The following is a 115,343-nucleotide window of genomic DNA, read 5'->3' on the forward strand; positions in this document are numbered from 1 at the left end:
CGAAAAACGTCGGAGGCAAATGCGAATGGGATAAAGCCGGAGATTTCGATTACGTCGTCAAAGGCAACAAAATGGCGATTCGGATGAAACGGTCGGTACTCGGAATCAAGGATAAAATCGACCTCGAATTCAAATGGGTGGACAACATGCCGAAAAATACAGAATCGGGCAAACCCGAATACAACGCCTCGCAGTTTTATACCTGCGGCGACGCTGCGCCGGGAGCGCGTTTCAACTTTATCTACACGGTCAAATAGATTCTTCCCGAAAAACGATCAGGCCGGCACCCCAACGAGTGCCGGCCTGATCGTTTTTATCCCCGACAAAGATCAGATGATCTCCGCCACGACATACGTGCTACCGCCGACGAATATCAGATCTTCCGGGCCGGCCTGCGACCTGGCCAAACGGAGCGCCTCGGAAACGCTTCCGACGCATTCCCCGCGCAATCCGTACGCTCCCGCGCGCCGCGCCAGTTCTTTTTCGTCGAGCGCGCGCCGGATCGCCGCCCGGGTAAAAAAATAGTAAGCATCTTTCGGCAACAGCGGCAATACCTTCGACAAGTCCTTGTCCTCGACGAAGCCGACGACCATCAAGAGTTTGCGATAATGCTGCGCGGCAAGCTGCGCCGCCACTTCCGTAATTCCGGCTTCATTGTGACCGGTATCGCACACAACCAGCGGGCGTTCGCCCAACTGCTGCCAGCGTCCCATCAACCCGGTCGTCCGGGCCGCCGTCGCAATTCCCCGAAACACCTGTTCCCGTGAGATGGAAAGCCCGCCCGCCCCGTTCAGTACGTCCAGCGCCGTCAGCGCCGTCAATACGTTCTTGCGCTGATACAGTCCCGGCAGATCGCTGTCGATCCGGAAGCGAGAGCCGTCCAGCCGGTTTTCGATTTCGAAAGACTGTCCCTGCGGCCGGGAAATCTGTCCGAGCACCCGGTAGGTCTGGTCGGCAAAGAGAATCGGGGCGCGGGATGCTTTGGCTTTGTCGATAAAAACGAGCTGCGTTTCGATCCGGCTTTCGCCGACGACCACCGGCGTATCCTCCTTGATGATCCCGGCCTTTTCGCCGGCGATTTCTTCGAGCGTATCGCCGAGAAACTGCGTGTGATCGTAACCGATGTTGGTAATGACGCTCACCAACGGACGGATGATGTTGGTCGAATCGAGACGGCCGCCCATTCCGACTTCGACCACCGCTACATCGACCTCGTGCCGCGCAAAACAATCGAATGCAATGGCCGTAGTGATCTCGAAAAACGAAGGCTGCACCCGGTCGATCGTCCCGCGATTCCGTTCGACGAAACCGATCACTTCCTCCTCGGAAATCATTCGTCCGTCGATCCGGATGCGTTCCCGGAAATCCTTCAGGTGCGGCGAAGTGAAAAGCCCCGTCCGATATCCGGCCGCCGTCAGCGTCGAAGCGACCATATGCGACACGGAGCCTTTACCGTTCGTCCCGGCTACGTGAACGCTGCGGATTTTGCGGTGCGGATTCCCCAAAGCCTCCTCCAGCGCCACGATATTATCGAATCCGGCCTTGTAAGCGCTACCGCCGACGTGCTGAAACACCGGCAGCGAATTATACAAAAAATCGAGCGTCTGCTGATAAGTCATTCGAATACTATTTGGACAAACAAAACCTTCCGGGCAAAAACCGGAAGGTACACTTTTAATCGACGATATGGCTCTTCCGCCGGAAACGGTAGGCCATGAAATAGAGCAGGCCCAGCACGAACACATAGCTCGACACCCGACCGATCACATCCCCGTAACGGGTATAAAAAGTCATCCTGTCGTTCAGGCTCAACGAATCGGTCAGCGCTCCGCGCTGGTCCCATCCGAGTTTTTGCAACACGTCGCCGCGCTGGTCGATGAATCCGGAAATACCGGTATTGGCGCTGCGGGCGATGCTACGCCGGTTTTCGACGGCCCGCAACCGCGAATAAGCGAACAGATAGCGATGTCCGGGCGTATCCCGCCACCAGCCGTCGTTCGAAATCACGCACATCACCTGCGCCCCGTTGCGAACGAACTCGGTGAAATATTCGCCGTAAACCGCCTCGTAACAGATCGCCGGCCCGGCACGGACGCCGCCCGGAGCGGTAAACACCTTGCGCACTTTCCCGTATCCGATCTGTCCGGACAGTCCGCCCAGATCGACGAATAAGAATTTCCATTTTCGAATTACCGAATAATAAGGGAGCATCTCCGCCCCGATCACCAGTTTCCCTTTATGGTGTATTTTGATCGCTTCCGTCGAATCGAGCCCCAACGCCGTGTTGAAAACATCGTACCATTGTCCGCCCCGCTCGCGCGCCGTAGGAGACGCGGTCTCTTCGGAATCGTAAGGAACATACGTATTCGCACCGGTCACCACCATCGTCCCCGGTTTGCGCTGCCGGATAAAATCGTGAAACAGCAGCATCGAAGGCGTCCGTTCCAGGTATTCTTCCCAGAAATATTCATCGATCGCCGTTTCCGGAGCCACGATCAGGTCGGCGTCTTGCGGCGCCTGGTCCATCAACCCGATCAACAGTTCGTTCTGTTCGCTCTGCTTCAAAACGAATTTTTCATGGTAAGGGTCGATATTCGGCTGAACGACCGTTATTTTCGTCCGTTCGGACGGCTCTTCGTATGTGGCATACATAATCAGCGAAACGACCGCGGGCAGCAGCAACGCCACCGCCGGAGCGATCCACCGGACGGGCTCGCGTCGCCGTTTCCACGCTTCGAACACAAGCAGGTTCACCACCAGCACCCACAGCGATCCGCCGAGCGCACCGGTGTATTCGTACCACTGCACTAACTTCACGTCCATCGAGAACCCGTTGCCGAGCACCAGCCACGGGAACGAGATCTCGCCGTTCAGGAAAAGATATTCGTAAGCGATCCAACCGCTGACCAACACCGTGTAGGCCAGCGCCCGTTTGGCCCTGCGCCAGACGGCATGGTAGATCAGAAAGGCCCCCGACATCAATACCGTTCCGGTCACCGTCGCCGCAACGACCCCGATCACGGCCGCGAAACCGACCCACCAGACCGTCGCGAGCCACCACAGCGTGAAAGTCGCCACCGCATAGGGCCAGAATCGCAACGGCTTCCCCCTTCGTCCCGTTTTCGCGGCCACGTCGCTCTGAATCCACAACAGCGGGACGAAAGCCACGAACAGCGTCAGGGAAGTTCCCCCGAGCCACGGGATCGAAAACAACGCCACGCTGAGCAGCAAACAAAGAATACGTTTTCCCATCTTTTCGCTTTTTCTGTTCTGCAAAGATAGATTATATTTATTACTTTTGCATGAAAGATTTCGCGGCCGCAACTGCGAAATCTCCGTGAAAACGCATGATTTATGGGTTTTGAAGTTTTTTTGAAAGGAATCGTTATCGGACTTCTGGCCTCCATTCCATTGGGGCCGATCGGCGTGATGTGCATCCAGCGGACACTGAGCAAAAGCCAGCGTTCGGGATTCGTATCGGGTCTGGGAGCCGCCTCCGCCGACACGCTTTTCGCTACCGTCGCCTTGTTTTCGCTGACGGTCGTGCTCTCTTTCATCGAAGACAACATGGTTATCATCAAAGTGCTCGGAGGCATCTCGGTCATTATCGTAGGCATGACCATCCTGCTGAAAAATCCGGTCGGGCAGATCCGCCGCAACCGGGCCGGCAAAGGCAGCAACCTGTGGAGCGACTACCTGTCGGTGTTGCTGATTACGCTGGCCAATCCGGCTTATATCCTGATCTTCGTCGCGCTGTTCGCGGCGCTCGGCGTCAACCACGAAGGAATCCCGTACGCCAACGGCCTGCTGATGATCCTCGGCGTGCTGTGCGGCACTTCGCTGTGGTGGTTCTTGCTGACGTTCTGCATCAGCTTTCTGCGTCGCAAATTCCGGCCCCGCCACCTGCTGTGGATGAACCGGATATCGGGAAGCGTCATCGTGATGCTCGGAGCCGCAGCCATTTTATCCATCTTCATTCACATGAAAGTACCTGTCCATGAAATATTCCCCTACTAAAAAGATCGTTATCGCGATCGACGGTTTTTCATCGTGCGGCAAAAGCACTTTTGCGAAAGAGATCGCCGCGCGGATCGGCTACGTATTCATCGACACCGGAGCGATGTACCGGGCCGTAACGCTGTACGGCCTGAGGCACGGCGCCGTACAGGACGGGGACGTGAACGAAGCGCTGCTGATCGCGATGCTTCCCGAGATAGAGATCACGTTCGCATTCAACTCCGAACGCGGAGCGAGCGATATCTTCCTGAACGGCGAAAACGTCGAAAAACGGATTCGCAGCATCGAAGTCAGCGACCTGGTCAGCAAAGTCAGCGGCATTGCTGCCGTACGCGAGCAACTCGTCCGGCAGCAGCAGCAACTGGGACGGCAGAAAGGGATCGTGATGGACGGACGCGATATCGGCACCGTCGTATTCCCGGACGCCGAACTGAAAATCTTCATGACGGCCGACCCGGCGATCCGCGCGCAACGGCGCTACAAGGAGCTGGAAGTCAAAGGCGAAAAAGTGTCGCTGGAAGAGGTCGAACGAAACCTGCGCGAGCGCGACCATGCCGACCAGACGCGCGCCGTCAGCCCGCTCAGGCAGGCCGAAGACGCCGTCGTCCTGGACAACAGCCACATGACCCTCCCCGAGCAAATGGATTGGGTGATGCGGCGGATCGAAAAAATAACCTGCGCTCCATGTACATCGAAATAGACGACAAATCGGGATTTTGTTTCGGAGTGGTCAAAGCCATCACCAAGGCGGAGGAATCGCTCGCAGAACTCGGCAAGGTCTTTTCGCTGGGAGATATCGTACACAATCGCGTCGAAGTCCAGCGACTCGAGAAGCTCGGGCTTGAAACCATCGCACACAGCCATTTTCCGGAGTTGGACGGACAGACGGTGCTGATCCGCGCGCACGGGGAGCCGCCGACGACCTATGCGCTGGCAGCGGCCCACCGTATCCGCCTGATCGACGCTACGTGCCCGGTGGTGGCCCGCCTGCAAACGCTGGTCAAAAAGGCACACGAACAAATGAGCGGTTGCAACGGCCAGGTCGTGATCCTCGGCAAACGGGGTCATGCCGAAGTGGTCGGCCTGACCGGACAGGTCGACGGGGATGCGATCGTCATCGAAACGCTCGACGACCTGGACAACATCGACTTCACGAGACCCGTTTACCTGCTGTCGCAAACCACGCAGAGCCTTGCCCTGTTCGAAGAGGTGCACCGAACCATCCTGGAACGCTCCGCCGACCCGTCGCAGGTGACCGTCAACGATACGATCTGCCGGCAGGTTTCGAACCGGAACCCGCACCTAAAAGAGTTCGTCCGGCGGTTCGACGTCGTAATCTTCGTCTGCGGCCGGAAAAGTTCGAACGGGAAAGTGCTGTATCAAACCTGTACGGAAGCCAATCCGCGCTGCTACAACATCGAGGACGAACAAGAACTGCAAAGAGAGTGGTTCGACGACTGCCGATCGGTCGGCATCTGCGGCGCGACATCCACCCCGAAATGGCTGATGCAGCGAGTCGCCGACACGATCCGTAAAACGATCGGATAAACCCGAAATTATTTCTTATCTCGGGGAATAACCACCCCGTCCTCGTCATGCTCGAAATCCCCGAAACCACCGCCATCAGCGAACAAGTCGCCTCTTTTTTGTCCGGCCGTACGATCGTAAAAGAGGCTCACCTCGGCGGCGCGGTCTACTACGGCCCTGTATGCCAACCCCTGGCAAAAAATAGACGGGAACCTCCCGGCTGCCCTGTTTTTCCGTATCTTTGTATCGACCTGAAGTCCGAACGACCGGACTTCAGGCCGTAAAAACAGAGAACATGGGAAAATTGATCCACAGTTTCGACCCGATCGTCGACGGAGGCTGCCGGATATTGGTACTCGGAACGATGCCCGGCGAAGAGTCGTTGCGCAAACAACAATATTACGGACACCCGCGCAACGCATTCTGGCCCATCATGGCCGCACTCTGCGGACAGGAACTTCCGGACGCGTACCAGCATCGGAAAGCTATGCTGCTGGAGACGCGAATCGCGCTTTGGGACGTTTGCCGCCGGTGCGAGCGCGACGGCAGCCTCGACAGCAACATCAGCAACGAAGCACCGAACCGCATCGGGGAACTGCTACGGCAATACCCGCAGATCCGCACAATCGCTTTCAACGGGCAGTATGCCGCGCGGCTTTTCAAACGTTATTTTCCGAATGTCGATCCGGAAATCACACGGATCATCCTGCCGTCGACCAGTCCGGCACACGCCGTTCCGTTGGAGAAGAAACTACGGGCCTGGCAGGCCGTAAAAGATTTTTTGAAATAAGCCGGACGCAAAACCGACTGAAAACGGCCGCAGGATTTAAAAATCCTGCGGCCGTTTTAAATTCAGAACAGAAAAAACCGGAAACCTTATCCGGTCGGAAAATTTCGCGCGAGGGATTTTCCTCCACACTTCGGGAAACCGACCGCCCCCCCTTCCTTTACCGCCGTTAGTTATCCGAGCTCGACGATACGTCCCTCTTTGCGGCTCCGTTCGGCGGCAAAAGCGATCGCATGGCTTTCGAGCGAGTCGTCGAGCGGAGTGCTCATGATCGTCGCATCCTGCCTGCGGACAGCTTCGATCCAATCGCGGATCATGCCGGCGTCGCCGCCGCCGTGACCGGCTCCTTTGTAATTCTCCGCATCGATCGCATTCGCATCGTAAACCGTCTTTTCGCCGGTCGCGAAATCGGTCAGCGTGAACGATTCCATATCGCCGACGATATCGCCGCGCGTTCCCATGATGCGGGTACGACGCCCCATGTAAGAGGTAAAAGCCTCGATCGAAAAGTTTACCGTCACGCCGCCTGCGAACTCCATGCTGGCCACGTAATGATCCGGCTGATCGTTGCTGCAACGGTAAACGCAACGGCCGTAATCGGTCGTACGCAGGTAACGGAGAATCGCTTCGCCGCGTTCGGGCTCCTCCTCCGGCAGGTCGAATACGTACAGCCAGGTTCGGTCGCGATAGTAGATTTTCAACGCGGAGAACGGGCAGGTCGCCTCTGCGGCGCATCCGTCCGTGCAACGTTCGGTACTCCCTTTCGGAGCGTTCTCCGACTTAAAATGTTTCAGGCCGCCGAAGGCCGCTATCCGGCGACAGGGCTTCCCGATCATCCAGTACAGAATATCGAGGTCGTGGCTCGATTTGGCAAGCACCAGCGGCGTGCTTTTGACCGAATCGTGCCAGCTTCCGCGCACATACGAATGCGACATATGGATATGATCCACCGGCTCGAAATGCTGGATGCTCACCAGGTCGCCGATCCGTTTGGTATCGATTATCTCTTTCAGCTTCAGGAAATAGGGCGAATAGCGCAGCACATGCGTCAGGCAGACGATCTTCTTTTTGTCGCGGGCATGGGCGACCAGCCGGCGGCACTCGTCGAACGTCTGCGCGATCGGCTTTTCGAGCAGGATATCGTAACCCAGGTCGAGCGCCCTCATACAGGGTTCGTAATGCAGGTGGTCGGGCGTCGCGATAATGACCGCATCGGCGAATTTAGGCCGGTCGAGCATCTGCTGCCACGTTGCGACCCGGTTTTCGACCGGAACGCCGTATTTGTCCCCGTACATCGTACGGCGTAGATCGACTAACTCGGCGATGCCGACGATCTTCAGGTCTTCGGGATGCTCCAGCGCATAATCGCCGTACAATTTTCCGCGCCCGCTGGCTCCCAGCACGACGGCGGTGACCGCTCTTTTTTCCATCGGTTTATCGGATTCAATCAATAAACTACAAAGCAACGATCCGGTCGAGCCGGGCGCAAAGATCTGCCAGCGCTTCCGCCGAAGCGCTGTTCCCTTGCTCGGTGGTAAGCCATCCGCCCCGGTAATGCTTGCGGGCCGCTTCCATCACTTTGCTCCAATTCACGTCGCCCTCGGTCAACGACACGCCGAACCCGGCTCCCCTCCCTTTGGAGTCCGCTTCCTTGCGGCTGAATTCCTTGATATGGATACGTCCGATCCGGTTGTCCAGAATGTCGATCCACTGCTCGGGCCATCCGTAAACCAGGATATTGCCGCAGTCGAAATAAAACTTCACATACGGGCTTTCGAACTGATCGACGTAATTGCACGCCTCGACCGGACTCAACAGAAAATTATTCCACACGTTTTCGATGCAGATTTTGACCCCCAGCTTTTCGGCGGTAGGGATCAACTCTTTAATACATTCGGTCGAACGGTTCCAGCAATCGTCATAGCTAACCTCCTCGTTGACGATACCCGGCACCAGCAGCACGGCGTCGGTACCGTACGCCTTCGCGTCTTCCATCGCGACGATCATCGCGTCGATCCCCTCCTGCCGCACGGCGGCATCCGGATGCGAGAGCGGTTTCGCCCAATGGTGGACGTTGCAGACGCTCGACGCCACGAGACCGGTCTCCCGCATGGCGGCCAGCACTTCATCGCGATCCATGTGGCTATTGGGCTCGATTCCGTCGTAACCCGCGACTTTGATCGCCTTGCACTTGTCCAGCACGGAACCCTCCATGCCCACCGTTCCCCACATGATCGACTTACGGAAATCGCCGGAAACCGGCTCCTTGTCATCGGCAGGAACCGACACGGAATCGGCTAGCACACCGGCGCGCAAATACGGAAACGACAGAACTCCTGCGGCCAGCAGGGCGTTTTTCAAAAAATCTCTGCGGTGCATAACTGTATCGTTTTAGGTTTCAGATTATCAGGCCGGCGATCCTGCTACCGGAGGCGTTTCGGGAATCCCCGGCACCGGACCGAATTCGTAGGTTTCGGGGCCCAGTTTCATTTCGGAAGCCATGATCTCGTCCCAGGTTACGAATTTGCCCGTATAGGCCGACTGCCGTCCCATCATCGCCATCAGCGTCGATTTGACGTGCTGCTCGGCATCGTTCACCGGCGTATCGGTACGGATAGCCGTCACCAGGCGGATCAGTTCCTGCACATACGGATCGGGAACGGCCATCGACTGGTCGGGATCCTCCGGCGCAGGCTTCGGGTACTGCCAGGCAATGGTGCCGTCGAGGTTGTAAATCGTATCGAAACAATTCGTGTACCCTTGCGTTCCGTACACCATCACGTTGTGCGTCGTATCGCAACCGTTGATCTGGCGCGACGTACAGTGCGCGCGCAAGCCGTTGTCATATACGTATTCGATGCTGAAAAAGTCGTACATATCGCCCGTGACACGGCGCTGGCGGCCACCGGTGGCTTCAGCCCGGACAGGCGTCTTATCGCCCATGAACCAGCTCATCATGTCGATCTCGTGAACGAACTGTTCGACCACCAGATCTCCGGAAGTCCAGCAGAAATTCACCCAGTTGCGCAGCATGTACTCCATGTCGTTCCATTCGGGTCTGCGGTTGATGTACCACAGCGCCCCGCCCAAACGCGTCACATGCGCCGATACGATGTCTCCGATAGCGCCTTCGGCTACGCGACGGTACGTCTCGATGCAATCCTTCTGCGAACGACGGATCGTACCGCTGATAACCGACAGTCCCTGCTGATCGGCTTTTTTAGCCGTAACCAGAACCCGTTTGGCCCCTACGGGATCCACTGCGCACGGTTTCTCGATAAAACAGTGCTTGCCCTTTTCGATGGCATATTCGAAATGCATCGGGCGGAATACCGGAGGCGTACACAGCAGCACGACGTCCACGCCCGAGTCGATCACTTTTTGGTAGGCGTCGAAACCGAGGAAGCAATTTTCGTCGGTTATCTCCTGTCCCTTATCTTTCAGCGTCTTCCGGCACGCGTCCAGCTTGTCGGGAAACACGTCTCCCAGAGCCGTGATCTGCAAACCGGGACCGGCATCCAAAAAATTGCAAGCCGCTCCGGTGCCGCGGCCTCCGCAGCCGACCAGCCCCGCTTTCAGCGGACGGCCTTCCGGCGCGCTGGCCAGTATCTCGGGAACCGTTACCGTTACTTTTTTCTTCGGCGACGAGCAACCCGTCAGCAAAGCGGGCACGCCGACCGTACTCAAAACGCCCAAAGTTCCCAACGCGGAACTTTTGATAAAATCTCTACGACTTAATTTAAAATCCTCTTTCATGGGTCAGTAGGTTATATGACATTTACAAATATAACCTTTTCTTCGCGAAAATGCAAAAAAGAGCGCGAAAAAGGGGGTCGGATTCATTCTGATCCGGCCCCCCTTTCATTCCTCGATATCCGCTACGATCCGGATATGTCTTCGAGCCGCCACTTAGGATTCAAACCTTCGATCGCAACGCGAGCGGCGACTTTCGCAGTACAACGAAACTTAAGGTAAACTTTGCCCTGATTCAATAGTTATATTTTATAAAAGTTATAAAAATATCCGTTCTCCCGAAGCCCCGAGTTCCGGGCCGGAATTCGCGAATCGCCCCCGCTGCGGACACCCCGGAAGAACAGAGCACAAGTTAAATATTATTACCGGCATGTTCCACAGAGACATCCGTAAAATCATAACGGATTATGTCCTCTTTTTAACGAATCCGGACAGAATCCGCCCGAAAACGGTGTCCGGGGCCTAAAAGCGCTTGACATACCGGTGGCAATAGGGCGACGCGCCTTTGCGGTCGTAATAATTCTGATGGTAATCTTCGGCCTTCCAGAACGTGGTCGCGGGAGAGAGTTTCGTCACCACGTCGTACCCTTTCGCTCGGAGCCGCCCGATCAGTTCGAGAGCCGTCCGTTTCTGCTCGGGAGTCGTGTAAAAAATCTCCGAACGATACTGATCCCCGACGTCGGGTCCCTGGCGGTCGACCTGCGTCGGATCGTGTATTTCGAAAAACAGACGGGCCAGCGTCTCGTAAGACACGACGGCCGGATCGAACCGGATACGAACGGCCTCGGCATGGCCGGTCGTATGCGAACAGACCTCGCGGTAAGTCGGATGCCCGGTCTTTCCACCGGTATAGCCCGACTCGATCGAAAGGACGCCGGGCGTCTTGCCCATCAGGTGCTCCACGCCCCAAAAACAACCGCCGGCGAAAACGGCAGTTTCGGTTTTCCGTTCCGCTCCTTCGGTCTCTTCCGGCACGAACCGCAACGAAACCGAGTTGACGCAGTGTCGCGTATCCTTCGGGGTGAGTCCCTCGCCCTCGAAAACATGACCGAGATGGCCGCCGCATTTCGCGCAGACGATCTCCGTCCGACGCCCGTCCGCATCGGGAACCCGCTTGACGGCCCCCGCGATCTCGTCATCGAAGCTCGGCCAGCCGCATCCGGAGTCGAACTTGTCCGAAGAGCGGTACAACGGCGCGCCACACTGTTTGCAACAGTAAGTTCCTTTTCCTTTAAAACGGTAGTATTCGCCGGAGAACGGCGCTTCGGTTCCCTTGCCGACGATCACGCGCTTCTCCTCGGGAGTCAGTTCTTTTTTCATAGTCTGCCCATTCGATTGGGTACACGACAGCATCAGTACCGCCTGTACGATTAAAATCCACTTCATCATTCCCGCAAAAATATTGCCTCTTTTTTTACAGGAACGTATCCGGACGCAACCGTGTTGCGCTGCCGCCCGGCAAAAACGGACCGGATTCCGCTCCGGTCGGACTTTCCGGCCGGCACGTCCTTCCCCAGACGGGACTACCCGTCCGCCGGGGGAATCCCCGGCGCAGCCGCGTTTGCGGGCACAAGCCCTGACCGCGGGAAGCGTATCCGGAAGACGACGAAGCGGAACGGACGAAACGGGAAACCGCGTCGCGGAGCCGGGCCTCGATCCACAGCAGCTCCCGGTGCGAAAGAAACCCGACGACGATCGAGCCGAGCGTCGGAAACCTCCGCCCATGCGTCCGCGACAAGGCGCTACGGCAAAACTATAAAAAAGAAAGGGAGAGAACGCCCGGACATTCCTTTCCTGTCGGCCTCGCGAGCCTTCATACGGAAAGTGTCCTTACGTCCAAGCCCCTCTACGGTCGTATGCGACCGTCTCCGGCGACGATCTCCGCGATAAGTTACTTAAATTTTCTTCCCGATATAAAACGCATAACCGTAAAATTCCTTGTATTTGCGGTACGATTCCATTTCGCGGCGTTGACCGGCAATAAATTCTTCAGCGGTTCTACTGCCCGCATGTTTTTGCAGAAACGCGTCCTGTATCCGGACGCACGGAAAAAAGAAATGCTCCGTCCAGCAGTTTTCCGGCAGAACAAAGGTCGCGACGGGAACATAACCGGCGTCCTGCATCCGGGCGACTTTGTTCGGAATCGTATCTATTTCGGGATAATGCGCCATCCAGAAGTCGTGGATTTCGGCGGGGCGTTCGGCGGTAAACCACGAACATTCGGAAACGGCGATATATCCGCCCGTTTTCAGATAGTCGCGCCACTCTTTCAATCCCCGCTCGAAACCGATGTTGTAGATAGCGCCTTCCGACCAGATAAGATCCAGAGATTCCTTCCCGAAGGGCAGGTCGTCCATCGAGCCGACGATCCCTTTCACCCGGTCGGAGAGGCCGAGCGCACGGGCGTTCCGGTTGAATATCCGGATAAAATCGGGAAAGAGATCGAGCCCCGTGACCTGCCCCGGCGCTCTTTGCGCCAGCGTCATTGTCTGTCCGCCCGTCCCGCAACCGAGATCGGCAATGCGGGATTGCGGGGTCAGGCCGTCGATAAAGCCCAGCGCCCGGACAGTCACTTCGGGACTGCCCGGTCCCTGACGTTCTACGTTCGAAAAATATTCGCAGATTAAATTGAAATCAAATTCGTGAATCGTTTTATACTCGTTACTCATTACTTCGGTATGTTAGCGCACGCGTGAAGGCATAACCATACCGTTCACCACCGCACGCAGATTAAAAATTAAAATTACAGCAATACGAAAATTGTTCCCGGAAAGAACGATCCGAGAGCGAACGAAAGGACAATCCGTATCAAAAACACAGATTGTTTACCGCACCAAATCCGATTTAAACGTCGTCGTCATGCCGCGAAGATATACAATATTTGTCATACGGCAAATCGGGAACCATATCGAAGTATATCAAAACGACAGGCGCCCTTTCATTTCGGTAGACCGGCACGCTCCCTTTCGTTCCCGTACAACACTGACATTCAAAGCACAAACTAAGACACCGGAAAACGGCACTCCAATTGTCCGATAGGAACCGCGAACCAAATCGCAAACAAAAAAACAAACCAATGAATCACGAGCAAGGGAAAATAAAAATCCTGAAATTCGGAGGCTCCTCGGTAGGCTCCGTCGAAAGAATCAAACACGTCGCACGACTTATCAGCGACGAACAGCCCAAAGTGGTCGTACTTTCGGCCATGTCGGGAACGACCGACGCGCTGGCCGGGATCGCGGCGAAACTGTCCGGCGGTGATATGGACGGCGCGCTGGACGACGCCGCCCGCCTGGAAAACAAGTATTCGGCGGTCGCCGACGCGCTTTACCGCCGCGCAGGAAGCGCGGGAAAGGCGAAAAAACATATCCAGAACAGCTTTTCGCTGGTGAGAGAAATCTGCCGGAAACCCTTTTCCGCCGCCGGAGAAAAAATCATTCTGGCCCAGGGGGAACTGATCGTAACCCGGCTGATGTACCTTTATCTCGCGGAGACGGGAGTACATGCCGCCCTGCTGCCGGCAGTCGATTTCATACGGACGGACAAATGCGGGGAGCCGGACATGCGATTTATCCGGAAACATGCGCGCAAAGCCATAAACGGTTATCCCCTCAACCGGATTTTCATTACCCAGGGCTACATTTGCCGCAACGCTTCGGGCGAAATAGACAACCTGCAACGGGGCGGAAGCGATTACACCGCTTCGCTGCTCGGCGCCGCGCTGGACGCCTGCGAGATCCAGATATGGACCGACATCGACGGACTGCACAGCAACGATCCGAGGATCGTATCCGCAACCTCTCCGGTACGCAGACTCACTTTCGACGAAGCTTCCAAATTGGCCCATTTCGGCGCGAAAATCCTGCACCCGACCTGCATCCTGCCCGCCCGGCAAAAGAACATCCCGGTACGACTGTTGAATACGCTGGATCCACAGGCACCCGGCACGCTGATCTCCGAGGCGGCCGACACGGGACGAATCAAAGCGGTGGCCGCCAAGGACGATATAACCTACCTAAAAATACGCTCCACCTACAAGGTACCGGGCTACCGCTTCCTCGACAAGGTATTCCATTGTTTCGCTCGTTCGCACACCCCGATCGACCTGATGGTCACTTCCGACACGGAGATATCCCTGTCGATCGACAACCGGAAGCACCTGCCGGAAATCGCCGCCGCCCTGAGCCGTTATGCCGACGTTACGGTGGAAGACGACATGGTCGTGGTATGCGTCGTGGGCGACCTGAAATGGTACAACGTGGGATTCGAACACCGCATAGTCGATTCGCTGAAAGACATCCCCGTGCGCATGATCTCTTACGGCGACAACTGCGATATCTCGTTCGTACTGCGCCGGAATGACAAAAAGAAAGCCCTCGAAGCGCTCAACTGCTGCGTCTCGCTGTAAACGGAATACTTTTCCCCGGAAAACGGATCTGTTGCAAAACAAAGTCTCCGCGATACATTCCTGTATCGCGGAGACTTTCCAATTATCCGGGAAGAAACGGGAAATCCCCTCCCTATTTGAATTGAACATACTGTAAGCCGACGCAGTCCCTACGGCTAACGTACTGGAGACAGAGACTGCATAAAAACACCAAACACGTTAATTTTCATATATTTACACTTGAAACACGGCTATTTTAATTGCAGAAAATACACACAGGAAAACCCTATCGGCACAAAGGCTGTCAGAGAAATACAAATATACCTATTTATCAATAGACCATTTGATTTGAAGAGAGAAAATAAGTAAAACCAATAGATATAATCACAATTGTTTCGAGAAAGTACAATTACGTTTTAATAGACAAAAACTATCAAATAGATGATATAATAAACCTCTCTTGTGCGCATTTTTCATGTACATAGCGGGACAAATAAAAAAGTAGCTGCGAAGCAAATCGCAACTACTTTATTTACAGTGCTCGGAACGGGAATCGAACCCGTACGGACATTGCTGTCCACAGGATTTTAAGTCCTGCGTGTCTACCTATTCCACCATCCGAGCATCATCGCCCTATTTCTACGCATGGAGCGCAAATATAGGGATATTCGGGGATTATACAAACTTTCGCAGGTACTTTTCGATCGATTCGGCGCATTCCTCCCCGCCGTCGAACCATTCGATCCGGTCGTCACGGCCGAACCAGGTCTGCTGGCGCTTGGCATACCGGCGGCTGTTGCGCTTAATCAGCTCGATCGCCTTGTCCCGGGTGATCTTCCCGTCGAAATACCCGAAGAACTCGCGGTAGCCGACCGTTTGCAGCGCATTGCAGTCCCGCAACGGGTAAAGCGCCCTCGCCTCCCGTTCCAGACCTTCGGCCACCATCCCGTCGACCCGATCGTCGATCCGCCGGTAAAGCGTCTCGCGCGGCATCCGGATCCCGATCTTCAGGATATCGAACGGACGCTGTTTACCCTCTCCCCGGCGCAGGGAGCTGTAAGGCCGCCCCGTTTGCAGGCACACTTCCAGCGCACGGATCACCCGGTGCGGATTCTCACGATCGACCTGCCGGTAATACGCAGGATCGTATTTTTCGAGTTCCTCCAGCAACGGAGCCAGCCCCTCCCCACGGAAACGTTCGGTCAACCGCCGCCTCAACTCTTCGTCGACAGCCGGCAACGGGTCCATTCCGTCGCAAACCGCATCGATGTAGAGCCCCGATCCGCCCACCAGAAACAACAGATCGTGCTTTGCGAACAACTCCCCGAGCAGGCGGAGCGCATCCTCCTCGTAGCGTCCGGCTGAGTAATCCTCGCTCACGCTGCGCGTATCGATGAAATGGTGCGGCACGGCAGCGAGCTCTTCGGCCGTAGGCTTGGCCGTGCCTATACTCATCTCCCGGTAGATCTGACGCGAATCGGAAGAGACGATCTCGCTGCCGAACGCCTGCGCCAAACGGATCCCGACCCCGGTTTTGCCCGTTGCGGTCGCTCCCAGAACGACCGCCAGCGTCTTACGTCCTGCCACGTTACTCGTCATCGCCATAGCCGTCGGTGCCTGCGAAATCGCTGAAATCGCCCATCGCGTCGTCGAAAACGGAACCGCTTCCGCTTCCCGCCCCTGCACGATACTGGTCGGGAGCATCGCCTTCGGCAAGCGTTACGGCCGGATAGCGCTTGTCCGGTTCCGCCTTCATGGCCTCGGTCAGTTCCAAGAAAAACGCTCGGTCGCCGAGCACGTCGAACTGGTAAATCAACCGGTCGCGTTTTTTACGAACCACCTGCGACAGCAACGTGCGGTCCATCGCCTGCGGCAACAGTTCCCCGTCCGACTCCGTCGCGCCCATATCCATCGCCGTAAACTCCTGCAACTTGTTCCAACGGTCGTCCGCCGTGAAGAACGACGTCAGTTCTTCCGGACGGTATTGCAGATCCTTATTGATAAAATCCCGGAAAGCGGCGAGCGTCATATCGTACGGCACCTCGTATTCGCGAAGGAAATAATCGTCTTCGTCGCACAGCATCCTGAATTGAAAAATCATCGACATGGTCTGTTCGTTTTAATATCCAATAAATATAATCAAACTTATTTAAATCCGCCGCAAAAAAGCGATCACATCCGTCCCGTCGGGATAATCCGTAGGCGAAGGATGCTGCGCCCGGCCGAAACCGACCCGGCGCGGGTGGCCCACGACTTCGGAAACGACGCACTGCAGCCGGTCGTCGTGCCGCCGTATCCAGGACTCCATTCCGTCCAGATCATCGTAATACGCATACCCGATCTCGCTGAGGTTCGGACTCTGCTCGTCGCTCTCGCGGAGCAGGAAAAAACCGCCGTCCAGCAGCGGCTCTCCGTCGAGCATCCGCAGCGCCCGCGCCTGGCGGTAATTGTTCAGGTAGCCCGGATGCGACATCGGATAGCGCGACAACGCATCGCGCAGCAACGTCGGATCGTAACCGCGAGGAACAAAAATCCGGCCGACATTGCGGCACCCCAAACCGAAATATTGGAAAACGTCGTTCGAAAGTCCTTCCAACTGCGCTTCCGTTTCGGTTCCGTCCAGTACGGCAATACTGTACCGGCTACCGCGCAACAGCGACGGCATTTCCCGGTAACGCTTCCCGAAATAACTCCGGGTCGAATCGCTTCCGGTCGCGATCAGGGCGTCCAGCGGCGTATCCTCTTCCAGCGGAACGACCGGCATTGCGGGCTCGATCCGAAGCAACTGCTCCACGACATAACCCGTCAGCACGCGATCCTTCGAGGAAGGTTTTACGAAACAGCGGTGCCCGCAAATGCAAACGCACAGCAGGTCGAAAAAGCCGACCAGCGGAATGTTGCCGGCCAAAACGATCCCGACGCGCCGAACGGCGGAAGCGTCCGGACGGGGATAACGGGCGAGCCAGTCCCGCAGCACGGTCTCGTCGAGCAGATCGGTGCAAATGGCTTCGATCGCCTGCGCGACGCTCTGCCGCGTAAACCAGCCGTTTTCGGCAATCGCACGGGCGACAACCGCATCCAGTTCCCCGCCGGCAAGTTGCCGAGCCAACCTCCTGCCCAGTTCGACAAAAGGGCTTATCCGATAATTTGTTTCCATATCCGTAGGCGCAAAACTATAAAAAAGTTAAATTTGCAACGCATTCAGGCCGGTAAAACTTTCCGCATCCGCTGCTCTCCGGCCGTTAAAAAAACGAAAAACATGAAATTCCTGGCACTGATACCGGCACGGTACGCATCGACCCGATTCCCAGGCAAACCGCTGGCCGACCTCGCGGGCAAACCGATGATCCGGCACGTCTACGAAAAAGCGCACGCCTTTTTCTCCGACTGTTACGTGGCGAGCGACGACGAACGGATCGTCCGCACCGTCGAAGGATTCGGCGGACAGGCCGTTATGACCTCCGCCGAACACCGCAGCGGAACCGACCGCTGCCGCGAAGCCCTCGACCGCATCGAGGCTTCGACCGGCAAACGATTCGACGCGGTCGTCAATATCCAGGGCGACGAACCGTTCGTCGCCGAAGAACAGCTGCGGCTGATTACCGGATGTTTCGACGATCCTGCCACCGAAATCGCGACGCTGGTTAAAGCGTTCGACGCGCACGAAGACATCTTCAACCCCAACTCGCCGAAAGTGGTGCTTTCGACCGACGGCTATGCGCTCTACTTCAGCCGTTCGGCGATCCCCTACCTGCGCGGCACGGAGCGCGATCGGTGGCAACGATCCCACAAATTCCTGAAGCACATCGGCCTGTATGCCTACAAGAGCAGCGTGCTGCGGCGGATCGCCGAACTACCGCAGGGCACGCTCGAAAAACTGGAATCGCTCGAACAACTCCGCTGGCTCGAAAACGGCTTCCGCATCAAAGCGGCGGAAACGCATTCGGAAAGCCTGGCGATCGACACGCCCGACGACCTGAAAGCAGCCGTCGAATTCCTGCGGCGAAGCGAAAAATAGACCTCCGTTTTGTTATTCTCAAAAAATCCGCTACATTTGTATCATCATTAAACGATGGTCTTCGTTGTCCGTTCGGACAAACGTAAATCACTGAAATAAATAAAAACAGCATATTCTATGTATGACGCAGAAGCATTGAGCGGAAAGAGTCTTGCCGAATTGCGTGAAATAGGGAAAAAGTTGGGTATCAAAGCCCAGATGCGCAAACAGGCCCTCATCGATAAAATCCTCGAACAGTCGGAACGGCCGGAAAGCGGCGAAAGCCCCCTCCAGGAAACGAGTCCCGCGGAAACTCCGCAAAGCGACCATCCGGTGCCGCAAAAACGGGAAAGACGCAAAAAGATCAATGCCGTCAAAGTAACCGGAGTCGGCTCCGATACAAAGCCGGAAACCGAACTCCCGATTCCATCCGAACCGTTCTTCGCGGAAAATGCCGCAGGAAAAGAGAAAAAACAGGAAGACGCGGCACGCGCCGAAACGGCAGACCCGCAGCCTGCGGCGGCCGAAACGGAACAATCCCGGAACGCGAAAAAAACGGCCCATCCGGAAGCCCCCCGCGAAAACCAGAAAGCGCGGAATTACACGGCCAGTCCGGAAAAAAACAAAATGGAACGCGACCGGAAAAGAAACCGGATCGTTTATACGAAACCGGAAACGCCGACGGCGGATCAGAACGACGCTGTAAAACAACCCGTCCATGACAACGAATCCCCCGTACGCCAGGAGATCGTTCCGACCGAGACCGTTCCGGAAACCCTGCCGGGAACGGATCATGCGGAACGCCACGCGGAACCGCAGCACGAATCCCCGAAAACGGGTTCCAAGAAGGATGCGAAAGACGAGTTCCTGGGCAGCGTACAGGGAGAAGGCGTACTGGAGATCATGCCCGACGGATACGGCTTCCTGCGTTCGCCGGACTACAACTATCTGAACTCCCCGGACGACATCTACGTCTCGCCGTCGCAGATCAAGCTATTCGGATTGAAAGCCGGCGACACGGTACAAGGCGTCATCCGGCCGCCGAAAGAGGGCGAAAAATATTTCCCGCTGGTCAAGGTGAACCGGATCAACGGACTCGGTCCCGACGAAACCCGCGACCGCGTACAATTCGAATACATGACCCCGCTGTTCCCGTCCGAAAAGTTCAACCTGACCGGAAACGGGCACAATAACCTGTCCTCCCGGGTGATCGATCTGTTCTCTCCGATCGGGAAAGGCCAGCGGGGACTGATCGTGGCACAGCCGAAAACCGGTAAAACGATGCTGTTGCAATCGATCGCCAACGCAATCGCCGACAACCATCCGGAAGTCTACCTGATCGTCCTGCTGATCGACGAACGTCCCGAAGAAGTGACCGAAATGGCCCGCAATGTCAAAGCCGAAGTCGTCGCCTCGACCTTCGACGAACAGGCCTCGCGCCACGTAAAAGTCGCCGAAATGGTGCTTGAGAAAGCCAAACGGATGGTCGAATGCGGACACGACGTCGTGATCCTGCTCGACTCGATTACGCGGCTCGCGCGAGCTTACAACACCGTACAGCCGGCATCCGGCAAAGTCCTGTCGGGCGGGGTGGACGCCAACGCGCTGCACAAACCCAAACGGTTTTTCGGCGCGGCCCGCAACACCGAGGAGCGCGGTTCGCTGACCATCATCGCAACGGCACTGATCGATACCGGATCGAAAATGGACGAGGTGATCTTCGAGGAGTTCAAGGGCACCGGCAACATGGAACTGCAACTCGACCGCAAACTCTCCAACAAGCGGGTTTACCCGGCCGTCGACATCATCGCTTCCGGCACGCGCCGCGAAGACCTGCTGCTCAGCAAAGAGGTTCTGCAGAAAATCTGGGTGTTGCGCCGCTACCTGGCCGACATGAACTCGAGCGAAGCGATGGAGATCATCAAAAAACACATGGAATCCACGCGTTCGAACGAAGAACTGCTCGTTACGATGAATCAATAAGCGGATTCCCTGACAAATACGACGCCCGGCCTTTCACTGTAATGAAAGGCCGGGCGTCTTTTATCATCGCACCTCCGTTCGCACGGGCGCTCCGGGCATTTTTCAAAAACTACCGGAACTGTCCGGCATACAGCAAAGCGTTTCCCAGATTTTCGTACGCAGCATGGAAGCGTTCAGCTTGTTGTTCACCCGGGTCGGGTGCACGGCATTGGTCAGGAAAACCATGTAAACGCCCGTCCGGCTGTCCATCCAGAAAATCGTCCCGGTGAACCCGGTATGGCCGAAACGGGTCTCGCCGCCCAATTCGCCCGTTTTCGGGTCCCGCTTATCGAACCCGAGGCCGCGCCAAACGCCCTGTTCCGTATAGGGCGACTCCGTAAAAAGCTCGACGGTCTTGCGGGTCAGCACCTGCCGTCCGGCATAAGTTCCGCCCCCGAGGATCATCTCGCAGAAACGAGCCATGTCGCGCGCCGTCGTAAACAGTCCGGCGTTGCCGCCCACGCCGCCCATCAGAGCTCCCAGTTCATCGTGCACATACCCCTGCACCGTTCCGCGTCCGAGGATATAGTCGGTCTCGGTAGGCAGGCAGTTCCTCTTATCGCGGTATTGCAACGGATTGTAATAAGTGTCCGTGCAGTCCAATTCGGCGAACAGTTCCCGCGTCAGTTCGTCGAGGGGCCGACCGGAAACGCGTTCGACGATCATCTTCAACAGCAAAAAATTCGTATCGCTGTACAGGTAACTGCCGCGACGGGCCGGCTTATAATCCCGCACGATCTGTCCGAGGATCAGCGTATCGACCGCCGGATTGACATACAGGTCGTCGGCCGCCTGCCGCCAGCCGGGCCGCGAAGCCGAACAAAGGTAAGCCGTATCGTAAGCGATCTCCCCGGCCACGTAATAGTTTTTGCCGACCTGATGCGGATAGGCGGCCGTCCGTTTACCGCTGAACATGCTTCCGCCGGCGGCATTGCGCACCAACGGCGTATAAAAAACCTGCGCGCGCAGTCCCGAAGTGTGCGTCAGCAACTCCCGCAGCGAAATCCCTCCGACCGGCGTAGCCGCCAGTTCGGGCAGGTAACGCCCGACGGCTTCCATAACTTTCAATTTACCCTGATCGTACAACCGCATCACGGCGAAAGTCGTCGAAAGCACCTTGGTACATGAAGCTACGTCGAAAAGATCTCCGTCCGCTACGGGTCGTTTTCCGGAATAGTCGTGACAGCCGTAATGGCGGGCATAGCAGATCCCGTCCCGGTCGCCCACGACGAGCGAAGCCCCGGGAAAGGCCCGGCATTTCAGCCCATCGTCGATCATCGAATCCAGTTTCACACGCACGCACTCCGGAATATCCCGGGCAGACGACGACAGAGCCGACGCCCATACGATAAAACATAAAACAATCTTTCGAACCATCGAATCTTTTTTAAATTACAACCGGGGAACTACCCGCAAATCCTGCCATCCGAGAATCGTTTCGCCATTGCCTCCCCGGATCGAGATGCGGACGGCCCGAACCGGCGCCGAAGGGCGCAGCACGACGCTTCCGTCCGGCTTCAACGGAATTTCTTCCCCGAACGTCTTGCCGTCGGCCGAACAAGCGGCCGTACCGTCGGTCACGATGTAACGGGTAACGTCCGGAAGTCCCGTCCGGACATCGATCGCCTCGCAATCGACCGGCTCGTCGAACGCGAACAGGATATAATCGCCCGCCTTGCAGGGGGAAACCGTACGTACGTAAGATGAAAATTGGTAATCGGCGCTGTTGCGGATCGGAAATTTCCCGGAACAGGTCAGCGAACTGGTTACGGAAACCGCCGGCTCGATATAGGGCGAAGGCCTGAGGTTCAGCGTCAATTCTTCCCGTTTCGAACTGTTGTTTTTCAGCGTGACCAGCAGGTCGGCCGTGCGGTTCGCCGAATCGGCGTACAATCTCAGATCGCGCAGCGGATTGATTTTTTGCCCGTTTCGAATAATCGTATAAGCCGTATCCGGGCCGCTCACTTCGAGCCGCACGATCATCGCATTGTCCCGCCGCTGCGTGAACGACAACAGCCAGAGCCCGTCGCGGGTCACGTAATCTTTCAACGGCACCCTGAAAACCCGTTGTTCGGCTGGAGCCAGCTCCGCCCGGAAAAGCTCGGCGACAGGGAAAACGGCCGTACTGTACCCGCCGCAGCCGAACGCCCGAAACCGGTAGCGCTCCGGACGATCCGTGCGCAGCGGCTCGGTATAGAGCGCGGACGACTCGTCCGGCTCGCTCAGGTCGGTCGTATAACGAATCTCGACGCCGGCGATTTCCGGCGTAACGGTAACGACGCCCGAGCGGTACTCCGTCTGCGGCGGAAACATGCGGAACCGGATGCCCATCGCACCCAACCGTTCGAGATGCCCGGAGGTCAACCGCCGGTAAAAATCGTTCCAGTCGCGCTGTCCGGGCTGCGTCCACCCCACTTCGGCCAACGCGCAAAGCCTCGGATAGCCCTGATACTCGGCGAAACGTTCCGGCTCGTTCAGCAATTCGGCCCACTGCGCCGCCTCAACGCCCCGCACCCGTTCCAACCGTTCGGCCGAAAGAAAATCCGCCGGCTCGAAATCGTACACCCGCCGCACGTCGACCCGACCGGCCCAGGTATGGCCGCGGTCCCACGGATGCTGCTTCATGTCAATGTAGCAATAGGAAGCGGGCATCATCACGACAGGCTGTCCGGCCGCGGCGGCCTGCCGACATACGTCGACGTTCTCCCAACCGTAAATCAGCGTCGCCGGACGCAAATTGCGGGCCTGAACGGCCTCGTTCCAGGCCGCGCATGTCTTGCCGACGCTATGGACGAGGTCTTCGAGGCGGTGTACGAAATATCCCCGCAGCTCGGCGGGCGTTTTCATCTTTTTCTCCGTCATCAGCGCCCGGCAGCGGGGACAATTCCGCCAATAGCGGACGCTGACCTCGTCGCCGCCGATATGGATATATTTCGACGGAAAAAGTCCGGCAAGCTCCTGCAGAATGTCGCGCAGCATTTCGAAATTCTCTTCGCGACCGGCGCAAAGCGTTTCCCGCATCTCCTCCGGCTTGTAGGTAACCGAACCGGACGTCCGGCAGAACGTTTCCGGATAAACCGACGTAAGCGTCTGGCTGTGTCCGGGCAGGTCGATCTCCGGGATGATCTCCACGTTGCGGAACGCGGCGTAATCCACGATCTCGCGGACATCCTGCTGCGTATAGAATCCGCCGTAACGCTCGTTCCCCGAGCCGTAGGAAGGCGGTAGCACTTCGCCGGGCCCCCGCCAAGCTCCCCGGGACGTAAGTTCCGGATACTTTTTAATTTCGACCCGCCAGCCGTTGTCGTCGGTCAAATGCCAATGCAGCGTATTGAGCTTATGACGCGCTATCCAGTCGATATACCGCATCACGGCCGCCTTGTCCGAAAAGTTACGGGACACGTCGAGCATAACGCCCCGGTAAGCGAAACGGGGCGCATCCTCGATATGAAAACAGGGGATCGCGAACGTTTCGGCATGTTGCGCGGCGTCCGGCCGGTAAACCGATACCGGCATCAGTTGAAACAGGGTTTGCAGCGCATAGAACGCTCCGCCCCGGTCGTTCGCCCGGATCGTGATCCTGCTCGGGGAGATATCCAACAGGTAGCCCTCCTCGGACAATCCGCCCTCGTGCTTTTCGATGGATATCTGCTGGATGCTGCGGCGATGTCCGCCGGCGGCAAGGCGGTAGCCGCACACCCGCTCGATGTGGTCGTTCAGGTAATCGAACAAATCCGGAAAAGCGGGACTGTAAATTTCAGTCTGCTTGGCGACCAGGAACTCCCCCTCCCGCTTGTCCGCCCGTTCGGGTCGCGGAATCAGGTTCTGGCCGTGACAAAACAGACCCAGCAAAACGAATAACAGGCTCAGGCTACTCTTCATACAGCAAATACGGTTTACGGCTCTGTTTGAAACGTTCCACATCCTCCCTCCAGCGGGCCTCGATCTGCCCGGCGTCGGCTCCTTCGACGATCATACGGCGAACGTAATCGACCCCGATAAGCTTTTCGAACATCGGCGTAAAGAACTTTTCGCCCAGGTTCAGTTGCCGGTAACAATCGATCACGTAGGCCAGGTTGACCCCTTCGCGCCACACCTGTTCGTCGGACGGGACGCTCCGCAGATCGACGCCGTAGCACAGCCGGTCTTTCAGCGGCGGATTTTTCGCTCCGGCGTTGCTGTGCGGCGTAAAGCGGAACGAAGTCCTTTTCAGATCCGGATGCCCGTAAGCCTGAAACGGGAAATCGGTGCCCCGTCCGAGACTGACCGGCGTTCCTTCGAAAAAGCACAGCGAACTGTACAGGTAAACGGCGCGCATGTTCGGCAGATTCGGAGACGGTTTTTCGGGCAGTACATACCGCGTTCGGTGCGTATAATTCAGGCACGGAATCACTGTCAGGGAGCAGACGGCAGCGTCGTCGAGCCACCCTTCGCCGTTGATCATCCCGGCCAGCTCGCCGAGGGTCATCCCGTGCACGACCGGAATCGGATGCATACCGACGAACGACCGGTATTTCGGATCGAGCACCGGGCCGTCGACGTAAAAGCCGTTCGGATTCGGACGATCCAGCACGATCATCCGCACGTCGTTGTCGGCACAGGCCTGCATCATGTAATGCATCGACGACAGGTACGTATAATAGCGCAGGCCGACGTCCTGGATGTCGAACAGCACGACGTCGAGCTGTTTCATATACTCGGCGGGCGGGCATTTATTGGCCCCGTAAACCGAAACGATCGGGATCCCCGTCCGGGCGTCCCGGCCGTCGGAAACGTGTTCGCCTGCGTCGGCATCGCCGCGAAACCCGTGTTCCGGCGCGAAAACCATTTTCAGATCCACTCCCAGCGCATACAGCGAATCCACGATATGCGTCCGACCGATACGGCCGGTATGGTTAGTCAGTATCCCCACCCGCTTGCCTTCGATCAGCGGCAGGTACCGGTCGGTACGCTCGGCCCCGACGACCACGCGGTCGCTCCCCGCAACCCGGCAGGCCAGCAACGCAAAAACAACGATCAGTAGTCTCAATTTATTCAACAATAACGGATTTAGCAAAATTCGGGGCCGATCCACCACACCCTGATATCATTCGCATCGGCATGGCGAGCAAACCGGCTCAGACTCTTTATCGAAATCGGACAAGCCCCCCTTCTCGCCGATAGTACCGATAAATTCCGCACCTCCTCTTTCATTTTATCGGATATCCCCGATTTACAAAGTTAACGATTTTCCCTCGGATTAATGTATATTTGCTCTATCAAACACCGAAAAGACTATGGATAAAAGACTCGAAGCGGTCGGCCGCCTGCTCGACATCATGGACGAATTGCGGGAAAAATGCCCGTGGGACCGGAAGCAGACGTTCGATTCGTTGCGGATGAACACGATCGAAGAGACCTACGAACTGGCTGACGCGATCCTCGACCACGACCTGAACGAAATCCGCAAAGAGCTGGGCGATCTGCTGCTGCACGTGGTATTCTACTCGAAGATGGGCTCCGAGCAGCAAGCGTTCGACCTGGGCGACGTGGCGAACGGCATTTGCGACAAGTTGGTATTCCGGCATCCGCACGTGTTCGGCGACACGCAAGCCGACAATGCCGAACAAGTAAAACAAAACTGGGAGGACATCAAACTGAAAGAAAAAGCGCAGGCGCACGAGAAAAAGCGCGTGCTTTCGGGCGTGCCGCGTTCGCTGCCGGCGATGGTCAAAGCCTACCGGATCGGCGAAAAGGCAGCTTCGGCCGGATTCGACTGGGAAAAGCGCGAAGACGTCTGGGCGAAAGTCCGCGAAGAGATCGGCGAAGTACAGCACGAGATCGACGCCCGCGACCGGCGGCGCACCGAAGCCGAATTCGGCGACCTGTTCTTCGCGCTGATCAATGCGGCGCGGCTCTACGGCGTCGATCCGGAAGCGGCGCTCGAACAGAGCAACCGCAAATTCATCGAACGGTTCGCCCACATCGAAGACCGCGCCGAACAACAAGGGCTGACCCTGCGCGAAATGACGCTCGAACAGATGGACGCCCTGTGGGACGAAGCGAAAATCCGGGAAAATCGTTAACTTTATCGGCGAATAACTTAAAAAACGGAATTATGGCACTTATCAAACCGCTGCGGGGCTTTACGCCCGTAATCGGAGAAAATACGTTTCTGGCGGAAAACGCCACGATCATCGGCGACGTCACGATCGGCCGGGACTGTAGCATCTGGTTCAGCACCGTGCTGCGCGGCGACGTCAATAAAATCACGATCGGCGACCGGGTCAACATCCAGGACGGAGTAGTCGTCCACACGTTGTACCAGCGTTCGGTGACGGTCATCGGCAACGACATCTCGATCGGCCACAACGCCAACATTCACGGCGCCAGGATCGAGGACAAATGCCTGATCGGCATGGGAGCGACCGTGCTCGATCATGCCGTCGTAGGCACGGGATCGATCGTCGCGGCCAATTCGCTGGTACTGTCGAAAACCGTTATCGAACCGGGCAGCGTCTACGCCGGCGTACCGGCGCGGCGCGTGAAGGACGTGACGCCGGAACAGGTGCGCGACATCATCGAACGCACGGCCCGCGACTACATGATGTACGCTTCGTGGTACAAATAGCCGGAAAGCCATGAAACAGACCGGAAAGCATCGGGTAATCGTCATCAACCTGCTGGTAGCGCTGGCGCTGACGCTGATCGTCAATTTTTCGTTCCTGCTGAACGGAAACGACGTGCGCGGTCACCGTCCGCCTCCGATGATGACGATGGCTCCCGGATTCATCGCTTTCCAGTTGTTCTACTTCTATGCCATGGCGATCGCGATCGTCATGTTGAACACCGTACGCAGCCTGTCGCTGACGCGCAAAATCCTGTTAACCATTGCGATCACGGTGCTTTTCTACCTGTTCATCCCGACGCTGAGCCGCGGCGGCAATTGGAACATCCCGCTGATGACCGGCCGGCTGTATAATCCGCTGCACATCATGAAATGCTCGTTCGTGCTGATCGTTTCGGTGCTGTACGGACTGATATTCGAACTGATTTACCAGAAACAGCACATCACGATCGAAAACGAGCAGCTCAAAAACGAAAACCTGCAAACGCGCTACAACATGCTGGCCAACCAGATCAGCCCGCACTTCCTGTTCAACTCGCTGAACTCGCTGTCGATGCTGGTGCGTGAAAAAAGCAACGACAAAGCGCTGCTGTACATCGACCGGCTGGCCGACACGTTCCGCTACATGCTGCAATCGGGCCAGGGAGAACTGACCACGCTGTCCGAAGAGCTGCGCTTCACCGAAGCCTACCTCTACCTGCTGACGATCCGCTACGAAAACAAACTGTTCTGCGACATCCGGATCGAAGACCGTTACCGGGATTGGAAACTGCCGGTACTGTCGCTACAGCCGCTGATCGAAAACGCCGTCAAGCATAACAGCATCTCGCGGACGAAACCGCTGCGGATCGCCATCCGCACGGACGACGGCACGCTCGTAGTGTCGAACCCGTTGATCCCTAAAATCGACGAAACGACCGGAACAGGGATCGGACTTAAAAACCTGTCGTCCCGCTACCTGTTGCTCACGTCGCAACAGGTGCGTATCATCCGTACCGACGACGCGTTCGAAGTGATCCTTCCGCTCATCGAATCCCCGAACCCAATCAAATCCCTGTCATGACCCGTAAACTGATCGTATCCCTGCTTCTGCTGTTCGGCTCTGCCGCAGCCGCACTACCCGCATCGACGGCCGCACCGCTGCCCGATGAAAACGGAACGGCGCCCGCCGTCGAATCGCCCTGGTTCCCGGGACGCCAATACGCGTTCGTATGGCGCAACTGGACGCTCGTCCCGGCCCGGAAACTGGCCGAAGTGCTCGAAACCCCGGTCGAAAATGTCCGTGCGCTGGCCGAATCGATGGGCCTTCCTCCGCAACGGGCGATCGAACCCGAATGGAACTCCCCGCAGGGATATATCACCGTATTGCGGCGGAACTGGCACCTGCTGCCATACGACCAACTGCTCACGCTGCTCGGCATCACGCGCGAGGAACTGGCATGGCGGCTGATCGAAGACGACTACCTGTTCGTAAAACTGGGTTACAGGAAACCCTATTGCCCGCCGCTGCATTACGAAAAGCCTTCCGAACAGGCCGAACGACAAGCCGCCCGGATCGCCGCGCAAGTCCGGGATATCCGGCCGGCAACCGCCGTTGCCGAGACGCCCCGGTTCGCATTCATCGACGAATTTTCCCGAAGTCATAAACCCGCCCGCAAACGACAGGAACCGGCAACGGCCGATACCGGCGGACAGGGTTTCGCGCTGCGGATCATCTACCCTTACTGCGCGACGTTCGGCGATCCGCTGACCGATCCCGAACTGTCGTCCTATCCGGAAGGACTGTTGCAGCGGCTCTCCGAGGCCGGCGTGAACGGAATCTGGATGCACTCCGTACTGCGGACGCTGGTTCCGCCGGACGGCATTTTCCCGGGGGCGGACGATGCCGGACTGCGCATCGAAGGGCTGAAACGGCTGGTCGAACGCGCCGCCAAATACGGGATCGGCATCTACCTGTATGTGAACGAACCCCGTGCGATGAACCTCTCGTTTTTCGAATCCGATCCCCAGAGGAAAGCGTTGATGGGATCGGCCGAAGGAGACCAGCGCGCCCTATGCACGTCGGTGCCCGAAGTGCTCGACTGGACGAGCCGGTCGCTGGAATCGGTATTCCGGCAGGTTCCGGGACTCTCCGGCGTATTTACGATCACCGCATCGGAAAACCTGACCAACTGTGCGTCGCGCGGCGGACAGGGCCAATGCGAACGCTGCCGGAACCGCTCGTACGCCGACCTGATCGTAGAGGTCAACACGGCGATCGAGAAAGGCGTAAGGAGCGGCAGTCCCGACGCCAAAGTGCTGGTATGGGACTGGGGATGGAACGATTCTTACGCCGAAGAGATCATCGGCCGTTTGCCCAAAAGCTGCTGGCTGATGTCGGTCAGCGAATGGGCGCTGCCGATCGAACGCGGAGGTATCCGGTCGGCCGTGGGCGAATACGCGCTGTCAGCCGTAGGCCCGGGACCGCGGGCGCTCGCACACTGGCGATACGCCAAGCAGGCAGGTCTGAAAACCGTCGCCAAAATACAGGTGAACGCCTCGTGGGAAATGGCCGTCGTACCGGCTGTTCCCGTATTGGAACTCGTGGCGCAGCACGCCGAGAACCTGACGTCGGAGGCTACGGACGGCGTGATGCTGAGCTGGAGTCTGGGCGGTTATCCGTCGACCAACCTGGAACTGTTCCAGTCCTTCCGTCCGGGACAGCAGCAGGAAACCTGCTTGCGTCAACTGGCCGAAAAACATTACGGCAAACAGGCCGCACCGCTGGTATGCCGGGCATGGCACCTCTTTTCCGAAGCGTTCAAGGAATTTCCCTATAACGGGGGAACGCTTTATAGCGGGCCGCAGCACATGGGCCCCGCCAATCCGCTGTATACGGAACCGACCGGCTGGCCGGCCAGCATGGTAGGTATCCCCTACGACGCGCTGGACAACTGGCGGTCGGTCTACCCGACCGAAACGTTCGTCGCCCAGATGCAAAAAGTGGCGGACGGGTTCGCGGCAGGCTGCGAACTGCTGCAAAAAGCCGTAGCGGTTTCGAAAGGAAAATACCGCAAGCAACTGACCGACGACCTGGGACGCGCCCGTACCGTCGGCATCCACTGCGCTTCTTCGGCGAACCAAGCCCGGTTCACCGAAGCCCGCAACCGCCTGCTGACATCGACCGACCGCGACGAACGGCGCCGGTACATCGACACGATGCGCCGGGCGGCGGAAGCCGAAGCCGAACTGACCGCCGATCTGCTGCCGATCGTCCGGAACGACCCTACGATCGGCTACGAATCGTCGAACCACTATTTTTACGTCCCGCAAGACCTGCTCGAAAAGCAACTGAACATCCGTTACGTCCTGGATCGGCTCGACCGTCAGGCGGAACCCCGGAATTCTGAAACCTTCCAACAATGAAAGCGTTAATCATCGAAGACGAAACGGCGGCGGCAACCAACCTGAAAAGCTTGCTGCGGGAAATCGACCCGTCGGTCGAGATCGTCGACGTGATCGACACGGTCGTTGACTCGATCGGCTGGATACGCGCCAACCCGCTGCCGGACATCGTCTTCATGGATATCCACCTGGCCGACGGACAGGCTTTCAAGATTTTCGAACAAGTCGATATCCCCTGCCCGATCGTCTTTACGACGGCTTACGACCGTTACGCGCTCGACGCATTCAAGGTCAACAGCATCGACTATATCCTCAAGCCGATCAAAAAACAGGAACTCGAACGGGCTTTCGAAAAATTCAAACGGCTGTCGGGCCGCGAAAAAGCCGAATACGTCGAACAGACCCAGCGTTATCTCTCGGCGCGGGCGCAGAGTTTTCTGATTCCGTTTCGCGACAAACTGGTTCCGCTGACCCCGGACGAGATCGCCTATTGCTACACCGCCGACGAGAAGGTCTCGGTCGTCACGTTCGACGGCCGGAGCCTGCCGATGGACAAACCGCTGGACACGCTGATCGCCTTGCTGCCGGAACGCGACTTTTACCGGGCGAACCGGCAATTCATCGTCTCGCGCCGCGCCGTCCGCGACCTGTCGGTATGGTTCGGCAGCCGGCTGTCGGTCAACCTGACCGTCAAAATCCCGGAACGCATCGTCGTCAGCAAGGCTCGGGTTCCGGATTTCAAAAAATGGTTTACCGGTAACTGACGGCGCGCTAAACCGAAAATACTGCCTGCCGGTTTTTTGTCGCTGTTTTAAAACAAAAAACCTACTTTTATAACACCTAAGTTGTATAACTAATCCTACAAACTATGAGAAAAATTACGCTTTTACTGTTGGTTATCGCAACCGCTTCGCTGACCGGAGCCGTCGCGAAAGGGAAAAAATGCGAAGCGCAAAAGGCCAAATACGTCGTGCTGATCGGCAGCGACGGATTCAGTTCGGACGTCGTGCGCGCGCATCCCGGAGCATTCCCGAACATCGAAGCCCTGATGAAAAACGGCAGCTATACGCTCGAACGGCGCAGCGTGCTTCCGTCGTCGAGCGCCGTCAACTGGGCCTCGATGCTGATGGGAGCCGGGCCGGAACTGCACGGCTATACGACATGGGGCAGTCAGGTTCCCGACCTGCCGTCGCGCGTGATCGGTAAATACGGACTCTTCCCCGGTATCTGCGGAGCGATCCGCGACGCGCGGCCCGACGCCGTGATGGCGTGCGGTTACAACTGGCCGACCATCGGCTGCCTGTATGAACAAAAAGCCGTGAACATCAACAGCAACGTACCGAGCGATCCGGCGCTGGCCGACAGTATGTGCCTCTATATCGGACGCGAGAAACCGCTCTTTACGTTCATCGCCTTCGGAGAACCGGATGAAACCGGACACCGGTGCGGCTGGGAGAGCGACGAGTATTTCGAAATGTGCAAACAGATCGACGGCTATGTCGGCAAGATTATGGAAACCCTCGAAAAAAACGATATGAAGGACGATGCGATCGTATTCTTCACGGCCGATCACGGCGGTACCGGCAAAGGACACGGCGGCATCTCGATGAAAGAGATGGAAACCCCGTTCGTCGTTTGCGGCAAGGGGATCAAACAGGGGCACGAAATCCCGGAAAGCGTCATGGTGTTCGACTGCGCCCCGACGATCGGCCATATCTTTTCGATCGACCAGCCGCAGGTGTGGATCGGGCGACCGGTCATGTCGGTATTCGAATAACGGAAAACACAGGAAACGTCCCGGTTCGTAAAAGCGGAGAGCAAATCGCTCCCCGCTTTTCGATTGGGATGCGATGCGGGCGTTTCACCCTCTATATTTTCCGTTTTACCGGACAGAAGCATGTTTTCTATGGTGAAACGCTTTTCTTTGCAACCGGAAATGACACGAACTATGAAACATACGACGCTGCTACTCCTACTGCTGTTCGCACTGCCGTTCCTTCCGGAGCCGGTTTCGGCGGCAACGCCCAAATCGGGCAGCATAACCGGAAAAATCATCGACCAGACGGCGCAGGAGCCGGTCATCGGAGCCGTCATCGAATGCAGTCCGGCCGACAGCACGAAAAAACTCTATACCACGTCGGACAAGGACGGCGCTTTCACTTTCCCGAAACTCGCCTACGGCTCTTACGACGTTACGATCACCTACCTGGGACTTACGTCCCACACTTCGCAGGTCGAGGTCGCAAAACCGAAGACCGACCTCGGCACGATTACGATGACGCCCGACATTCAACAAATGGACGAAATCGTCGTCAAAGGACTGACCATGCGCACGACGCAAAAAGGAGACACGCTGGTGTACAATGCGGGAGCTTTCAAAGTGACTCCGGACGCGTCGACCGAAAAATTGCTGGAAAAAATGCCGGGTATCAAAGTGGAAGGCGGCAACGTCGAAGCGCAGGGCGAACAGGTTAAAAAAGTGCTGGTCGACGGTAAGGAATTTTTCGGGGAGGACGTTACGACGGCCATCAAAAACCTGCCGGCCGAAGTGATCGACCGGGTCGAAGTGTTCGACAAACTGAGCGACCAGGCCGCATTCAGCGGCGTCGACGACGGCCAGGGATACAAAGCGATCAATATCGTCACGCAACGCGGGCTCAACCATGCCAAATTCGGTCGTTTTTACGGAAGTTACGGATTCGACGAACTGTATAACGTCAGCGCGAGTATCAACCTGCTCAAGGACAACCGGAGGCTCACGCTGCTCGGCATGGCCAACAACGTCAATCAGCAGAACTTCGCTACCGACGACCTGCTGGGTGTGCTCAGTTCCGGCGGCGGACGTGGCGGACCCGGCGGACGCGGCGGGAATGCCTTTATGATCGGCAATCAGAGCGGCGTTTCGACCGTCAAAATGTTCGGCGTCGACTATGCGAACCAGTGGTGGGACAAGCTGAAAGTCCAGGGAAGCTATTCGTTCAACACGACCAAGAACACCACCGAAGCGCTGACGCAAAGGGAGTACTTTTCAGACCAACTATACGACGAGACCGGCCGGGACAACTCCCGCAACTTCAACCACCGGATCAACGGACTGGTCGAATACAAAATCAACGACAACAACCAGTTGATGTTCCGTCCGTCGCTCAGTTTCCAGACCAACGACACGTACAGCGCCGACACGTCGGCGACCGCCGCCACCGACGGCGACGCGGGCAATACGTTGCTGAACTTTTTCAAAAGCAACAGCGCGGCCAATTCGGCGGGATACAACATTTCGGGCGACCTGAATTTCATGCACAAATTCGGCGGCAGGGACGGCCGGGTACTGACGGTTTCGATCAACGGGGGAGCCTCGAAAAACGACCGGGACAACACCAAGTATTCGCTGACGCGCTACCTGAATCCGGACTCGACTTCGCAATTGAACCAGTTGATTCTGAACCACTCGAAAGGCTATCGGGTCGGCGGCCGCGTCTCGTATTCCGAACCGGTTTCCGAACGGGTTCAACTGCTCGCCAATTACGACATTTCGTACAACTATTCCGACCGCGACAAACGTTCGTACGAACTGCCCGGCGACCTGTTCCTGGACAGCCTGTCGAACACGTACAACAGCGGCTACCTGACCCACCGCGTCGGTCCCGGCTTCCGCCTGCACAGCGATAAGACGATGCTGGTCGTCAACCTGAACTACCAGTACGCCACGCTCACCGGGGATCAGCAGTTCCCGACCGTATCCCGTTCGAAAATGGCGGCCAATTTCGACAACATCGTCTACAGGGCCATGCTGCATCTCAAATTCAACCGCAGCAATTCGATGCGCGTCAGGCTGTTCTCCGGGACGGACAACCCGTCGGTCACCCAACTTCAAAACGTGTTGGACGTATCGAACCCGCTGTTCATATCGCAGGGCAATCCGAACCTGAAACCGGTATACGCGCAACGTATGAATATCCGCTACACGCGGGTCAACGTCGGGAAAGGCACCACCCTCGGAGCGCAAATGACGGCAGGGATACAGAACAATTCGATCACCAATTCGGTGGAACGCGCCGATCGGAACGGCTACGAAGTCAAGGACGAAACGGGCAATACGGTCGTCGTACTCGACCGCGGAGCGCAGTACTCCCGGCCGGTCAACCTGAACGGTTACTGGACGATCGACGGCGGCGCCTACTACGGATTTCCGGTCGGTTGGCTCGGCAGCAACCTGAATCTGGATCTAAGGGCTTCGTACACCGCGATGCCGACCATTTACAACCTGGTGCGGAGCACGACTACCACAGCCTCCTACACCGGCGGTATCACGTTGGGCAGCAATTTCAGCGACCAACTCGACTTTACGTTTACCTACCGGGCCGGATACAACATCGCCCACTCGACCAATAACAACGAGTATTTCAACGGCGTGGGAACCGGACGGATCAAATGGATCACGTGGAAAGGGATCACGCTCGAAGCGAATGGCAGCTACTCCAAATACCGGGGCGTTACCGATAAGTTCACCGAGGAGTTCTTCCTGCTGAACGCCGGTATCGGCAAAAAACTGTTCAAAAACCAGCGCGGGGAGATCAGCGTACAGGTTTACGATATTCTGAACCAAAACAAAAGCTTCGTCCGCAACGTCAGCGAAAACTATATCCAGAATGTCACCACCAACGTACTGGGACGCTACGTGAGCATCAGCCTGGTCTACAATCTGCGGACGCTCACCGGCAAAGACGGCAAAGCGTACAGCCGACCCGAAGGCCGCGACGATTTCCGCCGGGACGGTCCTCCTCCGGGCGATCATCCGACGGGCCCGCCGCGCGGCGGAGGAATGCCCCCCTTCTAACCGTTTCGACACCACATTTTTTCATAATGCAGTTTTAGCAGTCAAATAGGAAAAGCGCCCGCCGGTTTCCCGGCGGGCGCTCTGTTTCCGGAAAAGAAGACCGGACTACGATTTATTTTTCAACAGATCCCGTATTTCGGTAAGCAATTGAATGTCGGCGGGAGGGGCCGCAGGAGCCGCCTCTTCCTTCTTTTGCGTATGGAAGCGGTTAAGCAATTTGACCATCAGGAAAATAGAGAACGCGATGATGATAAAATCGAGCGTCGTCTGTAAAAAAGTGCCGTAATTGATCGCTACGGCGGGAGTCACCTCCTTGCCGGCCTCGGAAAAGACGGCCGCTTTCAGCGGAATTTTCAATTCGGTAAAGTTTACCCCGCCGATCAACAGCCCGATCGGCGGCATGATGATGTCCGCCACCAACGACGACACGATCTTGCCGAATGCGCCGCCGATAATGATACCGACCGCCATATCGACTACGTTGCCGCGCATGGCAAACTGTTTGAACTCTTCTAAGATCTTAATTTTCATAATCGTTCTTTATATTAAGTTATACAACGGTATCCATACGAAGGTCTGCCGCCTCCGGAAAGCCCTACAGCGAAACGGCGTTCCCCGTCCGGTCGCTTTCGAAAACAGCATCCAGGATCTTCATGTCGGTCAGCATTTCCGCATGCGTGACGGCCGGTTCGTCCCCTTCGCGCAGGACGCGGTAGACATTGTCGTAGAACCGCATGTAATTCCCCGGAACGGTCGGATACCTGCAACGTCCGCTGTCGTTATGCAGAACGCCCCACTGCCGTTCGTCCTCGACGATCCAGACTCCGTCGTCCGGCGTCGCATTTTCGTATCGAAGCGCATTCTCTTGCGGGTCGGTTCCGTATTTTACATACGATCCCGCCGTACCGTGCACGGCGAACCGCGGAGCCTCTTCACGCACCAGCATACTCGCGCGCAACGAAACTTTCAACTCCGGATAAAGCAATTCGACGAAACTGTAATCGTCGATCCGGCTGCCGTCGCGCAGCCTGCCCAGCGTAGCCCATACGCCGCGCGGTTTGCCGAACAGGGCCACCGCCTGATCGCAGAGGTGCGAACCGAGATTGTAGGTGATCCCTACCCTTGTCTCGCCCGGATCCTCTTTCCAAACCGACTCGGCCAGAAACGGCCGGTAACGCTGGAAAGACGACTGTAGTTCGACGACACGCCCCAGCGCTCCGGTTTCGAGCACCTGCCGTACCGTCAGAAAGTCGTTGTCCCAGCGGCGATTCTGGTACACCGTCAGCATAAGTCCCTTCCGTTCGGCCAGTTCGACCAGGGATTCGGCTTCGGCACAGGTCGTCACGAACGGTTTTTCGACCACGACGTGTTTACCTGCCTCGAGGGCGCGGCGACAAAAATCGAAGTGGGTGGCGTCCGGCGTATTGACGACGACCAGTTCGACGTCCTGTTCCAACAGTTCCCCGAACGAGGCGACCGAGCGGACGTCCGGATAATTTGCGAACGCTTTTTTCGTCCGGCGTTCGACGACGGCCGTCAGTTCGAAACCGGGATTGGCGTGGATGAACGGGGCGTGGAACACCTGCCCCGAAAGGCCGAAACCTGCAATACCTGTTTTGATTCGCATTCTTAGGATGATTGATCGTTTAACACTCTGCAATATACGGGCCGAATCGTCACTCCTGTCGGTTCTCCACGCGCCGGATGATATTACGCATACCCAGGCAGGCCAAGCCGAAATAGACCGCCGTCAATACCCACAGCGTGCACCACTGCACGGAAACCTCGGATAGCGTGGCCCCCATCGTCTGGATTCGCACGAACCCGTCCACGCCGCTGCTACTCGGCACCACCTTCCCGATCGCGTAAAGCCATTCGGGCATACACTCTTTCGGAATCGAAGCCCCGCTGAGCATCAGGAACGGAATCGAAGTAAACAACAGCAACAGCAACGAATTCTCGCGGTAACGGAACAACGTGGATAGAGCGATACCGAGAAAGATGCACGACAGCATGTACGGCAGCAGGAACAGCATCACCGTTCCCCACGACCCGTTCATCGGATAACCGAAGATCCGGTAGTGAACGCCCAGCACATAGAGCAGCGTCAGGCAGTACACCGACAGGTAGGCGACCGTTTTACCGGAAACCATCGGCAGCACGGCCAGCCGTTTTTCGCCGGCGGGTATCAGCGTCCGGTACAGTTTCAGCTCGCGCCACGTTCCGCCGACCATGCCGATCCCGATCAGCAGCGTCTGCTGGATGATGACCATGATGATGGCCGGCATGATAAAAGTCGCATAACCGCCGGACGGATTGTACAGGTTCTTTACGGAGATCGTCACCGGATTGCTCAGCGCTTCGGCCTGTTTCGGCTGGGCGCCTTTCGAAACGAACCGCACCCACTCCACGTTGCCGTTCGAATGGAGCACGCTGTTCGTGACGTCGAAAAACACCTGCCGGTACATCAGAAAGTAACTGGCGTCGGCATAGATCGCCAGATTCACCTTTTCGGCCCGCTGCAGCTTTTTTTCGTAATCCGACGGAATCACGATCACTCCGTTGACCTTGCGCTGGTAAAACAGCTTTTTCGCCTCTTCGAGACTGGTCGGCTTATAAGCCACGCGCAGGTTCGGCGTCGCATCGAACGAACGGATTATCTGACGGCTCGACGGGGTCTGGCTGTTATCGACGATTGCGATCGGAATGTCGCGCAGCACCTCGTTCTTATAGGCGAACGAATAGGCCGTCGAATAGATCAGGATCGCTCCGACCACGACCAGCAGCACCCCGCCGTCGTGAAAAATATAATGGTATTCGTGACGCAGGATATCGACGAACTCCCGGTATTTTATTTTGAATTTCGATAAACCCATGACTACAACCTCCCCCAGTATTTTTCATCGGTGCAGATCCGCTTCAACCGCGGCAGCAGGACGACCGGCAGCAGGATGAAAACGGACATGTATCCGAGGTAGTTAATGGTATAGACGGGCGGAGCGCCCCGCATCGCCTGGTCGATGAAGATGTCCACGTAATAGGTCAACGGAAAAACATAACCGATGATCCGTACCGGAAGATCCATCGCCAGGAACGGGAACGTAAGCCCCGAAAAGGTGAACGCCAGCACCGAATACCCTCCGCCGATCGACAGCGACAGCCGCAGGTTGCTCAACAAAGCGCTGATCGCCACGCCGATCGCCTGATAGGCCAGCACGAAGACCAGGCCCGACGCGAACAGCAGCGGAACGCTGCCGTTCAGCGGAACGCCGACGAATTTGAACAGAATGGTATTCATCAGCATACAAAGAGCGAAGAAAATGATCGTATACGGAGTCAGCTTGCCGGCCAGCGCGACGAGCGCATTGTCTCCCGCGGTCGACAGCCATTGCCGCGCCGTGCCGTTCTTCAGTTCCACCCCGATGGTAAATACCGTCGATATCAGCGTAAATATCAACAACATGACCGGCAGAAAAACCGGCAGCAAGTAGTATGTGTAATTGACATAAGGATTGAACAGGACGTGCTTTTCGAAATAGATCGGCATCATCTGCTCGTAGGCTTCCTTTTCGGACAATCCTTTTTTCATCAGCGTCTGGATCTGTATCCCGGAAGAAAAGGTCGTAACGGTCGTCTGGATATCTTTGTTCAGCATACCGTTCTTGGCGAGGTTCAGGTCGTTGATATAAGCCACGACTCCGGTCTGCGTATTGCTGTACACGTTCTTTTCCAGATCGCGGGGGATAAAGACGATCGCATCGATCGTACCCTCCTTCATCATCCGTTCGCCCTCGTCCATACCGGCAATCCGGTAGGCCACCTTCGCCGACGGCGTAGCGTCGATCATCCGGACGAGTTGACGCGACAGCGGCGTATTGTCCTGATCGAGCACGGCTACCGGCATGTCGTGCGGCACTCCGCTGCGGAACAGCACGACGAAGAACAGGAACGACAGGATCGGCAGCCCCACCGAAAGCCTGTAAAAGACCTTGTGGTTGCCGAACGTCCGGACTTCCCGGACAAATACCCGCCAGAATGCTCTGATATATTCCATTTTTTCCGAAATTTGAAACCGCATCTCCGCCGGACGGAAACGCGAACGGCCGCCGGAAATCCGTCGCTCCGGCAACCTTTGATTTACCGGATTTCGTCCCAGTTCACCGTGACGGTCATCCCCGGACGCAAACCGTCGACTTTAGCTACGGGGCGCGCCTTGACCTCGAACGTGCGGATATCGAAATCGCCTTTGGTCCGAGTGGCCGACCAGGTCGCATATTCGGCTTGCACGGCGATATAATCGACCTTTAGCTCGATCGCTCCGCCCAGTCCCGGAACGTAGGCTTTCAGCACCGACCCGATCCTGATTTTCGGCAACAGATCCTCTTTGATATTAAAAGTAATCCACAGATCGTTCATATCCAGCAACGTAATCACCGGATAGCCCGACCCGATCAGTTCGCCTTTTTCGGCGATCACCGACGACACCTCGCCGTCGATCGGCGAATACTGCATCGCATCGGAAATATAGGACTCCACTTCGGAAACGGCTCCCGAAGCCTGGTCGACCAGCGCGGCGGCGGCCTCCCGGTCTTCGCGGCGGGCGCCCTCGACCGCCATGTCGTACTGCGCTTTAGCGGCCGATTCGGTCGTCTGCATCGCTTTCAGGTTCGCCAGCGCTTCGTCGTATTTTTGGGCGGGAACGACTCCCGACTCGTATAGATTTTTCACCCGGTCGAAACTTTTCTGGGCCAGTTCGACCCCCGCCTGCGCTTTTTTCCACATATTCAGCGCTCCCTCGATCTCCTGGATGCGGGCGCCCCGGCTGGCCTTGGCGCTCTGCGCGCCGGCCGCGTTGCGGGCCGCCTCGGCCTGACGCAATTTAGCTTCGACTTCCGGCGTACTGAGCACGAACAGCAGCTCTCCCTTTTTCACCTGTTGTCCCTCTTTCACGTCCATCTGCTCGATACGTCCGGCCAACTTGGACGAGATCTTGATGCTCTTCACTTCGACCTCGCCCTGAATCAGCGTAGGCACGGGCTTGATCGCGAACCAGCAGATCAGCGAAACGGTCACGATCACGACCACGATCCCGATGGTCAATCCGATGACATTACTCTTTTTCATACGATTATCATTTTTACGTTTTTTCTCGGCATTTTTTCAAATACACAGGCCCTTCATCAGTTCGATTCGTCCTCGAACCGGATCGGCATGGCGGCCGACCGTTTGGCATAATCGGAAAACGCCTCGCTGATTCCGGCCGCTTCCAGCAGCCGCGCCAGCATCAGGTCGTAATAATAGGCCGCCTGCAACCGCTCGATCTTGATCTTGGCCAGGTTCAACCGAGCGTCCACGACGTCCGACGACGGAGCCGCCCCCTCCTTGAAAGCCTCGTCCTTGATCCGCAGGTATTCCGTCGCAAAACGATACGAAGCGTCCACCGAAGGGAGTTGCTGCGAATAAGTGACCATTTCGTTGTACAGTTTGTCGATCAGCGTCAACATGTTGTTGTGCGCCTGCTCGCCGACCGCCTCGGCCTGGCGGATCTGCCAGCGCGCCGCGCTGAACTTATACTCGCGGTGCAGACCGTCGAAGATCTTGAACGATACGCCGGCCCCGACGGCCCATTTCGGCATGATCGACGACACCTGGTAATTATACAGCGAAGCGATACCCATCAGCGCCACCTGGGGAGCGAACTCGGAACGCTGCAATCGCATATTCTCGGTCGCAAGGCGTTTCGCGTACGATACCTGCCGCAACAGCGGGTTCCGGTCGAGAGCGCACTGCTTGAAATAATCCGCCCCTTCGATATCGCTGAGGATAAACATATCGCTGGCGGGAGCGACGGATTCCTCGCTGTTGAGCGTGCTGCCCAATGCGCTTTTCAGGGTTTCGACGGTTTTCTGCGCCTTCAGGTATTCCCGTTCGGCCTCGGCGGTATGCACCTCCGCATAGAGCCGCTCGCCCTTGGCGATGATCCCGTTGTTTTCCAGCGCGACCGCATCCGACAAATGGTGGCGCATTCCGTCGAGCACCTGCTTGCGCACTTCGACCACCTGCATCGCAAGGGCGAGTCCGTAATAACGTTCGGTAAGTTCCGACACCAGCCCGTTACGCGCCTGCGTCTCTTTCTGCGCCGCATTTTCGACCTTGATCTTCGCCGCGTTGTTCGCCGCGTTGATCTTACCGCCGGTATAGACCGGAACGGTGATGTTGGCCGCGACGGTTCCGAAACTGCGATCCTGCAGTTTCATCGCCCAATCCTTTGCCAGCAAAGCCTGGGCCTGCTGCAAAACGGCCGGAGGAAGCAGTCCTTCCGGCAAACTGCCGAGGATTCCGCCGACCGGCCCTTTCAGGTCGTTCATGCCGACCGACATGTCGTCGCCCATATAAACATAAGTACCGGTAACGCTCGCCTGCGGCAGTCTCAGTCCGTAAGCCGCTTTCCGCTCCCGCAGAGCCGCTTCCTGTTCATAGGAAGCCGCCTTCAGCTCCGGATTCCGCGTCAGGGTCATCTCCAACGCCTGATCGTAAGTCAACGATTTCGCATCCTGCCCGCAGACTGCCGTCGCAAGCCCGGTAGCAATACTAACCGCTATCCAAAAATTCCTCATACTCCTTGACTGTTATTGAATGGCACTCAATGATATAGCCGTTATCTTTTCGATCAGTCTCCGCTGATCGCCGGTCTCGTCCCCGAAACCGAACTTATACCGCGAAGCAAGGTACTGCATGGGGATTCCGACCAATGCAATATACAAATCTTCAACGGATGTATCGTCACGCAAAACATTATTTTTTCGCCCCACCGCAATCAGCGTATCCCCGATGCTCCGGATCCGTTCCCGGATATCCGGATTGATCTCCACCGAAAAGTCGTTCAGCAGCATGATCAGAAACTTATGTTTCGGGCGGTTAGTCGCAGCGCTCTCGATGATGAACTCCACGATCCCGCGCACGATTTTCCGGATGTCGTTCGTCTCGTCGGCCAACGCATAGATCCGGTCGGTGATCGTCCTGAGCGCATCTTCGAGCAGGTCGTTGATCAGATCGACCTTCCCCGGATAATGACGGTACAGATAACCCACCGAAACGCCGGCCCGTTCGGCGATCGACGCCACGGAACTGTTCAGAATCCCGTGTTCGCTGATGATCTCCACGGAAGCCTCCCGGATCCGATCCAGTTTGGTCATATCCATTTTCTTGGCCATTCCTTTCCGTCCTCGTTAAATAATGAATGAACATTCATTTGTTCGGACTGCAAATATCCAAAACTATTTTGAAAATTCCAACCGAAAATTCTCTCTCAGCCGACATTTTCGATCGTAACGCTTGGATTATACGCTAAAAAGATTTAATTTTATTATTAGTAACGATGTGCGGCACCAATCATGCCGCATATTGTCGAATACACCTAAACCTAAAACTTATTCGTATGAGACTACGCGTTTCCGGGACGACACTCCTCGCCGTGTTTGTTATCCTGCTTTTCGGCTCCTTTTCGGCTTTGGCCCCGGAGCCCGATTTCGGCGGTTCGGTAATCAACTATTTCCAGACCATCGGGAAAACCCCGCAGGAAAAACTGTATCTCCACCTGGATAAGCCCTACTACGGAGCGGGAGAAGAGATATGGTTCCGGGGATACCTGCTGAACGCCATCACGCACATGGACAACAGCCCGAGCAACTACATATACGTGGAACTGACCGACCGCGGCGATTCGGTGCTGCAACGGTTCAAATTCAGGCGCGACTCGCTGGGATTCCGGGGAAGCATCCCGCTGCCGGCCGACCTGCCGGCCGGAGAGTATTACCTGAGGGGATACACCAGTTGGATGCAGAATACCGATCCGGCATTTTTCTACCGACACGGCCTGCAAATCGGCAATTCCATCGTCACCGATATCCTTTCGGAAGTGACCGAACGCCCGGCGCCGGACAACGGAGGCACCCTGCGTATCCGCTTTTTCAACGCTGCGGGCGGCGTGCATTCCGGAATCAAAGTATCGTACGACGTATCGGGCAAAGACCTGAAAACCGTAACGGGGCAGCAAACGACCGACGACAAGGGAGTCCTGACCGTTCAGAACCTGAAACTCTCGCCGGGCAACATGCGCATCGCCGTCAAATTCGAAGACGAAACGCTGGATTATTCGAATACGTTCAACATCAACAATGCTCCGGAAAACGAATACGCCGTATCGTTTTTCCCCGAAGGGGGCAGTCTGCTGAACGGCATAACCCAGCACGTAGCTTTCAAAGCGCAGGCCGCGACCGGATTCTCCCTACCGGTAACCGGTTTCGTAACGAACGCCCAGGGCGACACGCTAACGTCGTTCGCCACCGAACACGACGGCATGGGTACGCTGATGCTGACTCCGGAAGCCGGGCAGCGATACACCGCCGAAACCCGGTCGGAGAAAGGCATCGTCAAACGTTTTCCGCTGCCCGAAGTACGTAGCGACGGAATGGGACTCCAAATGGCTTTCCGCAACGGGGCTATCTTTTACAATGTGCAGAAGGCCGCCGAAGCCGTTTGGCCGGACTCCCTGTTCCTGATCGCGCACCTGCGCGGAGACATCCGGCTGATGCTCCCGCTGAGCGCGGAAAAAACGTCCGGCAAGCTGAGCGGGGACGCCTTCCCGGACGGAATCGTCCATTTCCTGCTGGCGGACGAAAGCGGAACGCCGATCAGCGAGAGGCTGCTATTCGTCCGCCATCCGGACGCCGTGGAATGGAACGTCGCGACCGACAAGCCGAAATACGGCAAACGGGAACCGGTACGGATGGAAATTTCGCTGGCCGATCTGGGCGGACAACCCGCCGAAGGAGAATTCTCGATGAGCATCACCGACAATCATACCGTCTATCCGGATTCGCTCGGGGACAACATCCTGTCGAATATCCTGCTGACCTCCGACCTGAAAGGGTACATCGAAAACCCCGGCTACTATTTCAACGGCCCGTACACGCCCGCCGTCCAACGCCACCTGGATCTGGTCATGCTGACCCACGGCTGGCGGAGGTTCCGGATCGAAAACCTGACCCAGACACCGCAATTCGAAGCGAAATACTTTATCGAAGCCGGACAGGCCGTATCCGGACAGGTGAAAAATGCGTTCGGCAAGGGAGCCTCCGACGCCTCGATCGTCGCCTATTCGCCCGACTGTTTTATGATGAAACGGGCCGACGAGAACGGACGTTTCCTGATCGACAGCATCCAGTTCAGCGACACCGTATCGCTGATCCTGCAGGCGACCACCCGTAAAGGGGGATCGGGCGTGGATATCCTTGTCGATCCCGAAACGTTCCCCGAGGCCGACAGTATGCCTTTCCCATACGGCAAAGACAACCTGGCCGGCATCGGCAAGTACCTGGCCAACGTCCGCGACAAATATTACAACAGCGGCGGGATGCGGGTCATTCAGTTGAAAGAGGTAATCGTGGAAGCGAAGCAAAAGCAACGGAATTTCTACGCAACGATGGCCGAAAAGACAATTACCAGCGACCAAGTGCCCGTAAACATGCAGAGCCGCCTGGTGACGGACTATCTAAGTACCGTGCCCGGTATTCGGAAACTGTCGGAAGCCAAACTGAGCATCCGGGGAAGCGATATAGAACCGCTGATCCTAATCGACGAAGTACCCTACTACGATAACGACGTATTGACGCGGATATACATGAACGAAGTGAGTTCGATCAGCATTATCAAAGGGGGAAGCGCATCGTTTTTCGGGATCAAGGGCGCAGGAGGCGTTATCAGTATCATGCGTAAAGACGGATCGGAACCCATCGCCGACCTGCCGGCTCCGGGCGTAGCGTTCATCAAACCGCTCGGCTGCCGCACGATCGCCGATTTCTACAATCCGGTCTATGAAACGCCGGAACAAAAGGCCGCATCCAGCCCCGACCTGCGTACGACGATCTACTGGAATCCCTCGCTTCGATTCGACGGAACGGGCAAGGCTTCGGTGCTGTTCTACACCTCGGACGATCCCGAATCGTATCGGATCAACATCGAAGGCGTCACCAAGGAGGGATATGTCGCTCGTTACTCGGCCGATATGGAACAATAATCCCGGTTTCCCAACGTATCAGAGCGGCCCGGTCTCGACATGAGACCGGGCCGCTTTATTCTTATCCGCAAGGACGTTATAACCGGATATGCGCGTTGGCCAGCATCGCTTCCGCCGCCAGATCCCCGATCACGGAGACTTCGATCCCCGCTTCCTCCAACACCGCGGCGCCGCGGCACTGTACGAAATGATCGGGCTCATGGACGGCGAACACGACCCGCGCCATCTTATGAGCCGTAATCAATGCGCTGCATGACAGCGGTTTCGACTTTCGGGTGGAACACGGCTCCATCGAACTGTACATCACGCCGCCTTTCAGGGAAACGCCGGCCTTTTCGGCTTTCAGAATGGCCTCTTCCTCCGCATGGTTATCGGCGGCCGTTTCGCGGCTGTATCCGGTAAATACCTGCCCGGCGGCGGTCACAGCCACCGCGCCGACCGAATAAGCCGAATCCGAACGGGGACAGTCAAACGCCAGAGCGACGGCCTGCCGCAGCCGGAAATAATCGGTTCCCCGCCGACTCAACGAATAGTCCGTCACGCTCATATCGCCGACCTGCCTAACCTGCAACACCTCCATGCGGCGATCCTTGCCGAACGGAAACGCGCCGGCCCGCACGAAACGGGGCGCACCGGACTCCCCGACGAAAAACGGCGCCACGGCGATCCGCAATAGATCGACCCGGTTCCAGGTCAAAAACAGCGTCATCAGCCGGCTTCCGCCTTCCAGAAAAAGGGAACGAATCCCCATCGTTTCCAAAACGCCGACAATTTCCTCCGCAGTCACGGGAACCCCGACCCGAACGACCGTCGCGACCCGTCCGAGCCGTTCCAGTTTTTCGCCCGGCGCGTCCCCCGCGGCGATTACGACTTTATCGCCCGCCCCCGTCGAGAAAAAACGGGATTCCGAATCCAGATCTCCGCTGCGGGTAACGGTCACCTTCACCGGATCGGGACTCATCCCGAGCGACACCCGCCGATGCCGCAGGGAAGGATCTTTCAACAGCAACGAAGGATCGTCGCGGCGGACGGTCTCCGCCCCGACCATAACGGCATCGCAACCGGCTCGTAAACGATACACCTCTTGCCAGTCGGCCGGATGCGAAAGCACCAGGCGTCCGGGCGAAGTATCGTCCGTATAACCGTCTGCGGAGAGCGCTGCGGAAGCTTGAACAATCATGTATTTTGGAATGGATGTTTCGACAAAGATGACGTTATTTTTTAAAACGAACAAATTTCATTAAATTTGCACTCGACAGGAACATTAAATACGTCCGGGCTGAAAATATTTCCGGGAAAAAACCGTTATTGATGCAACAAAACCGAACCACTGCGCATCTATTTGAAAGATCGGAGTATTAGCCTGCAATTTGGTGACCGAGAAAGAGCTGATAAAACGCTGTTGTAAGAATGATCCGCGAGCACAGCAGGAACTGTATGAAAAGTATGCACCCAAAATGTACGGTGTATGCTTGCGTTATGCCTGCAACAAAGAGATCGCACAGGATCTAATGCACGACGGCTTTATCACGGTCTTTTCGAAGATAAGCAGTTTCCGCGGGGAAGGCTCGTTCGAAGGATGGCTCCGCCGCATATTCGTCAATACGGCGTTGGGATATCTGCGTAAAACCGATATCGTCGGCCACGCGGCTGAAATAGAGACGGCCGGGCAATTCGGCAGCGCCGAAGCAACCGCCGTGGAACAGATGACCGAAGCGGAACTGCTGCGCTGCATCGCCAAGCTCCCGGACGGCTACCGAGCCGTGCTGAACCTCTTTGCCATCGAAGGATATTCGCACAAAGAGATCGCCGCTATGCTGAACATCAGCGAAGGAACGTCCCGGTCGCAATATTTAAGGGCCAAAGTTTTTTTACAGAAATTACTTCAGAAAGAAGAGATTATATAAAACCATGAAGAGCGATTCGCTGGAAGACGCCTTGAAAAAGAGATTGCAGGATTATACGCCTGCACAGTCCGTACCGTCGTGGCAGCAGATGCAACGACGGATGCAGCTCCATGCGAACGCCCATCCGGAACTGGAAATCCGTCCGAAGCGCAACCTGGGAAGACGTCTCGGATACGGGACGGCCGCCGCTCTGCTGCTGATCGCCGCAGGCATCGGGGTCTACCGGTCGGGACTCCCGTCTCTGCAGGATATCCCGGAACAAACATACACGGCGAGCGGCGGGGACAAGGCGCAACTCCCCGCCCCTGCGAAAGGGAACGATCCGGTGCTGGCCAAACTACTGCAATCGGCCGCCAAAATCGAGGTTATCACCCCGCAGGCCGACGGAAGCGCGACGACCGTACTGGCCGCGAATACCGATTCGCATTCGGGAGCCTCCGATATGCGGAAGACGGCCGCTCCCGAACCCGCGAGCGAAACAACCGTGTCCGACCGGCAAGCATCGCCGCAGAACGAAACGGCGGCCAAAACGGTCGCTCCGAAACGTCTCGCCGATCACAGCCGCCTGTTCGACACGCCGGATCCCCAAAAACGCCGTCCGCGCCACGGATGGATCGCTTCGGCTTTCGCGAACGCTTCGACATTCTCGTCGGCCGCTTCCGGAAGCGGTCCGACTCCGGCGCGACTCACGTCGCTGCTCGACGGAAACAGCAGTTTCGCCTATACGAAAGGGGGAGTTCCGGAATTCGGCCGGGGCAACATGGATCACAAGTTCCCTGTTTCGGTGGGACTGAACGTGCGCAAGTACCTGGCGCCGCGACTGGGTATCGAAACGGGGCTGGTATACTCCTACCTGAGTTCGCAGGCCGAGATCGAGGGCGCTTTCAGTTACCGCTACTCGCAAAAAGTGCACTACCTGGGAATTCCGCTGTCGCTGACCTACTCGGTACTGGACAACAAACGTTTCGACATTTATTTCATCGGCGGTTTTATGGCGGAGAAAGCCATTGCCGCACGGGGCACTACGAAAATTTACGACGGTTCGACGCTGGTCTCCTCGGTTACGGATAAACTGTCGGCCAAAGGGCTGTTCTGGTCGGCCCACCTGGGAACCGGGGTCAGCTATAACTTCGCGGATCATTTCGGACTTTTCGTCCAGCCGGAAATCAGCTACTATTTCCGCAATGACCGCCAGCCGCTCTCCTATCGCACCGAAAACCGTTGGAATGTCAACCTGCGAATGGGTCTGCGGTACAATTTCTAACCGGACCGCACGTTTTTACGCTCTCCGAAGCAACGTTTGACAATCCCCTTTCATCTACTTTACAGAACACCGTCCGAAACGACATTGCCCGGACAGGTGCCATATCGAACGAATAGCTAACAAAACAACTTATTTATTCATGAACAAATTTCTGAAAATAACCATGCTGGCGGCCATTCCGCTGTGGGGACTCACTTCGTGTTTGGACGATAACAAATACGCCTATTTCCACCCCAACGAAAGTTGGGGAACGATTGTCGGCACTCCGGAGAATTTCAAAATAGAGACCGACAACGGCAACACGCTCCGGGTAACCGAGAACCTCGACCCGTCTTTCCCCGTGGAAGATAGCCTACGGGTAGTCGCTACGTTCACGCCGCTCGAACAGACGGGCGAGAATAGCTTCGACATCCGGGTAAACGCCATGAAAAAACTGCTGACGAAAATGCCGGTCTACCTGTCGGAACTGACTCCGGACGAAATCGACAGCCTCGGGACGGATCCGATCGACATCGAAAACGCCTGGTTCGGAGCGGGAGAGTACCTGAACATCGAGTTCATCATTTTCGTAAACGATCCGCAGAAAGCCCACTTCCTGAACCTGGTAGTCGACGAGGAAAAATCGACGCCCGAAGAGGTATTCGTCACACTGCGCCACAACGCATTCAAGGACGAAACGCGGCAGAAAGGCTGGGGACGCGTCAGCTTCGACATCGCCGGGCTCGTTCCGGCCGGCAAGGACCAGATCAAAGTCACTCTGCAATGGACCGGATACAGCGGAGTTCCGGACAGCGCGTCGGGTATTTTCAAACCCCGGGAGCAAAACTCGTCGTTCTCCGTAACGCGCCCGGCCGGAAGCAACGATGTCCGTACCAAATCCGTAACCATCCGATAGTTCGAACGGCCGATCTTCTTTCAATAAGCTCAGACCACTGTTTCAAATAATTTCTTCACAACCGGAAGGGGGCGTAACCAATGGTTACGCCCCCTTTCTATTCGGATCGATCCGTGCCTATTTTTTCTTCGGCGACGGCTTCTCGGCGACCGGAGCCGGAGCCTGCTGCGCACTCTCCTTCTTCTGATTGAGGAACTGTACGACGGCATACTTCGCGGCGGCGATCGTCTCGCGGTTTACCTTCTCGATTACGTTACCGCGGGCGATATCGTCGCTGTTGATGTAACCCTCCAAGATCAGCAACTGAACGATCATATTGTTGATATTCGTCTCCTCGCTATAACCCTCGGCAATATATAGCGTACCCACTTTCGCCGCAAACTCCTCGGCAAAGTCGGGGTAATTCGGGAAACTCATCAGCTCCTCGAATGTTTCGCTGAAACTCGACAGTTCGATATTCAGGTTCGGATTGACCAGCAGCGGACTGAACTCCCTGTGCTTGTCCGACGGGCGGAAGTTCACCAGGTTGCTGATATCCACCTTCTTGTTCCGGTTGTCGATTCGGCGCAGATCGGCTTTGCGCATGTTTTCGAGCTGGTACAGGTAGAAGTTGTAACGCCACAGTTCCGAACTGTTCATCTCTCCGTTGAAAATATGACGGTATTTCTCGTTGATCAGCTTCTTGACCTTGATCTTGCCCTCGTTGATCTCCGGCTTGTTGACGCGCACTTCCTGGATCAGTTGCTTCAGAGCGGCGGCGGCTTTCTGTGGCCCGGTGATCTCGCGCCCCTTTTTGCCGATTTCGGTCGAAAGAACGCCGCACTGGATCTCGCGCGCCTTGCCCTTGCCGTCTTTGCCTCCGCGCAGACAGAGAATCAGATTCTCGACGCATTCGACCTGCCCTTCCTCGGAAATGAACGGCTGTCCGCCCGGCGTGCTCGCCAGCGAGTCGAACATCGAACTGAAGATCTTCCGGTCGATCACGACGTCGGTATAGATCTTTTCGTTATCGCTTTCGTAAACGGCCGTTGCAATAAACCGATTCTGGATCATATCGAACGATACGTCCTCGATCAGGTAACTGATGCCGTCGCGCACGAATCTGCGGTTGACGAAGATCATTTTCACCACTTCGGTTACGTCGATCTTATCCAGCAGCTTGAACGACGAAGCCAGGTAATACTGCTTGTCGGACGGATTGTAGTCCCAGTCCAGGATATCGTCCAAGTAGTTGCCGTGACGCGAAATCACTTCGACGATTCCCTTATCGGCCGTATAGCGCTTCAACGTACGCTGGAAGTTCGGACCGTCGCCGCTGGTCGCTTTCTCTTTCCGTTCGCCGTGGGCGTCGGTATAGAGCAGGAACGTTTCCGGATTGTCGGCGCGCGTAATACCGCCCTCTTCTTTCGAATAGTTGCTCGCACTGAGCATGATGTCGATCTTGAACGGCATCGTGATGTCGCACATGCCGCCCACCGTGCTGCGGGCGTTGCGGTCTTCCACATTGCTGTCGGCGCTGTTTTCGAACAGGTACTTGTAATACTTGATATAATCGGGGTCGAAGTCGGTCGTCCGCGAGAAATCGCCCACCTCGGTTCCGATCCCGTACAGATTGCCTTCGGCATCCTGGAACTCGTGGAACATATCCCCGGCGATCATCTTCACCGAACGGATACCTTCGAGGTTGTTGCGCAGCCACTTGAGTACGAAAGCCGCGATCATCTCGCTCTTGCCGACTCCGCTGTCGCCGTCGATCTCGACCACGAACACGCTGCCGTCGTTCTCTTCGACCAAGAACAGCGAACCGTGGCGAGGAACGCCGCCGATTTCCTTGACCTTCTCGTTGATGACCGTCAGACGCGGCTTTTTCACGTCGCCGAAGTAGTCGGCTTCCGATTTCAACGGCGTCACGATCGTCTTGATATTGCCGGCCGGCCCTTTGATATCGAAATACCCGATCTGCGGGAACGAGATCAGCTTTTCGGGAGCGCCCAGCAGCGAAATTACGTCCGGCACGAAATTCTTGATATCTTTCAGGCTGATATCTTCCGTATAATTCAACCGGAAGTTATCGGTCAGGTACTTCATGTATCCCTTCTGGAAAATCACCAGTTCCTTGACGATCCCGTGCTTCACTACTTTACAACGGTAGTCGTCCGAGTCCATGTTGGCGACGAAACGGGCCAGACGGTTCGTAAAGAACGACGAATCCGGCCGGGTGTCGATGTGCTTGATATATTCGGTCGGGGTTTCGGCGAGCGTTCCGGCATTCTCCTTGCGGCTCACCACGCGATCTACCTTGTGGAACGGATACTCGCGCTTCTTCGCATCGGTCACGATCCGGGTATGTTCCTGAACGGGCTGTTCGGACGAAATCACGCCGCATTTGATCATCAGTTCGTTGATCCACCCGATCTTGCCGTTTTCAAAAGACTCCAGCGATTTGTTGTCCATCTCGAATCCTTTGTACAGCGAGATACCGTGCTGCACCATCTCGTTGACGCTCGAATTCTGCTTCTTGAACGCCGTTTCGACGATACGCACCATCGTGTGGGCATAACGGTTGTAATAGTCCGTACCGCGGGTACGCTTGATCATGCTGATGTAAAACCGCACTACGCGGCGCGAAACGGCATAAATCTCGCTCTCGGCGATCTTGATGTCTTTCTTGCGCATGATGTAGTTGCTCAACTCTTCCAACTCCATCGGCAGGATGCTCGAAACGAACTCTTCGGTAAACATCTTGAGTTCGGAATCGTCGCAGTTGCTGATCTTGTCGTCGAAATATTTCAGCTTCTTGCAAACCAGCTTGTAGAACGAATTGTCGTTGTTCAGCAGATACAGGTACAGGATCTTGTCGGTAATTCCCGGCGATTTGGCGATCCCGGCGGCCACGCTGTCGGTAATGTAACCGATGCACTTCTGCGAAATCCGCAGCGACTTGAATTCGGGCAGGTCGCGCAGGTTCTGCATGAACTCGTCCACCCAGATATTCAGGTTCAGTTCCGAAAGCTTAATTCCGGTAATCTCCTCGAAACACTCCCCGGCTACGCGGATGATCTCCTTGCGGCTCGGTTCGAGACTCTCCTTCTCGAACGGCAGGTTGAAGTGCAGCAGGATTTCGCGGATATACTTTTTCAGGATCGAATTCAGTCCTTCCAGCTTGGCTTTGTCGAGTTCGGGGTTCCCGGTCGCGTTGATCGCCAGGATTTTCATCTTGCTATCCGAGAACAGCAGGTTCTCCATCTCGATCAGGATCTCGCGCATCACGTTCTTCTCCTCGGGATTATCCAGCACGTGGTGATTCGGCTGGAAAGTCCGCTTGTTGGTGATATACTTCAGGATCACAGCCTTGCCGTAACGCGAGCTGACCGTATTGAAATCGAGGTCGGCCAGCGCCGGAACCCGCTTGTACACCTGCGCCAACAAGTTTTCATAGACCTTCGTGAAGGCCGGGCTTTTGATGAATTCGAACACGTCCTTGCAACTGCCGACGATATCGCCGTGCAGTTCGATCACCGAATTGGCCGAGCGACCGATCGTCGTGATCGTCACGCCGCTGCGTTCGGGCGAAGTATGGTACAGCGATCGTACGTCGCGGATCTGCAACGACGGCGCTTTGTCCTTTTTGTATTTGCCCGACAGTTTGTAATCCGCAATCACGCTGTCGATAAAGTCCTGATCCTTCGCATAACCGAAAACGCCCTGCAACAAATCGGCCGTTTCGACCTCCTTGTTGGCAACATCGTTGCGGGCATCGGCGAACCGGATCCAATACTTGATGAAAATGGAGAACGCATCCTCGATCTCGGCGGTAAACACCTTCATCCCCTCCTTCCCGGCCGAAATGTAACCGCCCAGCGAAAAGCGTACTACGCCGGTCGGATACGGAACCGTAGCGATCCCCCGGTAACGGGCCAGCGACTGGCAGAATAACAGGATGTCGGCATAGCTGAACTTGCCGCGAATACGGAAATTGAACAGATAAGAACCGTCCGATTTGATATAATTCAGGTATTTGCCTTCCGCGGTGCCGTCCAGTAGCCGCGAAGCGACCGACAGGGCCATCTTCAGCCGCGTCAACGACTCCTTGCGGAAATTCTTGTTGACACGGAAACGGTTCAGGTTTTCGACCAGGCGCGACTGGTAGTACATGAAGAACGGCTCGTTATGGTACTTGAAGTCGTCGGGCAAGCCCAGCACGTCGAGCTTATCGAGCGAAACCAGTTCGTCGAGCAGGAACAGGTACAGCGGCGATCCTTCGAATCCGGCCGTCTTGTGCAACTGGCGGTTGGTTTTGCTGATCTCGTTGTTCTGCTCGGTTTTGCCGATCTGGTCGACGATGAATTTGACGATCGTCTTCTTGATCTTCGACCGAGACGCGTTTTTCGGCAGTTCGGCTTCGACGCGGTCCTTGATACTTTTGGCGACCTGGGCCGTTTCGAGCGTATTGTTCAACATCAGCAACGAATTGTTGTTGCCGTGCGCAGCGCTGTTGCAACTGCGGGCGTATTTCGCGAAATCGGCAGCCTGCGGCGTCAGCGCGATGGCTCCGAGACGTTCGCCGGTCGCCGCCAGGTTTTTGGTCGTCGACAGCGACGAAATCGCCTTGATTCGCGACTGCGCGTTGATATTGTTCATGATGTAGCGCGAAATCGTCCGCCACTTGGGCATCGTGGTATCTTCGATCTTCACGCTTTCGGCATACGCCTCGTCGAGGAACAGCGTGATCTTGCAACTGTTCAGGAAACGCAGGAAGTTATTGACCGACTCGGTATTAAAATCGGTATAACCGGTCGGATTGTTCGGGTCGTTGATAATGATCGTAGTATTCTCGCAGAACAGATCCCACAGGCTGCCGCTGTCGTCGAACAGCGCCAGCGTCGATTTGATCCGCGACAGGCGGTCGATCAGCCGATCGTAAGCCAGGCGGCCGTCTGCGTCGTTCTCGATCTCGATGTCGAACGGATTGACGTCGAAACAGTCGTCCGGCAGCAGATCCTTATACTCCCAAGCCTGTACGCCGTTGTAAATGATATAGGGTTTCGGACGGCCGTTCGGATTGAACAACAGGTCGCGGATAATCATCTGCACCGAATCCGATACCGAAGTCTGATCCATATTGCCGAGCGCCGACAGGAAATTCTTGACGATATCCTTGTCGTCGTCGCTCAATGCGAAATATTTGTCGCGAATCCCCAAATCGATCAGGAATTTTTCGAAACGCCCCTTGTTGTCGGCGTCCTTGCCCACCTTGGTCAGGTACTCCTGATACTTTTCGAGGAACAAGTTGATTCCGAAATTCTTATGGAAATGGTTCTTGAGGGTGCGTTCGTAACAGCTCGGAATAACGTCCAGGATCAACTGGCAGGCGTAACGGATCTTGCTGCTGAGGTTATTGAACGTCCGGCTGCGCAGATAATCGCCGAAAGTCTTGATCTGGTGGCGTCCGCCTCCTTCGAGAATCGTGATGACGTCGATCAGCTTATTGCCGGCGTAAAAATAGTTCCGCATCCGGCCTTCGAACTCGTCGATCAGTTCCTGCGTCTGGATCTTCTTATTCTCCTGCTTGTGGCAGTTTTCGAGGAAGAAAATGAAATCGCGCAGTTTCTCAAGCGAATACTTGTCTTGTACGACCTGGCGCGAAAAGGCGTCGAGTTTGAACAGCGTAATCCGCTTTTCGACGTCGGCGTCGTCGCCGGTTTGCTCGACCAGCAGCGACTTGATCTCGCGGCCGTACTCCTCGATTTGCACCTCGAGTTTCTCGCGGAACTCCATCAGGAACGAAGGATTCACGTTCTCAAGGATCAACCGTAGGTTCAACTGCGTATTGGCCGGGGAACCCAGCTTTTTGGTGTGTACTTTATTCAGCGTATTGATAATCCCGTTGTGAAAACAGAAAACCAGCGAAGTGTTCGAACTGCGCGACTCCTTCGAATCGTCGACGATCACCAGACGGGTCAGCAGCGGGAACCACTTCGGCCCGGAATAGTGGTTGATCCGGGCATGCTTCACCTTTACCACGAAAATCGACGTGGTGTCGACCGTCATCCGGTCGTACAGATCCTCCGGCGCGGGACTTTCGAGCACCACGACGGCATCCTTGTTGAACACGTCGCCCCTGAGCAGCGACACGGCTTTGTCGGCATTGCCCGAAACGACCGTGCGGATCATGCCGTTCATCCCCTTGAAATTCACGGCCCACTGGCTGCGGTGCAAAAAGTCGTTGATCTCGGCTTTGGTCGTATAGTGGGTGCTCTGGCTGATCATCTGCTCGAGCGTGTCCATCAGGTAATTCCAGTGCGCCTCGTTGATATCGCCCGTCACGCCGATCACGTCGCGGTATTTACGCAGATCGCGGACATGGCCGCCCAATTGCACCTGCGACATGAAGTCGATGTGGAAACTGTTGATCGGAGGCGTTCCGACCGAGAGGTCGTGCGTATCGCGGATGTTCCGCAGCACGTTTTTGACTTCGGTGGTGGTACCGTCGGTATCGAGCAGGGCGTTGATTTTTTTGACGAATTTGCCGCGGCGGTTACTCAGTTCGAACGCTTTCGAATTGCTGTGCGGAATGAGCATCAGCGAAACGTCCGTATAACCCGGAATATCCTCCCTGAACTTCAACAGGTAACGGTTGATCTCGGCCTGCTGTTTGGCCGGATCGTCGGGCTCCTCCATGCAAAGGCTCACGAAACTCGTGAGGTTGTCAAAAATGTGGCGCGGCAGGAAAATCTCCGCCCTCGGCCCCAGCGATTCATAAAGATTCAAGAGCTGCAATGCTTCGTTGCTCAAAAATGCTTTCGGTTCACCTACAATTTTCATCTTTCCGATTCTATTCGTTTTATGCCGTTCGTTCCCGGCGATCTGCTATCACTCTGATTACTAAATGCCTCGACATCCGCGTAAAAGACATATTTTCACCGTGCCAAAGATAGGTATTTAAATTGACATTTGAAATAAATGTTTAAAAAATATTTTATTTGTATAAAAACACACAAATTTAAATAAAAAATAACACGCTTACGGACAAAACCGGAAGCGTGTTATTCGGAAAATAAAGTTCGAATTGTAGGAACGCGTTCCTACAATTCGAACCGGAAAAGTTGGGCTGTTATCAAATTGTAATCCCGTTCGAGCTGCAACTGCATCTGGCGGCTCTGGTACAGCACGCCGATCTCGGTAATATACTCGATCACCGTGATCTGTCCGGCATCCAGCGCTTTGTTCAGCATCGACAGGTTATTCTGCGCCTGCAACACCGACTCCATCGACCGCATCGATTCCCGCAGCGTAACGGCCTGGTCGTACAACTGCCGGAGCTCCGACGCCGCATTCAGCCGAACGCTTTCCAGTTGAGCGGATGACGAAGCCGCCTGGGCGCGCGCGGCCTTCACCTTGTTCTTGTTCTCGAAAAGCGGAATCGACATTCCCACCTTGAACCCTTTGAAACGTCCTTCCCCGCCGAAATCGTGCCGATAACCCATTTCGAACTTCGGCAGCGACAGCGAACGGTTCAGCGATACGCTTTGCTTATCGACCGACACCTGCTGCTGCAGGCTTTGCACTTGCGGATTTTGCTCCATATACAGCGCGCTCAGTTGTTCGAATGCAGGCAAACTCTCCACGGTCGGATAGACCAGACCGGAAAACCGGTCGCTTTCGGTTCCGGTCAGCGTAGCCAATTGCTGACATTTGGCCAGCAGTTCGGCTTCATTGAGGTTATACTCGGTTTTCGCGGAGATCAGCTCGACTCCGATCTTATTACATTCCAGAATATTGGCTTCTCCGATTGCAAACTTCCGACGGTAAGCGGAATCCAGCCGTTCGGCATTGACGACCCGTTCGGACAAAAACTCCTTCATCCGGTTCAGGTGGACGATCTGGATGCACAACGTCTTAGCGTCCAGCAACAACTGCTGACGCAACGCGGCGCCTTCCGTATCGTAATACGACGAACGAAGTTTCGCAATCTTGTTGCGCGATGCGTAAGCCGACGGAAAATCGAAAGCCTGCATCACCGTCAACTCGGAATTACGGATCCGTTCGGCCCCGCCCCACAGGCTTTCGAACTCGACGCTCGGATTGGCGAGGTACTTGCCGGTCTGGGCTTCCATCTTCTGGGCGGCGGTCAGTTCGCGCTGGGCTTTCAGTTCCTTGCTCGCGGCTTCGACCTCGCGCAATACGTCGTCAACGCTGCGCTGACCGTAAGCCGTCCCCGCAAACAGGGCGGCCGCAAATATCAGGATGCATTTCATACGTTGCTGTTTTTACGGTTAATAATCAGGTAAACTGCCGGAACGATAAACCCGTTCAACAGCGTCGAACTCAGCAGGCCGCCCAGAATCACCTTGGCCATCGGACTCTGAATTTCGTTACCGGGCAAGTCGCCGCCGAGCGCCAGCGGAATCAGCGCCAGCGCCGACGACAGCGCCGTCATCAGGATCGGGTTCAGCCGGTCGAGCGATCCGTTCACCACGCTGTCGTGCAACGACATGCCCTCGCTGCGCAGTTGATTGTAATGCGATACAAGGAGTATGCCGTTGCGCGTCGCAATGCCGAACAGCGAAATGAAGCCGATAATCGCCGGGATGCTGACCTCCCCGCTGGTCAGCCAGATGCTAACGATCCCGCCGATCAGCGCCAGCGGCAGATTCAGCATGATGATGCCCGACACCGACAGGCTGCGGAACTCCTGGAACAGCAGCAAAAAGATAATGAGCAGCGAAATGATCGACATAAGCGACAGCACCCGCGACGCGGCCTGCTCGCTCTCGAACTGGCCGCCGTATTCGATATGGTATCCTTCGGGCAGATCGACCTTCTCCCGGATCATTTCCTGGATATCGCCCACCACGCTATGCAGGTCGCGGTCGGCCACGTTGGCCGATACGACGATCTTGCGCTGTGCGTTCTCGCGGCTGATCGCATTCGGCCCCGAGGTCGATACGATATCGGCCACGTAACTGAGCGGCACTTTACCGGACGTCCCGTCGATCGTCAGATTCCCGATACGCTCCATGTCGGATCGATCGGCATCGTCCATCTTGACCGTTACGTCGAACGAACGCCCCTGGTCGTAGACCTGCGAAACGACTTCGCCGCCCAGCGCCACCTCGATGAATCGTGAAAACTCGGGCAGCGGAATGCCGTATTTGGCGAGCATTTCGCGTTTCGGGCGGATCTGCAACTGCGGCCGCTCGACCTGCTGCTCGACGTTCAGGTCGGCTACGCCGGCGACGCCCGAAACGGCGCCTTTGACCTGATTTCCGAGCGAGAAAAGCCGGTTCAGGTCGGGCCCGAACAGTTTGATCGCGATATTGGCCCTCGTGCCGGACAGCATCGCGTCGATCCGATGCGAAATCGGCTGGCCGATTTCGATATTGACGCCTTTCAGCACGCCGAGCCGAGCCCGCACGTCGGAGAGAAACTCCTGACGCGAACGCTCGTCCAGTTCGAACGGAGCCTCCATTTCCGAAACATTCACGCCGAGCGCGTGTTCGTCCAGTTCGGCGCGCCCGGTTTTGCGGGCGACCGTCTGTATTTCGGGGATTTCGAGCAGGATACGTTCCACCTCGCGCCCGATCTTATCGGACTCTTCGAGCGAAATGCCGGGCATCGTAGAGGTATTGATCGTCAGCGAACCTTCGTTGAACGGCGGTAGGAAATTCCGTCCCAGGCTGAAAAATACGACCAGCGAAGCGACGAACAGCGCGACGGTCGAACCGATTACGAGCCGTTTATGCGAAAGCACCCATTCGAGCGCCTTTTTGTAAATTCGTTTCAGGAAACGGGAAACGATCGGTTCTTTCTGGCTGCGTTGCAACACCCGATCGCCGGTCAGCAGGTAACTGCACAGCACCGGCGTCAGCGTCACGGCGACGACCATCGACGCGAACAGCGCCACGATGAACGAAATCCCGAGCGGACGCAACATGCGTCCTTCGAGCCCGCCGAGGAAAAACAACGGCACGAAAGCCACGATCGTAATGATCGTCGCATTGACGACCGACGTACGGATTTCTTTCGAAGCCTCGTAGACGACCGTAAGCGTCGGAAGCCGTTCCTCTTTCGGTTTCAAAAAGTTCTGTCGGAGTCGCTTGAATACGTTCTCGACGTCGATGATCGCATCGTCGACCAGCGAGCCGATCGCAATGGCCATACCGCCGAGGCTCATCGTATTGATCGTAAGCCCCATCGCCTTCAGCGCCAGCACCGACACCAGCAACGACAGCGGCAGCGCGATCAGCGATATGACCGTCGTGCGGAAATTCATCAGGAAGACGAACAGCACGATCACGACGAAAATAGCCCCCTCGAACAGCGCTTTCTGAATGTTGTCCACCGAACTTTCGATGAACCGCGACTGCCGGAAAATGTCGGTCGAAACATGCACGTCCGGCGGCAGAGTGCGCTGGATTTCGGCGAGCGTCCGATCGAGTTTGTCGGTCAGTTCGAGCGTATTGGTATTCGGTTGTTTGGTCACGGTCATCAGAACGGCCGGTTTGCCGCGCTCCGAAGCGACGCCCAGCCGCGGCGATTTCGCTCCGATTTTCACATCCGCAACGTTTTCGAGCAGCACCGGAATGCCGTCCGTCGTCTTAACGACGGCTTTCCCCAACTCCTGCTCGTCGGCCGTGGAAAGCACCCCGCGGATGATGTATTCGTTGCCGTACTGGTTCAGGATACCGCCGCTGGAATTGCGGCTCAGGTCGGCCACCACGTCGAGCACCTGTTGCATCGAAACGTCGTAATGGCGCATCCGCGCCGGGTCGAGCAGCACCTGGTACTCCTTGATGTCGCCGCCGATCACCGTTACCTGGGCGACGCCGCCGGTAGCCAGCAGCCGCGGGCGGATCACCCAATCGGCCAGCGTCCGCAGTTCCTGTAACGAAGTGGTATCGGCCGTCAGTCCGACGATCAGCAGTTCGCCGAGGATCGACGACTGCGGCCCGAGCGTCGGCGTGCCGACGTTCTGCGGCAGCGTCTCGCTGAGCGTAGCCAGCTTTTCGGAAACGATCTGGCGCGCCCGGTAAATATTGGTTCCCCAGTCGAACTCGACCCAGACGACCGAAAATCCGGTCGTCGACGACGAACGCACGCGGCGCACGTCGGTCGCTCCGTTGACGGCCGTTTCGATCGGGAACGTCACGGTGCGTTCGACCTCTTCGGCGGCCATTCCGTTCGCCTCGGTCATCACGACCACGGTCGGCGCATTCAAGTCGGGAAAAACGTTGACCTCCATATGGCGGGCGGTAAACGTGCCCACGGCCAGCAGCACGACGCCCGCAATCATCACCAACAGCCTGTTGTGCAATGAAAAGTTTATGATTTTATTCAGCATGACGCAGGCGATTTAGTGGGAGTGCGAATGGCCTTCGGGGATCGCCCCGGAGAACGAAGCCATTTTTACCTGCGCGACGCCTTTGCTGACGACCGTCTCGCCGGCTTTCAGACCCGACAACACACGTACGTTCCTGCCGTCGTCCGCGCCGAGCTTCACTTCCCGTTTGGCATACCCCTCGTCGTCGAGTTGCACGAATACGAAGTGAACACCCTGATCCTCCGTTACGGCGCTCAGCGGCACGGTCAGCACGTCGCGCTGCGGCGACGATATCAGATAAATCTCGACGAACGATCCCGGGATCACGTCCCCGCCGTTATCGAATTCGAAAATAACCGGAATGAAAACCGAACTGCCGTCGGAACTCTTACCGACCGACAATAGCCGCCCGTTCATTTCGGAGAGCGAATAGACTTTGTCGTCGTACGGCGTACGGAAATTCGCGCCCGACACCGAACGCAGATCGTTCAGGTACCGTTGCGACACTTCGGCGCGCAGTACGAGCCGTTTATTCTGCGAAACGGTGGCCAGCGTCTGTCCCACTTCGACGAAGGCCCCTTCGCTCACGGCGACATTCTTAATAAAACCGCCGATCGGGGCCGTAACCCGCGTTCCCCGGACGGAAGTTTTGCCTGCAACCGCATCGTAGGCGGTTTTGGCATTTTCGTAAGCGAGCCGGCTCTGTTCGTAATCCGACTGTGAAATGATCTTGTCTTTCACGAGGTTTTCGGCGCGTTCGAAAGCCGCTTTGGCCTGCTCGTACGTTGAGCGGGTGCGGGCCACGTAATCCCCTTCGGCCATCTCTTTGGACGAAATCGTAAACAGCGTTTCCCCGCGGCCGACCGGCGTACCGTCGGCGATCTTCTTATTGGTGAACGACACGACGCCGCCGACCGGCGCTACGACCGAAGCCTCGTCGCCTTGCGCTGCCATGATCCGACCGCTGGTAGGAATCACTTCATTGAACGTAACGGGTTGCACTTCGAACAGTTCGAAATCGGTCTGCGCGGCCTGCGCTTTCGTAAAGACGATTTCACCGGCATGGGTATCCCCTCCGGCTCCGTGATCGTGTCCCGCGCGCCCGGCCTCCTCGGCCCCGTGATCGTGCCCTTCGGCTTCATGGTCATGACCGTCGTGATCGCCGTGTTCCGCTTCGGACGTATGTCCGTCCCCGGACGCTCCGGCGCTCGAAGGCCGGTTCCCGCAACCCGTCATCAGGGCTACGGACAGTATGCTTGCTAACAATATTTTATTCATTGCATGGATTTTTTGTTTGAATCATGTGAACACGCTCCCTCGTTTGCAAACGAAAGAGTCGTCTTTCCGCCGTGCGGAAACAAAAACTATGCAATGAAAACGGGAGGAGCCCGCAGCAGCGGCAATGCCGCCGCATCCGGCCGGGCAGCCGGTTCGGCAAACGGTGCGAAAGAGACCGTCGCCATCGCATAAACGCGGGCGTCGAACGTAAAAACGGAATCGAAGAAAAGCGTGACGGGAAAATGATAACCGCCCGTAGGATCGTCCTGTTGATCGACCGTCTGTACGAGCTGGCTGCCGCCCCGTCCGTACATCACGAACAGATACCGCAGATCGCAGTCCGTGTCCGATCCGCCGTGATCGTCGTTCCTTCCGCAGCAGGGAACGTGCCCGAGACATTCGACGCACCGTTCCGGAGCGACGAAACTGATCCGGTCGCCGTGATGGTGATGCGGCAACGCCGACAACGCCAGCAACAGCGTTCCCGTGAGCAGTACGAATATGGCGGATATGCGTTTTTTCATTTCTGGTCGGTTATCCCGTCGATCCGTCTAAAAAGATTACGGACAAAAATACAATTTTTTTTCGACAATTTCATAACGGCCGGAAATTTCGCTACCTTCGGCGCGTCAATTATTGAAGCGAACGAATTATGGCTTGGTTTTATTTGATCCTCGGGGGACTTTTCGAAATGGGATGGGCAGTGGGGCTGAAACTGTCGCAGAGTATGCCGGTCAAGATATGGGGTATCCTGATCACCATTTTTTCAATGGCGCTGAGCATGTTCTTGCTTTACGTCGCCCAGCGGACGATCGCCATCGGCACCGCCTACGTCGTCTGGACGGGTATCGGCGCGGTCGGAACGCTATTGATGGGAATTTTCTTTTTCGGCGACTCGGCCGGATTCTGGCGGCTGTTCTCCGCGGCGCTGATCGTCCTCGGGGTGATCGGCATGAAACTATCCTCCTAATTCCTGCTTTTATTCGGATTTCAGCGTAATCACCGTAATCGACGGATAAGTGCCTATCCGCATCGGATACATCACGTATCCCATTCCGTCGTTGACGAAAAGGTATTTCCCGTCCTCTTCGTACAGACCGCTCCATCGATCGTACATCCATTCGGCAGGCGACCACGCCCATCCGCCGAGCCGGATTTTGAGCTGCATCGCATGTACATGTCCCGACAGGGTCAGATCGGCCCGTCCGGTAGCCAGCGCTTCGTCCCACACTTCCGGAGTATGGGCGATCAACAGGTTGAACAGGCTGTCGGGCACTCCCCGGTAGGCTGCGTCGAAATCGCAGCGTGCGAAATCGACGTTCTGCCGTCCGTTCAGTTTTTTCCCGATCGGGAAATTCACCCCCGTCACCGAGATGCTGTCGCTGCCGCGCCGGACGTACCGAGACTCGTTATCCAACAGGTTCCATCCCATCGCCCGCTGCCGGACGGCCAATTCGTCGAAACTCTGCCGCGGAGTCAGGTCGCTGTCCCGGCTCAGGTAGATCCCCAGATCGTGATTGCCATACACCGAATAGACCCCGTCTTTCGCACGGATTCCGGACAATACGGACATCACCGAATCGGTCAGCTCGCGGGCATCTATATTGACCAGGTCGCCCGCATTGACAACCAGATCGGGATGCTGTTCGTTGATCTTCCGCACCATTCGCCGGATAAAGCGGCGATTCCCGGGTTCGTTGCCGGCGTGCAGGTCGGTAAACAGTACTATCTTATAACCGTCGAAAGCGGCCGGAATCTTATCCGAACGGACGATCAGGTCTTCCTCCACGATCCGCGACCGGCCGGCTGTCGCACCCCATATCATCACGAGCAGGGTCAGCGCACCAGCCGCCAGACCGATCCTCGAAAACAACCGCACCTTTTTTCTTCGTACCCAACCGGCCGGATAATCCAGCAGCGAAACCAACATGTAGACCGACTTCGGCCCGACGCTCATAAAGAACAGGCAGATCACCCACAGGATAACGTGCATGTAACTTTCCGCCCCCGCCTCGGAGCAGCAGCGGTAAAAAAGCAGCGCGGCGACGATCCCCGCATCGAGCAACAGGAAGTGCGCCAAATAGAGTCTCCGCAGCCACCGCTTGTCCGGTAATCGCCGACGAATCCGGCGCAGGATCAGCAGATCCAACGTCACGGACACAACAGACAGTATAACAATCAAGTACAGTATCATTCCTTATTTACGTTTCACGACGATCGCATTGCAGACGGGACGTTCCGAGCGAAAAAAGAGCATCCGGTCGGAAGGAGCGTTGACGATCCCCTGCCCCTTCGTCCACAAGGTCGAAGATCCTCCCCCGTCGAGGTTTATCGCATCCGCCGCTCCCATCAGGCGGGCCGCATAAGCCAATTCGCACAGGGCCATCCCCGCCGCGCGGCTCTGCCGTCCGTCCACGACCATCAGCAGGACGGTTCCGTCGGCTTTCGTCCCGACGCAGGATCGCGGATGGCGGGGAGCCGTCGAATCCCACGGAATCAACGACCGGCCGCCGCGCAGCAGCATCGGGCCGGTTACCATCACATCGGGATACCGATCCCGATGCGGAGCGTCCGCCTGCTCCATCGCCAGACTCCAATCGATCAACCGCAGTACTCCCGCAGTATCGACCGCCACGGCGACGCCGGTTTCGGCCCCTATCTGGGCGGGCCGATATCCTCCTGTTTTTATGAAACCCATGGCTACGGCCTGTTTCGTACGGGTTTTAAAAAAGCCCCCGTTGATCGCCGCTACCGCGCCGGACTGCTTCCCGATGCGGGAAGTCTTCGTTCGAAGCGAATCCTGAATCACGGCCAAACGGTATTTTTCCGGGGCGATCTCGATGCACGAAATCTGCTGATCGGAATCGAAAAGGCGGATCGACAACTTACGGACAGTCATCCCGTCCGCATCGTAAACCGTCCGCCACGAAGCATTTGCCAAAGCCGCGGAATCGGCCGGACTCTGCGCGGAAACGCCGCCCGAAAAGCAGAGCAGTAACAGCACGATCCGTATAAGCGATTTCAATCTCATAATAAACAATTTTCGAACGGCGCAAGTCCGCTATTTCGTATACAGGCGGTTCAGATTTTCCTGCACCCGCTCGTCGAACAGGTAGTCGTCGTACTCCATGTACTTGTCGATCATTCCGTTCGGCGTGATCTCGATGATCCGGTTAGCCACCGTATTGATGAACTCGTGGTCGTGCGAAGTCATCAGCACGACGCCCTTGAAGGCGACCAACGCATTGTTGAACGCCTGGATCGATTCCAGGTCGAGGTGGTTGGTCGGCGAGTCGAGCAACAGCGTATTGGCCTGGCGGATCATCATCCGGGCGATCATGCACCGCATTTTCTCCCCTCCGGACAGCACGTTGACCTGCTTGTAAATCTCGTCGCCGCTGAACAGCATCTTGCCCAGATACCCGCGCAGGTACAGTTCGCTGGTATCTTGCGAAAACTGGGCCAACCAGTCCACGATGGTCAGCTGATTGTCGAAAAACGGCGCATTGTTCAACGGCAAATAGGCCGGATTGATCGTTACGCCCCACTCGACCATACCGCTGTCGGGCTTGTCGTCGCCGGCGACGATCTCGAACAGCGCGGTAATCGCGCGCGGCTCGCGCGACAGGAACGCCACCTTGTCTCCCTTTTCGATCGTGAACGATACGTTTCGGAACAACGTCTCGCCGCCGACCGTCTTGCTGAGGCCGTCGACCGCCAGAATTTTGGTTCCCGGCTCGCGCTCGGGCTGGAAAATGATCCCCGGATATTTGCGCATCGAAGGCTTGATCTCCTCGATATTGAGTTTTTCGAGCATTTTTTTGCGGCTGGTCGTCTGCTTCGATTTGGCCACGTTGGCGCTGAACCGCTGGATAAATTCCTGCAACTCCTTTTTCTTCTCCTCGGCCTTTTTGTTCTGGTTGGCCTGCTGACGGGCGGCCAACTGACTCGATTCGTACCAGAAACTGTAATTTCCGGAGAACAGGTTGATGTCGCTGTAATCGATATCGACGATGTGCGTACTGACCGAATCGAGGAAATGGCGGTCGTGCGAAACGACCAACACCGTATTCTCATAATTCGCCAAGTAGTTTTCGAGCCACATGATCGTGTTGACGTCCAGGTCGTTCGTCGGCTCGTCGAGCAGCAGGTTGTCCGGCTTGCCGAACAGGGCCTGCGCCAACAGCACGCGCACCTTCTCTTTAGCGTTCAGCCGTCCCATCGGTTCGTAATGCAGATTTTCCTTGATCCCCAGCCCGCTCAACAGGTTGGCAGCGTCGCTTTCGGCGTTCCAGCCGTCCATCTCGGCGAATTTCTCCTCCAGTTCGCCGACTTTGATTCCGTCCTCTTCCGAGAAATCGGGTTTCGCATATAGGGCATTTTTCTCCTGCATCAGCGACCACAGCGGCTGGTGTCCCATCAGCACGGTATCCAGCACCGTACACTCGTCGAATTCGAAGTGATCCTGCTTCAGCACCGACAGCCGTTCGTGCGGCCCGAATGCGACCGACCCGCGCGTCGGCGTCACATCGCCGCTGAGCACTTTCAGAAAAGTCGATTTGCCGGCGCCGTTCGCACCGATCACCCCATAGCAGTTTCCGGGTGTGAATTTCAGGTTGATATCTTTGAAAAGAACTCGTTTCCCGTATTGTACTTCCAAGTTTGAAACCGTAATCATGCGTCTGTTCCGTTTTATTTTACGCCCCAAAGGTACGATTTACCGGGCGTTATTCCAACCCGGAAAACGATCCCGAGGCACTTATTCAAAACTTTCCGCCGGAAATCCGTTAAAAGAAAATTTATTTTATTAATTTTAACGAGGCTAAAATCCTAACTTACCTACCATGAAAAAATTTTCACTTTTTTGCAGCGCCGCGCTGCTGCTACTGCTTTCGACGACCGTCTCGGCGCAGCGGCCCGACGCCCGGACGTCGGTCTCCGACCTGTACGGCTTAAAAATCGAATCGGGCGACTCGCTGGTATTCTGCCGGACGATCCCGTTCCTGGCCGCCCCCGTTTCCAAACGGGAAAATACCGTCCGGGTCCGCAACGGCGCCGACGAAACCATCCCGGTGGGATCGCCGGCTCGCACGTTGTATCTGCTCGGCATGATCAACGACGGCTGGGACAGCGGGCTGGCTCACTGGGGCGAGCATTTCGAACTGCGAGAAACCCGCGAAGACCAGGTGCAGATCGGCACTTCCATCGGCGAAATCGAGATCCGCTACGCCGACGGCTCCTCCGACCGTATCCCGATGATCGTCGGCAGTACGATCTGGTTTTTCAACCAATGGAAAAACCCGTCGCACAACGCAGGACGGGTGATCCGCGAACCGTTCGCCTCGCGCCCCGAATACATGCAGGTGCTGCGCGATGCGCTGCAAGTGCGCGAAACCGGCGAATACATGGAAGCCGGAGACAGTTACCGCGCCTATTACCTGCCGGTTACGCCGCGCGAACTGCCGATCGAATCGATCGTCGTTCACAACAACACCGAAAAACGGGGGGAGATCCTGATTTCGGGAATCACGCTGCAACTGCCCCGGGGCGCGAAACCGACCGAACGGCTGACCGCATTCGGTAAACGTACCGTTATGAAAGGCGACCTGCAACCCGCTTTCGCGACCGACGACATTCCCGACTTCGGACCGAAACTCGAAGCCCTGTCGGACATCCTTTATACCAGTCTCGACGACCTGCCGAAAAAGGTCGAACGAATCGACTTCCCGCAGGGATTCAAGGGAACGGGCATCCGCTTCCTTTCCGATTCGGTCGAAGGGGACATGCTGTCGAACATCTGGGTGGCTAACCTGACCAACATCGACGAAAAATTCGACCCGGCGACCGGATGCTTTTATGAAACAGGAGTCGGATCGCCGTTCTACGGCGGCTACCAGGGAATCGGAACCTGGGAGCCGATCGGCATCTACCGCGAGCCCTACTCCCGTACCTCGGATCACTACGTGCGGCAGGCGCTGCGCTGCATCGACAACCCGCAACGGCTTACCAGCTACGTGGACTACTGCGACAAATGGCTCTATTTCTACCGGGCCGACCGCGATCCGCAGAACGGACCGGACAACGGGCCGATCGACGTCTCCAAATATCCGAAAGACGCGCCCCCGCACTGGGCGTTCGTGATGAACGGCCCCGCCGCGATCCCTTACGAGATCAACGAAATTCCGGGAGACGAAGAGATGGAAGGACACTCCTCGACGATCGTCAGCCGCTGGTTCGCCTGGAAGCAGCTCGGTAAACCGACCGGAGAGTGGCTCACCGAAACGCGCGACAGCGTCTACCGCAAAAGCCGCTGGCAATCGACCAAAGACGCCACCGACTTTATCTGCTGGCTGCTCGACTATACCGGCCGCGACGTTGTGTACAGCGAGGGCGAATTCACCGGATGGGCGGCGAAATTCAGCAAGATCAGCCAGATCCCGAAAAACATGGATACCGAAACCGACCCGCGGAAAATCCGGGAGAACTACGCCAACTGCGATATGTACGAAGTGTACGCCAGCTATACGTCGATGACGGCGCTGCTGTGCTCGGCCGAAATGGCCGAAGCGATGGGCGACACGGCGCTGGCGGAAAAATACAGGGCCTATGCGGAGCGCATCCGCGGCGGAATGCTGCGAATGCTGGCCGTCGGGCCGGATCACGACCGGATGTGGCGCGTCGCCCGCAATTCGGTGCTGCCGAGCCTGCAGGACTGCCTGGTACAGGCCTGGTTCTCGCTCTATCGCGAAGGGCTCGACCCGCAGCGGATGGACGAAGACCTAACGCCGATCACGCGTCACACGCTCAGACGCCAACTGAACCAACGCTACGGCGATACCCCGGTGCTCGGCATGGGATACGGTATCGGGTGGTTGACCCACTCGGCGCTGGTGCTCGACCAAATGGACAATGCCGGACGGCTGCTGGTCAGCATCGCCCGCTACACGTACGACAAAAACATGAATTACGCAGACAGCACGCGCGGGATCGACTGGCGAAAATGGATGTGGATCATCCCCGAAGGGGCGAACATCATGCCCGACGGCCGTTGGTACCGCATCTGCGACCTGAGCAACGGAGCCAATCAGGGACCGGCCATGAACGCGCTGGAAATCTGTGCCGGCGTGGACGACTCGCGCGACGACCGGGTACGGCTGCTGCCGCGTATCCCCGACCCGCTGAACGGACTGGAAGTAACCGGAGCCCGCGTGATGACCCGCAGCGGCGACCGACTGGAGAGCGCCACGATCGACTACGCCTACCGGCGCGGCCAACGTTTCACGCTGCGGTGCGACAAACCGGTGCCGGCGCTGGACATCCGCTTCGGCCCCTATACCGGGCAGGCCGAGGCCGACCGGATCGCCGAAGCGGTACGCGCAAAAGGCGGGGCCGACGTGCGGGTCGAACGCTCGGGCAGCTTTCACGGGCAGCCGGCCTACTGGGTCTGGATCGAAAATATAACCGGAACACAAAATTACGAAGTCGAAACGCCGGGTTTGTAATTCGAATTTTCCACTACAATGCCGGCGCTCACGATGGGCGCCGGTATTTTTTCAATACGATAATCGCGCAGGACTGTCGGTCATCCGTCAAAAGACATTTGATATAAGCAATAAACATAATACTTTATAACTAATTAGGACAGCGGATAATAATTGGGAAAATCATCCTACACGGACATGCAAAGATCCGGTAACGATTGTAAACGAAAGAGAAGCAGAACTTATGCGCAGCACCGGACAAACGCTTTTGCGAAAAACAATCTTTTTAGATTAAAAATCGTTTATGACAAAAAAATTATTCGGAATTACATTTCTGATATTCCTTTTTGGGGGTTGTTCGAATATCTCAAAAGAGGGAATCAAAGAAGATGGCCGCCCCGTCTCTGAAATGAAAATCTATCGAGATTCGTTTCGAACTATCGACGTGAAGGAAATTGACGGGAGTTCAGCATTTAACGTAGAAGAAATTTGCGATTCCGTTTCATTTATAAGACTCAGTAGCGATACAGAAGCGACGATAGGAGCAATTGATCAGATTATCTTTCTGGACAGCGTATTGATATTACGGGACGGATACACCTCCAAATCGGTAAAGATGTTCTCCAAATCGGGACAGTTCGTACGCTCTATCGGGAGTCACGGAAGAGGGCCGGGCGAATACATAGAACCGACGTTTATGGAACTTTACGGTAATAAGATAGCCATATACGATCAATTTATGCGTCGCATACAGTTTTATAATCTCGAGGGAAAGTTTCTCAAATCGGTCAAATTTCCTTTTTATAGCATGAAGTTCCATATTTTCAACGACAATCAATATCTTTTCAACTCGATAAGCTGCGATAACGACGAATTTAGATCGATCTTCAACTATTCTGTTTTCGAGACCGATTCTACCGGAACATTTACTTCCCGCGGATTTTACAGAAAAAAGAATACCTATCAAAGCCTGGTGAACAGACACAATTTTTTCCCGAAAAACAATATCGTTTATTACCGCCCGGTCTACAACGATACGATTTATTCGATTCACGAGAACGGAAGTATCCGGGTCGAGTTCGCCGTGAATTTCGGAGATCGTACCGTACCGGAAAAATACCGGAACGGAAAACGGAAAAGAGATTTGAGAAAAGCGCAGGACGGTACCAAATTTCTATTCATGAACGGCGATTTTTACCTGACAAAAGATTATCTTCACTTCAGTTATTCCAGAGCGCATCGTAAATTCGATTGTATTTATTCCCTTTCGACGGGAAAATTGATATCCTTCGGTAAAAAATACGGTTTTTTTCCGCTGTTTTTTGCCAATATAATCGGGTCGACCGAAGACGCATTTATCGGGTATATGTTTCCGATCATGGTTACCAATGACGTGGCGGGCTGGAAAAGTCTTCCTTACGATTCACTCGTAAAACAATTCGGCCGGGCAAGAACGGATTTGGGCTTATCCATGCAGAAAGAAGACAATCCGATTATTACATTCTTTTATCCGAAACGATTCTAATCCGTAAAATGAAGCGAGAATTTAACTCCCGATTTCCCTACCGGATAAACGAAAAGTTCCCCGGGTCGTACGACCCGGGGAACTTTTCGTTCCGGCAATTTTTACAATCCGGCAGCGGCTTTCCGCCTATTCGAGCGGCGTAAGTTCCACACGGCGGAATTCGATGGGGCCGCCTTCGCTCTGCAAGCCGATATAGCCCTTGTTATTCGACACGCCGGTAATCCGGTTCTGCAACTCGCCGTTGATATAAACCGTCACCGTACTGTCGTCGCAGATCACCTCGGCGCTGTTCCACTCCCCGACCGGCTTTTCGTTCGATGCGTTCATTTTGGTCACGATCATCAGCGTCGAATCGGCCCGGTATTCGGCGCAATCGGCTCCGCCCGAATTGATCAGGTCGCCGGCGCGGCCGTTCCACAACTGGCACTCGTAGCAATCGGGCCAGATACCGTCCTGCTGGATGTTGACGAAAATCCCGCTGTTGGTCGCGCTGTCGGGCCAGCGCCACTGGGCGTTCAGCTTATAATTCGAATAAGCCTTGTCGGTACGTACGTATCCGAACGGTCCGGACAGAGCGATCACGCTGTCGCGAACGACGAATTCCTGCTGCGGATTCAACGTCGAATCCTGCATGTAAAGTACCCATCCGGTCAGATCCGTTCCGTTGAAGAGCCGGACGGAATCCGCCTTTTTCTCCGTGCAGGAGAACAATGCAAGCGCAGCGGCGACTGCGACAAACGAGCCTGTTTTTTTCATTTTCATTCATATTTCAGCTTTGCACGCAAAGCCGGGGTTATCGATTTTTATTCCACTGAAAAACTGCCTTGCAGGCCGTCGTGCCCTCCGGCATCAAACGCACTTCGAAACGGTCGCCGCACTCGCCCTCTTCGTAATAAACCTGCACTTGCTGACCGTAACGCGTCTCATGTATAAAATTGATGTCCAGTCGCTTCATCTGTCCTTCGGTCAAACGCTCCAGCGGCAACGTATCGATCATCCACTGGATATACTTCATCGTATTGGTATGCTGATTGAAGTCGACGTCGCTGTACCGCACCCGGCGGTCGTCGGCCAATTGTCCATCCACCCGCGCGATTTTCAGCGGTTTGCCGACGGGACACGGTTCGGAAATCAGCGCCCGGTTGTAATCCACGTTTTCGCGCAGATCGAGCGGCAGACGGCTCTGCATGTCGATCATCGCCCAACAGGTCGACGCCGCGGCGATCCGGCGATCGTCGGCATCGTGCACCACAAAATTACGCGTAGTCATCAGCCGGCTGATCTCGCCGACCCACGTCCCGATCGTATAGCGCTCGTACTCTTCCGGAAAGCGGTACACTTCGACCGCCATGCGCGAAAGCACCCAGGTCATATTCTTCCGCTGCAGTTCCCTGACCCCGAACCCGATCTGATCGGCGTCTTCACCGGCGGCGTGCAGGATACAATCGCCCAGCGTAAAAATCGTGGCTTTTTTGGTCAGATCCACCTCTCGCGGCTGCACCTGATAGGAATATCGCGGATACGGGAATTCATTCATCGCACATCGGATCGTTTATCGGATTCATGGATTTTTCCCGACGAAGATACGAATTTGAAGGCGTTTCCAAAAATTTTTACGTATTTTTGTGGAGACGGATACTACCGCCGGATAAAAGCCCGTTTGTTTTGTTGGATATCCCGAATAGGGCTGTCCTGCTGAATAAGGACGATTGATTTTAATTTTTTAAAACCGAAGAAAGATGAAGAAAAAAGTGTTATTCATGGTTTCGCTGTTTGCCGTAGCCCTGTTCACGGTAGCGTTGGCGCAGGCCCCGCAGAGCGAAAAAGCGACCAAAGCGAAAACCGAATGCTGCCAGAAAGCCAAATGCGCAAAGACCTGCGATGTAAAATGCGAGAACGCTTGCGGTGAAAATTGTGAGAAAGCCTGCGGATGTGCAGAAGGCGTCTGCAAAGAAGGATGTCAGGAAAATTGCAAAAAAGAGTGCTGCAAGAAGGAAGCCTGCAAAGAAGGAAATAAAGCTTGCTGCCACAGTAAAAAAGCTTGTCCGGCCAGAAAATAACGAGTTTTTGTTACCGATAAAAAAGGGATGTCTTCTCCGACACCCCTTTTTTATCGGTCTTCTCCGGCTATTGCAGCGGCACGATCGCCTCTTCGCAATGGGTCAGTTTCTCGACGCCGTTATCGGTTACCAGAAAACTGTTTTCGATGCCGACGGCTCCGACCGACGGAATGACGAACTTCGGTTCGAGCGCGAAAACCATACCCGGAACCAGCGCTTCCTTCGACCGCGGCGCGAGTACGGGCGCTTCGTTGATCTCGATTCCGATCCCATGGCCGATAAATCCGGCCTGCTGGCGGTGTCCCATAAAATAATCGGACAGCCCTGCGTCGGCGGCGATCCGCACGGCCAGGTTGTAAAGATCGGCCGCCGGAACTCCCGGCGCCGCCGTCTGCTCGATCCGCCGTTGAATCTCCAGCGCAGTGTCATGCGCTTTATAAGCCCGATCGGTCAGCTTTCCGACCGAAAAAACACGGGTCATGTCGGTCATATAACCGGTGAAATTCCCGCCCATATCGACCATCACGCTGGTTCCGTCGGTCAACGGAGTACCGTTTCCGCCGACCGGAAGCGAGGCGTCCAGACCGGCCCCGCCGAGCGCGAAATCGTACGGCGACGGCGCATCGGCATTGTCCCCGGCCAGCAGACTCCCCATGAAGATCTCCATGCTCTGCCCGAAAATCCGGAAAATACCGAGCGACCCGAGCCGGCGGCTTTCGCGCTCGATCTCGATCGACAGTTCGGTGTCGGTCATACCGGGACGGTAAAGCGACGGAATCCGCTCGTAAAGCCGGGCATGTAGCACGCCCGAACGCATGATCCGGCCGATCTCGTAAATGGTCTTGATGCTCCGCACCCCGCGCAGCAACTGCGTTCCGTTGCAAACGACGCGAGGATCGAAGATCTTTTCGTAGCGCCGATACTCGTTGTAGGAAATGGAATCGGTTTCGAGGAACAGCTTCGCGGGCATCGGGATTCCCCGCTGCTGCAAATGGCCGACGATCTCCTCCGGTTTGCGGATATAGATCACGTTACCGCCTTTCAGCCCGACCGGGCGGCGGACGAAAAAAAGCGGATCGCCCTCGAGACGCACATAGGCCGCCCCGCTGAAAATTCTTCCCGATACGTAAAACAGGTTCACATTGGTCGTTATCAGGATCGCGTCGCCCCCTTCCCGTGCCAACGCCTGCTGCAAAGCGTTCCAACGCTTGCGCAGTTCCTGAATCATCTGTTCGTTATACATATAAAGCGATTATTAGCGTGTCGATGGTCTGTCGAAAAACGGATTTTTGGAAGATGCGCTGAGCGGAATGGCGTAGACTGCGTGGCAGTCGGTCAGCAGGCCGATCCGCCGTGCGGCGAATCCTACCGAGAACATCACCCGGCTGTCGACCCGCAGATCGGCGGCCTTGGCCGTCATCGAACCGATCGCGATCCCCAGGTCGGTCATATTGATCGCACAAGGGACGTCCGGATGCTCGTTTTTCGCAACGCAAGTCGGGTAACCGCAATAGCCGCAGTTCAGCGACATCACCGAACTGCGGGAGCCGACCAAAATCACGGCGTCGGCCTGTCGGATGTTCTCCGCATCGCGCAGAAAAAATTTCATCCCGGTCGCGGCCGATGCGTCGCGAACGGCCCCGGCCAATTCGGCGATCGTTTCCCCGGTAACCGTTACGATCTCGATAATATCGATCCCCTTGCCTTTAGGGGCCGTCCGCCCGGCGATCATGATCTGCCTGGCGATCGCCGCCATCTCTTCGCGGCGGCACTCCCTTTCGTCGATAACCATACTTTTATTGTTTTATGTCATTGCTTACCGGATAATTCCCGTATACGCTCCTCGGTCAGCCGGAAAATACTCCATTGCTCCATCCGAACCGCTCCGAGCGACTCGTAAAACGCAATCGCAGGAGCGTTCCAGTTCAACGCCACCCACTCCATCCGGCGACACTTCCTCCGGGCGGCCAATCCGACCAGGTGCAGGAACAACGTTTTGCCGTACCCCTTTCCCCGGAACTCCCTGTCTACGAAAATATCCTCCAGGTAAAGTCCCCTCTGACCGCGAAACGTGGAAAAATTGTGAAAAAAGAGAGCGAACCCGACCGGCCGGCCGGCCACCTCGCCCAGAATCACCTCGGCCTGCCGTTCCCGGAACACCGAACGGCGCAACGCCTCTTCGGACGTATCGACTTCGTGTTCGAGCTTCTCGTACTCCGCCATCTTACGGATAAACCGGTAGACGACCGGAGCATCCTCTTCCGTGGCGAAACGAACGGTCATCGGTTCATTCATCGTATGCATCGTTTTTTGGTTTCGTTCCTCCTCCCTTTTCCGCGGCATAAACCCCTCCCAGGATCAATACCGCTCCTGCCAGCGCCACGACCGTCACTGTTTCGTGCAGAACGAGCGCCGAACTGGCAAGCGCGACCAAAGGTACGAAATAAATGTAATTATTGGTACGCACCGTACCGAGACGTTTGACGGCCATGTTCCAGATTACGAAGCAGAACAACGAAGCGACCAGCCCCAGGAACAGCAGGTTTCCCCACACCGCGGGTCGCAGCAACAGTTCCGCATCGAGTCGCAGCGGCGTGAAAAAAAACACCGGCAACAAAGTCGCCAGACCGTAAAAAAACACTTTGCGGGTAATTTCCAACGTCGTATAACGCCGGTCTATCTTTTTCAATACGATGTTGTAAAACGCCCACATCAACGCGGCCGTCAGCGTCAGCAGGTCGCCCCACGGGCGAATCTGCAAGATAAAATTGCCATTGTAAACCACCAGCGCCACTCCGGCCAACGCCACCAACATCCCCAGCACGACCGGCCGGCCGAACGGTTCCGTCCGCCGGAAGAACAGACGGGACAACAGAACGGTCATGATCGGGGAAGTCGTCAGCAACAACACGACATTCGACACCAGCGTGATCTGTAGCGCCATGTTCTCGGTCAGAAAATACATCGATCCGCCGGTAATCCCCGCCGCGGCGAACATCAGTTCGTCTTTGAACCGCACCGGGCGTTCGTTTCGCGGACAGACCGTCCTCAAAACCGCGTAAGCGATCAGAAAGCGCAGGAACATGATCGCAGCGGGAGACAATCCTTCGGTCAACAACACCTTCGTCGAAACGAATGTCGTACCCCAGATCACGACCGCCGCGATGGCCAGCCCATGATAAAATCCCGCGCCGCGTTCCCGCATACTCCTTCCGGATTGATTTTGCGGGACAAAAGTACCAAAAAATCCGATGCGTTTTTAGAATCGGATTAAATTTCACCGTTCCGCAACCGCTCCCGCCGATCGTTCGGCGGCGACCGCCGGCGTCAGTCGAAGAAAATCCCGCTGAGCGAAGCGTTCGTCCCGCGCACCTGATCGACCCGCAACCGCACCGGACGGTCGAGTTGCAGGATCACGTAACGCCCCTCGCCGTAATTTTCCACGAACCGAACGGGCATCAGCAACCGCTTGTCTTTCAAATCGAAAACCTCGATAGCCGAGCGCCTCCCTTCTCGTTCCCAATCGACGAAATAGAGCGCCACGCGGTAAGGACAATTCCGGTTGTTATATAAGTCGAACGTCATCGTCTGATTGCACGGAAGCGGATCGAGCGTCACGGCGGCCCCGAGCCGGCGGAACGGATCGCCGCTGCGGTCGGACGCCAGCGCCCGCGGATCGTCGGTCTCCGACGCGATCAGGCGGGCGCCGATCTTGGCGGATACGACCGAATCGGTAAAATCGGGCAGGTTGACGCGATCGTTCCCCGCCCCGTCGTAACTGCACAGGATATACCCCCGGCTACCGTACTTTCCCTTCCAGTCGCCGCGCGTCAGCGAATCTTGTACGACGGGTTGCGAGCAGGCGTACGAAAACGCTTCCTGCGGAACAGGCTGCAACGCGCCGTCGTATTCGACCCGCAGCCGGTAATCCCCGGCGACTATCCCTTCGTAATAGACGAAATCATCGTCCTGACGCGCGGCAGGCGGCATCTCTTTCCCATCGAACGAGACCCGCCGGACGACGCGGCCCGTTTTCGGGATACCGACGGCTGCGACCGTCCCGTCGGGAACCGTAATACGCCCCTTACCGGTCTTTATATCGAAAGCCACTCGGATCGTTCCGTGCAGCGTCGGGACGCAGCCTTCGACCGAAGCGACCCGCTCCGACAAATGCGGGGCGATCAAAAATCGCCCGAATCCCGGCAGAACCGGTTTCACACCGAGGATCTCTTCGGTCAACCACTTGGTCACTCCGGCGCTCCACGGATGCGTGAAACTCGTGTAACCGCACTGATTATTGACCGGAGCGCCGTTCGGGGCGAGCGCATCGTTCCACGACGGTCGATAAACCTCGAAAAAAGTCGTTCCGCCGTAACGCAACTGTCCTCCCCAGCAATCGTCGATCGTAGTCAACGCTTCGGGATAACGTCCCATCCGCGCCATAGCCTGGATCACGAAATACTGATTGAACGGCGAATACGACAACCGCTGCTGACGATCCGTAAAAGCCGTCCGCCACAATCCCTGTCGTTCGCCGGAGTTCGTAAAACCGGCATTCACGGCATCCGAAGCCGCAAAAATACCGAACGAGTCGTACCAACCGCCCGCATCGCGCAACTCCCGGCTCTTTTCGTCAACATAAGCGCGGTACTTCGCCGCCAGGTCGGAACGGCCGCAGGCATCCATCGCCGCGGCGAACTCGTTCCATGCCCGGATCGACAACATTTTATAAGTATTCTGCGATTCGTCGCAATTCGGGTTCTCGAACCCGGCGCCGAGCCGTTCGTCCCAGCCGTGAAACTGCAGGTCGGGATTCGTCCCGTAGTGGGCATAAGCGACATCCAGCTTTTTGCAGGCGTTGTCGGTCAGGCTGTCGAGCGTCTGCCGGTCGCCCGTATAATTGTAGTAATCGATCAGGCTCAACACCCAGTAAAGCGAATAACCGGCGATGCCGTTGAACTGCGTCGAGGTATAATACAAGTTCTGTTTCACGAAGTCGTAATTGCCGAACGCCACCATCGAAGCGGCCTGCGACGGATGGGCGTCGCCGGTCCACGAATGACGGTCGCTGCGCTCCATCAGGATCGCCCCGAAATACTCTTTCAGCAGGTTCAGCTTGACGGTATAGGCGCCCGTGTACCAGATCCGGGTCAGCGTCGGATCGCTACAACGGAAACTGCCTTCGTAATTGGCAGGCTTGGTCTGGCAAACCAATCGGACGGCGGAAATCGTGGCCGGGCGGCGGAGCGACCGGACGTGAATCCAACCGTAGCGCACCCCTTCGTAAAGTTCCGTATTCAGTTCCAACCGGTAAGTATTGCCGTAACGCACCGGTACGGCCGTCTTGTGCGGATGCTGCGCGCCGGCATTCAATACGGCCGGTTCGGTATATTCGCTGATGCTCATTTCGATCTCCCCGTCCAGGTCGTCCGAATCGAACTCCAGCCAGCCGGCGCTGACCCGGCCGAAGTCGAACATCAGGTCGCACGGGCCGTCGACCCGGATCGTCGCCGTCTTTTTCCCGATCCGTTTCACGTTCTCCGGCCGATCGATCCCGACCGAAACGGGAGTGAGCAGATAGGATTCGAGACCGTCGGAAGCACGGGGGTTCGTCCAGCGGTAAGCAACCAGCGGATCGGGCGACTCAGGCACCGGTTTCCCGAATAAAACGCCGCTCACGGGCGGATACAGGCCGGTTATCTTTTGTTCGGTGGAAAACGGGACATTCCGGCCCGCGACGGTCGAGGCGAAAAATATCGCCGTGAAAATAAAAAAAGCGGATAATCTCATGATCGGGTTAATTTTTTAGGCATACGATACAAATATAAGAATCAACGGGTAATTCGCAAAACGCGTCCCGAAACCCGCGGCGCAGAGGGCTCCGAATCCGAACGGGCGGCCCCGCTTGGTATAATTCTTGCCTTATTCGGGGATATCGCGGGGAAACTTCGTCCGTGGAACGGCAGAGACGTTCTCTGAAAACAACGTTATCAATCCGATTAAAAATTCACTTTCCAACATTTTATAAAATACTAAATTTTAACGTTATGAACAATTCGAACAAACAACGGGCCGACATCGAAACTCCGGTCTACGGCTCCCAGAAAATGAGAACGTCAGCTCCTACGGAAAAGATTCCGATGCAACCCACCGCTCCTGAAATCGCCTACCAGATGGTGAAGGACGAAACGTTCCCGCAGACACAGCCGCGACTGAACCTCGCCACATTCGTAACGACCTACATGGACGATTACGCCACCAAGTTGATGAACGAATCGATCGACGTGAACTACATCGACGAAACGGAATATCCGCGCGTAGCCGTCATGGCCGCCCGTTGCGTCAACATCATGGCCAACCTGTGGAATTCGCCCGAACAGGCGCAGTGGAAAGCCGGCGCGCTGGCGATCGGCTCGTCCGAAGCCTGTATGCTGGGCGGCGTAGCCGCATGGCTGCGCTGGCGTGCGAAACGCAAAGCGCAGGGCAAACCGTACGACAAACCGAACTTCGTCATTTCGACAGGTTTCCAGGTCGTATGGGAAAAATTCGGTCAGTTGTGGCAAATCGAAATGCGTACCGTGCCCCTGAGCCTGGAAAAAACGACGCTCGATCCGAAAGACGCGCTGGCCATGTGCGATGAAAATACGATCTGCATAGTTCCCATCCAGGGCGTGACTTGGACCGGCCTGAACGACGACGTCGAAGCGCTGGACAAAGCCCTGGACGAATACAACGCCAAAACCGGATACGATATTCCGATCCACGTGGACGCCGCCACCGGCGGTTACATCCTACCGTTCCTCGAACCCGAGAAAAAATGGGACTTCCGCCTGAAATGGGTGCTGTCGATCAGTACCTCAGGACATAAGTTCGGTCTGGTTTATCCGGGCCTGGGCTGGGTCGTATGGAAAGACAAAAAATACCTGCCCGACGAAATGGCATTCAGCGTGAACTACCTGGGAGCCAACATCACGCAGGTCGGCCTGAACTTCTCGCGCCCGGCGGCACAGATCCTCGGACAATACTATCAGTTCATCCGTCTGGGTTTCGAAGGCTACAAAGAGGTACAGACCAACAGCATGGAGATCGCCCGCTATGCACACGAGCAAATCGGCAAGATGAAACCGTTCGTCAATTACAGCAACGACGTGGTGAACCCGCTGTTCATCTGGTACATGAAACCGGAATATGCGAAAACGGCCAAATGGACGCTCTACGACCTGCAGGCGGCCCTGCAGCAGAGCGGCTGGATGGTTCCGGCCTATACCCTGCCCGAAAAGCTGGATAATTACGTGGTCATGCGCATCGTCTTCCGCCAGGGTATGAGCCGCGACATGACCGATATGCTGCTGACGGACATGCAGAATGCGATCAACGAGTTCGAAAAGCTGGAATACCCGACGCAGACGCGCATCGCGCAGGACAAAAATCAGAAAGTAGTCGGCAAGGTCTTCACGCACACGCACGTCAAAACGGCGAAGAAATAGCTTACTTTTATGCAAACGGCTGGTTATCCGCAACATGAATATATAGCGGATAACCGCCGGTTGTTAATGACACCACAGTTAACAAGCAATTTAATCGTATGATCGTATGGCAACAACAAAAAGTACAGGGTTCAAATTGAGTGTAATGACACTTGCAATTATGAACATTACGGCCGTCGTAAGTCTCCGGGGACTCCCTTCGGAAGCGGTTTACGGGCCATCTTCAGCATTTTATTACCTGTTCGCGGCGATCGTTTTCCTGATCCCGACCGCGCTGGTCGCAGCCGAGCTGGCGGCGATGTTCGCCGACAAACAGGGCGGTGTGTTCCGCTGGGTCGGCGAAGCGATGGGCGCCCGCACGGGTTTCCTGGCCATCTGGCTGCAATGGATCGAAAGTACGATCTGGTATCCGACCGTGCTGACCTTCGGAGCCGTCTCGATCGCCTTTATCGGCATGGACCCGCATCACGACATGATGCTGGCGTCGAACAAAGTTTTCACACTGATCGTCGTACTGGTCATCTACTGGGCCGCCACGGCCATCGCCCTGAAAGGGCTGACGTGGGTCGGCAAGATTTCGAAAATCGGCGGTATGATCGGGACGATTATCCCGGCCGGCCTGCTGATCGTCCTCGGGATCATCTACCTCAGTACCGGCGGACATAATAACATGGACATGAGCCAGGGATTCTTCCCCGACCTGACCAAATTCGACAACCTGGTGCTGGCTTCGGGTATCTTCCTGTTCTACGCCGGTATGGAGATGATGGGTATCCATGTGATGGACGTGAAAAATCCGAGCAAGAACTACCCCAAGGCTATCTTCATCGGGTCGCTGATTACGGTGCTGATCTTCGTACTGGGTACCTTCTCGCTGGGCTTTATCATCCCGGCCAAAGACATCAACCTGACGCAGAGTCTGCTGATCGGATTCGACAACTATTTCCATTACCTGCATATGAGCTGGGCTTCCCCGATCATCGCCATCGCGCTGATGTTCGGCGTACTGGCCGGCGTGCTGACATGGGTCGCCGGCCCGTCGAAGGGTATCTTCACGGTAGGAAAGGCCGGGTATCTGCCGCCGTTCTTCCAAAAGGCCAACAAATCCGGCGTACAGCGCAACATCCTGCTCATCCAAGGATGCGTCGTTACGGTACTGAGCTTGCTGTTCGTGGTCATGCCCTCCGTGCAGTCTTTCTATCAAATCCTGTCGCAGTTGACCGTGTTGCTGTATCTGATCATGTACCTGCTGATGTTCAGCTCGGCCATCGTACTGCGTTACAAAATGCCGAAACAGCAACGCCCGTTCCGGATCGGAAAAGGCAACGGCCTGATCTGGTTCATCGCCGGACTCGGCTTCTGCGGCGCCCTGCTGGCCTTCATTCTCAGCTTTATCCCGCCCAGCCAGATTTCGACAGGCAGCAACACGGTATGGTTCTCCGTACTGATTATCGGCTGTATCATCGTAGTCGGCGCCCCGTTCATCATCTACGCTTCGCGTAAACCGTCCTGGCAGGATCCCGAAGCGGCCAAAGAATTTCAGCCGTTCTCCTGGGAAAAACAACCGCAGCCGGCTGCCGCAACCGCACAACCGGCCGTAACGCCGACTGCGACGGGAACCGCCGCCGACGCTTCGAACGCAGGCGCGACGACCGGCTCGGCGACGGACCATAACGAACCGACTAAAAATTAAACGACTATGCAAAAATTCGATACGAAACAACTGAACGACGTCGTCAACGAAGCCTACGAAAAAATCAAGGGCGACGACGGCGGCAACAACGCCGACTACATTCCGTTCCTGGCCAAGGTACCTTCGAAACTGTTCGGCATATCGGTCTGCCTCCCCGACGGAGAGATCGTCGAGGCGGGCGACACGGATTACGTATTCGGGATCGAATCGGTCTCGAAAGTGCCTACCGCCATCCTGGCGATGCAGCAATACGGAGCCGACACGATCCTGCAAAAAATCGGGGCCGACGCGACCGGACTGCCGTTCAACTCGATCATGGCGATCCTACTCGAGAACGACCATCCCTCGACCCCGCTGGTCAATGCCGGAGCCATCACGGCGTGCAGCATGGTCAAGCCCGTAGGCAATTCGGACGGCAAATGGAAATCGATCACCGATTTTCTGGAAGGACTCTGCGGCAGTCCGCTGGTACTGCAGGACGAACTCTACAAATCGGAATCGGCGACCAATTTCAACAACCGATCGATCGCCTGGCTGCTGAAAAATTACAATCGGATTTACGACGATCCCGATATGTCGCTGGATATCTACACCCGCCAGTGCTCGATGGGCGTGACCGCACGCCAACTGTCGATCTGCGGCGGCACGATCGCCAACCGCGGCGTCAACCCGGTCACCAAGAAGAAGGTCTTCGACGCCGAGCTGACTTCGAAGATCGTCGCGATGATCGCTTCGGTCGGATTCTACGAACACACCGGCGACTGGATCTTCACCTCCGGCATTCCGGCCAAAACCGGCGTCGGCGGCGGAATCGTCGGCGTGCTGCCCGGAGTGATGGGCATCGCGGCCTTTTCGCCGAAACTCGACGGATCGGGTAACTCGGTACGGGCGCAAAACGCCATTAAGTACATCACCAACAAACTGGGATTAAACCTATTCGGTTAAATCCGGCACTTCAGTCACGAAAAGCGGCTCCGGATTCGGGAATGTTTTCCGCAATGAACATTCTCCTTTCCGGGACCGCTTTTTTCAAACGGCCCCCGGGCTGTCCCTACCCGCACGTTATGACCGACAAGCCGCATACGCACAAAGAACATGTAATCGCACACATGGCGCTGATTTTCGCCAACATTCTGCTGGGGATGAACTTCTCGTTCTTTATCTCCATCATCCGGCGTTACATGCCTTTCGAAACCCTTTTTTTCCTGCGGGTAGTCGTCTCGGCGGTCTGGTTCGTTCCGTGGGCCATTCTTTTCAAACGGTTCCGGATTCCGTTCCGCGACTTCATCTGGATTCTGATCCCGACGGTACTGGTGATTTACGGGCACGAATTCCTGATGCTGTGGGGCGCCAAATATACCAACCCGGTCGACGCCTCCACGCTGGCCACGATGGCTCCGATCGTAACGCTCAGCGTATCGGCCCTGCTGATGCGCGAAAAGATCCACCGGGCGAAAATCATCGGGATCATCCTGGGCGTTGCCGGAAGCGCCGTGCTGATTCTCGGCAACGGCTGGCCGCAACAGAAGAGCGAAGAGATCGGCAACCTGCTGATCCTGATCAGCGTATTCGCCGCCGCGACCAACACGGTTTTCATCAAACCGGAACTGATGAAATTCGGCACGATGACCGTCACCGGATGGTACTACATCATCGGCGTGCTGATCGCCGCGCCGTTTTTCGGCAAAAAGCTGGTCGATTTCGATTTCAGCTCCCTGCCGGCCATCGGGGTCGCCGAGATCGCCTACATTCTGATCCTGGGAACCATGCTGCCGAACTACCTGCTCTACTACGGTACCGAAAAGCTTACCTCTGTGCATACGGGCCTGTACTCTTATCTGCAACCGGTGGCCGCGACCGTACTGGGCATCTACCGCAACCAAGTGACGGTCGGTTACGACAACATCGTCGCCGCCGCGCTGATTTTCGTCGGCATCATCCTGGTGATGATCACCTACGCCCGGTACAAATTCCCGGTGCCGAAAGTCGGAACGCCGCCCGCAGCGCAGCAACCGCGCGGACAGAACGCCGGCAAATAGCGCCATCCCTCGAAATGAGGATACGCCGCCCCTTTTTTAACGCGGTTCAGGTATTGCCGGAACAGGTACGGATCCCGATCTTTGTGTCAGGAATAATAAGAGTTCCAATCCCATTTTTGTAAGCCAACAAGTAAAGTGGAATGTCTCCGCAAAGTATTTTGCGGAGACGTTTTTTTGGGTAGGCCCGCGAAGCGGATTCCGACAACGCCGCGAACGGTTTCGGTTCTTTTCCGGCCCGGGCATCCGGGATCGGGGCAATCATGACGGACGGGATATTACCGCAGTTTCAAATCGACCAGCACCGGATTATGATCGCTCCACTGCGGCTGCTCGGAATCGTATCCGACGGTCGCCAAGTCGTTCGAATGGAACAGGTAATCGATCCGGAAAACCCCGAGCAGCCCGCGGTACGTAAAAATGATCCCGCGTCCCTTTTCGCAAAAAGCGTCTTTCAGGTCGCCCCGCAACTGCCGGTAAGTATAGGACATCGGCGTGTCGTTGAAATCCCCGCAAACGATCACCCGAGGCGTCCCGTCGTGGATAATCCCGGCGATCGAATCGGCCTGCGCGGCACGCACCCTGAAGTTGCGGCCCAATTTGCGGAGAATGTCTTTCAGCCGCTCGTCTCCGAGCGAGTCCGCGGACAGGCCCGTCCCCGACAGGTATTCGCGGTCGCTCTCGTTGACCTGGGTGCTCTGCATATGGTTGTTATAGACGCGCAACGTATCGCGGTGCATAATCACGTCCGCCCACATCGAGGCGTTGTTCGATTCGGGATAATGTATCCCGCCGCGCCGGACGACCGGATACTTGCTGTATATGGCCAGTCCGCGCCCGTTCTGGTCGGGACTGCCCGACGTAAAGAAAAAAGCGCTGTATTTCCACGCTTCCAGCAGCGAATCGAACTTCACGCGAGGATTGATCCGATTCAGTTCGAACTCCTGCATACAGATGATATCCGGCTCGGATTCCCGGATAAACCGGGCGATCTCGGCAACCTGATTTTCGCGTTTCCCGAGCGAATCCCTGCCGAAAAAGCCCTCTACGTTATAGCTCAGCACCCGGAACGACCCCGGCTGCCGCACCTGTTCGTAAGCTTTCCCGAAAGCCGGCCTGAAAAATTTGGATACGTGTCCGAGTCCGATCACGGCGACTGCCGCCAGACCGACCGCGATCCATTTCCAACGCACCGTCCAATAGAGCATCAACACCAGATTGGCCAGGTAGAGAAAAGGAGCCGCAAGACCGAGATAAGCGAACCACAGCGAATCGTGGGGGTCTACCCGGGGAGCCGCATAGGCCAGCATCAGCAGCACGGCCAACGCGACCGAGATCAGGAAAACCACCCCGTCGGCCACTCCGAGCAGGATACCGTGCCGTCTGTGTTCTTTTTGTTTGCCGGACATAGGTTATCGTTTTCGTTTCAGCGGCGCGACCTCGATGTTACGGAACAAGATCGGGCTTCCCTCCCCTTCGAGAGCGATATACCCGCGGTCGTTATTCATACGTGTCAGCTTGTTCTGGAGTACGCCGTTGATGAATATGGTCATGGAGTTTCCGTCGCACACGATTTCGACGTCGTTCCATTCCCCCGCAGGCCTTTCGCTGGCGGGCTGCAACTTCGGAACGGTCGCGGCGCCGATCCTGCGGAATTCGTCGCTCTGCGAATCCCCCGCATCGTTCACGTCGCCGGCATGCCCGGCCCACAACTGGCACTCGTAACACTTCGGCCATAACCGGTCTTCGCCGGGCTGGATATGCATGAAGATTCCGCTGTTGGTAGGCTCGCCTTCCCAGCGGTATTGTAGCGTCAGCCGGTAATCCGAATAAGCGCGCGTCGTCCGGATATAACCCAGCGCTCCGCTTACCCGCAGCATCCCGTCCACGACGCCGAACTCTTCAGCCGCATCGAGCGTGGAGTCCCCGACATAACCGACCCACCCTTTCAGGTTCTTTCCGTTAAACGGATGCACGGGAGACCGGGCTTCCGCGACGCCGGCCGCCAGCATAACGGCAGCCATCCAACACAACGTTCGTTTTTTCATTCCGAAATCCTGCGATTCAGTTCGACGTCAATAGTAAATATCTCCTTTCTTTTTCCAGTAACGCAACAGGAAGAAACCCCACAGCATACCGCCGACGTGCGCGAAATGAGCGACGCCGCTTTGGGCCCCGGACACGCCGAGAAAAAGTTCGATCAGTCCGTATCCGATCACGAAATATTTGGCTTTGATCGGGATCGGCGGAATCAGCAACATCAACATCGCATTGGGATGCATCATCCCGAATGCCAGCAACACGCCGAACACCGCTCCCGAAGCGCCGATCGTAACCGATCCGATGCGGGCGGCCAACTCATACGGACTCGCCGTCCCTGCGGCGACGGCCGAATGCAGCGAACTCACCTCGATCCAGGTCACGCCCAATTGCAGCAGTCCGGCGCCGATCCCCGTCACCATGTAGTAAAGCAAAAAACGCTTGCTGCCCATCTCGTACTCCAACGTCCGGCCGAACATCCACAAAGCGAACATATTCATGAACAGATGCATGAAATTGGCATGCAGGAACATGCTGGTCACGAGCTGGTAAATCTGAAAATTACCGCTCTCCCAGAAAAACAGCCCCAGCCGCTCGATCAGCCAGTCGCCCATCCGTCCGGGCAGCACGATTTCGGCCAGGAAAAACAGGCCGTTCAGGATAATCAGGTTTTTGACCACCGGAGGGGTCGAATAAGCCGTTTGAAATCTCATCATCGTCTATTTACCAAATCTTCGTCAATAATTATCCCGGACGGATCTTCCGGGTTACGCGTTAAATCTTCCGGCGATCTCTTCGTCCGTTATATAAATCAGCACAGAAGCCCCGTCCGGCGTGTAATTGAACGAACCGCATGCGAACAACTCCCCGAGCAACCGCCCGGCAGCGTCGGCGTCGGCCGCCTCGCCCAGCGAAAGGGCTCCCCTCCGCGCGAGTATCGCCGCCATCCGCTCATGCCGTTTCTCATCGGTGCACGCCCCGGTCTCCCGCAGCTCGGCCAACAGTTCGCGCAACGTACCGGCGATCTGCGCGTCGGGTAGGTCGGCCGGGATACCGAACACCGACACGCCGTCCCGTTCCGTTCTGAAATCGAAGCCCATCGCTTCGATCTCCCCGCCGCTCTCCGCGATCAACGCCTGCTCCTCACGGGTCAGCGCGACTTGTTCGGGGAAAAGCAATTGCTGGGTCACCGAAGCATTGTTGCCCAGTAGCCCCCGGTAACGTTCGAAAAGCACCCGCTCGAACGCCCTGCGCAGATCGACGACCGCCAATCCTTCGCGCAACCGGGCGACGCAATAGCGCTTCCCGAACGGCAATACTCCCGAAAAAGGGCGTTCCGCATCCAACTCCAGCGTCTGCTGCACCGTTCCCGAATCGCTCCCGTCGATAAATTCCAGTTCGGCGCTGTCGTATTCTTTGAAACGCTGTTCCGGAAAACCCGGTTCCGTCGCATCGTCTTCCCGCACCGGATAAAGGCTCTCCCAATGTTTCGGGGCCCGGTTGTCGGACGCCCGAGAAACATGCGGCGCCGCCGTCTTCTCCTCCCGGAACGGATTGAAGTCCGGATTGATCCCCAGATCGGGAATCCTGAAAGCGGCATCCTCCCGGAATACGGGAATGTCGATCGAACTGTCCATCTCGAAATCCATCATCGGCACGACTCCCAGTCTGCCGAGCGACTCCCGCACGGCGGCGTTGAAAATCTGCCAGACGGCCTGTTCGTCGTCGAACTTGATCTCGGTCTTTTGCGGATGCACATTCACGTCGATCCGCTGCGGATCGATCGTCAGATACAAAAAGTAGGACGGTTGCGTATCGGGAGCGATCAGTTTCTCGTAAGCCTGCAGGATCGCCTTGCGGAAATAGGGCGAACTGAAATAACGGCCGTTGACGAACAGGTACTGCTCCCGGTTCGTTTTTTTGGCGGCCGAAGGACGGCCGACGAATCCTTCGATCCTGACGATCGAAGTATCGGCGCCTACTTCGAGCAAATTTTTAGCGATATCCTTGCCGCCGATCGCCGAAACGATCCGCTGGCGAAGGTTCGAAGCGGGCAACGTAGCGATCAGCACATCGTTGTCGTACAGTGAAAAAGCCACTTCCGGATTACAGAGGGCCACCCGCAAGAATTCGGAACGGATGTGTCTTCCCTCGACGTTGGCCTCCTTGAGAAACCGGCGCCGGGCCGGCGTATTGTAGAACAGATTTTTTACCAGAAACTGCGTGCCGACGGCCGTCTGCACCGGCTCTTGGGAAACAAACCGCCCTCCGTGAATCACGACCTGCGTGCCGATCTCCCGATCGGCAGTCCGGGTACGGAGTTCGACTTCGGCCACCGAAGCGACCGACGGCAACGCCTCGCCGCGAAAACCGAACGATGCTAGCTGATAAAGGTCTTCGGCGCGGCGTATTTTCGACGTCGCATGACGTTCGAAAGCGAGCCGCGCATCGGTCTCGCTCATGCCGCATCCGTCGTCGACCACCTGGATCAGCGAACGCCCGCCGTCCTTGTAGTTCACCGTGATCGTCCTGCTACCGGCGTCGACCGAATTCTCCATCAACTCCTTTACGACAGAAGCGGGGCGGCCTACCACCTCGCCCGCAGCGATCTGGTTGGCAACCCCGTCAGGCAGCACTCTGATCTTATCGTTCTCCATTTATCTTTATATTGTGTCCCGGAAAACCGTCCGAAAGTTTTCCTCATGCACGCTGTCCGGCAACCCCGCGCCCGGCTCTCCGTTAACGGAAGAAACTGCGCATTCGGTCGAAAATATTCATATCCCGGCTCTGTTCCGCCTTTTTGAAATGGTCGTTCTCGGCCAGCTTTTCGAGCAGTTGTTTTTCGGAAGCGTTCACCGAGGCGGGCACATGGATATTCACGACCACCAGCAGGTCGCCGCGTCCGTAACCGTTCACATCCGGAACGCCTTTTCCGCGCAGTCGCAGCACTTTGCCGGCCTGCGTGCCCGGTTCGATTTTAATTTTGGCCTTCGCGTCAACCGTCGGCACCTCCACCGAAGCGCCGAGCGCAGCCTGCGGGAAGGTAATATTCAGATTGTAAATCAAATCGTTCCCGTCGCGAACGAGATCCTTGTCGGGTTCCTCTTCGATCAGCACGAGCAGGTCGCCGTTCACGCCGCCGTGACGCGCGGCATTGCCTTTGCCGCTGACCGAAAGCTGCATCCCCTCGCCCACTCCGGCCGGAATTTTGATTTCGATCACCTCCTCGCCGCGAACGACCCCTTCGCCGTGACACTTCGAACACGGCGTGGTAATGATCTTGCCCTCGCCGTGACAGGTCGGACACGGCTGCGAAGTCTGCGTACGGCCGAAAAAGGTGTTGACCACCTGCGTCACATAACCCGAACCGTTACACGTCGTACACGTAGCATACGAATCCTTGTCCTTCGCTCCGGTTCCCCCACACTGATCGCAAGCGATCTGTTTATTGATTTTCAGCTTCTTGGTCGTCCCGTTAACGATCTCTTTGAGGGTCAGTTTCACCTTGATCCGAAGATCCGAACCGCGATTCACCCGGTTGCGCCCGCCGCCGCTGTTAAAGCCGCCGCCGCTGAAACCGCCGCCGAAATGCCCGCCGAAAATATCGCCGAAATTACTGAAAATATCCTCCATCGTAAAGCCGCCGCCGAAGCCGCCCGCACCGCCGCCGCTGCCGCCGAAACCGCCTGCGCCGCTCATTCCCTCATGGCCGAACTGGTCGTACCGCGCCCGCTTGTCGGGGTTGCTCAACACGTCGTAAGCCTCGGCAGCCTCCTTGAATTTCTCCTCGGCGCTTTTGTCCCCCGGATTCTTATCCGGGTGATACTTCAGCGCCGCCTTCCGGTAAGCCTTCTTGATCTCGTCGGCACTGGCTCCGCGCTGTACTTCGAGCACCTCGTAGTAATCTCTTTTCGCCATAACAGATTATTCTCCTACAACAACTTTAGCAAAACGAACCACTTTATCTTTCAGTTTGTAGCCTTTTTGGACTACGTCGATGATCTTTCCCTTCTTCTCGTCGGAAACCGGGAACTTGGCGACCGCTTCGTGCAGGTCGGTATCCAGTTCCTTGCCGATCGCCGTGATCTCCTCGACACCCTTCGCGTGCAAGGTTTCGAGCAATTTCTGATGGATCAGCACGATCCCCTGGCGGATCGAATCGATATCGCTCGATTTCGACATCGCGTCGAGCGCCCGGTCGATATCGTCCATCACGGTCAGCAACGATTTGATCACGTCTTCGCCGCCCGAGGCGATCAGATCCATTTTTTCCCGCAACGTCCGTTTGCGGTAATTGTCGAACTCGGCCACCAGCCGCAGGTATTTGTCCTGCCACTCGCTCTCGGCCGCTGCCATCCGTGCCGATTTGTCATCTTCTTCGGCCGCCTGGTCTGTCACCTTGTCACCCGTCTGCTCCTCGACCATCTCCTGAGCCGCTTCGGCAACCTCTTCACGGTCGTCCTTAATAGGCTCTGTATCAATTACTTTTTCTTTCATTTTGTTCTTTGCCATCGTGTATGCTTTTAGGATATGCAAAAAAGCATCGCAAATTATATACCAACGCCCGGTAATAAAACAGATGCAAAGTAAATCAAAATATCGGAACAAAAGAATTTACAGGCTCAACTTATCGCATAAACCTTCGGATCCGTTTCCGTCAAAACATTCATTGACAGTACTGAACAACTCTTGCCGTCCAGGTAAAATGCCATACATGATATCACAAAACAACAAAATACATCGAAAATAATATTATTATGTATTGCATAATACTAATATTTATACATATATTTGCAGAACAAGCATCTTTCAAAACAAACATACCAACCTAAATCTACCGATGATTATGAAAATTTTATCTACTATCGTTCTGCTGCTTACGGCCGTTACCCTGTCGGCTCAACCCGACGCAGCGACCTGTACCGGACAGACCTGTACCGGACAGGGCTCCGCCATCGGATTCGCCACCGTCTCGTTCTTTTCCGAAACGGACTCTTCGGCGGTCTATGGAGCCCTGGCCGATAGCACGGGCAGATTCTCCGTGCGGATCCCGCACGGAAACTACCGGATGGAGATCGCTCTGCTCGGTTACGAGAAAAAACAGCGGGGCATAACGATCGCGCACGACACCGATCTGGGACGCATCGTGCTGGACCCGTCCGAAATTTCGCTGCAAGGCGTCGAAGTCAAGGCCGCCCCGATCGTCCGCGAAGCCGACCGCTTCATCGTCAACGTGGCCGACATGCCGCAGGCAATCGGGCGCACGGCCGTCGAAATGCTGAAACTGTCGCCGGGCGTATGGATCAGAGACGACATCGCCATCTTCGGCAAAAAAGGCGCTAAAGTAATGATTAACAACCGACTGTTGCGCGAAACGGGCGAAGATCTGATCAACTACCTAAACCAGATCCCGGCCGAAGACATCCTGCGCATCGAGATCGTGCCGAACTCCGGGGCCGAATACGACGCCGACATGACCGCCGGCATCATCAAAATCACGCTGAAGCGCAAACGCGACAACGGGATCGACGGAGCGGTCGGCATCTACTATTCGCACGCCTTTTCAAACGCTTCTTCGACGACTTCTCCGTCGTTCAACCTGAACTACCGGAACGACCGGTTGAGCCTCTACGCTTCGATGGGAACCTGGTTCGGCAAACAGATCGTACGAATTACCGAATCGTCCGCATTCGAGCAAAACGACGCGTCGATTCGCTCCGAAAGCAGGCTCGACGGGCGCTGGAAATCCGTTTCGCCGCGCATCGGAGCGCTGTACGAATTCAACGACCGGCACAGCGCCGGATTGGAAGTCAGCTACTTCCGCAATCTGCCCGGCGGATCGGAAACCCATAACCGACTTCAAAAACAGGACAAGGCGGATTCGACGCGGATAGCGAGCCATTTTCTGCAAAACCAACAGGGATACGGCCTGGGGATTTCGGCGAACTATATTTTCAAAATGGATACCACCGGTTCGCTGTTCAAACTGTTGCTGGATTACTACCGGCGCGACAACGACGATCCGACCGATTACTTCAGCCGTTATACCGGGTCGCAGGCGTTCGACACCACCTACCGGGGCGACATCCATACGGTCAACGACCTTTATGCGGCCACCGCCGCTTTCGAAATCGCGCTCGGTCCGGTTTCGAAACTCCGTACCGGGGCCAAGTACACGCTGAACCGGATGAACACCGCTATCCTGTACGAATTTCTCCGCGACGACGCCTGGCACCGGATCGACCGGCAGAGCAACCTGAACCGGTATTCGGAAAACATCGGGGCGCTGTACGCCGATTTTTCGACTAAATTCAAAAACGGGATCGGACTGAACGTCGGCCTGCGCGGCGAATATACCTATGCAATCCCGGCGACCAGCAGTACGCTGATTACCGACCGGCAGAATTATTTCGGGCTGTTCCCGTCGGCCAACCTGTCGCTGCCGCTGAACAAAAAAGCGACGCAAATGCTGGCCTTCAACTACAACCGGAAGATCAGCCGCCCGTCGTTCTGGAACCTCAATCCGTACCGTATGCCGCTGTCGGAGTATTCGTTTCTCGAAGGGAACCCGCGCCTGAGGCCGGCCTATCAAAACAGTTATTCGGTCAGTTGGATCATCCGGCACAAATATTCGCTGACCGTCGGATTCGAATCGGTCAACGGAAGTTCGGAACAGGTCGCAACGACCGATCCGGACGACCCGGATATCATCCTGTACCGTTACGAAAACGTCCCGATCGGACGAAATTTCAACCTGAACGTCAATGTTCCGACAAACATTACTCCGTGGTGGATGCTGAATCTGAATCTGACGGCGATGAACTGCTTCAGCAGTCTGGCCGGCCGCCAGAATACGGTACAGGGATACCTGAACAACGCGCTGACGATCCGCAAAGAGTGGACGCTCGACCTGAATCTGAACTACCGGACTCCCCGGTTATGGGGCAACATGCGTATGAGCGGACAGTTCAACGTCGGCGCCGGCCTCCGGCGGTCGCTGCTGAAAAAACGGCTGACCGCATCGCTGACCGTCCACAACCTGATCAATTACAACAAGGAAAACATCCGGATCGTGGAACCGACCTTCGAACGCACCGTCGAACAGCGCCAGAACTGGCGTCAGATCGCCGTATCGCTGCGTTACAATTTCAAAACGGGTAAAGAAGTCAAGGTCAGAAACGTCGAATCGGGAGCCACCGAAGAAAAGTCCCGTTTTTAACGAATCCGAACGCCCCGGGAAGCGACCGTCCCGGATTTGGAGCCGCATGAAAATATACTATCTTTGTAATTATAATTAAAACAGGGAAAAACAATGAACTTACTGGGCAATATTATCTGGCTGGTGTTTGGGGGATTGGCGATCGCCGTCGAATACTTCATCGGCGGGTTGGTGCTGTGCCTGACGATCATCGGCATCCCGTTCGGGCTGCAGGCGTTCAAAATGGGACTGTTAGCGTTGTTTCCATTCGGACAGCAGACGGTCGTCACCGAACAGGGCAGCGGATGCCTCAGCACCCTGATGAACATCCTCTGGTTTTTCGTCGGGGGAATCTGGATCGCGCTGTCGCACCTGTTCTGGGGCGTGCTGCTCTGCATCACGATCATCGGCATCCCGTTCGGACGGCAGCATTTCAAACTGATGAGTCTGGCCTTTACTCCGTTTGGCCGGGATATTGTACGGGCATAATTCTCGAAACCAAAACAGACAGACATGATAAAAAACACGATTTTCATGGCAGTCGCGGCGCTGGCGCTTTGCGGCTGCGGACAGAACGGGACGAAAAAAACGGGGCAGGCGACCGGAGCGGACAGGGACGGCCACGACTGCATCGGATCGGCCGGCTACCAATGGTCGGAGGCGCGTAAGGATTGCATCCGTCCGTTCGAAGACGGCGTCAAAATGCTCCCGACGACCCAATCCGATACGGGCGCCGTATATGCCGCTTACATCGTATTCAGCGCCGACTCGGCCCAGGCGGAACTGTTCCTGCCCGGCAACGAAAAAACCGAAGTGCTCGACCGGCGCGACTTGCCCGGCGGCGGGCACGCTTGGAATGTCGAGGACGACGACACGAAAAACGTCCGGCAGGCGGATGGACATTGGGTGATCGAACAGCGCGGCAATACGATCTACGTGCAAGACCCCTATCCGATCAACGTCGTTTTCGACGGCACGGACGGCAAGACGAAAAAATGCTACCGGATCGACGTCGTTTTCGAACCGGATCTGGCGCGGGTCACCCTCGACGGGACGGTATTCGACTTGACGCAGTACGTGACCGCCGACGGTTTCGGATACAAGAACGACATGATGGATCTGCGCGGCAAAGGCCGCGAAGCCACGCTCACGATGCGCGACGGACTCATCCTGTCGCTGACCGAACGGAAATAGCTACACATTCCCTATTTAACTCAATACTAATCCAATGATCAATTTCGAATATTACAATCCGGCAAAAATCATCTTCGGCAAAGGCGTCGAGAACGGCGTAGGCCGGGAAGTCGCCAAATATGGGAAACGGGTGCTGCTGCATTACGGCGGCGGGTCGATCAAGCGCAACGGCCTGTACGACCGGGTCGTAACATCGCTCAAAGCCGAAGGGTTGTACGTCGCCGAACTCGGCGGAGTACAGCCCAATCCCCGCCTGTCGCTCGTCCGCAAAGGCGTCGAAATCTGCCGGGAAAACCGGATCGATTTCATCCTTGCGGTAGGCGGCGGCAGCACGATCGATTCGTCGAAGGCCATCGCGGCCGCGATGCGCTGCAAAGACGACATCTGGGACTACTACCTGTACGACGACAAGCCGATCGAGGGAGCGCTGCCCGTAGGCGTCGTGCTGACCATTCCGGCAGCCGGTTCCGAATCGTCCGACAGTTCGGTCATCACCAACGAGGACGGCAACTACAAACGCTACATCGGCGGCGAATGCCTGATCCCGAAATTCGCGTTCATGAATCCCGAAGTGACTTTCACGATGCCGCCGCACCAGATTGCAAACGGCTGCTCGGACATTGTCGCCCACTTAATGGAGCGTTATTTCACGCGGGTAAAACACGTCGATTTCACCGACCGCCTGATCGAGGGAGCCATCCGCACCATTCTCTACCACGGCCCGATGGCCCTCGAAAATCCGACCGATTACGACGTCCGCGCCGAGATCATGTGGGCGGGCACCGTCGCGCACAACAACCTGCTGAACACGGGACGCATCGGCGACTGGGCCAGCCACGACATCGAGCACGAACTGAGCGCGCAGTACGACATCGCGCACGGGGCGGGCCTGTCGATCGTATTCCCGGCGTGGATGAAATACGTTTACAAAACGGACATCGACAAGTTCGTTCAATTCGCCGTGCGCGTATTCGACGTTTCGCTGGCTTTCGACGATCCCGAAAAGATTGTTTTCGAAATGATCGCCCGTCTCGAAAGCTGGTACCGGAAAATGGGCCTGCCCACCCGGTTGAGCGACGTGGGGATCGGCGAAGAGCACCTGCGCGAAATGGCCGAAAAATGCCTCGCCGAACGCGACGGACGCAACGGGCTGGGAAATTTCCGGGCCCTGCACGTCGAAGACATTTACCGGATTTACAAACTGGCGCTGTAATCGCAGTTCCTGAAACATCGCTCGGAACGACAAAGCCGGAGTCTCAAGACTCCGGCTTTGTCGTTTCCATTCCGTATCCGAACCGGAAATCTCGCGGTATTCCGGACATCGACGTTACGGCGGCCCGGATTCCGGATCGCCGATTCTCCATATAACGAACCGTCGGAGAACCAAACGATCGCCCGATTTCCCGACACTCCTTACCCAAAAAAAATACACGAACTTCAGATCGCTTAGGTAGATCGATCCTTACATACAAAAGCGACTTATCGCCCCGACCGTTACTCTGCGAAAAACGCGTCGCAGAAATTCAGTATCGAAAAGGGGTCTTTTTTCAGTTCGCGAACATGCTCTTTACTCTCCACCCCCTTCTCGTAACACTCTTTGAGCGCCTCGCAATTCGGGATTTTTTTCTTGAACACGAACATCATTTCACTCCAACCGGTAGAGGCGCCGCCGACTGTCAGGAAATTATGAACCGCGCTATCGCCCCGGAAACGGATGCCGTAACAATCGCACGTCGTCGTTTGCCTCCCCTGGCAGCCTGTCGAGGCATATCCCCGCCTCCAGTAGACCGTGCCCGCCCCGGCCGCTTTTTTCAACTCGCGTCAGGCTGCGTACCGTGCGGTCAAGATTTTTCATGCACGGCCGGACCAAAGACTGCACCTCCCAACGCTCGACCGACGTCTTGCTCAAATAGGACAAAGTAATATAATCTGTAAAGTTTTTCTATGACAAATCAGTGAGTTGGACAGATGACTCTGTAAAAATCGTTACCGTTTCGTTACCTATTTGAAATCTTGGAGAATAATAGGTTGATTTACAGGATGTGTTATTTTTAAGCCTATGGCGAAAAATGCGGTTTTAAGCGTTTTTTCGGTGGCAGAATATATTCAGAAAATGCTATTCCAAACGCATGTAACACATTATTGTCCATAGTTTAGCCGTTTTTCCGCATATATCCCTTCTGTATTACGACTTTCTCCGACTTTATCGTGCACAAAAAACGACTGATAATATTGATTTTTAATAAAATTTATCTAATTTGCAAGAACTTCATAAAAGAATACTTAAAGTCGTTAAGTCGTTTTACAGTTGCATTTTGCATAACCAGTTATATACCAATGGATATAACATACTCTATATCTCTGATTTTCGATTGCATTGCGCTTCATGGGTATGCTAATCCGCATTGGACTCTTGACATTCTTGGGGAAAGGTCGGATAATAACACTTCATCGAGATTTCCTTTTTACATTTAAAGCAATACTAATTATTTCCGGACGAATAATTTATTGTATTCGGTCGGGGAATACTCGTAACCTGATAAAAACACAGAATCGATTAGTCGAAAGAGAAGGGAAATACAGCTTATGTAAAGTTATTCAATAACAGAGAGGGCATAAAACGGCACGGAACTTTTTAAGAGAATATAAATATCCGTGCGATTGTGAAGAGCATTGTGATAGCTTGGATCATAAGATCTGAGAGAGAAGGAGTTCTAATCACATTGTAGTTTTATAAAAAACTTATAAAACTGATGTCTATGTTACTCGACAGACAGACCCGTCATTTGATTCTCAGCTACCATTTCGCCCCCAATGCGGGATTGCTCAATGGGAAAATGGGAGGCGTGGCGTTTTTCGGACAATATGCCAAACATACCGGCAAAGCCTACTTCCGCGAATACGCGGAAGAACTGCTGGACGAAGTGTTCGACATGGTTCACGAAAACATCCCTATCAACTTCGTCGACGGACTGTGCGGTATCGGCTGGGGCGTCGAACACCTGATCCAAAACGCTTTGTTGGAAGGCGATTCGGACGATGTGCTGGAGGACATCGATAAAAAAATCATCGAACGCGATCCCCTGTATATCGAAGAGCTGTCGCTGCATAACGGTATATGTTGGAAACGACGCCGCTCTGGAAAGATTCCTATACGATGCTCGAAGGAATCGCGGGCATCGGCCTAATCCTGCTATCGACGCTCGATATGGAGCGGAAAAGCGAATGGGCGGACTTATTTTTATTATAAACAACCGGAGAAACCCGAAAATCCGTAAAAAGGACAAGGAAAACAATTTAGATTTTAATCGGTATTTTATTATGAAAAAGATAGTTTTATACATTTTGTTGATGTTGGGAAGTTCGCCTTTTCTGAAAGGCGAAAACGGCCCTATGTCTCAAAATGAACAGCAAGACCGTATTTTTTCTTTTTTCTCGGATATCGAGTCCCGTCATGAGGAGAAACTATGGCTTCATCTCGACAAACCGTATTACGCAGCCGGGGATACGATCCGGTTCCGGGCCTACCTGAGCGATGCCATGACACTTTGTCCCGATACGTTATCCAATTTTATCTATGTCGATCTGTTCGATCGAAGAAACAAACTGATCTCATCCAAAAAGATCAAACGCGATTCCGTCGGATTCGCCAACAATCTGTATATATCCGACACGCTGTCCGCCGGGGAATATACCCTGCAAGCCTACACCGGTTGGATGCTTAATTTCGATCCGTCCTGTTTCTTTCAGAAAAACATCCTGATCGGCAGGACGGCATCCGACATCCGCACCGATATCACATACACCGATAAGGATATGATGGTTATCCGTTTCTCCGACAAATCAGGTTCTCCGCTTTTCGGCAACGAAGCTTCCTATGAACTTTTCGACCGCAATGGCAAACAACTTTCTTCGGGCCAGCAACCCACCTCCCCTTCCGGAGCATTGTTCGTTACCCTTCCGACCGATTCCACCCTAAACGGCGCTTATGCCGAAACCCGGCTGAAACTGGGAAACGGCACCCTATACAAACGCACGTTCTTTCCCGAACCTCGGACGGCCTCGTTCGATATCCAGTTCCTGCCCGAAGGCGGAAATTTAGTTCCGGGAACACCGCAGATCGTCGCCTTTAAAGCTGTGCAGTCGAACGGATATCCAGCCGAAGTCCGCGGAGCTATATTGAACTCTGCCGGGGATACCGTAGCCCGTTTTAGCAGCGAACACGACGGTATGGGAATATTTCTGCTGACCCCGCAGTCCGCAGAAACGTACCGGGCCGTTACTTTTTGCGATACGCTCAGCGTATCCACCCCGCTCCCCTCGATACATGAAAACGCCTGTGCATTGACCGTTACCCAAAGCGAAAACAATCTGCGTTACCGGGTTCTGGGAACAATTCCCGAAGGGAGCGTGCTCGTAGCCCATACACGCGGGCTTTGTCATTTTGTCCATTCGGTACCCCCGAACAATCCCGAAGGGCTGATTAAAACAGATTCGCTGCCCGAAGGAATCTTACATTTACTGCTGGCCGATTCGTTCGGTATTCCTAAAACAGAACGATTGGTTTACCTGTCCCGTCCTCAAGAACAGTGGCAGGTAACACAAGATAAACCGTCCTACGGGAAACGGGAGAAAGTCCGGATCGACATTACCGTGGGAAAAGGCGGACAGCCTCTCGAAGGAACTTTCTCGGTCAGCGTAACCGATGCCAATACCGTCAAAACGGATTCCCTCTCGGAAAACATCCGTACTAATTTGCTGCTGACTTCCGATCTGAAAGGCTATATCCATAATCCGGGCTATTATTTTCTGGACGACTCCCCTGCACGGCGGCATTATCTCGATCTGGTTATGATGACTCACGGTTGGCGGAGGTTCAAAACGGATGACCTGTTCCATCCGGAACCGTTCACGCCGAAACATTATATCGAACGTGGACAGTATATTTCCGGATATGTCTCTACTGCCGGAGGAAAAGTTGCAAAGCAAGCGTCGGTTACCGCTTTTGCATTCAATAAAGACAACGTGGTCGGCAGTACGGTAACTGACAGCATGGGACGGTTTCTTATCGAAGGATTGGATTTTCAGGATAGCACCGTGTTTTTTATCTCTTCGAAAAACAAACGAGGCGGAAGGATTCCATGTGAGGTTAAAGCCGACAAGCTTTACTCGGGATTGAAATTCAAACCCTTGCATCCATTTTTTACAGAAGACTCGCTACGGAGTCGCAGCGACGATTTACAGCGTTACCTGGCTTCGTTCCCGAAACCCAATAACGACGGTCTTGGGGAATACGAACTTGAAGAAGTAACCGTGACAGCAAAAGATCCGAACCGTCCCGCAGTCGCCATTTACAAAAAAATAATTGACGATACTGCTCGCATCGCAAAATTCGGGTCTATGTCTTTGGAGCATTATATAAAATTTTTACCCGGAGTTGTGAACAATGGCGATTGGATTAGCTTGAGATCGCCATCCGGTTTTTCTTATCCGGCCCAAATAAGAATCGACAACGAGATTATTTATGGCATGGCCCAGTTGTACCGTTTTTTTGCAAAAGAGGTTGATTATTTCAAATTGGAGGTTCCCTCTATTATGAACCCGCCGCTAACGCCGAGAGCTATTTTTTGGGATAACTATCCCTGTCGGCTTCATATTTTCTTGAGAGAAGATGTTAACGGCATCCGAAATTTTGTCGTTTATAGGACAAATGGATATGCCAAGCATACCGAGTTTTACCATCCGGTTTACGACACTCCGGAGCGACTGGCGAATAAAACCCCGGATCGTAGGACGACGCTCTATTGGGAGCCCTACCTACGGATCGGGGACGACGGCAAGGGTACGATCGAGTTTTACACCAACGATAAAGATAAGTCTCGTTTGGAGGTCGTAATCGAGGGTATTGCGACGGACGGATCGGTATGCAGAACGCTACAAAGATTGGAGTGATTCAGAAATAGGAAATTTGATCGGATAGGATGTCTATTTCATTTGTTATAAACGGATTGTAAAAAAAACAAGGATATGAAACAGGGCGTTTTTCGTGTAATGTTGCTGCTGCTGGGTATTACGGCAGGATTCGGTGGGGTACGCCCTTCCGTATCCGATGGCTCTGAGCCGGACACGGTATCCTCTCCGGAACTCGACAGCCTCGCTTCTTTCTTCGCCGGGGTCCAGTCCCGTCATCCCGAGAAGCTCTACCTTCATCTGAACCAGCCCTACTACGGAGCCGGAGACACCATGTGGTTCAAGGCCTATCTGACGGACGCCGTATCCCACAGGCCCGATACGCTCTCGAACTTCATATATGTCGACCTGGCCGACAGGTGAGGGAAGGTCGTCGCGGCACGGAAGATCAAGCGCGATTCGCTGGGGTTTGCGAACGGGCTCCCCCTGCCCGATACGCTGCCCGCGGGAGAGTACACCCTCAGGGCGTATACCGGATGGATGCTGAACTTCGAGCCCGCATTCTTCTTCCGGCGCAACATCAACGTGGGAAATACCCGTTCAGACCGCATACGAACCGACATAACCTATACTTCCGCTCAGGCAATCGTGCGGTTCGCCGATGCGGACGGACGACCCATACGCGACGCGGAAGCCGACTACGAACTGTTCGACCGGAACGGCAAACGGGAAAAGGTGCGCGTCGAGATCGGACTGAAAGACGACGGTGGAAAACCGATAGAGGCCGATCTGTCGGTAAGCGTAACGGACCGCAGGGCCGTAAGGTATGATTCCCTGGGAAATTAGAGCCACGGCGGCAGGGGCGTAAATCCAAAGCCAGTCCGGCGACGACGATCGAGCCGGATGGGAAGCGTCGCAAACGCGAGCCGAAGAACTACAAAGTGCTGGTATTCGATGCGTCGATGCGGCTCAAAGGAATCCATCCCCCACTGAAGGATACGGCACGGCTGTATAACCTGCGGGCCGAGGCGATAAATAAGCTATGCAAGATCAAACGGCCCTCGCAGGAGACCGGGCTCTCGTTCCACTACTGGTGGAAAGTGCTCGACTTCGACATTACCGATTTCGAGCTGACGGTATCCCGCTACGACGAGCTTTGTAAACGGAAGCCTGCGGATGCGGTACTGGATAATTAAGATTAAAAACTATTGAAGATATAAATCCTGTTACCTAACGAAAGCCTCTTTCCCTGGTAAGAAAGAGGCTTTCGCAATGAAATAATCTTCGTATATTCACTCTGTCTCTGAATGCCGACTTATTTGTCCGCCTGGGCGGCGAGGTAAGCGTCGTACATATCCAACATCCACGCGTCGTTCTCTTTAGCCTCTTTTTTGCGCACCTTGCCTTCGGAGCCTTTGAACCATGTTTTGCAGAACTTCTGCAATCCGGGATGCTGTTTTTCCACCAGCATGGTGTTGACCAACATATACGGATAAACGGTCCGGTCGGGATCGTCGTGGAAACGGATGCCGTATACGGTCTTCAACACCCGGCGGTCGATATTGCCGACCCGCTCTGTTGTCCATATCTTCCACCAATAGGTAGTGGCGTTCTGGCTGGCTTTGTTCAGGCAGACCAACCTGCGGAATGTGCGATAACGGTCCTTGAGTCCGGGAGAAGCGATATCGAGGGCTTCCCAGCGGATGCCGTCCGGATGGGCTTCGGTCTTCTCGACGTATTCGATGCTTTCGACCTCGTCGGCCGTGTACTTGACCGGCTCCTTGTCGTCGGGTGTCTTGGCGAGCTTGAACGAGTAATTTTCCTTTTTCAGTACGGAGGATTCGGCGTGCCAACTGCGCTGCAGGTAACCGTCGACTTTCTCGCCGGATGTAAGGGTTACTATTACCCGGCGGAATTCCTGATCTTCCGGCTTCTTGGCCTGTGCCTGACTGATTGTGCCCAACGTGACCAGCACGGTGGCAGCGAAAAGTAAAAACTGTTTCATATGCTTTATTTTAGGGGTTAATATTTAGTCGGATCGTAGTCTCGCAGCATAAGAATCGTTTTGTCCCGGTAGGCATTCGATCGGCGTATGCGCTCGGCAAGTTCGGGATCGTCGTCTATATAACGGGCGATGCGTTCGCGGAAAACGTCTTTCGAACGACGGTATGTACTGCCAATGTTTTGAAATTCACTTTCGTCATGTTTCTGAAGGAAATAGGCCACACGCGAGCTACTGAACCATCCGCTTCTCTGCCGAACCAGCATACCGCCGTTCGTGTCGACACAGTAACCTTTTTTCGAATAAATGCAGGCCCTAATATGCGGCGTCTCGACGTAAACCCACATCCAGCCCGGATCGGACGCCCAAACCAACTTGCGGACGTGTTCCGGGGTCTTGGCATGCCAGCAAATCACCGAGTCTATATCTCCGGCCGGCAATACATCTTTGGTTTTAGTTTTCCGGAAAGCGTCTCGAAATATTTTCAGTTTGCCGGATTTTTTGGGGAGTTGCAATCGGTCGTCGCCCGTACATTCGACGACCGATCCGTTTTTCAAATAGATGCGTCCTTCAACAAGGGCCGCTGCACGTAACGGTGCTGTTGTTGCGAATAGAAACAGTAATAGTAAACAATACTTCATGTTTTCTCTCTTTTATAGGATGTTACAGTTGTAGCTATTAAAGCACCCCGAATGTTCGGTCGATATGTTCCCGTGGTCAAATTAGCGTAAAGTTCTTGTTGAGCATAGTTCGTATCTCAATCCCCAATTTTGTCGGATTGATCGGCTTAGCGACATAACCGTTGAAACCGTTTTTGAGGATTTTTTCCTTATCCGATGCGAACGCATAAGCCGTCACGGCGATGATGGGAACCGTCTTGGAAAATTTACGGATCTCCCGGGTAGCTTCGTAACCGTCCATGTTCGGCATATTGATATCCATGATGATCAACTGGGGACTGTGCTCCCGGCAGAGTGCCACCGCTTCGCGTCCGTTCCAAGCGTGGATGAGTTTGTATTCCGTTTTCAGGATGGATTGGAACAGCAGGAAGTTGCTTTCACAGTCCTCGGCAACGAGGATCGTGATGTTCTTCCTCCCCAGTGGAACTTTCGGAGTCTCCACAACGACTTGTTCCGCCTTTACGATCTTGGCGGGCAGATACGGAATTTTAAACCAAAATGTAGAGCCTTTGCCCTCACCCGCAGATTCGACGCCTATCGACCCGTTCATCTTCTCGACGATTCCTTTGCAGATAGAGAGTCCAAGTCCATTGCCCGGCATGAAATCGTTCAGTTTGACGAAACGCTGGAAAAGTCGGGTCTGGCCCTCAGGAGAGATCCCCATGCCGGTGTCTTTCACGAAAAAGTAAATCTCGTCTCCGCGCAATTCGTATCCGAAAACAATGCTTCCGCTCTTTGTGAACTTTCGGGCATTGGAGATCAGGTTGATCAACACCTGCGACAAACGGTTGGGTTCGGTACGGACGACACAATCGGTCGCACCAAGCATAAAGTTGAGTACGACTTCGGGCTGCAAGCGCAGACGCTCCGTACTGTCTATCGTACGGATCAGATCGTTGAGGTCCGTAGCCCTGTATATGAAGTCGAGCGTATTGGATTCGACCTTAGCCAGATCGAGTACGTCGCCGATCAACTGCAACAGCAACTGGTTATTGTTCTCGATAATGTTCACAAACTGTTGTTTCTCCTGTTCGTCCTCGGTGGTGAGCAGCAGGCTTGAGAATCCGACGATGGCGTTAAGCGGTGTGCGGATCTCGTGACTCATATTGGCCAGAAACGCCGACTTCAAGCGGTCTGACTCTCGGGCCTTCTCTTTGGCCGCAACAAGTGTCTGCTCCTGTTTTTTGCGCTCGGTGATCAGCAATAGTGAGCCGATAAGCGCTTTCGCCCGTCCCCGGTCGTCACTTTCAACTACGGCAGCATGTACCTCCAGCCAGTCGGTGCGCGATTGTCCGTTCTTGTCGGTAACCACCCGGAACTCGGTCTTGATGTACTTGAGCTTCCCGTCCAAAAAATCGCGGTAGGTCTGTTTTATGTGCGCCGCGTCGTCGGGATGGATGCGCTCGAAATACTCGGCATCCTCGATAATGTGGACCAGGTGGGTCGATCCGCGTTGTGCGGTAAAGTTCATGTGCCTCAATATGCGCTGAGCCTCGCAAGCGATTTTATGGCTCTCCAGATCCCAACGCCACGGAATAATATGGGCCACGCTCAGGGTAATGTCCAGTTTCTCCGCAAACTCCCTCAACTCATTGGCCGCCTTACTTTTGGCCGTGATATCGATAGCGAAAATATCCATCTCCCGATCTCTCTCCGAGAGATACATCAAAAACTCGTAATAAGTGTCGGTCTGTTTGAAGTAGTGTGAAAAAGTAACGGGGAAACGGTTCCTCAGAGCGGTCTCGGCCATGTTCGAAATATATTCAGGAGCGAACAGTTTATAGGAAGCGCCCGGCAGGACATTTTGCCGGACCAGACTGGCAAAGGCCTCGTTTCCCGAATGATACTCGATGTCAGCAACACGTCCGTCGGCCCCGTAACACACGGTGGCCTGCGTATAGGCGATCGGCATATGCTCGACCAGGTTGGCATGCGTTCTGAAAAGAGCCATCTTTTTGCGTTGGAATACCGTATTGAGGATAGCGATAATGATCGTCGCTACAAAAATGACAAGTGCTACGATGATGTACCAACTGTATAATTGCCAGAATGTTTTGGGTTTATCAAGAAACACCGTACTCTCGGGGCATCTGTCCACAGGGATCTCATCCCGAACGAGCTTGGGGTAATTGACGATGGGGAACGCCTCTGTTGCATAGGCGAAAGGAACCGTGCGCATAGGTACGCCGTCCAACATTTGGTTGACGGCATTCATGACGGCTGCCTGAGTCTGCTGCGGATCGGGGAAATACCCGCCGTCAATGCCGTTACTCAAATAAGCGCTCCGGAGAGCGAAAACCGGACGTTTAGCTGCCGAGATCATCCGGGCATCACCCGAGATCAGCATTGGAAACCCATGCACATTGATGCGTTCGTAGAACCAGGTAGAAAGCAATAGCCCAACCGAAGGATCACGGTCGTTCAGATACTGCCGCATAAGATCACTATTGTGCTCATTGCCTACGAGCCATTCGTACCCCAGGTCAGGGTAGGTCTCCTTTATATACTGGCGGATAAGCCCGTTTAGGTAGCGGTTCAAGTAAAATTCATCGGCCATGAACACCACCTTGCGCATTCCGGGCAACATCCTCACCATCATATCGATCGTCTCCCTGTACAAATCAGGCACTTCGATCATTGTGAAATTGTATTTGCCTTGCAGGTCGATCAACGGTTTAAGCATATCGTCCGATACATCGGATGTTTCGCCCGTTATATAAAATTCCTGCGGACCGCATACTTTAGTTTTGGAAATCAACACCATCGGAATATCGCCCCATTCCTTCACGATGCGCTCCCTTAGAGTAAAGGACATGTTGCCGATCAGTACCAGATAGTCGGGTTTTCGATCCTCGAAACGCTGAAATATACCATTCTCAACCTGACGGTACATCGACTCGTTACGGATGAACGTACCGTTCATATGGATGATATCGGCACGCACGCCATCCGTCCGGGCGGTCAGCAATGCGATCGGGGTGATCAGTTCTTGGCTCCACGGAGCCGCCTCATTATAGGAGTTGATGATGAGCAAGCGGTGCTCCCTGGCTTCAGCCACCTGCGAAGTGAAAGAAAAACTTAGTCCGGCAAATATGAAAACAATATGTCTGACAGATAAAAGCAGCTTCTTTTGCATTACTCCGATTGCTTTTTTATTATACGATACATGCAGTCCATTTTGCACGGCACCATGACTGTACGCGCTATTTTGGGTAAGACAAAAATAAATTATATCGCTCTAAAAATCAAAAAACGCTGCTCATTTTTAGCAAGACGAACATATCAGCTATAAATTTATCACGGGCAAGTTTGCTTACAAGGATTTGCCAAATATCGAGCATACGGGAACGTGATCCCGCCGATTAGATCGCTGTATGTATTGTGATAGTGTCCGTCCGCCAGCCGTCAGCATGGCTCAACACTTCGCGGTAGAACCGATGCTACTTATCTTTGCTGTGCAGTTCCAGCAAATCGAAATCACAAAGACACACGAATTGCTGTTCGGGTGTCAGGCGCATGACGGGATTAGGCCGTGTCGATAGGCGCCATACCCCCGTAATAGAAGCAGAACAGGAACAGGTCGAGGTAGTAGCTCTCCGATTTCGAAATCAGGCTGCGGGCCATGGAGTCCATAGCCCGCAGCAATCCATAGAGACCGTACTCGGCGTGGTTTCCGCTTCCCGGAACTTGTCGTTGGTGCAGATGAATACGTCCACATCCGTCCCCGGAACGTTCTTTTTCGAGGCTTTCTTGACCACTTGGTAGAACGAATGGAATTTTACAACTTCCTCAGTCCGCCGCGAGAGTTCCTCTTTGTTCCCTCGGATTCGATGAAGAAAACATAGTCCACCACCAAAATACGGGCTTTTACATAACGAAAATGCGAAAAACCTATTTCCCGATCAGTTCCACGCTGCGACGGATAAAGTTGGTCAGATTCTCCCCTTTCAGCATACTGTTGGACAACAACGCCAGATCGACTACCTGCTTGACCAGTTTGTTCTCGCGGCCGATCTCGGTCAGGCGCTCGGTACGCTGGCGGCGCAGGTCTTCCACCTTCTTATCGACCTCCTGTTGCTTGTCTTTTTCTTCCTGCGAAAAATCTTCCGTCTTCTTGTCTTTGACCAACTCTTCGAAACTGCGCTGCTCGGCGATCGCCGCATCCAACTTTTTATTGGTCGTCTTGAGCTTGTCGCCGTAGCTGGCCTCGACTTCGCCCAGTATCTCCGCCACCAGCGGATGATTGCCGTTGATTACCACGTTGAAGTTATCGGGCAACTGGCCGTAGAACTGCATCCCGGATCCTCCCATCGCAGCCATATCTTTCATACGACGCATGAACTCGTTCTGAGTAATCATCACCGGCATCTGGTTTTCGGCCATCGGCTCGAACGACACGGTGTAACGGATCTTGTCCTCGGCGGGCAATTGCGCTTCGAATACCGGACGCAACAAATCCTGCTGGGCGGAACTGAGCGCCATCTTCAGGTTGTTCTCCTTCTCGATCAGCTTGTCGACCACGTCGGCATCGACCCGCACAAAACGCGTCCCCTGATTCTTATTCTCGAACCAACCGATGAAATGGGTATCCAACTGTCCGTCCATCACCAGCACGTCGTACCCTTTGTCGCGCGCGGCGCCGACGAACGAATTCTGCGATACCGGATCGTTCGTATAGAGGTAAATCACGTTGCCGTTCTTGTCGGTCTGATTTTCCTTGACCAGCGCGGCATACTCGGACAGCGTGAAGTATTTGCCCTCCGTATTTTTCAGCAGCACGAAATCGGCCGCTTTTTCGGCGAACTTTTCGTCGGTGATGATTCCGTACTGAATGAATATCTTCAGATCGTCCCACTTTTTCTGGAACTCTTCGCGGTGCTGCGCGAAAAGTTCGCTCAGGCGGTCGGCCACTTTCCGCGTAATGTAACTCGAAATCTTCTTAACGTTCGAGTCGCTCTGCAGGTAACTTCGCGATACGTTCAGCGGGATGTCCGGCGAGTCGATCACGCCGTGCAGCAGGGTCAGGAACTCCGGCACGATCCCTTCGACCGAATCGGTCACGAACACCTGATTCGAATAGAGTTGTATTTTGTTCTTCTGAATCTCGAAATTGTTCCGTATCTTCGGGAAATAGAGGATACCGGTCAGGTTGAACGGATAGTCGATGTTCAGGTGAATGTAGAACAACGGATCCTCGGCCATCGGATAGAGCGTCCGGTAAAACTCCATGTAATCCTCCTCGGTAATGTCGGTCGGCTTTTTCGTCCACAACGGATCGGTCGCGTTGACAATGTCGTCCTGGTCGGTATCCACGTATTTACCGTCTTTCCACTCCTGTTTTTTGCCGAAAGCGATCGGCACGGGCAGGAAGCTGCAATATTTCTTCAGTATCTCCCGGATCCGCGCCTTGTCGGCGAATTCCTTGCTGTCTTCGCTCAGGTGCAGGATTACGTCCGTACCGCGACTACGTTCCGTAGAAGCCTCCTCCATCGTGTATTCGGGCGATCCGTCGCAGGTCCAGTGCATCGTTTTGGAACCCTCCTTGTAAGAACGAGTCACGATCTCGACCTTGTCGGAAACCATGAAAGCGGAATAGAACCCCAATCCGAAATGCCCTATAATCGTCTGGTTTTTATATTTTTCCAAAAATTCTTCGGCGCCCGAAAAAGCGATCTGGTTGATATATTTGTCGATCTCTTCGGCCGTCATGCCGATCCCCGAATCGGAAATCGTCAGTATCCGTTTGTCGGTATCGAGCGATACGCGGACCGTCAAATCGCCCAGTTCCCCTTTGAATTCGCCCATCGATGCGAGCGCTTTCAACTTCTGGGTGGCGTCTACGCCGTTCGAAACCAACTCGCGCAGAAAAATTTCATGATCGGAATAGAGAAATTTTTTAATAATCGGAAAGATATTTTCCGTTGTAACTCCAATTTTCCCGTTTTGCATAGCTTTTATCGTTTTAAACAGTATTCGTTTTTACGAACAAAACCGAATCAATTAATGTGCCAGCACCGAAAGCCTGACAGATTGTCAGAAGAATGCCCGCACTCCGACTGACAAACCGGAGCAAACGACACGGAATCTGACAAACGAGTCGACTGGATGCCCGCGAGTTACGAAGACGGCAAACGGACCCGCGCTTTTCTGTTACGCGGATTTTTTATACATTTGTAGTGAACTCCATACTGAAGGCAGGGGAACCTGCCGCTTCTCGTACAGGGCGCTTTCTGCGCCCGTATGCTTCATACGGCGGTCCCGTACCCCCGTGTGGAGTGTTAATGCACCCACTGCCTTCAGGTGGAGTTCAACGGGAAAGGTGGGACCGTCTTTTTTTATATTCCCGCCTGTCACTAAACGCTTGATCGTCATGGACTCAACGAAAAGCAAAAATCCGGCTGAACAGGAAAACGGGGAACCCGGCCTAAATACCCTGAAAAAACACTATCTCGATCTCGCGCACCGCTTCTGCACGCCTCCCGACAATCCCCAATCGGAAACCGAATGGCTGTGGGAATTGCACTCGTTGCTTCACGGCACGGTGAAACTCATGGCGCACCTGAACGAACATACTGCGTCCGGGCCTAAAAACATCGGGAACCGTCATTGCATCCAGTTCATGATTCAGGAAAGCTTTTCCGCTCCCGACCGTCACCAACTGGTACGCACGATCACATCCTGGATCGGGCTTTCCGTAAAACTGGCCACGCTCCGAAACCGGACTCTGGAACTCCAGCGCGAATACGACGGGCAGTTGAACGATGTCCGAAAATTGCTGTACGCCTGTTGCGGCAATCCCGGAACCGTGTGACGTCCCGAGATCGCAGCAGCTACTTAACCCGCGCCGCCGGGGGACAGCTCGAAAGGTTCCGCCAACGGCGGTACGCCCGGCAATTTCATCTTCCGTTTATAAAGCCGGCCGTCGCAAACGATATATAAGGTATCGAAATCGGCTCCGCCGAAACAAAGGGACGTGACTCCGCCTTCGGGCAGCGTCAGGATCGCACGCACCCGCCCGTTACGGTCGGCCACCTGTACCTCCATCCGGGTAGCCACATAGAGGTTCCCGTCCCGGTCGACCGCCATCGCCGAGGCTCCGCTGCTGTCGGGCGTCCCGTCGTTGCTTTCGGACACGTGCAGCCAGTAAAAACGCTGGCCGTAACGCAACGACCCGTCCGGGCCGACCAGATAGCCGTATATCCAGTGAGACTGCCGGTCGCAGGCAAAAAGCAACTTCCGGTCGGGAGACATCGCCAGGGCGGACGGGGCATTCAAACCGTCGGCGACCTTTCCCCAATCGCCGTCGGCGCGCAACAGACCGATCGTTCCGCCCGGCTCTCTCCCCGCGCCCGCTTCAGCAACATACAAATTTCCGTCGCCGACGGCAAACAGACCGGACGGGCGGATTTTCTTCAACATTTGCGACGGCTTTCCCTCCGGGCCGTAAGCCGTAATCCCGGTTTTACCGCTGCCGAAAGCCAATAATCGTCCGTCCTTCGCTACCGCCAAACCGTCGCAGGGAGCGGCGTCCGCAACAAAAGGCACAACCGTCCCCGCCGAATCCAAACGGCAAACGCTCCGGGAAAGCGAATCGCTGAAATAAACATCGCCCTGCCGGTCGGCAGCCACGGCCTTCACCGAACGATACGACGAATCGATCGAAACCCACGTTTCCCCAGGGATCAGTATGCTGCGCTGCATATCGTTGCCGGACTGCCCCCCGCCGACCGGATTCGGCCAGCCGCGCCACAGCCAGCGGATCACGTCCGGGAAAATCGCCGTGCCCTGCACGCCGTCGTGACCGCCTTCGCCCCACGCATGTCCCACTTCGTAACCGGCAAAGCTGAGCGCCGCCTCCATATCGAGGTTCCCTTTGAACCAACTGCCGAACAGCGGGTTCCACGTATCTTTCGACCCGTCCTGCAGGAAAACGCGGATCGGCTTGGGCTCCGTTTTGCGGATCAGCACCGGATAGCGATCCCCGCCGCGCATCCCGACGAACGTACCGATGCAACTGTATACGCGGCTGAATAGGTCGGGACGTTCCCACGCCGCCGTGAAGGCCCCGATCCCTCCGCTGCTGCATCCGGCGATGGCGCGGTCCTTTCCGTTTTTGGAGATCCGGATCGGCCGACCGTCCGAAGCCTTTTTAAGTTCGACGTCGGGCAGCAGTTCGGTTTCGATGAACCGGACGAAATCGTCGTTGACGGCGTCGAACTCGAAGCTGCGGTTATAACGCACGGGAAAACCGGCGCTATCGATTACAGTCCCGGAACCGACGAAAACGCCGATCGTCACCGGAATCTCTTTTTTGTGAATCAGGTTATCGAATACGACCGGCGCATTGAACTGCACGCCGTCCAGATCGAAAAACAAGCAGGCGGGTTGAGCCGGATCGTACTGAGCCGGCACATAGACCCAATATTCGCGTTGGGTGCCGGGATAAATCTTCGAATCGTCGAGCGTGAAATGCAATACTTCGCCCTGCGGAACGCCGGGTTGTACCTGCGTGTCGGGATCGGACGGATAGCTCAGGTTAGACTGATCCTGCGCCAAAGAAAAACCATGCGCCACGACCAGCGACAACGCGGCCAAAATGAATCGTTTCATCATATCAGATTAAGTTAGATCCGTAAACGGAGCTTACAATATTACCGAAATAAAAGCGAAAATCAAAACCGAATACTTATCTTTATTGCAAAGAAAAACACAGGTTATGATCGAAATACGACAACTCAATCCGAGAGAACCCTTTCCCTGGAAACTGTTGTACACGGCCGATCCGTCGCGGGAAGCGGTGGCGGACTATACCGCCCGGGGCGTCTGCTTCGGCGCCTGGGAATCGGGAAAAATCATAGGCGTATCGGTACTGCTACGCACGCGCCCTTTTACGATGGAACTGGTCAACCTCGCCGTCGAGGAGTCCTGCCAGGGCCGCGGGGTCGGGAAGCGCCTGATCCGGCATGCCGTAGAGACGGCCCGCAACGCAGGATGTACCGTCCTGGAAGTGGGAACGGGCAACTCCGGAATCGCGCAACTGGCCCTCTACCAACGCTGCGGATTCTCGATCGATTCGATCGACAAAGATTTTTTCAGCAGACACTACCGTGAAAAAATCATCGAAAACGGCATCGAGTGCCGGCACATGATTCGGCTGAAAATGGAACTCGGAGAAGAACGAATCCCTTAACCGCCGGCAGGCAGGACTAATCGGAAACCGGAACCGCCCCGTTGTACAAGCCGGCGCAAGCTTGCGAAATCAAAAATAAGGCTCCAGCAGTTTCAAAAACCGCTGCGGGGCACGGCAGGCGCGGCGCGTGGCGCTGTTCATAAAGGCGAGCGTCACCGAACCGGTATTGATCCGCTCGCCGTTTTCCCGGTAAATCTCGAAATCGAAACGCATCCGCACCTTAGGCAGTTCGGCCAGCGTGACCCGCACGGTCAGCAGATCATCGTCGTAGGCGGGAGCCCCGTAGCTGCTGTGCACGTCGAGCACCGGCAGCATCACCCCGTCCCGTTCCATCTGCCGGTAAGTCGTCCCGAACTCGCGCAGCATTTCGGTCCGCGCCACTTCGTAATAACGGATATAATTCGAATGGTGTACGATTCCCATGCAATCGGTCTCGTAATAGCGTACCCGTATCTGAATGTCCCTCGTAATCATAATCGCATCGGTTATAAAAATAAAAAGCGCCTCTGCAACGAGGCGCTTCCTGTTTCACAATCGTTATTCGCCCCGGCTGTAATTCGGAGCCTCGCGGGTGATGCTCACGTCGTGCGGATGGCTTTCGAGCATTCCCGAGTTGGTGATCCGGATGAAGCGAGCCGTTTTCAGCGTCGCGATGTCTTTTGCGCCGCAATACCCCATGCCGGCGCGCAGACCGCCGATCATCTGGTAGACCACTTCGGCCAAAGTTCCCTTATACGGTACGCGGGCGGCGATCCCTTCCGGAACCAACTTTTTGATATCGTCCTCCATGTCCTGGAAATAACGGTCTTTCGATCCCTGCTGCATCGCCTCGAGCGAACCCATGCCGCGATAAGCCTTGAATTTACGTCCGTTGTAAATGATCGTCTCGCCGGGCGACTCCTCGACGCCCGCCAGCAACGATCCGGCCATCACCGCATCGGCCCCGGCGGCCAACGCCTTGACGATATCGCCCGAATAGCGCAACCCGCCGTCGGCGATCACCGGAACGCCCGTACCGGCAACGGCCTTGGCGACATCGTAAATCGCCGAAAGCTGCGGAACCCCCACCCCGGCAATCACGCGCGTGGTACAGATCGACCCCGGGCCGATTCCGACCTTCACGCCGGAGGCTCCGGCGGCAACCAGCATCTTCGCAGCCTCGCCCGTAGCGATATTTCCCACCACGACATCCAGGTCGGGATACTCCTTTTTCACCCTTTTCAACATTTCGATCACATGGATCGAATGTCCGTGCGCCGTATCGATTACGATGGCGTCCACCTGCGCCTCGTACAGCGCGGCCACACGCTCCATCGTGTTGTAGGTAACCCCGACGCCGGCGGCTACGCGCAAACGCCCTTTGTCGTCCTTGGCCGCATTCGGGTTGGCCTGCACCTTCGTAATATCCTTGTAGGTCAGCAACCCGATCAGGCGGTTGTTGTCGTCCACGACCGGCAATTTCTCGATTTTGTTTTGCAACAGGATGTCCGAAGCGGTCTGTAGGTCGGGATTGTGCGTGGTGATCAGATTGTCCTTGGTCATCACCTCCTCGATCCGGCGCGACATGTCGCGCTGGAAGCGCAGGTCGCGGTTGGTAACGATCCCGATCAGGGTGTTGTCCGGCATCACGACCGGGATACCCCCGATCCGGTTCTCCTTCATCAGCACCAGCGCATCCCCCACGGTATTATCCTTGCCGATGGTGATCGGATCGTAGATCATGCCGTTTTCGGCGCGCTTCACCTTGCGCACCTGGGCTGCCTGTTCGGCAATAGTCATATTCTTGTGGATCACGCCGATACCGCCTGCCCGGGCGATCGCGATCGCCATATCGGCCTCGGTCACCGTGTCCATAGCCGCCGAAATGATCGGCGTATTGATCTGAACGTTGCGCGAAAAACGCGAAGCAATGCTGACTTCACGGGGAAGAACTTCCGAATAGCCCGGGATGAGCAACACATCGTCGAAAGTCAATCCTTCTGTCTGTACTCTGTCTGTTAGGAACGGCATGGTATGATCTGTTTAAATAAATAATTTCGGCTCGCTTATTCGGTATATAACGCAACGTCCGGCGGACTTATCGCCGACCGGTAATTTCGATACATCCAAGTAAATTTGTGCAAAATTAATAAATATCCGCTAAAATCCACACTACGCGACCCAACTTTTTACCGGAATTCGATGGCTACGGCAGCCGAAGCCGGCACCCCGTCAGTCCGGTCGAGACGCAACCGACGGTCGGCCGAAACGGCCAGGCGGGCCGCAAAACCGGCCTCCGAAAACTCTTTCGGCCGGCAAAACACCGGATACTCGCCCGCAGGAGGCAGCAGCTTGACCGGTTCCACGCCGGACAGCGCCCCGTCCCCTTCAAGCCGGGCGCAGATAAAATAAGGAGCGTCCAGATAATCCGCCGCACGGTAAACATCGCCCGAAAGAATCATCCGGCGGATCGCCGTCGAACTGACTTTGCTCTCGCCGACCTGCTGACACGGCATCCGTTCCAGCGCGAAACCGCATTCGGCGCTCAATGCGGAAAGCGAATCGTAGTCGCCCTCCTTGTTATGCCCCAGATGGTGATTATAGCCGACCAGCAACGCATCCATATGCAGTTTTCCGACCAGGTCGTTGCAGACGAAATCACGCGGACTGCGCCGGCTGAACGCTTTGTCGAAAGGCACGACGACCGTAGCGCCGACTCCCACAGACTCCAGCAGACTCAGTTTTTCGGGTAGCGTACTGAGCAACATCACCGGTTCGCCGCCCACGATCGTACGCGGATGCGGA

90 protein-coding genes and 1 tRNA gene (2 of these 91 only partly in view) are annotated in these 115,343 nt (G+C 55.5%); 38 read left to right on the forward strand and 53 right to left on the reverse strand.

All coding sequences use genetic code 11. The annotated features are described in order from the left end of the window. A protein-coding gene (locus C1A08_RS01230; RefSeq protein ID WP_257937026.1) for a hypothetical protein crosses the window boundary here: on the forward strand, window positions 1-257 show its final stretch. 1,642 nt of this gene lie to the left of the window's left edge; 257 of the gene's 1,899 nt are visible here — the last part of the coding sequence; the start codon falls outside the window, past its left edge; it ends in the stop codon at window positions 255-257. Window positions 258-329: 72 nt separating this feature from the next. Here C1A08_RS01230 and C1A08_RS01235 read toward each other — a convergent pair whose 3' ends face one another. Further along, complete coding sequence (locus C1A08_RS01235; RefSeq protein ID WP_101570834.1) at window positions 330-1,619, reverse strand: bifunctional folylpolyglutamate synthase/dihydrofolate synthase; 1,290 nt, start codon at window positions 1,617-1,619, stop codon at window positions 330-332. Window positions 1,620-1,674: 55 nt separating this feature from the next. Beyond that, window positions 1,675-3,252 carry an apolipoprotein N-acyltransferase gene (gene lnt / locus C1A08_RS01240; RefSeq protein ID WP_101571596.1) on the reverse strand — a complete coding sequence of 526 codons (1,578 nt, stop codon included), beginning with the start codon at window positions 3,250-3,252 and terminating at the stop codon, window positions 1,675-1,677. Between the two features lie 102 nt (window positions 3,253-3,354). Between lnt and C1A08_RS01245 the strand changes: the two genes are divergently transcribed. The 4 genes from C1A08_RS01245 (at window position 3,355) to C1A08_RS01260 (ending at window position 6,334) form a co-directional block, all read left to right on the forward strand. Continuing rightward, window positions 3,355-4,017 carry a LysE family translocator gene (locus C1A08_RS01245; RefSeq protein ID WP_055203885.1) on the forward strand — a complete coding sequence of 221 codons (663 nt, stop codon included), beginning with the start codon at window positions 3,355-3,357 and terminating at the stop codon, window positions 4,015-4,017. Further along, on the forward strand, window positions 3,998-4,717 hold the full coding sequence (gene cmk / locus C1A08_RS01250; RefSeq protein ID WP_101570835.1) for a (d)CMP kinase: 720 nt from the start codon (window positions 3,998-4,000) through the stop codon (window positions 4,715-4,717). Before C1A08_RS01245 ends, cmk begins: the two co-directional genes overlap by 20 nt. Beyond that, window positions 4,702-5,565, forward strand: coding sequence for a 4-hydroxy-3-methylbut-2-enyl diphosphate reductase (locus C1A08_RS01255; protein ID WP_172970761.1), 864 nt, complete (start codon window positions 4,702-4,704; stop codon window positions 5,563-5,565). Before cmk ends, C1A08_RS01255 begins: the two co-directional genes overlap by 16 nt. A 274-nt stretch (window positions 5,566-5,839) precedes the next feature. Continuing rightward, window positions 5,840-6,334 (forward strand): DNA-deoxyinosine glycosylase, encoded by a 495-nt coding sequence (locus tag C1A08_RS01260; RefSeq protein ID WP_101570837.1) that lies wholly within the window; start codon window positions 5,840-5,842, stop codon window positions 6,332-6,334. A gap of 170 nt (window positions 6,335-6,504) precedes the next feature. Here C1A08_RS01260 and C1A08_RS01265 read toward each other — a convergent pair whose 3' ends face one another. The 6 genes from C1A08_RS01265 to C1A08_RS01290 form a co-directional block, all read right to left on the reverse strand. After that, entirely contained in the window at window positions 6,505-7,761 is a 1,257-nt protein-coding gene (locus tag C1A08_RS01265; RefSeq protein WP_101570838.1) for a Gfo/Idh/MocA family protein, read from the reverse strand. A gap of 25 nt (window positions 7,762-7,786) precedes the next feature. Continuing rightward, a complete protein-coding gene (locus tag C1A08_RS01270) occupies window positions 7,787-8,710 on the reverse strand; it encodes a sugar phosphate isomerase/epimerase family protein (protein WP_101570840.1) in 924 nt (307 codons plus the stop codon). 27 nt (window positions 8,711-8,737) lie between these two features. Then, on the reverse strand, window positions 8,738-10,087 hold the full coding sequence (locus C1A08_RS01275; protein ID WP_101570842.1) for a Gfo/Idh/MocA family protein: 1,350 nt from the start codon (window positions 10,085-10,087) through the stop codon (window positions 8,738-8,740). A 459-nt stretch (window positions 10,088-10,546) separates the two neighbouring features. Further along, window positions 10,547-11,470: a bifunctional methionine sulfoxide reductase B/A protein gene (locus C1A08_RS01280; protein WP_081032569.1), complete on the reverse strand. Its 924-nt coding sequence runs from the start codon at window positions 11,468-11,470 to the stop codon at window positions 10,547-10,549. A gap of 28 nt (window positions 11,471-11,498) precedes the next feature. Beyond that, the gene (locus tag C1A08_RS01285) at window positions 11,499-11,822 is read right to left on the reverse strand and encodes a hypothetical protein (protein WP_101570844.1); all 324 of its coding nucleotides are present in this window, start codon (window positions 11,820-11,822) and stop codon (window positions 11,499-11,501) included. Window positions 11,823-11,979: 157 nt separating this feature from the next. Then, on the reverse strand, window positions 11,980-12,753 hold the full coding sequence (locus C1A08_RS01290) for a class I SAM-dependent methyltransferase (RefSeq protein ID WP_101570846.1): 774 nt from the start codon (window positions 12,751-12,753) through the stop codon (window positions 11,980-11,982). A 407-nt stretch (window positions 12,754-13,160) separates the two neighbouring features. Here C1A08_RS01290 and C1A08_RS01295 point away from each other — a divergent pair, with 407 nt between their 5' ends. After that, window positions 13,161-14,492, forward strand: a complete 1,332-nt coding sequence (locus tag C1A08_RS01295; RefSeq protein WP_222613612.1) for an aspartate kinase — start codon at window positions 13,161-13,163, stop codon at window positions 14,490-14,492. Window positions 14,493-15,009: 517 nt separating this feature from the next. Here the strand turns inward: C1A08_RS01295 and C1A08_RS01305 are convergent. The 4 genes from C1A08_RS01305 to C1A08_RS01320 form a co-directional block, all read right to left on the reverse strand. Then, a tRNA-Leu gene (locus C1A08_RS01305) sits at window positions 15,010-15,095 on the reverse strand. 51 nt (window positions 15,096-15,146) lie between these two features. Continuing rightward, the gene (gene miaA, locus C1A08_RS01310) at window positions 15,147-16,076 is read right to left on the reverse strand and encodes a tRNA (adenosine(37)-N6)-dimethylallyltransferase MiaA (RefSeq protein WP_101570848.1); all 930 of its coding nucleotides are present in this window, start codon (window positions 16,074-16,076) and stop codon (window positions 15,147-15,149) included. After that, entirely contained in the window at window positions 16,060-16,578 is a 519-nt protein-coding gene (locus C1A08_RS01315) for an IS1096 element passenger TnpR family protein (protein ID WP_101570850.1), read from the reverse strand. The genes miaA and C1A08_RS01315 overlap by 17 nt, the downstream gene beginning before the upstream one ends. Before the next feature lie 42 nt (window positions 16,579-16,620). Further along, complete coding sequence (locus C1A08_RS01320) at window positions 16,621-17,628, reverse strand: acyl-CoA reductase (protein WP_101570852.1); 1,008 nt, start codon at window positions 17,626-17,628, stop codon at window positions 16,621-16,623. Window positions 17,629-17,730: 102 nt separating this feature from the next. Between C1A08_RS01320 and kdsB the strand changes: the two genes are divergently transcribed. Continuing rightward, the gene (gene kdsB / locus C1A08_RS01325; RefSeq protein ID WP_101571600.1) at window positions 17,731-18,489 is read left to right on the forward strand and encodes a 3-deoxy-manno-octulosonate cytidylyltransferase; all 759 of its coding nucleotides are present in this window, start codon (window positions 17,731-17,733) and stop codon (window positions 18,487-18,489) included. 117 nt (window positions 18,490-18,606) lie between these two features. Further along, window positions 18,607-20,451 (forward strand): transcription termination factor Rho, encoded by a 1,845-nt coding sequence (gene rho / locus C1A08_RS01330; RefSeq protein ID WP_101570853.1) that lies wholly within the window; start codon window positions 18,607-18,609, stop codon window positions 20,449-20,451. A 102-nt stretch (window positions 20,452-20,553) separates the two neighbouring features. Here the strand turns inward: rho and C1A08_RS01335 are convergent, their stop codons facing one another. Genes C1A08_RS01335 through C1A08_RS01345 form a run of 3 tightly spaced genes read right to left on the reverse strand, consistent with a single transcriptional unit; the run spans window position 20,554 to window position 25,528 of the window. After that, window positions 20,554-21,867: a serine hydrolase domain-containing protein gene (locus C1A08_RS01335; protein WP_101570855.1), complete on the reverse strand. Its 1,314-nt coding sequence runs from the start codon at window positions 21,865-21,867 to the stop codon at window positions 20,554-20,556. A 15-nt stretch (window positions 21,868-21,882) separates the two neighbouring features. Next, window positions 21,883-24,372 (reverse strand): beta-N-acetylhexosaminidase, encoded by a 2,490-nt coding sequence (locus C1A08_RS01340; RefSeq protein WP_101570857.1) that lies wholly within the window; start codon window positions 24,370-24,372, stop codon window positions 21,883-21,885. Further along, window positions 24,362-25,528 (reverse strand): exo-beta-N-acetylmuramidase NamZ family protein, encoded by a 1,167-nt coding sequence (locus tag C1A08_RS01345; RefSeq protein WP_101571603.1) that lies wholly within the window; start codon window positions 25,526-25,528, stop codon window positions 24,362-24,364. The genes C1A08_RS01340 and C1A08_RS01345 overlap by 11 nt, the downstream gene beginning before the upstream one ends. 238 nt (window positions 25,529-25,766) lie before the next feature. Between C1A08_RS01345 and mazG the strand changes: the two genes are divergently transcribed. The 7 genes from mazG to C1A08_RS01380 all read left to right on the forward strand — a co-directional run bounded on the left by mazG (window position 25,767) and on the right by C1A08_RS01380 (window position 35,318). Then, complete coding sequence (gene mazG, locus C1A08_RS01350; RefSeq protein ID WP_101570859.1) at window positions 25,767-26,555, forward strand: nucleoside triphosphate pyrophosphohydrolase; 789 nt, start codon at window positions 25,767-25,769, stop codon at window positions 26,553-26,555. Window positions 26,556-26,587: 32 nt separating this feature from the next. Next, window positions 26,588-27,100, forward strand: a complete 513-nt coding sequence (locus C1A08_RS01355) for a gamma carbonic anhydrase family protein (protein WP_101570861.1) — start codon at window positions 26,588-26,590, stop codon at window positions 27,098-27,100. Window positions 27,101-27,110: 10 nt separating this feature from the next. Continuing rightward, entirely contained in the window at window positions 27,111-28,160 is a 1,050-nt protein-coding gene (locus C1A08_RS01360; protein WP_101570863.1) for a sensor histidine kinase, read from the forward strand. Then, a complete protein-coding gene (locus C1A08_RS01365; RefSeq protein WP_101570865.1) occupies window positions 28,157-30,502 on the forward strand; it encodes a hypothetical protein in 2,346 nt (781 codons plus the stop codon). Before C1A08_RS01360 ends, C1A08_RS01365 begins: the two co-directional genes overlap by 4 nt. After that, on the forward strand, window positions 30,499-31,245 hold the full coding sequence (locus C1A08_RS01370; protein WP_101570867.1) for a LytR/AlgR family response regulator transcription factor: 747 nt from the start codon (window positions 30,499-30,501) through the stop codon (window positions 31,243-31,245). The genes C1A08_RS01365 and C1A08_RS01370 overlap by 4 nt, the downstream gene beginning before the upstream one ends. A 104-nt stretch (window positions 31,246-31,349) precedes the next feature. Continuing rightward, window positions 31,350-32,258 (forward strand): alkaline phosphatase, encoded by a 909-nt coding sequence (locus C1A08_RS01375; RefSeq protein WP_101570868.1) that lies wholly within the window; start codon window positions 31,350-31,352, stop codon window positions 32,256-32,258. Window positions 32,259-32,429: 171 nt separating this feature from the next. Next, complete coding sequence (locus tag C1A08_RS01380; RefSeq protein WP_101570870.1) at window positions 32,430-35,318, forward strand: TonB-dependent receptor; 2,889 nt, start codon at window positions 32,430-32,432, stop codon at window positions 35,316-35,318. 105 nt (window positions 35,319-35,423) lie between these two features. Here C1A08_RS01380 and mscL read toward each other — a convergent pair whose 3' ends face one another. The 7 genes from mscL to C1A08_RS01415 all read right to left on the reverse strand — a co-directional run bounded on the left by mscL (window position 35,424) and on the right by C1A08_RS01415 (window position 42,532). After that, entirely contained in the window at window positions 35,424-35,849 is a 426-nt protein-coding gene (gene mscL, locus C1A08_RS01385) for a large-conductance mechanosensitive channel protein MscL (protein ID WP_055203836.1), read from the reverse strand. 64 nt (window positions 35,850-35,913) lie between these two features. Next, complete coding sequence (locus C1A08_RS01390; RefSeq protein ID WP_101570872.1) at window positions 35,914-36,945, reverse strand: Gfo/Idh/MocA family oxidoreductase; 1,032 nt, start codon at window positions 36,943-36,945, stop codon at window positions 35,914-35,916. A 49-nt stretch (window positions 36,946-36,994) separates the two neighbouring features. Beyond that, entirely contained in the window at window positions 36,995-38,194 is a 1,200-nt protein-coding gene (locus tag C1A08_RS01395) for an ABC transporter permease (protein WP_101570875.1), read from the reverse strand. Window positions 38,195-38,196: 2 nt separating this feature from the next. Continuing rightward, complete coding sequence (locus C1A08_RS01400) at window positions 38,197-39,372, reverse strand: ABC transporter permease (protein WP_101571605.1); 1,176 nt, start codon at window positions 39,370-39,372, stop codon at window positions 38,197-38,199. An 83-nt stretch (window positions 39,373-39,455) separates the two neighbouring features. Beyond that, complete coding sequence (locus tag C1A08_RS01405) at window positions 39,456-40,442, reverse strand: HlyD family secretion protein (RefSeq protein WP_101570877.1); 987 nt, start codon at window positions 40,440-40,442, stop codon at window positions 39,456-39,458. Window positions 40,443-40,498: 56 nt separating this feature from the next. Next, window positions 40,499-41,935: a TolC family protein gene (locus C1A08_RS01410; protein WP_101570879.1), complete on the reverse strand. Its 1,437-nt coding sequence runs from the start codon at window positions 41,933-41,935 to the stop codon at window positions 40,499-40,501. 12 nt (window positions 41,936-41,947) lie between these two features. Continuing rightward, window positions 41,948-42,532 carry a TetR/AcrR family transcriptional regulator gene (locus tag C1A08_RS01415; RefSeq protein WP_101570881.1) on the reverse strand — a complete coding sequence of 195 codons (585 nt, stop codon included), beginning with the start codon at window positions 42,530-42,532 and terminating at the stop codon, window positions 41,948-41,950. 224 nt (window positions 42,533-42,756) lie between these two features. Here C1A08_RS01415 and C1A08_RS01420 point away from each other — a divergent pair, with 224 nt between their 5' ends. Beyond that, on the forward strand, window positions 42,757-45,396 hold the full coding sequence (locus C1A08_RS01420; protein ID WP_172970760.1) for a Plug domain-containing protein: 2,640 nt from the start codon (window positions 42,757-42,759) through the stop codon (window positions 45,394-45,396). Window positions 45,397-45,472: 76 nt separating this feature from the next. Here the strand turns inward: C1A08_RS01420 and C1A08_RS01425 are convergent, their stop codons facing one another. Continuing rightward, window positions 45,473-46,576 (reverse strand): dihydrofolate reductase family protein, encoded by a 1,104-nt coding sequence (locus C1A08_RS01425; protein WP_101570885.1) that lies wholly within the window; start codon window positions 46,574-46,576, stop codon window positions 45,473-45,475. A 193-nt stretch (window positions 46,577-46,769) separates the two neighbouring features. Here C1A08_RS01425 and C1A08_RS01430 point away from each other — a divergent pair, with 193 nt between their 5' ends. The 3 genes from C1A08_RS01430 (at window position 46,770) to C1A08_RS01440 (ending at window position 49,462) form a co-directional block, all read left to right on the forward strand. Continuing rightward, the gene (locus C1A08_RS01430; protein ID WP_101571607.1) at window positions 46,770-47,303 is read left to right on the forward strand and encodes an RNA polymerase sigma factor; all 534 of its coding nucleotides are present in this window, start codon (window positions 46,770-46,772) and stop codon (window positions 47,301-47,303) included. 4 nt (window positions 47,304-47,307) lie between these two features. Beyond that, window positions 47,308-48,567: a porin family protein gene (locus tag C1A08_RS01435; RefSeq protein ID WP_101570887.1), complete on the forward strand. Its 1,260-nt coding sequence runs from the start codon at window positions 47,308-47,310 to the stop codon at window positions 48,565-48,567. 139 nt (window positions 48,568-48,706) lie between these two features. After that, the gene (locus C1A08_RS01440; protein ID WP_101570889.1) at window positions 48,707-49,462 is read left to right on the forward strand and encodes a NigD1/NigD2 family lipoprotein; all 756 of its coding nucleotides are present in this window, start codon (window positions 48,707-48,709) and stop codon (window positions 49,460-49,462) included. A gap of 117 nt (window positions 49,463-49,579) precedes the next feature. On the opposite strand, the gene C1A08_RS01445 is transcribed toward C1A08_RS01440, so the two are convergent. The 5 genes from C1A08_RS01445 to C1A08_RS01465 all read right to left on the reverse strand — a co-directional run bounded on the left by C1A08_RS01445 (window position 49,580) and on the right by C1A08_RS01465 (window position 62,587). Next, window positions 49,580-56,287 (reverse strand): aminotransferase class I/II-fold pyridoxal phosphate-dependent enzyme, encoded by a 6,708-nt coding sequence (locus C1A08_RS01445; RefSeq protein ID WP_055203816.1) that lies wholly within the window; start codon window positions 56,285-56,287, stop codon window positions 49,580-49,582. A 260-nt stretch (window positions 56,288-56,547) separates the two neighbouring features. Then, window positions 56,548-57,720 (reverse strand): TolC family protein, encoded by a 1,173-nt coding sequence (locus C1A08_RS01450; protein ID WP_055203814.1) that lies wholly within the window; start codon window positions 57,718-57,720, stop codon window positions 56,548-56,550. Next, entirely contained in the window at window positions 57,717-60,806 is a 3,090-nt protein-coding gene (locus tag C1A08_RS01455; RefSeq protein WP_101570891.1) for an efflux RND transporter permease subunit, read from the reverse strand. Before C1A08_RS01455 ends, C1A08_RS01450 begins: the two co-directional genes overlap by 4 nt. A 12-nt stretch (window positions 60,807-60,818) precedes the next feature. Next, window positions 60,819-62,063, reverse strand: coding sequence for an efflux RND transporter periplasmic adaptor subunit (locus C1A08_RS01460; protein ID WP_257937027.1), 1,245 nt, complete (start codon window positions 62,061-62,063; stop codon window positions 60,819-60,821). 86 nt (window positions 62,064-62,149) lie between these two features. Further along, the gene (locus tag C1A08_RS01465) at window positions 62,150-62,587 is read right to left on the reverse strand and encodes a hypothetical protein (RefSeq protein ID WP_101570895.1); all 438 of its coding nucleotides are present in this window, start codon (window positions 62,585-62,587) and stop codon (window positions 62,150-62,152) included. A gap of 128 nt (window positions 62,588-62,715) precedes the next feature. Here C1A08_RS01465 and C1A08_RS01470 point away from each other — a divergent pair, with 128 nt between their 5' ends. Beyond that, window positions 62,716-63,033, forward strand: coding sequence for a DMT family transporter (locus tag C1A08_RS01470; RefSeq protein ID WP_101570897.1), 318 nt, complete (start codon window positions 62,716-62,718; stop codon window positions 63,031-63,033). A gap of 9 nt (window positions 63,034-63,042) precedes the next feature. On the opposite strand, the gene C1A08_RS01475 is transcribed toward C1A08_RS01470, so the two are convergent. From C1A08_RS01475 to C1A08_RS01485, 3 genes are read right to left on the reverse strand one after another with little or no spacing between them, the layout of a single operon-like run. Next, window positions 63,043-64,224: a metallophosphoesterase gene (locus C1A08_RS01475; RefSeq protein ID WP_228385769.1), complete on the reverse strand. Its 1,182-nt coding sequence runs from the start codon at window positions 64,222-64,224 to the stop codon at window positions 63,043-63,045. Window positions 64,225-64,260: 36 nt separating this feature from the next. Further along, complete coding sequence (locus C1A08_RS01480) at window positions 64,261-65,094, reverse strand: phosphodiester glycosidase family protein (RefSeq protein WP_055203802.1); 834 nt, start codon at window positions 65,092-65,094, stop codon at window positions 64,261-64,263. A gap of 30 nt (window positions 65,095-65,124) precedes the next feature. Then, window positions 65,125-66,741 carry an ABC-F family ATP-binding cassette domain-containing protein gene (locus tag C1A08_RS01485; protein ID WP_101570900.1) on the reverse strand — a complete coding sequence of 539 codons (1,617 nt, stop codon included), beginning with the start codon at window positions 66,739-66,741 and terminating at the stop codon, window positions 65,125-65,127. A 166-nt stretch (window positions 66,742-66,907) separates the two neighbouring features. Between C1A08_RS01485 and C1A08_RS01490 the strand changes: the two genes are divergently transcribed. Beyond that, window positions 66,908-69,565 carry a hypothetical protein gene (locus tag C1A08_RS01490; protein WP_101570902.1) on the forward strand — a complete coding sequence of 886 codons (2,658 nt, stop codon included), beginning with the start codon at window positions 66,908-66,910 and terminating at the stop codon, window positions 69,563-69,565. A gap of 283 nt (window positions 69,566-69,848) precedes the next feature. Then, on the forward strand, window positions 69,849-71,069 hold the full coding sequence (locus C1A08_RS01495; RefSeq protein WP_101570904.1) for a 6-bladed beta-propeller: 1,221 nt from the start codon (window positions 69,849-69,851) through the stop codon (window positions 71,067-71,069). Window positions 71,070-71,195: 126 nt separating this feature from the next. On the opposite strand, the gene C1A08_RS01500 is transcribed toward C1A08_RS01495, so the two are convergent. Beyond that, window positions 71,196-71,825 carry a 3-keto-disaccharide hydrolase gene (locus tag C1A08_RS01500; RefSeq protein ID WP_172970759.1) on the reverse strand — a complete coding sequence of 210 codons (630 nt, stop codon included), beginning with the start codon at window positions 71,823-71,825 and terminating at the stop codon, window positions 71,196-71,198. A gap of 37 nt (window positions 71,826-71,862) precedes the next feature. Further along, window positions 71,863-72,606, reverse strand: coding sequence for an acyl-[acyl-carrier-protein] thioesterase (locus C1A08_RS01505; protein WP_101570905.1), 744 nt, complete (start codon window positions 72,604-72,606; stop codon window positions 71,863-71,865). 202 nt (window positions 72,607-72,808) lie between these two features. Here C1A08_RS01505 and C1A08_RS01510 point away from each other — a divergent pair, with 202 nt between their 5' ends. After that, window positions 72,809-73,129 carry a hypothetical protein gene (locus C1A08_RS01510; protein WP_055203789.1) on the forward strand — a complete coding sequence of 107 codons (321 nt, stop codon included), beginning with the start codon at window positions 72,809-72,811 and terminating at the stop codon, window positions 73,127-73,129. A 67-nt stretch (window positions 73,130-73,196) separates the two neighbouring features. On the opposite strand, the gene C1A08_RS01515 is transcribed toward C1A08_RS01510, so the two are convergent. From C1A08_RS01515 to C1A08_RS01535, 5 genes are all read right to left on the reverse strand, one after another. Further along, entirely contained in the window at window positions 73,197-74,372 is a 1,176-nt protein-coding gene (locus C1A08_RS01515; protein WP_101570908.1) for a M24 family metallopeptidase, read from the reverse strand. 12 nt (window positions 74,373-74,384) lie between these two features. Further along, complete coding sequence (locus tag C1A08_RS01520; RefSeq protein ID WP_055203785.1) at window positions 74,385-74,921, reverse strand: ferredoxin domain-containing protein; 537 nt, start codon at window positions 74,919-74,921, stop codon at window positions 74,385-74,387. Window positions 74,922-74,938: 17 nt separating this feature from the next. Continuing rightward, window positions 74,939-75,433 (reverse strand): GNAT family N-acetyltransferase, encoded by a 495-nt coding sequence (locus tag C1A08_RS01525; RefSeq protein WP_257937028.1) that lies wholly within the window; start codon window positions 75,431-75,433, stop codon window positions 74,939-74,941. Continuing rightward, the gene (locus C1A08_RS01530) at window positions 75,417-76,334 is read right to left on the reverse strand and encodes a DMT family transporter (protein WP_101570912.1); all 918 of its coding nucleotides are present in this window, start codon (window positions 76,332-76,334) and stop codon (window positions 75,417-75,419) included. The genes C1A08_RS01525 and C1A08_RS01530 overlap by 17 nt, the downstream gene beginning before the upstream one ends. Before the next feature lie 122 nt (window positions 76,335-76,456). Next, window positions 76,457-78,919, reverse strand: a complete 2,463-nt coding sequence (locus C1A08_RS01535) for an alpha-L-rhamnosidase C-terminal domain-containing protein (protein WP_101570914.1) — start codon at window positions 78,917-78,919, stop codon at window positions 76,457-76,459. A gap of 257 nt (window positions 78,920-79,176) precedes the next feature. On the opposite strand from C1A08_RS01535, the gene C1A08_RS01540 reads away from it, so the two are divergent. From C1A08_RS01540 to C1A08_RS01555, 4 genes are all read left to right on the forward strand, one after another. After that, window positions 79,177-80,616 carry a glutamate decarboxylase gene (locus C1A08_RS01540; RefSeq protein ID WP_101570916.1) on the forward strand — a complete coding sequence of 480 codons (1,440 nt, stop codon included), beginning with the start codon at window positions 79,177-79,179 and terminating at the stop codon, window positions 80,614-80,616. Between the two features lie 106 nt (window positions 80,617-80,722). Further along, window positions 80,723-82,309 (forward strand): putative glutamine/gamma-aminobutyrate antiporter GadC, encoded by a 1,587-nt coding sequence (gadC, locus tag C1A08_RS01545; protein ID WP_055203778.1) that lies wholly within the window; start codon window positions 80,723-80,725, stop codon window positions 82,307-82,309. 6 nt (window positions 82,310-82,315) lie between these two features. Then, window positions 82,316-83,254 carry a glutaminase A gene (glsA, locus tag C1A08_RS01550; RefSeq protein WP_101570918.1) on the forward strand — a complete coding sequence of 313 codons (939 nt, stop codon included), beginning with the start codon at window positions 82,316-82,318 and terminating at the stop codon, window positions 83,252-83,254. 119 nt (window positions 83,255-83,373) lie between these two features. Next, window positions 83,374-84,348: a DMT family transporter gene (locus C1A08_RS01555; RefSeq protein WP_055204508.1), complete on the forward strand. Its 975-nt coding sequence runs from the start codon at window positions 83,374-83,376 to the stop codon at window positions 84,346-84,348. A 275-nt stretch (window positions 84,349-84,623) separates the two neighbouring features. On the opposite strand, the gene C1A08_RS01565 is transcribed toward C1A08_RS01555, so the two are convergent. From C1A08_RS01565 to C1A08_RS01590, 6 genes are all read right to left on the reverse strand, one after another. Further along, window positions 84,624-85,754 (reverse strand): endonuclease/exonuclease/phosphatase family protein, encoded by a 1,131-nt coding sequence (locus C1A08_RS01565; protein WP_055203774.1) that lies wholly within the window; start codon window positions 85,752-85,754, stop codon window positions 84,624-84,626. A 3-nt stretch (window positions 85,755-85,757) separates the two neighbouring features. Then, window positions 85,758-86,393, reverse strand: coding sequence for a 3-keto-disaccharide hydrolase (locus C1A08_RS01570; protein ID WP_101570922.1), 636 nt, complete (start codon window positions 86,391-86,393; stop codon window positions 85,758-85,760). A 27-nt stretch (window positions 86,394-86,420) separates the two neighbouring features. Next, entirely contained in the window at window positions 86,421-87,098 is a 678-nt protein-coding gene (locus tag C1A08_RS01575) for a rhomboid family intramembrane serine protease (RefSeq protein ID WP_373419253.1), read from the reverse strand. 54 nt (window positions 87,099-87,152) lie between these two features. Next, entirely contained in the window at window positions 87,153-89,042 is a 1,890-nt protein-coding gene (gene mutL / locus C1A08_RS01580) for a DNA mismatch repair endonuclease MutL (RefSeq protein WP_101570924.1), read from the reverse strand. 82 nt (window positions 89,043-89,124) lie between these two features. Further along, the gene (gene dnaJ / locus C1A08_RS01585; RefSeq protein ID WP_055203767.1) at window positions 89,125-90,303 is read right to left on the reverse strand and encodes a molecular chaperone DnaJ; all 1,179 of its coding nucleotides are present in this window, start codon (window positions 90,301-90,303) and stop codon (window positions 89,125-89,127) included. Window positions 90,304-90,309: 6 nt separating this feature from the next. Then, the gene (locus C1A08_RS01590) at window positions 90,310-90,897 is read right to left on the reverse strand and encodes a nucleotide exchange factor GrpE (RefSeq protein WP_101570926.1); all 588 of its coding nucleotides are present in this window, start codon (window positions 90,895-90,897) and stop codon (window positions 90,310-90,312) included. Window positions 90,898-91,231: 334 nt separating this feature from the next. Between C1A08_RS01590 and C1A08_RS01595 the strand changes: the two genes are divergently transcribed. The 4 genes from C1A08_RS01595 (at window position 91,232) to C1A08_RS01610 (ending at window position 95,990) form a co-directional block, all read left to right on the forward strand. Then, on the forward strand, window positions 91,232-93,604 hold the full coding sequence (locus C1A08_RS01595) for an outer membrane beta-barrel family protein (protein ID WP_180951503.1): 2,373 nt from the start codon (window positions 91,232-91,234) through the stop codon (window positions 93,602-93,604). Between the two features lie 93 nt (window positions 93,605-93,697). Then, window positions 93,698-94,072 carry a YccF domain-containing protein gene (locus tag C1A08_RS01600; RefSeq protein WP_101570930.1) on the forward strand — a complete coding sequence of 125 codons (375 nt, stop codon included), beginning with the start codon at window positions 93,698-93,700 and terminating at the stop codon, window positions 94,070-94,072. Between the two features lie 24 nt (window positions 94,073-94,096). Next, window positions 94,097-94,777, forward strand: a complete 681-nt coding sequence (locus C1A08_RS13195; RefSeq protein WP_118458306.1) for an MliC family protein — start codon at window positions 94,097-94,099, stop codon at window positions 94,775-94,777. Window positions 94,778-94,811: 34 nt separating this feature from the next. Further along, window positions 94,812-95,990, forward strand: coding sequence for an iron-containing alcohol dehydrogenase (locus C1A08_RS01610; protein ID WP_101570931.1), 1,179 nt, complete (start codon window positions 94,812-94,814; stop codon window positions 95,988-95,990). 281 nt (window positions 95,991-96,271) lie between these two features. Here the strand turns inward: C1A08_RS01610 and C1A08_RS01620 are convergent, their stop codons facing one another. Beyond that, complete coding sequence (locus C1A08_RS01620) at window positions 96,272-96,592, reverse strand: hypothetical protein (protein ID WP_101570936.1); 321 nt, start codon at window positions 96,590-96,592, stop codon at window positions 96,272-96,274. Window positions 96,593-97,536: 944 nt separating this feature from the next. Between C1A08_RS01620 and C1A08_RS01625 the strand changes: the two genes are divergently transcribed. From C1A08_RS01625 to C1A08_RS01645, 5 genes are all read left to right on the forward strand, one after another. Continuing rightward, window positions 97,537-97,965, forward strand: coding sequence for a hypothetical protein (locus C1A08_RS01625; protein ID WP_145996492.1), 429 nt, complete (start codon window positions 97,537-97,539; stop codon window positions 97,963-97,965). Window positions 97,966-98,098: 133 nt separating this feature from the next. Beyond that, window positions 98,099-100,729, forward strand: coding sequence for a carboxypeptidase-like regulatory domain-containing protein (locus C1A08_RS01630; protein ID WP_180951504.1), 2,631 nt, complete (start codon window positions 98,099-98,101; stop codon window positions 100,727-100,729). A gap of 75 nt (window positions 100,730-100,804) precedes the next feature. After that, window positions 100,805-101,110, forward strand: a complete 306-nt coding sequence (locus C1A08_RS01635) for a hypothetical protein (RefSeq protein WP_101570942.1) — start codon at window positions 100,805-100,807, stop codon at window positions 101,108-101,110. A 117-nt stretch (window positions 101,111-101,227) separates the two neighbouring features. Beyond that, window positions 101,228-101,533, forward strand: a complete 306-nt coding sequence (locus tag C1A08_RS01640) for a hypothetical protein (protein WP_101570944.1) — start codon at window positions 101,228-101,230, stop codon at window positions 101,531-101,533. Window positions 101,534-101,628: 95 nt separating this feature from the next. Beyond that, window positions 101,629-101,883: a hypothetical protein gene (locus C1A08_RS01645; protein WP_101570946.1), complete on the forward strand. Its 255-nt coding sequence runs from the start codon at window positions 101,629-101,631 to the stop codon at window positions 101,881-101,883. A 119-nt stretch (window positions 101,884-102,002) separates the two neighbouring features. On the opposite strand, the gene C1A08_RS01650 is transcribed toward C1A08_RS01645, so the two are convergent. From C1A08_RS01650 to htpG, 4 genes are all read right to left on the reverse strand, one after another. Then, on the reverse strand, window positions 102,003-102,692 hold the full coding sequence (locus C1A08_RS01650) for a hypothetical protein (protein WP_101570949.1): 690 nt from the start codon (window positions 102,690-102,692) through the stop codon (window positions 102,003-102,005). Between the two features lie 17 nt (window positions 102,693-102,709). Then, a complete protein-coding gene (locus C1A08_RS01655) occupies window positions 102,710-103,129 on the reverse strand; it encodes a hypothetical protein (RefSeq protein WP_228385768.1) in 420 nt (139 codons plus the stop codon). 277 nt (window positions 103,130-103,406) lie between these two features. Continuing rightward, window positions 103,407-106,427 carry a response regulator gene (locus C1A08_RS01660; protein ID WP_228385767.1) on the reverse strand — a complete coding sequence of 1,007 codons (3,021 nt, stop codon included), beginning with the start codon at window positions 106,425-106,427 and terminating at the stop codon, window positions 103,407-103,409. Window positions 106,428-107,260: 833 nt separating this feature from the next. Further along, window positions 107,261-109,318, reverse strand: a complete 2,058-nt coding sequence (gene htpG, locus C1A08_RS01665; RefSeq protein ID WP_101570953.1) for a molecular chaperone HtpG — start codon at window positions 109,316-109,318, stop codon at window positions 107,261-107,263. Window positions 109,319-109,739: 421 nt separating this feature from the next. Here htpG and C1A08_RS01675 point away from each other — a divergent pair, with 421 nt between their 5' ends. After that, complete coding sequence (locus C1A08_RS01675; protein ID WP_055205559.1) at window positions 109,740-110,180, forward strand: hypothetical protein; 441 nt, start codon at window positions 109,740-109,742, stop codon at window positions 110,178-110,180. Window positions 110,181-110,203: 23 nt separating this feature from the next. Here the strand turns inward: C1A08_RS01675 and C1A08_RS01680 are convergent, their stop codons facing one another. Beyond that, window positions 110,204-111,982: an SMP-30/gluconolactonase/LRE family protein gene (locus C1A08_RS01680; protein ID WP_101570955.1), complete on the reverse strand. Its 1,779-nt coding sequence runs from the start codon at window positions 111,980-111,982 to the stop codon at window positions 110,204-110,206. Window positions 111,983-112,085: 103 nt separating this feature from the next. On the opposite strand from C1A08_RS01680, the gene C1A08_RS01685 reads away from it, so the two are divergent. After that, window positions 112,086-112,559: a GNAT family N-acetyltransferase gene (locus C1A08_RS01685; protein ID WP_055205557.1), complete on the forward strand. Its 474-nt coding sequence runs from the start codon at window positions 112,086-112,088 to the stop codon at window positions 112,557-112,559. Window positions 112,560-112,628: 69 nt separating this feature from the next. Here the strand turns inward: C1A08_RS01685 and C1A08_RS01690 are convergent, their stop codons facing one another. The 3 genes from C1A08_RS01690 to C1A08_RS01700 all read right to left on the reverse strand — a co-directional run. Further along, on the reverse strand, window positions 112,629-113,033 hold the full coding sequence (locus C1A08_RS01690; protein ID WP_101570958.1) for an acyl-CoA thioesterase: 405 nt from the start codon (window positions 113,031-113,033) through the stop codon (window positions 112,629-112,631). 63 nt (window positions 113,034-113,096) lie between these two features. Continuing rightward, window positions 113,097-114,569 carry an IMP dehydrogenase gene (gene guaB, locus C1A08_RS01695; protein WP_055205555.1) on the reverse strand — a complete coding sequence of 491 codons (1,473 nt, stop codon included), beginning with the start codon at window positions 114,567-114,569 and terminating at the stop codon, window positions 113,097-113,099. A 158-nt stretch (window positions 114,570-114,727) separates the two neighbouring features. Continuing rightward, window positions 114,728-115,343 carry the 3' portion of a hypothetical protein gene (locus tag C1A08_RS01700; RefSeq protein ID WP_055205554.1) on the reverse strand. The gene runs 161 nt beyond the window's last position, so 616 of the gene's 777 nt are visible here — the last part of the coding sequence; its start codon lies beyond the right edge, outside the window; it ends in the stop codon at window positions 114,728-114,730.

The organism is Alistipes sp. cv1 (assembly GCF_900240235.1).
Lineage (GTDB): Bacteria > Bacteroidota > Bacteroidia > Bacteroidales > Rikenellaceae > Alistipes_A > Alistipes_A hominis.

Coding starts and splice junctions, on each gene's coding strand:
- C1A08_RS01495 (WP_101570904.1), top strand. CDS start 69,849: ATGACAAAAAAATTATTCGGAATTACATTTCTGATATTCCTTTTTGGG.
- C1A08_RS01505 (WP_101570905.1), bottom strand. CDS start 72,606: ATGAATGAATTCCCGTATCCGCGATATTCCTATCAGGTGCAGCCGCGA.
- C1A08_RS13195 (WP_118458306.1), top strand. CDS start 94,097: ATGATAAAAAACACGATTTTCATGGCAGTCGCGGCGCTGGCGCTTTGC.
- C1A08_RS01335 (WP_101570855.1), bottom strand. CDS start 21,867: ATGGTTCGAAAGATTGTTTTATGTTTTATCGTATGGGCGTCGGCTCTG.
- C1A08_RS01260 (WP_101570837.1), top strand. CDS start 5,840: ATGGGAAAATTGATCCACAGTTTCGACCCGATCGTCGACGGAGGCTGC.
- mscL (WP_055203836.1), bottom strand. CDS start 35,849: ATGAAAATTAAGATCTTAGAAGAGTTCAAACAGTTTGCCATGCGCGGC.
- C1A08_RS01480 (WP_055203802.1), bottom strand. CDS start 65,094: ATGAGATTGAAATCGCTTATACGGATCGTGCTGTTACTGCTCTGCTTT.
- C1A08_RS01270 (WP_101570840.1), bottom strand. CDS start 8,710: ATGCACCGCAGAGATTTTTTGAAAAACGCCCTGCTGGCCGCAGGAGTT.
- C1A08_RS01455 (WP_101570891.1), bottom strand. CDS start 60,806: ATGCTGAATAAAATCATAAACTTTTCATTGCACAACAGGCTGTTGGTG.
- mazG (WP_101570859.1), top strand. CDS start 25,767: ATGGATAAAAGACTCGAAGCGGTCGGCCGCCTGCTCGACATCATGGAC.
- C1A08_RS01690 (WP_101570958.1), bottom strand. CDS start 113,033: ATGATTACGAGGGACATTCAGATACGGGTACGCTATTACGAGACCGAT.
- C1A08_RS01555 (WP_055204508.1), top strand. CDS start 83,374: ATGACCGACAAGCCGCATACGCACAAAGAACATGTAATCGCACACATG.
- C1A08_RS01390 (WP_101570872.1), bottom strand. CDS start 36,945: ATGCGAATCAAAACAGGTATTGCAGGTTTCGGCCTTTCGGGGCAGGTG.
- C1A08_RS01340 (WP_101570857.1), bottom strand. CDS start 24,372: ATGAAGAGTAGCCTGAGCCTGTTATTCGTTTTGCTGGGTCTGTTTTGT.
- C1A08_RS01510 (WP_055203789.1), top strand. CDS start 72,809: ATGAAGAAAAAAGTGTTATTCATGGTTTCGCTGTTTGCCGTAGCCCTG.
- C1A08_RS01450 (WP_055203814.1), bottom strand. CDS start 57,720: ATGAAATGCATCCTGATATTTGCGGCCGCCCTGTTTGCGGGGACGGCT.
- C1A08_RS01415 (WP_101570881.1), bottom strand. CDS start 42,532: ATGGCCAAGAAAATGGATATGACCAAACTGGATCGGATCCGGGAGGCT.
- C1A08_RS01365 (WP_101570865.1), top strand. CDS start 28,157: ATGACCCGTAAACTGATCGTATCCCTGCTTCTGCTGTTCGGCTCTGCC.
- C1A08_RS01280 (WP_081032569.1), bottom strand. CDS start 11,470: ATGAAGTGGATTTTAATCGTACAGGCGGTACTGATGCTGTCGTGTACC.
- C1A08_RS01680 (WP_101570955.1), bottom strand. CDS start 111,982: ATGATGAAACGATTCATTTTGGCCGCGTTGTCGCTGGTCGTGGCGCAT.
- mutL (WP_101570924.1), bottom strand. CDS start 89,042: ATGGAGAACGATAAGATCAGAGTGCTGCCTGACGGGGTTGCCAACCAG.
- C1A08_RS01625 (WP_145996492.1), top strand. CDS start 97,537: ATGTTACTCGACAGACAGACCCGTCATTTGATTCTCAGCTACCATTTC.
- C1A08_RS01610 (WP_101570931.1), top strand. CDS start 94,812: ATGATCAATTTCGAATATTACAATCCGGCAAAAATCATCTTCGGCAAA.
- C1A08_RS01500 (WP_172970759.1), bottom strand. CDS start 71,825: ATGAAAAAAACAGGCTCGTTTGTCGCAGTCGCCGCTGCGCTTGCATTG.
- C1A08_RS01630 (WP_180951504.1), top strand. CDS start 98,099: ATGAAAAAGATAGTTTTATACATTTTGTTGATGTTGGGAAGTTCGCCT.
- C1A08_RS01650 (WP_101570949.1), bottom strand. CDS start 102,692: ATGAAACAGTTTTTACTTTTCGCTGCCACCGTGCTGGTCACGTTGGGC.
- C1A08_RS01485 (WP_101570900.1), bottom strand. CDS start 66,741: ATGATTACGGTTTCAAACTTGGAAGTACAATACGGGAAACGAGTTCTT.
- htpG (WP_101570953.1), bottom strand. CDS start 109,318: ATGCAAAACGGGAAAATTGGAGTTACAACGGAAAATATCTTTCCGATT.
- lnt (WP_101571596.1), bottom strand. CDS start 3,252: ATGGGAAAACGTATTCTTTGTTTGCTGCTCAGCGTGGCGTTGTTTTCG.
- C1A08_RS01400 (WP_101571605.1), bottom strand. CDS start 39,372: ATGGAATATATCAGAGCATTCTGGCGGGTATTTGTCCGGGAAGTCCGG.
- C1A08_RS01410 (WP_101570879.1), bottom strand. CDS start 41,935: ATGAGGAATTTTTGGATAGCGGTTAGTATTGCTACCGGGCTTGCGACG.
- C1A08_RS01685 (WP_055205557.1), top strand. CDS start 112,086: ATGATCGAAATACGACAACTCAATCCGAGAGAACCCTTTCCCTGGAAA.
- cmk (WP_101570835.1), top strand. CDS start 3,998: ATGAAATATTCCCCTACTAAAAAGATCGTTATCGCGATCGACGGTTTT.
- C1A08_RS01600 (WP_101570930.1), top strand. CDS start 93,698: ATGAACTTACTGGGCAATATTATCTGGCTGGTGTTTGGGGGATTGGCG.
- C1A08_RS01540 (WP_101570916.1), top strand. CDS start 79,177: ATGAACAATTCGAACAAACAACGGGCCGACATCGAAACTCCGGTCTAC.
- C1A08_RS01440 (WP_101570889.1), top strand. CDS start 48,707: ATGAACAAATTTCTGAAAATAACCATGCTGGCGGCCATTCCGCTGTGG.
- rho (WP_101570853.1), top strand. CDS start 18,607: ATGTATGACGCAGAAGCATTGAGCGGAAAGAGTCTTGCCGAATTGCGT.
- C1A08_RS01470 (WP_101570897.1), top strand. CDS start 62,716: ATGGCTTGGTTTTATTTGATCCTCGGGGGACTTTTCGAAATGGGATGG.
- C1A08_RS01465 (WP_101570895.1), bottom strand. CDS start 62,587: ATGAAAAAACGCATATCCGCCATATTCGTACTGCTCACGGGAACGCTG.
- C1A08_RS01595 (WP_180951503.1), top strand. CDS start 91,232: ATGAAAATTTTATCTACTATCGTTCTGCTGCTTACGGCCGTTACCCTG.
- C1A08_RS01380 (WP_101570870.1), top strand. CDS start 32,430: ATGAAACATACGACGCTGCTACTCCTACTGCTGTTCGCACTGCCGTTC.
- C1A08_RS01245 (WP_055203885.1), top strand. CDS start 3,355: ATGGGTTTTGAAGTTTTTTTGAAAGGAATCGTTATCGGACTTCTGGCC.
- guaB (WP_055205555.1), bottom strand. CDS start 114,569: ATGCCGTTCCTAACAGACAGAGTACAGACAGAAGGATTGACTTTCGAC.
- C1A08_RS01295 (WP_222613612.1), top strand. CDS start 13,161: ATGAATCACGAGCAAGGGAAAATAAAAATCCTGAAATTCGGAGGCTCC.
- C1A08_RS01235 (WP_101570834.1), bottom strand. CDS start 1,619: ATGACTTATCAGCAGACGCTCGATTTTTTGTATAATTCGCTGCCGGTG.
- C1A08_RS01575 (WP_373419253.1), bottom strand. CDS start 87,098: ATGAGATTTCAAACGGCTTATTCGACCCCTCCGGTGGTCAAAAACCTG.
- C1A08_RS01355 (WP_101570861.1), top strand. CDS start 26,588: ATGGCACTTATCAAACCGCTGCGGGGCTTTACGCCCGTAATCGGAGAA.
- C1A08_RS01570 (WP_101570922.1), bottom strand. CDS start 86,393: ATGAAAAAACGAACGTTGTGTTGGATGGCTGCCGTTATGCTGGCGGCC.
- C1A08_RS01265 (WP_101570838.1), bottom strand. CDS start 7,761: ATGGAAAAAAGAGCGGTCACCGCCGTCGTGCTGGGAGCCAGCGGGCGC.
- C1A08_RS01370 (WP_101570867.1), top strand. CDS start 30,499: ATGAAAGCGTTAATCATCGAAGACGAAACGGCGGCGGCAACCAACCTG.
- C1A08_RS01275 (WP_101570842.1), bottom strand. CDS start 10,087: ATGAAAGAGGATTTTAAATTAAGTCGTAGAGATTTTATCAAAAGTTCC.
- C1A08_RS01320 (WP_101570852.1), bottom strand. CDS start 17,628: ATGGAAACAAATTATCGGATAAGCCCTTTTGTCGAACTGGGCAGGAGG.
- C1A08_RS01405 (WP_101570877.1), bottom strand. CDS start 40,442: ATGAAAAAGAGTAATGTCATCGGATTGACCATCGGGATCGTGGTCGTG.
- C1A08_RS01530 (WP_101570912.1), bottom strand. CDS start 76,334: ATGCGGGAACGCGGCGCGGGATTTTATCATGGGCTGGCCATCGCGGCG.
- kdsB (WP_101571600.1), top strand. CDS start 17,731: ATGAAATTCCTGGCACTGATACCGGCACGGTACGCATCGACCCGATTC.
- gadC (WP_055203778.1), top strand. CDS start 80,723: ATGGCAACAACAAAAAGTACAGGGTTCAAATTGAGTGTAATGACACTT.
- C1A08_RS01315 (WP_101570850.1), bottom strand. CDS start 16,578: ATGTCGATGATTTTTCAATTCAGGATGCTGTGCGACGAAGACGATTAT.
- C1A08_RS01460 (WP_257937027.1), bottom strand. CDS start 62,063: ATGAATAAAATATTGTTAGCAAGCATACTGTCCGTAGCCCTGATGACG.
- C1A08_RS01590 (WP_101570926.1), bottom strand. CDS start 90,897: ATGGCAAAGAACAAAATGAAAGAAAAAGTAATTGATACAGAGCCTATT.
- C1A08_RS01395 (WP_101570875.1), bottom strand. CDS start 38,194: ATGGGTTTATCGAAATTCAAAATAAAATACCGGGAGTTCGTCGATATC.
- C1A08_RS01565 (WP_055203774.1), bottom strand. CDS start 85,754: ATGTCCGGCAAACAAAAAGAACACAGACGGCACGGTATCCTGCTCGGA.
- C1A08_RS01635 (WP_101570942.1), top strand. CDS start 100,805: ATGAAACAGGGCGTTTTTCGTGTAATGTTGCTGCTGCTGGGTATTACG.
- miaA (WP_101570848.1), bottom strand. CDS start 16,076: ATGGCGATGACGAGTAACGTGGCAGGACGTAAGACGCTGGCGGTCGTT.
- glsA (WP_101570918.1), top strand. CDS start 82,316: ATGCAAAAATTCGATACGAAACAACTGAACGACGTCGTCAACGAAGCC.
- C1A08_RS01425 (WP_101570885.1), bottom strand. CDS start 46,576: ATGATTGTTCAAGCTTCCGCAGCGCTCTCCGCAGACGGTTATACGGAC.
- C1A08_RS01445 (WP_055203816.1), bottom strand. CDS start 56,287: ATGAAAATTGTAGGTGAACCGAAAGCATTTTTGAGCAACGAAGCATTG.
- C1A08_RS01490 (WP_101570902.1), top strand. CDS start 66,908: ATGAAAAAATTTTCACTTTTTTGCAGCGCCGCGCTGCTGCTACTGCTT.
- C1A08_RS01640 (WP_101570944.1), top strand. CDS start 101,228: ATGCTGAACTTCGAGCCCGCATTCTTCTTCCGGCGCAACATCAACGTG.
- C1A08_RS01535 (WP_101570914.1), bottom strand. CDS start 78,919: ATGAGATTATCCGCTTTTTTTATTTTCACGGCGATATTTTTCGCCTCG.
- C1A08_RS01435 (WP_101570887.1), top strand. CDS start 47,308: ATGAAGAGCGATTCGCTGGAAGACGCCTTGAAAAAGAGATTGCAGGAT.
- C1A08_RS01255 (WP_172970761.1), top strand. CDS start 4,702: ATGTACATCGAAATAGACGACAAATCGGGATTTTGTTTCGGAGTGGTC.
- C1A08_RS01290 (WP_101570846.1), bottom strand. CDS start 12,753: ATGAGTAACGAGTATAAAACGATTCACGAATTTGATTTCAATTTAATC.
- C1A08_RS01675 (WP_055205559.1), top strand. CDS start 109,740: ATGGACTCAACGAAAAGCAAAAATCCGGCTGAACAGGAAAACGGGGAA.
- C1A08_RS01515 (WP_101570908.1), bottom strand. CDS start 74,372: ATGTATAACGAACAGATGATTCAGGAACTGCGCAAGCGTTGGAACGCT.
- dnaJ (WP_055203767.1), bottom strand. CDS start 90,303: ATGGCGAAAAGAGATTACTACGAGGTGCTCGAAGTACAGCGCGGAGCC.
- C1A08_RS01360 (WP_101570863.1), top strand. CDS start 27,111: ATGAAACAGACCGGAAAGCATCGGGTAATCGTCATCAACCTGCTGGTA.
- C1A08_RS01375 (WP_101570868.1), top strand. CDS start 31,350: ATGAGAAAAATTACGCTTTTACTGTTGGTTATCGCAACCGCTTCGCTG.
- C1A08_RS01525 (WP_257937028.1), bottom strand. CDS start 75,433: ATGCATACGATGAATGAACCGATGACCGTTCGTTTCGCCACGGAAGAG.
- C1A08_RS01520 (WP_055203785.1), bottom strand. CDS start 74,921: ATGGTTATCGACGAAAGGGAGTGCCGCCGCGAAGAGATGGCGGCGATC.
- C1A08_RS01420 (WP_172970760.1), top strand. CDS start 42,757: ATGAGACTACGCGTTTCCGGGACGACACTCCTCGCCGTGTTTGTTATC.